Consider the following 111,239-nt stretch of genomic DNA (forward strand, 5'->3'; position numbering starts at 1 on the left):
CGTGCGCACCGGGAGGACGCGGCGCGCTTCGCGTTCTTCCTGCACGACCCGGTCGACCTCGCGAAGGAGGACGTGCAGTTCGCCCTCACGCCCGAAGAAATCACGTTGCTCAACCCCAACACCGGGACCTGTCCGGTATTCAGGTCGCGTCGGGACGCCGAGATCACCCTCGGCATCCATCGCCGCGTGCCGGTGCTCATCAACGAAAACGACCCGGTCAACGGCAACCCTTGGGGCATCAAGTTCATGACGATGTTCCACATGTCGAACGACTCGCACCTCTTCCACACCCGCGACGAACTGGAAGCGGACGGCTGGGTGCTCGCCGGCAACGTCTTCGAGCGAGGGTCGGGTGACGCCGTCGAGCGGATGCTTCCTCTCTACGAGGCCAAGATGATTCACCACTACGACACCCGCTGGGCCACATATGAACGGGATGGTTCTACTCGTAATGTGACGCCGGAGGAGAAACGCGATCCCAAGTTCCACGTCATGCCGCGGTATTGGGTCCGCGAGGAAGAGGTGGACGCCAAACTCAACGACAGGTGGTACAACGACTGGATGTTGGGCTGGCGAGATATAGCGCGTGCCACGGATGAGCGCACATTTATCGCGACCCAGCTGCCCCGCTTAGCGTTCAATCACAAGATCCTCTTGGCGATGCCCGAACTTGGGCGACAGGAACTGCAGGCAGCTTGGACCTCTCTCGTATTCGACTTCGCTGCGCGTCAGAAGATGGGCGGCACCTCTATGGGCTACTTCATCGTCAACCAGTTGCCAATGCTCAGTCGTGAGCAGGTCGCCCCGTTCGGCTCGTGGATAGCCGAACGAGTGGATCAGCTCAACAGTCAACGTCTGGACCCCGCCGCCAACTCCCAGCTCCGCGCGGAGCTCGATGGTCTGATGTTCCACCTCTACGGGGTTGGGCGCGAAGACGTCGACTACATCCTTGAGACCTTTCCCATCATCAAGAGGAAGGACGTTGCTGCGTTCGGTGAGTTCCGTACCAAGAGGCTGATCCTCGAGGCTTACGACCGATTGGCCGCCGAGGGGACGATCAGCGGTGATCGACGCTGATGTGGTTGCGTCGATCCTGAGGTCGGCGCAGGGGCGGGCGGACGCCGAGGGATCGGCGTACGTCAAGGGCGCCCACCTTGACGCCGAGCAGCTCGACCGACTGGCGCACGCAACGCTTGCCTTCCTCCGCACCCGCCCCGCGTCCCCTTCCACGACGCCCGGGTGGACCCAGATCGCCCCGTCCCAACTCGGGGTGCTGCCTTGGTGGTCGGAGCTCCTCGGCCTGGACACGCACGAGGAGCGTCGGCGATTCCGCCCACTCCGAACCCTGATGTTCGACCGTCTGGAGGAGCTGGGGCACGTCTCCAAGCCTCCCGGCACAGGAAAGTCGCTTCACTTGGCGCCGGAGGGAGAGACCTTCAGTCACAGGATGCTGGTCGAGCGCGTTGAGGAGCTGGTGCAACGTGTTGAAGTCCTGGGAGTCGCCGCGCCCGACCTGCACGGCATCCTGCTCGCACTGGAGCCCCTGGGTGCGCTCCGCGCAGTCGTGATGGCGAAATCAGCCGGACCGACGTTCGTCGCGCTGAACAAGCTAGGCCGCCTTGATCTGACTCTCGAGGCCGACCTGTTGACCTGGCCGTCCGGCGTACCCAGCGACGTACTCCAGCAAGCCCAGGACCGACTTGCGTTCTTCGGATACCAGGAGGGGTCATGAGGTACTGGCTCTACAAATGCAACACCGCGGGCGGCCCGGCCGGATATTGGGGCGACTGGTTGAGCATGGTTTTCCACAAGGCGACGCCCACCGAGTGGGGCGGGCACTATGCGACGCGCTCAACGCAGGCGAGGGCGGCTCTCGAGAACGACGTGTCTGTTGGCGACGTTGTCGTCGCGTACCAGACCGATGAGCAGGCAATCGTGGGGTTCTGCGTGATCGCGAAGGTCGCCGGCCCGGCGGGCGACCGAAAGCTCTTCCTCCAGCCTGTAGAACGTCTGTCAGCACCCTTCAAGATTCACGAACAGAAGGCTGGAACCTCGCTGGCGTCGTCCTGGGCTGTACGCGGTCCGGTCATGCTCGCCGAGCTGTCCAAGGAGAACGTCGAAGACATTCTCGCGCTCACCGGAGCACCGAGGCGCATCCTGCAGGGCAGGCCGGCGCGAGGCGGGTACAGGCCATGAGTGCGCGACTCGAGCCACCCGATCACGCGGTCCGTCGAACCCTGAAGACCTTCCTGGATGCCGACCATAGTCGTCTAGGCGACGTGTATCGCCTGTCCGAGCAGGGGCTCGCGGCGCACCAGATCGCCTCCGAGCTCGGGGTGGGCTCCAGTGGGTTCGTCTCCAACTACCGCGCCATCATCCGCGCCCTCCTGGACGGCCAGCTCCCTACCGGTCCGTCCATGGCGAGACAAGTCACCTCCGCAGTCAACAGGATCGCGGGGGACGGTCGGATCGGCTCGAACGCGCGTGCCTACCTGTTGCAGCTCTTGGAGGCTTTGGCCGAGGTTGCGGGCGGGCAGTCCCGTCAGCAGGTTAGTCAGCGTCGTACTCCGCCTGCGTCGCCTCCTGCTCCGGGATCGAATGCACGAGAACACTCGCTGCGGGACCAAGTGGCGGACGAGTTGCGCCGTCGGACTCGGGAAGTGGTGGCGGGGATCTCGGGTCAAACCGACATCGAGCCGGATGACTACAACGCGGTCGTCGCGGCAGAATCGCCGCTCGATGCGTTGCACCGACTGCTGCAAGACCTGGCCACCAGCCGAACGACTCGAAGCCTCCATGCCGCAGGCCGACTGGAGCTCAGCCTCGAGGCCGCCGTCCTTGGATGGACTGACCTTCCCCTCACCGCAGACCTCATCGAGGCCGCCCGTGGGCGGTTGGACTACTGGAGGACCTCGTAAGTGGGCCCGACGCTCTCGCTGAACCACAAGAGCCGACCCTGGTCTCGGTCCTCGCCCTTCAACGCCAGGTCTGGTTCTGTGACCCCATGACCTGGAAGCGCGCCGTTACTGACGAGCTGGCCCGGTCCTATCGAACAGGGCAGGAGTTCACGCTCCTCGACTTCTACGCGCGCGCCGAAGCACGGCTGCAATCGCTCTATCCCGCGAACACCACCGTGCGGGACACGATGCGCCAAGTCATGCAGCGGCTGCGTGACGAGGGCGTGCTGGACTTCCTTGGGAACGGTCGCTATGTCTATCGCGGCACCAGTGTTGCGCGACCTCCCACAGCAAGGTCACCGCTGGCTCAGGCTGTGTGGGATCTGGCGGCGCGCGTCACCGACGAGACGAAGATCGCCGCCCGCGACTACGTCGCGATTGCCCGCTCGCCCGATCCCGAGGCTGAGCTCAGGGCGCTCATCGACAGCGGGCGTGCGAGCACCACCTTCTTGGCTCTCTATCAAGGCGGCAGGCTGGACTTGAGCCTGGAGCAGTTCGTCGTCGAGCTTGGAGGCAAGTATGCGCTGGAACCACGGGTGATCGTCGCGGCCGCTGACCGCTTTGCGTACTACCAAGGAAGTGACGAGTGACCAGAGTCTGCGTGGTGCGCAACGACTCGCAACCTCAGGAGCAACTACGCACCGAGGGCATTGCCGCCATCGGCTGGGACGAGAGAATTGGCGCTGAGGCGATTGGTCGCGATTATCCAGAGGTAAAGGCTCTGGTCCGTGAAGCGCATCCAGACGTCACCGAACGCCAAGTCGGCAACTGGAGTGGCCAGGTGTGGCTCTTCTGCACGGCCATCGAAGAAGGGGACGTCGTGGTCGCGCCCGTCCGTGGCACCGGGACGATCGACCTGGGTGTTGTCTCCAGTCCGGCGTATTGGGACGCCGACGTGCCGATCTACGGATACCGACGTCCCGTGGAGTGGGTGGAGCTCGGCACGCGTCGGAGCATGCTGAGCGAGGCGAGCCAACGTAGCCTGAAAGCCCAGCTCACCTGCTACACCCATCGGTCCGGAGATGAACTGCGCGAGATCGTGGAAGCCCGACGCGGCGTCGACGCCGCTCGGGTGCGGGCTCTCATCTCGGAACTTGTCGACGACGCGTGCGGTGCCGGAGTCGATTCGGCGCCATACGAGCGGGTGCGCGATGCCGACGATCCCGTACGTGCTACGCGGTAGCTCGTGGGCCAGCCCTTCGCGGAATCCACATTCATCCAGCTCAACGCGGCCGGACAGAGGAATCGGTCCTTGGAGAGCCTGGTCGTGGACCGGGCAAAGGACCTGGGCATGCCGTCGTTCGTCGTCGCGCCCGCGACCGGCTCGAGTACTACGAAGCATGACTGTCAGCAGCGCCACGTACCGTCGCCTCGAGGAGGCAACATGACAACCGACCAGGCCGTTGAGGCACCACGGGGCATTGACGACGCTCCGCCACCGCTTCGGGCGATTGGACTGGAGTTCCTTCGCGCCATCAGTGAAGAGGACTCGGTGTTCACCCCGGGTCGGTCGATCTGGACGCTGCGCAATGCCCGGGCTCTGGAGGCGGCTTTTGTGGACAGGCCGGACGAAGGTGGCCGGTCCTTCACCGAGAAGCTCGCTGATCAGCTGGAGGGTGTCAACGACGAGGCCCTGCAGCTCTTCGCCGAGCTGTGGTATCTCAACCTCGCGCCGCTATCGGACTACCGACCGGAGACCAAGCGCCAGTTGATCGAGAGCATCCTGTTCAAGATGGCCGAGCCGGTCGCTCTTCCGTCGAATGTCCTCGAGGCCATGAACTTCGGCGCTTTCAACGGCGGCGTGGCATTCAAGACGCGCCGGCCTTTCCAGCTCGCGTTGCTGGTCAAGTTGGCCATCGCATTGCTCTCGCTGGATCGCGAAGACCGAGCCGTCGCTCTCAGTGCTCCGCGCGAATGGACAGCCGTGTTGGGGACGGTGACCTTCCCCAAGGAGCCCGCACAGCGCCGCGCAGTGTCGTGGCTGCTGTTTCCTGATTACTTCTTGTCGGTTGTCAGCAGCGGTCACCGCGCTGCGATCCGCCAAGCCTTCCAGGAACTAGTCGACGACAATGCGGTCGACCTCGATGAAGAGTTGTTCCAAATCCGAAGTGGGCTTGCGAAGAGGCACCCTGGCGGCAGCTTCTATGCGCCACCGATTGTCGACGTCTGGGATCCGGATCGCACTCGATCGGGAGTGCCAGCCACGCCCGAAAAGCTTCAGCAGCGCGCTCGATTCAAGACGCCGGGCTACGTAACGGCCTCAGCCGCGATCGCGCTGGTGCCTGAAGGCCGTTGGACTACGTACGCAGACGTCGGCGAGGTCGCGGGCCTCACGGCCGGGAACGTTGGCGAGTACGTCGGGCTCGTTGAGCACCCGAACGGTCATCGGATCATCAGGCACGACGGAACCACTTATGCCCAGTACGGCAACGGAGAGACCAGTTGGTTGCCAGAGGGAGTCACGCAACGCGATGCCTTGGAAGTCGAAGGAGTGACGTTCGACGCCGCCGGCAAAGCGGACCCCGCGCAGCGGGTCACTGCGCAAGAACTTCGAGAGTGGCTGGAAGCGAGTGGCCATGTCGCCAGGGTCAGCAGGAGGGCGTGGCTCGTCCGCGGCAACAACGTCAATGGCGTCGATCTTGTGCCCACCTGGTTGCGTGAGGGCCAGGCGACGCTGTCCGCCACGAGTCTGCGAGAGGTTGCCGCAGGCATCAGTCGCGGGGATCTCGCCCCGGTTGTGGACGAGGACTACGCACACGCGTCGTACTCCGCCAAGCGTGAGAAACTCGACGCGTTCCACGCCTTCCTGAGCCGGATGCAGCTGGGTCATGTGATTGTCACCGTGGACGCAGGCAAGCTGCATCTCGGCGAGGTGGCAGGTCCTGCCGAGTACGTCAGCAATGACGTTGACACGCATCTACGGATGCCGGTGTCGTGGCGCCCCCGAGCGCTTGACATCGACACCCTGCCGGAAGAACTTCAAGCACGACTCAAGGTGCAGCGGGACGTCCTCGACCTCACCCAGCAGTTGTCCCTCCTCGAGGAGCTCGTAGATCGCCCGGTGTTGCGGCCCGGTCCCACGAAGCTCGACTTGCCAGACGCAACCGACGAGCTGGCGGAGTCGCTGCACGTGAGCCGAGGGTGGCTGCAGGAGTGCATCGAGCTGCTGAGAGATCGTCCGCAGCTCGTGTTCTACGGACCTCCAGGAACAGGCAAGACCTACATCGCTCAGAAGCTCGCCAAGCACCTCGCGGGTGACAAGGTGCGGTTGGTGCAGTTCCATCCGTCGTACTCCTACGAAGACTTCTTCGAGGGATACCGGCCGACCAAAGACGGCGGCTTCGAGCTGACTCCTGGTCCGATGCGTCGGGTGGTAGACAGCGCCAAGGACGCCTCGTCCGTTCCCCACATGCTGATCATCGACGAGATGAACCGCGGCAACCTGGCCAAGGTGTTCGGTGAGCTCTACTTCCTCCTCGAGTACCGCGAAGAGTCGATCGAACTGCTCTACGGTGAGGGTGACTTCAACCTGCCGCCCAACGTCTTCATCATCGGGACGATGAACACTGCCGATCGGTCCATCGCGCTCGTGGATGCTGCCATGCGGCGGCGCTTCGCGTTCAAACCGCTGCACCCGTCAGAGGAGCCGACCAACGGAGTGCTGAGGAGGTGGCTGGAGGCGACCAAGCGACCGACACGGGTGGCCGATCTGCTCGACGAGTTGAATAGCCAGATCGCCGACGAGGACTTCAAGATCGGTCCGTCGTACTTCATGCGTCCGGCCGTGTACGACGACGGTGGCCTCGAGCGCACCTGGCGCACGTCGATCCTTCCGCTTCTGGAGGAGCACCACTACGGCGAGATGAGCACAGCCGATGTTGCGGCGCGCTATGGGTACGACGCGATCTCGGCGCGCGTCGACAAGAAGGTGGTGTCCGATCCTGCAGTCCTGGATGCCGCGACCCCCGCGGAAGCGACCGGAGGTGAGGTGTAACCGGTGCGCATCCTGGAGCTCACCGAAGGTCAACCAAGCAAGCCCGTCACGCTCACCGACGACGAAGCGTTGGCGCTGCTCGAGTGCGAGCTCGGCGTGGTCAACCGAACCCCCGGCGCGAGGACCTGGGACGTGCAAGCGGGACGCAAGGTCGGCGTGGCGCGGATCGGTGACCTGCAGGTCGTGGTTCGCCCGAAGATCCCGGTCGATCGCCTGGTCTTCCTGATGAGCTACGCCCGACGTCCGAAGTTCTGGCGCGACCGATCCGTGTTGGTGGACGTGGAATCCGACCTTGTCGAGGCGCTCGCGGAGTCGTTCCGTCGGGCGGCGACCACCGCGCTCGAGCAGGGTCTGATGCACGGATACACCTCGATCGACGAAGCGCTGCCCCTCGTCCGGGGACGAATCCGTGTGGGGGAGCAGATCAGCCGCCGCTTCGGCCGGATGCTGCCCGTGGAGGTGTCCTACGACGATTTCACTGTCGACATCGCCGAGAACCAACTGCTGTTGTCGGCAGCGCTACGCCTGCTGCGTGTGGAGAAGCTCCGCCCCAAGACGCGCCACGCGCTTCAGCGTCTCCGCCTCGAGCTCACCGGCGTCACGCCGATCGCTCGAGGATCCATGTTGCCGAGATGGCAACCGTCGCGGCTCAACACGCGCTACCAGCCAGCGCTCCACCTGGCCGAGGTCATCTTGGCCGGCGACTCCTTCGAGCAGCGAGTGGGCAGCCTCCACGCCAGTGGCTTCGTCTTCGATATGTGGCGGATCTTCGAGGACTTCGTCTGCGTTGCACTGAAGGAAGTCTTGGCTTGCAAGGGCCGGGCTCAGCTGCAGCACCAGATGCACTTGGATCGAGACCAACAAGTGCAGATGAAGCCTGACTTCCTCTGGACGTCGTTCTCCGGCCAGCGGATCGTCGTAGACGCCAAGTACAAGGCAGAGAAGCCAGAGGGTTTCCCCAACGCCGACCTCTACCAGCTCCTGGCGTACTGCACGGTGCTCGGTTTGCAGCAAGGGCACCTTGTCTATGCCAAAGGCAACGACGAGCCTGCCGTCCACCGAGTGGTCGGAACCGACGTCACCATCGCGGCGCACACGCTGGACCTGACCCGACCTCCGGAGGAACTGCTGGCACAGGTGAAGCACCTGGCTGACGAGCTGGCCGCGGCGCCTGCTCGTCGAGTGCTGTAGCGCCAGGAGCACCAAGAGGGTTGTGCAAGCGCACTTCGCGAGCGACACGGCGCCGCGCTGGCTGGGCTGAGCGACCCTGCATCACCGTGTGGGCGCTGTCATGTATCGCTACCGGTGCTCGGGTGCGGCAGGTGAGGTCGGTCTCCACCGTGGGAGGTGCTTGGTGATGCTTACCTGGCGCAAGGCATGACAACGGTTTGAACCGCCCCGGATTTTCCGGAGGCTGGGTTTGGTGGCTCAGCCGGTCGGCGTGAGCTGGTTTCTTGCAGCGTAGTGAAGTTCTTCGGCCTCGACCGGGGTCAGGTCCTCTATGGCCTCGTGCGGTCGCTCGTTGTTGAAGAAGTCGACCCAGTTGAGGGTCTCGAGCTCGACGTGCTCGACGCCGCGCCAGGGTCCTTCGGGACGGATCAGCTCGGCTTTGTAGAGCCCGATCTGGGACTCAGCGAGCGCGTTGTCGTAGGCATCGCCCACCGACCCGACAGAGGGGTCGACGCCCTCGTCTACGAGCCGTTCGGTGAAGGCGAAGCTGACGTACTGCGACCCGGCGTCGGTGTGGTGGACCAACCCCGACAGATCAGTGATGCCGGCCTGCTGGCGGGTCCAGATCGCGTGTTCGAGGGTGTCGAGGACCAGATCGGTCGTCATCCTCGTCGCTGCCCGCCAACCCACGATGCGCCGGGAGAAGACGTCGAAGATGAAGGCGACGTAGACCGTGCCGGACCAGGTCGCGACGTAGGTGAAGTCCGCGACCCACAGCTGGTTCGGTCGTGCGGCCCAGAACTGCCGGTCTACCCGGTCCAGTGGTCGTTCGGCCGAGGGGTCGGCGATGGTGGTGCGGACCTTCTTCAGTCGTAGTGCGCCTTCCCAGCCCTGCTGGCGGTAGAGCCGCTCGACCGTGCACCTGGCGACGTCGTGTCCTTGCCGGCGAAGGTGGAGCCACATCTTGCGTGACCCGAACCGCGCCAGCAGCCGTTGCCGGCCCCGTTCGGCCGCGATCACCGCGACGATCTCGGCGTCGCGCCGCTCACGCCGCGAGGGACGCCTGGACCTGGCTTCGTAGTAAGTCGACGGGGCGATCTTGATCCCGTGCTCGGCGAGCACACGACAGATCGGCTCGATCCCGTAGTCGGCCTTGTGGGTGTCGATGAAGTCGATCAGTACCTGTTGGGGCGGTCGAGCTCCGCCGCGAAGAAAGCCGAGGCACTCTTCAAGATCTCGTTCGCTCGACGCAGCTCGGCGTTCTCCCGCTTGAGCGCCTTGACTCGGCGAGCTCCTCGCTGGTCTTCCCGGCCCGGACACCGCCATCGACCTCGGCCTGCCGGACCCACTTGCGAACCGACTCGGTCGAGGTGATCCCGAGCTTCGCCGCGATCGACCTGATCGCTGCCGCCTCGTGCGGATAGTCCGCACGCGACTCCATCACCATCCGCACCGCGCGCTCACGCAGCTCGGGCGGGTACTTCGAGGGACGTGCCATGAGAGTGATCCTTCCAACGAATCAGCTCTCCGGACATCCCGGGGCGGTTCAGGTCGTCGATTGCGTGCTCGGTCTTCTCGGCGTGTCGAGCGCCGACCCACGGAAAGCGCGAGCCGCACGCCTTCCACGGCAGGACCAAGCTGACGTACGTCGTGGCGCCGATCTGGGCTTGGGCGCTCGCGGGGTGTGGGTCGGGGCTCGATGACATCGGCAGCCGGCTGGCGATGGCGGCCCAGTGGCGCCGGGCGGCTATTCGCGATTGGGTCATGTGTAGCGCGTAGCCGGGCAGGCTCGTCCGTTCATTGACTTCGGTCAGCAACCAGACGTCGCAGTCGGCATCGAGCATCAACGCGCGGTGGTCGTCCGACCAGCGACCAGCGAGGTTCCAGGTTCCGATGCGCACGGCCGCATCATGGCGGATTCGCCTGCGAGCGGCGGTCTCTTTACCTAGGGTCGTGCGCCGGGGGGTGGTCGGGATGACTGCGGGAGAGTCCGCGTACGACGTTGCCAGGCGGCAACGCGAGAAGGCCGAGCGGCTGCAGAAGTCGGCTGCGCTGTGGGAGCAGGGCGCCGAGGGCGAGGTTGCGGTGGCCCGCGCGCTCGAGGCTCTGCCTGAGGCGTGGGTCGCTCTGCACGACCTCGCCTGGCCGGGGCGCCAGCGCGCGAACCTCGACCACGTCGTGGTCGGTCCGGGCGGTGTCTTCGTCGTCGACGCGAAGAACTGGTCCGGTCGCATCGAGGTGCGTGATCAGGTCCTGATGCAGAACGGTCGCAAGCGGGAGTCGACGATCACCTCGGCCGGCGAGGCGGCGATCGCGCTGCAGGCCGTCGTCCCGACGCCGACGTCGTGTACGAGTGTCCTGTGCTTCGTCCGCGACGAGCCGCTCAGCGAGTGGTCGCGAGACGTGATGATCTGCTCGACGCAGAACCTCACCGAGATGCTGACCTCGCGGCCCGCTGTGCTAAGCCCCGACGACGTACAGGCGTGCGTCGAGGCGGTACGCGTGGGCACCGTGCGCACCCCCGCTGCGCCGCGCGCCCAGCGAGCAGCGCGACCGCGCAAGAGGAGTCGTCCCGTTGCGGCTCTCGTCGGTGCGCTCGTCCTGCTCGCTGCGATCGGCAGCGGCAGCCTCACCAAGGCGTCCGAGTGGTTCAGTGAGCAGTTCGTCAGCACCATCGTGGACACGCCGTCCGAACCCGCGCCGACCAAGGACGCGAAGCACAACAAGCAGCGCAGGGAGCGGCAGGACAAGCAGCGGTAGGTCCCCCGTCTCGACCATGTACGCCGCATCACCGTGTCGCGGTGTAGGTGCCCTCGCCGGAGACGGCGGCGACGACGCCGGCGCCCTCGGGCTTCGCAGCGGCCAGCAGTTGGCCCTCGCCCGACCCAGTGCGCCAGGCGGAGAGGCAGTGACCGGCGAGGGTGGCGTTGCGGCCGAGAACGGTGGGGGCCGGGGGTCACACCTCGCGACGAGCTGCACGTAGCAACACGGGCGCCCCGGCGCGTACGGACCAAACCGTCAGGGAGCGACGCGTGGGCGTAGCGGGACGAGGTAGGGCGGGGCGCCGACGAGGCCGATCGCCTCGTCGAAGGCGGTCGCGGAGACCTCGGCGTCGGACCCACGCGCGCGGGTGCTCGGCGTCGCCACGCGCTTTGGCGAGGGCCTCGAGCGCCTCGCACTGGTGGACGCGCAGGGGTGCTGCGACAGACGCCTCCGTGGCGGGCACCGTTGACGCATCCTGGTCGGCTCGGGGAGTCACCTGGCGAGCCGCCGTGCGCCGCAGGTGTGTCGGTGCGTGGTGTCACGGCCCGGGTCTCGATACGCCGCTCGTTCCTCGCGGCGACTCGACCACCGAGCGTGTGCCGGAGCCTTGACCGATCAGTCGACGAGGCTCTGGGGCGTGAGTGAGACCGGGAACGGGTGTGCCGCCGTGAAGGGCTCTCCACCCGACAGCGCGGCGACCTCGACGTACGCTCCCTCGTGCAGCTCCCACGCGGTGATGGCCGGCGCTTCCGGGTCGGCCACCCAGTAGGACAGGCAGCCGGCCGCCTCGTAGCGAGCTCGTTTGAGGCTGAGGTCGACCAGGCGCGTCGACGGTGAGAGCACCTCGATCGCGAGGAGCGGCGCGGTGGGCAGGTGGCGCTGCGTCAGGTCACTCACGCGACAGACGAGCACATCGGGCTGAAGGACCGTGTCGTCAGCCAGGCGTACGTCGAACGGCGCGGAGAGCACCTCGAGGCCGTCAGCAGCCGCATCCATCAGTGCCCTCATGAGCCTGGCCACGGCACGCTGGTGTCGCCACGACGGCGCCGGCGTCACGATGAGGGTGCCGTCGATGAGCTCGTACCGGTGCCCGTCATCGGGCAGGCCGTTGAGGTCGTCGGCGGTCAGCGGCCGACTCTGCGGCAGGACGGTCACGCTCACAAGGGTGCCCCATCCCGGCTCACCCGGCCACCATCGCCGGCTGGTGGCCGCCATGGTGGGACCACAGCGAGCACCAGCCGTGCTCGGTGACCACGATCAGGTCACGGTCGAAGGCGGCGGAGTTGTGGTTGCTGTAGCGCCATCCGGAGGCCCAGCGCTTCTCCTCTTCTCCCCATCCGTTGATCCCGGACCGCACGATCACCGTGACGAGAATGGAAGCCGAGTCGTCCGACCGGGGCGGGATCGCCAGCTTCCAGACCCGGTCGTAGAGCAGGTCCGACCTGCCGCGGTGCCCCTCGTCGATGTCGACCGGCAGAGGCGTGAGCTCCTCGAGCGCGAGAAGCCGCTGCGTGGTCACGGGTTGGTGCACGAGCGCGAGGTACACGCGTCCGTCGCTGAGGGGTACTGCTGCTGCAATCTCCTCGAGCAGTCTCTGCGGGTCGCGAAGCTCGTACTTGGCGAGGACGTCGTCGATGTCAGTGGTCATGGCTTGAGCGTGGCGCGCCGGCTGGTCGGGTGCAGCCAGTCATCCACAGGAGTCCGCACGAGGCCGTTCTCCACAGCCTGGGGCAGCCGTCGTGGCGCCCGACCACGTCTTCAGCCTTTGCTGTGGGCATGGGATACACGACCGACTTCCTCGGACACATCGACATCACCCCGAGCCTCAACGAGGCCGAGCAGGCCTACCTGTCGGCTTTCAGCCTGACGAGGCGCTACGACCGGGAGGAGGGGCCCTACTACGTCCCTCCCAACCCCTACGCCGACCAGGCTTCGGACGACACCGATCGCACCAACCGTCCAGCGCCCGGGCAGCCGCAGCTCTGGTGCAGGTGGGTGCCCTGCTGGGACGGCTGCTGCCTCGCGCTCGACGGCGAGGAGAAGATCTACGAGCCCACCCGGTGGCTGGACTACTTGCTCCAGCACTTCCTGGTGCCCGGCGCCGAGGCGTCAAGGTCCGGTCTGGAGGTCTTTGATGACTTCACCTTCGACCACCGCCTCGACGGTCTCGTCGTCGGGTGCCGCCGGGACAACAAGGAGCTCTTCGAGATCAGGGTCGAGGACAACGTCATCAGCCAGCACGTCCTCAGGAAGGCAGACCCCCGCTATCTCGACTACCCGCCGCTGCCCTACGAGGAGGTCATCGACCGCGACCGTCGACAGACGTCCCGACGCCGGTCCGGCAGCCGTCGGCTCAGGACCGTGTGAATCCCGGGGGAGCGCGCGATGGGCGTGAACAACAAGAAGCGCAGGGCTGCGCGCGAACGGAAGCGGGCCCGGGACCGCGCCAGGGCCGGGTTCTCGCAGGCCGATGCCGACCCGGCCTCTGCTTGGGATGCTGCGCAGGCCATCGAGCTGGTCGAGGTGAAGGTCCGCGCTGCCGTACGCCGACTGGGTGCGCGCAGACTTGATGATGAGGTGCTGGCGGCGTCGGCTGAGCACCTCCAGCGATCGGTGACCCCGGCCCCTGCGCACGTGGTGCACATCGTCGTGGCCGAGCTGCTGGTCCACGTGACTCGTGGCGTGACCTCGGCGGGCTGGCCACCGGGAGACCTGGCGCAGCTCGTCCGACGCCACCTCGGGGAGCGGCACCTGCCGACGCTCGTCGGTGCCCTGCACGAGGAGGGCCGCGATGGGCAACGGCGAGACCATGCGTGGGTTGCGGCGGTGAACGCCGTCGGTCCGGAGCGGCCGCTGGTCGTCGACTCGCCGGACGACCTGGCGTCGGCGCTCGGCCTCGCCGCCTTGTTGTCCCACGCGCCGCTGCTCACCGACGCCGTCGATGCCGGCACTCCGTTCGCTGGCGCGACGGATCACCCCAAGCTCGCGCAGGTCCGCGCGCTGCTTGCCAAGGCCGAGTCCACCGACTTCGAGCACGAGGCGGAGGCGCTCTACGCCAAGGCCCAGGAGCTGATCACCCGATACGCCCTGGGACGGTTGGTGGGTGATCAGGAACGGCCGACGGACGCCCGATCACCGCGTGTCCGCCGCATCTGGCTGGACGCCCCCTACGTCGCTGCGAAAGCGAGCCTCGTGGCCGCCGTCGCATCTGCCAACCGCTGCCGCACGGCCTTCGCGCAGCGGTACGCCTTCATTGTCGTGGTGGGGGCGATCGGCGACCTCGACGCAGTCGAGCTGCTGACGACGTCGCTCCTGGTCCAGGCCGACCTGGCGATGGCACGTCACGGCAGCCGGAACACAGTCGGCGGAGTGTCTCGGACGAGGTCCTTCCGGCAGTCTCTCCTCACCGCTTATGCCTCCCGCATCGGTGAGCGCTTGCGCGAGGCCAGCGAGTCGGCGGCTCGCGCCGGCGGCCACCTGCCTGTGCTGCGCTCGCAGGAGGAACGGGTGGCGGAGGAGTTCGACCGGCTGGTGCCCCATACGCCGGGGAGGCCAGCAAGCGTGAGCAACGGCGACGGATGGCGTGCCGGACGCGTTGCCGCCGATCTCGCACAGCTCGACGTCCACCGAGGGCTGAGCGCGGGCTGAGATGGCGGAGTCCTGGCGCTGAGTTACTCAGCCGACGTATGGTTTACTCATGCAGGTAACAGAGCGCTCGGCCGCCGCCACCGCCCGCCGTGCCCAGATCCTCGACGCGACGATCGAGGTGGTCGCGGCCGAGGGCTACTCCAGCGCGTCGTTCAAGCGGATCGCCGAGCACGCGCGCCTGTCGAGCACGCGGCTGATCAGCTACCACTTCGCTGGCAAGGACGACCTCGTCGCGGCGCTCGTCGAGCGCGTGATCACCGGCATCGGCGAGCACGTCGGCGCGCTGGTGATGGCGGAGGAGAGTCCGAAGGGAAGGCTGAGGGCGTACATCGAGGGGGTCGTCGGCTACTCGGACACCCATCGGAGCGAGATGTCCGCACTGCTCCAGGTGGTGCTCTCCGGCGCGTGGGGCGAGGGCAAGCCGGCGCCGAGCGACGTCAGTCACCTGGAGCGGATCCTCGAGGACGGGCAGCGAGCGAAGGAGTTCCGCAGCTTCGACCCCAAGGTCATGGCGACCACTGTCCAGCGTGCCGTGGAGGGGGTTCCCTTCATGCTGCAGGCCGACCCTGACCTGGACTGCGCGGCGTACGCAACAGAGCTGGTCGAGCTGTTCGACCGGGCCACGAGGGCCGACGCATGACCCTGTTGCGGCCGGTCATCGGGATCGTCGGGTCTACAGCCCTCTACTACCTCATGCGTCACTTCGGTGTCAGCGTGTACGCCGCGCTCGTCGTCGGCGCGGTGCTGTCGCTGGTGCCGGCGTGCGTCTCGCTCATCCGTGGCAACCGGCCGGGCGGGCTCGAGGCGTTCTTCACGGTCCTGCTGTTCGCGAGCTTCGCGATCTCGCTGCTGCCCGGCGACGAGCGGTTCCTGCTCGCCAAGGACGCGCTGATCACCGGCGGGGTCGGCTTCTGGTTCCTCGCCAGCCTGCGGTGGGCGGACCGGCCGCTGGCGTACCAGTTCGCGAAGCCGATGGTCGAGGGCCGGCTCGGCTGGGTGGGCGACTGGGAGGAGCGCTGGGAGCGGGACGAGTGGTTCCGCCGGATGTGGCGTACGTCGAGCGCGCTCTGGGCGGCGGGCACGTTGCTCGACGCGGTCGCGCGGGTGGTGATGGCGTACACGCTCCCGGCCGATGCGGTGCCGGGACTCAATCTGGCGATGTACGTCGCCACGGCGGTCGTGCTGAACGTGGTGACGACGGTCGTCTACGTGCGCGCCGGGGCGATCGGCGGACGACGCCGCGTGCCGAGCCAGGCGTAGCGGCTCACGCCGTGGCGGCCAGGGCGTCCAGCTCGTCCGGCGGGATCGGACGGATCGCCCCCTTCGTCGCGAGGTGCACGACCTCGCACGGCACTGCAGCCGCGCGAGCCGCGTCGTAGAGCGCCGATGCCCAGCGGCGGTCGAGCGCGGTGATGAACCCCGAGCCGGGACGCGAGAGCAGGAAGGCGAAGCGGGCACCGGGGATGACGTCGGCCTCCAGCCTCCTCAGGATGAAGGCGAGGTTCTCGATGAGCTCCGGGTCAGGCTCGTCGGCCTCGGTGATCTCGGTCAGCTGGGGCACGGGGACGTCGTCGATGACGAACATCATCCAGACGGACCGCCCGCCGAAGGACTGCGGCCGCATGAGGTGGCGCCAGGCGGCCTCGAGGTCGGTCTGGGATCGGATGGTGGGAGCGAAGGGTTCTCTGGTCATGCCCCGACCCTGATCTCCGCGTGGCGCTTTGGCGAACGGCCTTCCACAGGCGTGGCGGTCATCCACAGATTGCTCATCGGGGGCTGTGCCGGGCGGCTCGCGTCCCTAGCGTCGAACGGGTGAAAGCTCTCGGGATCCTCGTCGTGCTCGTCCTCGTGTCCGGCTGCTCCGGCGGCACCGCCGATCGGGGTGGAGGTGCTCGCTCGCAGCCGGACGCCGCCGCTGCGAGCGAAGCAACCTCGGTGATCGACGCAGCGCCGACCAACGCGAGACGCGTCTGGTCGGCACGCCTCGACGCACTCCAGGCACCGGTCGCTGCGGGCGACGTCGTGGTCGTCCCGGTCGCCGCACGGGGCGACGAGATCGACGTCGTCGCGCTCGACCGCGCGGACGGCGCCGTCCTCTGGCGCCGGCCGCTCATGGTGGTCGACGCCAGCGTCGGCGCGTACCTCGGGGACCTCGTCCACGAGTCCGAGGACGGGGAGACGTACGTCGTCATGCAGCAGGCGGGGACGGGTCGCCAGCTGCGGCCCGGTGCCAGGCTGCCGTACCTCGCCGTCGACCCCAGGTCGGGCAAGGTGCTCGCCCGTACGCGGCCCGTCGTTGCGCAGTTCGGTGCGCCGGCCTGCGACGACGGGCTCGACGTGTGCCTGCGGATCTCCGCGGACGACCGCTTCGAGGAGACGCGGTGGGTGATGGGGTCGTGGGAGCTGCGGCCCGAGAAGGACCGCCTCCCCGCTGGCACCAACGCGCTCGCCCCGGGCTCCGACGTCTACACCGTCTACGGCCCCGTGCAGCAGTACGCCGTCGCCAAGGCGATCGGTCGGGCTGGGCCGACCTCGTGGCGCGTCCCTCAAGGTCGGATCACCGGCAGCCGGACGTGGTTGGTCGACGACGATTCCGGGTTCGTGGACGAGGAGGCCGGCGTCGCGGTCGTGCAGCTCCTCCCTCTCACGGACGATGCAGATGTGCGCCGTTACGAGCGGGGCGAGGTGGTCCGCCTCGACCTCGCACACAGGCGTACTGCCGGGCTCGACCTCGAGACGGGGAAGGTGCTCTGGCGACACCGTGGGGCTGACATCCGATGCCTGGACCTCACGCGCTGGGAGGTGCCCGTGCGGTGCTCCTTCTCGGGCAAGCGGTCCTACCAGGAGGACCGGGATCCGCGGTTGGTGTCGGCGCACGGGTGGATCGAGGGCTACGACCCGCGCACCGGCGAGACAACGTGGCGCCAGGAGCTGGGCGCACGGGCCGTGCACACTCTCGTGCTCGACATCCTCACGATGGATGCCCAGGTGGACCGGGTCGTCGACGCCGACGACCTGGCGATCGTCCCGACTCCTGATGGCACTCGGCTGGTGTCGCTGGTCGACGGATCGTCCCGTGAGGTCGATGCCGCGGAGCCGCTGCTCTGTGAGGCCACGACGCCGTTCCGGCACCGGTTCGACGACAGCACGGGGGTCGTCGGGTTCGGAGACGACCGGAAGCGATCGTTCGTCGAGCCGTGTCTGGCCTCTGGGAAGTCGCTCGGTCGATCGGCGATGGACCGGCTCGGAGTAGCCGCCCTGCTCACAGGAGGCGTCGACGTCGGCGAAGGCATGCGGGTCCTGGCGAGCCGGCACGCGGTCCAGGGCTACCAGCTGTCGTAGCGGCCTGCGGCTGCGTCAGGCGCCGAGCGCGTCGAGGCCGTGGTAGACGGCGAACGCCGGCCACACGATGCCCTCGAGGATGGCGAGGACGTGCTGCCAGAAGCCGTCGGCCTGCATCCAGAAGTAGACCCAGGCGCCGAAGATGCCGAAGCCGTAGAGGGCGTTGCCGGCGTGGCCTGTGGTGGTGGTGCTCATGGTGGTGCTCCCTTCATCTCCACGCTAGGTGGGCAGAGGGGCACGCGGCAGGGACCTTCGGGCACGTCTGGCGGGAGGTTCGGCGGTTTGGGCTGAGAGGTTTCGAGGCTCGCTTCGCTCGCACCTCAACCACCAACGGCTGAGGGTCTCGATACGCCCGCTCGTTCCTCGCGAGCTACTCGACCACCTAGGTCGGGAGCCGGGAGAGAGGGAGAGGACTGTGCCCAATTTCGGGGCGGCGCTCGGGCGCGGAACGGCCCTATCCTCGACGGAGTCGACGCGAGGAATGGGGTGGAGGGGCAGCCGGTACTCAACCTGCAGGTGCTCGGCGAGCTCACGGCCACGCGGGACGGCGCGGTCGTGGACCTCGGCGGGCGCCGTCAGCGCGCCGTGCTGGCGGGGCTGGCGATGCAGCGCGACCAGGTGGTGCCGGCCGATCGACTCGTCGACTGCGTCTGGGGCGACCACCCGCCTGCCAACGCCAACGGTGCGCTGCAGGCGTACGTCAGTCACCTGCGCAAGCGGCTCGAGCCGGACGCGAGTGCGCGTCAGCGAGGTGGGGTGATCGCCCGCGCCGGACCGGGCTACGTCCTGCGCCTGGAGCAGGACGCCGTCGACGCGTGGGCCTTCGAGCGCGACGTCGAGTCGGCCGCGGGCCAGGCGCCGGCCGACGCCGTGTGCACGCTGGACACAGCGCTGCGGTCGTGGCGCGGACCGGCGTACGCCGACTACGCGGGGGAGCCGTGGGCGGAGGCCGAGATCGCCCGGCTGACCGAGCTGCGCGGGGTCGCGCGCGAGCGGCTCCTCGGCACCCGGCTCGAGCTCGGCGAGGCCCAGCTCGTGATCGGCGAGCTCGAGGCGCTGGTCAAGGAGGACCCCCTGCGCGAGGAGCGCTGGCGGCTGCTGACCCTGGCTCTCTACCGGGCGCACCGCCAGGCCGCGGCGCTCGAGTCACTGCGCCGGGCGCGTGCGGTGCTCGCCGACGAGCTCGGTGTCGACCCGGGCCCGGCCCTGCGTGCGCTGGAGGCAGAGGTCCTCGCGCAGTCACCGGGCCTCGACGGGCCGGGGTCTCGACTGAGCTCGACCACCGTGGTGAGCTCGACCACCGTGGCGGTGAGCATCCCGCGGCCACGCACTCCCGACGGGCTCGTCGAGCGCGACCACGAGGTCGGAGTGCTGCGTCAGATGATCGGCGACCTCGCCGCCGGGAGCTCCGGCTGCCTGCTGGTCGAGGGCCCGGCCGGGATCGGCAAGTCCCGCCTGCTCGACGAGGTACGCCGCCTCGCGGTGGCCGCCGGCGTGTGGGTCCGGTCGGCGCGGAGCAGCGCGCAGGAACAGGCCTTCGAGTGGGGCGTGGTCCGGCAGCTGTTCGGCCCCGGCGCCGACGACGCCGTCGGGAGCGCCGACCGGTACTCCGCGTTCCGCGACCTCTTCGGGGTCGTGAGGAGGCTCGCCGACGACGCGCCGTTCGTGATCTGCGTCGACGACGTCCAGTGGTGCGACGAGGTGTCGCTGCAGCTCCTCGGCTACCTGGTCAGGCGACTCGAGGGACTTGCCGTGCTCGTCGTCCTCGCCGTGCGGACCGGCGAGCCGCACCAGGCCGACGTGCTCGCCGAGCTGGTCGCCGACGAGACGACGGACGTCCTCCACCCCCAGCCGCTCACCGAGCAGGGCACGGCTGCCCTGGTGACCGACCGGCTCGGCCGCGGGGCCGACGCGTTCGTCGCCACCTGCCACCGGATGACCGCGGGCAACCCGCTCCTCCTGCGCCAGCTGCTGCGGGCCCTCGCCGACCAGGGCGTCCCGCCCGACGCCGCCCACCTCGACACCGTCCGGGCCGTCGGCTCGCGGGCGATCACCTCGCTCGTGGCGCTGCGCCTGCGCCGGATGCCGCCCGCGGTCACCGCGGTTGCGCGCGCGGTCGCGATGCTCGGTCCGGTGGCCGACCTGGTGAGCGTCGCGCACCTCGCGCAGCTCCCCGAGGAGGACGTCGCCAGCGCCCTCGACCAGCTCGCCCGCAGCGAGATCCTCCGCGACGGCCACCCGCTCGACTTCGTGAACCCCCTGGTCCGCGACGCGATCCACGCCGACGTACCCACGGGCGAGCGCGCCCTGCTCGTCGAGCGGCTCGGTCGGCTCAAGTCATCCTCAAGTCAGCCCGGCGACGCTGGGGTGCAGAGACAGTGAGGTGCTGACGTGCCCGACTCGACCCCCCTCCCGACCGCCGACGCGCTCCGCGGTCTGGCCGGTGGTGCCGTCCACCTGCCGGGCGACCCCCTCTACGACGAGGCCCGGATGCCGTGGAACCTCCAGGTCGACGAGCACCCCGCCGCGGTCGCCTACCCCGCCGACCCGCAGGAGGTCGCCCGGGTCGTCCGCGCCGCCGCCGCGTCCGGGCTCCGGGTCGCGCCGCAGGGCACCGGCCACGGCGCCCCGCCGCTCGCGGGACGCCTCAGCGACGCCGTGCTGCTCAGGACCTCGGCGATGACCGGGCTGGTGGTCGACGGCGCCGGTCGTACGGCGCGGGCCGAGGCCGGCGTGCTCTGGGGCGACGTGGTCGCCCGGGCCGGCCGGGTCGGCCTCGCCGGCATGCACATGTCCAGCCCCGGCGTCGGCGTGATCGGCTCGTCGCTCGGCGGCGGTGTCAGCTGGTACTCCCGCCAGCACGGCCTGCAGTGCAGCGCGATCACGGCCGTCGAGCTGGTGCTCGCCGACGGCACGTTCGTCCGCGCCACCGACGACCAGGACGCCGACCTGCTGTGGGCCGCGCGGGGCGGCACCGGCGGCTTCGGGGTCGTCACCGCCCTGGAGTTCGACCTGCTGCCGGTGCGCACGGCGTACGCCGGGATGCTGGCGTGGGACTGGCAGCACGCAGGCCGCGTGCTCACCGCGTGGGCCGACTGGACGACGGGCGCACCGGAGGCGGTGACCAGCGTGGCCCGGATCTTCCAGGTGCCCGACGACCCCGACCTGCCGACCGACATCCGGGGTCGCGGCATGGTGATGATCGACGCGGTGGCGCTCGGCGACGCCGAGGCCGGTGCGCGGGCGATCGCCGCGCTGCGCGCGCTGGGGCCCGAGATCGACACCTTCGCCCTGGTGCCGGCCGCCGACCTCGCGCACCTCCAGCTCGACCCGCAGGAACCGACCGCGGTCTACGCCAACAGCGTGCTCGTCGACGGCTTCCCGGCCGACGCGGTGGAGGCCCTCGTCGCGGTCGCGGGACCCGGTTCGGGCAGCCAGCTGCTCTTCGTCGAGCTGCGCCAGCTCGGCGGCGCGCTCAGGCGGCCGGCTCCGCGCGGCGGCGCCCTCGACCACCTGCCTGCGGAGTTCCTCGTGCTCGGCGTCGGGCTCGACGTGGGCACCGGGTGGAGCGCCGTACGCGCGGACGCGATGAGGATCCTCGACTCGCTGGCCCCGTGGTCGTCGCGCGCGTCGTACCTCTCGATGGCCTACGAGGCAGCCGCCCGGCGCGGGTTCGCCGCAGCGGCGTACGACCGGCTTCTGCGGATTCGTCAGTCTGTCGACCCCGACGGCGTGTTTGTGACGCCTCGAGCCACGCCAAACGACTGATTCCGCGACGGGGCTCAAGTCAGGCTCAAGTCGTCTGCAAGTGCGCGGGTGCACCTTCGTCTCGTCAACGACGACACAACGGAGGAAGCATGACCATCGCACAGACCAGCTACGACGCCACACCGTTTGCCGAGCTGGACGCACTCACCATCGGCACCGTCGCGGTTCCGGGGGACACGAGGTACGACGCCCTCGTCGCGCCGTGGAACGTCGCGGTCCCGGTCCGCCCGGCCGCCGTCCTCGCCGCCTTCGACGCGTGGGACGTCGTCGAGGCCGTGCAGTTCGCGGCCCGCCACGGCATCCGGGTGACCCCGCAGGCCACCGGCCACGGCCCGATGGCCGACCTGACCACCGACCTGCTGGTCACCACCAAGGACCTCGACGAGGTGGTCGTCCACCCCGAGGGCTGGGCCCGCGTGGGCGCCGGCGTGAAGTGGCTCAAGGTCGTGGAGGCCGCCGCGCCGTACGGCCTGGCGCCGCTGTCGGGCTCGATCACCGACGTCGGCATCGTCGGCTACACGACGGGCGGCGGGCTCGGCCCGATGGCCCGCACCTACGGCCTCGCCAGCGACAAGGTCCGCGCGATCGAGGTCGTCACCGGTGACGGCGTGCTGCGGAGGGTCACGCCGACCGATCACCCGGAGCTGTTCTTCGCGCTGCGCGGCGGCAAGGGGATGCTGGGCATCGTCACCGCGATCGAGTTCGACCTGGTGCCGCAGCCGCGGTTCTACGGCGGCTCGCTGTGGTTCGACGGCGCCGACGCGCCCGCGGTCATCGAGGCCTGGCGCGCGTGGTCGGAGGAGCTCCCGGAGGCCGGCACCACGTCCTTCGCCCTCTTCCAGCTGCCCGACATGGAGGGTGTGCCGCCGATGCTCGCCGGTCGGCTGACGATCTCGGTGCGCTTCGTGTGGACCGGCTCGGCCATCGAGGGGGAGCAGTGGTTCGCCGCGATGCGCGCGGCCGGTGAGGCGATCCTCGACGACGTGTCCGAGAAGCCCTACGTCGCGATCGACTCGGTCCACACCGACCCGCTCGACCCGACCCCGGCCACCGAGGCCGGGCAGGTGCTCGCCGAGTTCCCCGCGGAGGCGGCGTCCGCGCTGCTGGCGCTGACGGGCCCCGGGGTCCCGTCGCCGCAGATCCTGGTGGAGGTACGCCAGCTGGGCGGCGCCTACGCCCGGCCGGGTGAGCACCCGAGTGCCTTCGCCTCGCGCGAGGCGGCGTACTCGCTGCTGGTCGTGAGCATCGCCGAGATCCCGGGCGTCGAGGACCACGCCGACGCGATCCTCGACGCGATGTCGCCGTGGATCGGCGGCCACCGGCTGCCGAACTTCACGTTCACGCCGGAGGAGTACGTCGACGCCTATGACGAGGTCACCCTCGCGCGGCTGCGCCGGGCGCGCCGGACCTACGACCCGGACGGCGTGATGGCGATCGGCGGCGTGCTCGCCTGAGACCCCACCGCGACCCGCGGCCCCCTGGATGGTGGGGTCGCGGGTCGTGGGGTGTCCGGGGGTCTAGAACAGTTGTCCACAGATGCGCCGGAGCGTCTGGTGCCACGGCGGGCGTCGGGGTTCAGTGGACCGTATGCCACGCAGCGTGACCGCCTCGGCGCGGTATGATCACAGTATGACCGCCAAGATCGCTGTGAGCCTGCCTGACCACCTGGTCGAAGAGGCGCGCGCTGCGGTGGCGGCAGGTCGCGCCGGCTCGGTGTCGGCCTATGTCGCTGAAGCGCTCACGGAGAAGTCGCGGCGACGCACGTTGTCCGAGGTGCTGGACGAGATGGATGCCGAGCTCGGTGCGCCCGGTGCGGCCGCCATGGGCCGGGCGGCCCGCGTCCTGGATGCCCTGTGACGGGGCTGAGCCTCGATGCGGGTGCCTTGATCGCGATCGAGCGCGGAGACCCAGAGGTCCGGGCGCTGCTGCGCGAAGCGGCTGACCGCGGGCTCGAGGTCCACGTGATCCCTGAGGTCGTCGCCCAAGTGTGGCGTGGCGGATCGCGCCAGGCGCGCCTCGGCGCCCTCCTTTCGGCGCGAGGTGTGGACACGCCCGCGTACGACGTGCACGCGGCGCGCGAGGTCGGGCGCCTGTGCGGGACCGCGGGTCGTCACGACGTCGTCGACGCGCACGTCGTCTGGCATGCGCGAAGTCGTGGGCATGCTGTCGTCACGTCTGATCCCGAAGACCTGCGCGCCCTAGACCCGTCCGTGCCGATCGTGCCAGTCTGAGCGCCTCTGGTGAAGGGCCTGCGGAGGTCGGCGGCTTGTGGGGTTTCGAGGCTCGCTGCGCTCGCACCTCAACCACCGATGGCTGATGGGTCTCGATACGCCCGCTCGTTCCTCGCGGGCTACTCGACCACCTATGACATGCGGACGACGAGGTCGGCCGATCCGCGGGTCGCGGCGATCAGGCGTGCGTTGGGCTCGTCCACCTGCTCGACCCAGGCGCGGGCGGCGGCCGGTGGCTTGCCGAACTGCTCATGGCGCGCGACGAGCCGCGCGCGGCGTACGTCGTCGTCGCCATCGACGAACCAGGCCTCGGTGAGCAGCGGCCGGACGCGCTCCCAGCCGTCGTCGGGTAGCAGGAGGTAGTTGCCCTCAGTGACGACGATCCGCGCGGAGGGCTCGATCGCGATGGCGGCGGCGATCGGCTGCTCGAGGTCGCGCTCGAAGCCGGGGACGTAGAGCGTGCGGTCGGGCTCGTCGTGCAGCCGGCGCAGCGCGGCGACGTACCCGTCGACGTCAAAGGTCTCAGGCGCGCCCTTGTGGTCGCGCAGGCCCAGGCGCGACAGCTGCGCGTCTGCGAGGTGGAAGCCGTCCATCGGAAGGTGGGCGACGGTGTCGGCGGGCAGTGCGGCCAGCAGCGTCTCGGCGAGGGTGGTCTTGCCCGCTCCCGGCGCACCCGTGATGCCGAGGACCACGCGGCGGGGTGCGGCGAGCAGAACAGCGATCCGGTCGAGCAGCGAGGAGACCTCGGTGGTCATGCGGGGAGCGTAGTTGGACGGCGCCCGCCACTAGCCTGAGGCCATGGCTGTGCTGGCCGCGAAGCTGCGTGTCCCGAGATCACGTCGCGGGCTCGTCGCGCGGTCCCGGCTCACGGACCGGCTCGCGACGGACGGGCCGATGCCGCGGCTGGTGCTGGTGGCCGCCCCGGCAGGCTTCGGCAAGACCACGCTGCTCACGCAGTGGCTCGCCAGCAGCGGTGCCCGGGTGGCCTGGCTCTCGCTCGACGCGGGCGATGCGGACCTCAGACGATTCCTCACCCATCTCGTCGCTGCCGTGCAGGTGACCAGTCCCGAGGTCGGCGCCGGGTCGATGGCGCAGCTCGAGGGCGAGCCAGCCGTCGCGCACGAGGACGTGCTGGTCGGGCTCCTCGACGACCTCGACTCCCTGCCCGGCCCCACGGTCGTCGCGCTCGACGACTACCACGTGGTGGACAGCGCCGAGGTGGACGAGGCGGTCACCTTCCTCCTGGACAACCTCCCATCCCAGGTCACGCTCGCGATGGCCACGCGAGCCGACCCGCCCCTTCCCGTGGCGCGGCTGCGGGCACGCGGAGAGCTGCTGGAGGTCCGTGCTGCCGACCTGCGGTTCACCGATGCCGAGGCGACGGCGTTCCTCAACGACGTGATGGGGCTGGGCCTGGAGCAGCAGCACGTCGCCGCGCTGGCGCGACGGACCGAGGGGTGGGCGACCGGGCTGCAGCTCGCGGGTGTCTCCGCGGCGGGTGCCGCCGACCGCGGCGGCTTCGTCGAGGCATTCGCCGGCACCCACCGGTTCGTCATGGACTACCTCGTGGAGGAGGTCCTCGCCGGCCAGCCCGACGACGTGCGGTCGTTCCTCCTCGACACCTCGGTGCTGGACGACCTCAGCGGTCCGCTGTGCGACGCGCTGACCGGACGCAGCGACGGGCAGGAACGGCTGGAGCAGCTCGAGCGGGCGAACCTGTTCCTCGTCCCCCTCGACGACCAGCGGCGGTGGTGGCGCTACCACCACCTCTTCGCCGAGGCGCTGCGAGCCCGACTCGTCGCCGCCGACCCCGGACGTGCCTCGCGGCTGCACCGCGACGCCGCCGACTGGTACGCCGCCCACGACCGCTTCGACGAGGGCGTGGCCCACGCGCTGGCCGGTGGCGACCCCGAGCAGGCGGCCGACGTGGTCGAGCTCGCCCTGGCCGGCCTGCGTCGGCGACGCGAGGACCGGACCCTGCGGACATGGCTCCACGAGCTGCCGGAGGACGTCGTACGACACCGGCCGCTGCTGGCCACGCAGGCCGGGTGGGCACGGCTGTCGGAGGGTCATCTCGACGGGGTCGAGGCGTGGCTCGACGCGGGGGAGTCGGGGACGGCGAACGCTGTCGGCAGGGGCTCCGACGCGGCACGGGCGGTTCGCGAGCAGGAGCTGGCCGGCCTGCCGGGCATGATCGCGCTCTACCGGGTCACGGTCGCCCAGGCGCGGGGCGACACCGCGGGCGCGGTCACCCACGCCCGGCGCGCCCGCGGCCTCGCGGGTCCGGACGACCACTTCCTGCGAGGGGCGTCGTCGGGCTTCCTCGGGCTGGCGGCCTGGGCTGCCGGCGACCTCCCGGCGGCGTACGACACCTTCGGCGAAGCAGTCCGGCACATCGGGGCCGCGGGCAACGTCGCCGACGGGCTCGGGATGACCGTCGTGCTGGCGAGCATCGCGACCGGGCGTGGACGCCCCGACGAGGCGCTGCGCCTGCTCGAGGATGCGCTCGCGACCGCGCAGGCAGTCCCAGGGCCACCCCTGACGACCACCGGCGACGTGTACGTCGGACTCGCCACCGTGCTGGTCGAGCAGGGCAGGCTGGCCGAGGCGGAGGTGCTCCTGGCGGACGCGGCGGACCTCGGCGAACGGGCGTCCCTGCTCGAGAATCGACACCGCGCCCCGCTCGCGAGGGCCGCGCTGCACCGTGCGCGGGGCGACCTCGACGGCGCGCTCGCCATGCTCGACGAGGCGGAGAGGCTGTGGCTGCCCGGGTTCTTCCCCGACGTGCGCCCGATCCCGGCACTGCGCGCCCGGGCCCTCATCGTGGCAGGGCGCCTGGACGAGGCCCGCGCGTGGGCGTCCGCCGCGGGCACCGAAGCAGGTGGCTTCCTCGAGGAGTTCGACCAGCTGACGCGTGCCCGACTGATGGTGTCCGAGCGCGACCGTCTCGACGAAGTCGTGCGGCTGACGGAACGGGTGGCAGCGGACGCCGGGGCCGCCGGTCGTGGTGGCAGCGTGCTCGACGCACTCGTCGTACGCGCTCTCGCCCACCACGCCGCGGGTGACCTCGAGCAGGCACAGGCCGCACTGGGCGAGGCGCTCGAGCGCGGTGTGCCGCACGGACATCGACGGTTGTTCCTCGACGAGGGGGAGCCGATGCGCGAGCTGCTCCTGGCGCGGACCGACGAGCACGCCGCCACGGTGCTCGCGGCGGTCGCGGAGGACGAGCCCGCACGAACCTCACAGCAGGTCGAGGGCCTCAGCGAGCGTGAGCTCGAGGTGCTGCGGCTGCTCGCGACCGACCTGACCGGTCCGGAGATCGCGTGCCGGCTCTTCGTCTCGCTCAACACCCTGCGCACGCACACCAAGCACATCTTCACCAAGCTCGACGTGAACACCCGCCGCGCCGCCGTACGCCGCGCGGCCGAGCGCGACCTCCTGTGAGGGATCACCAGCAGGGTCACATCACGATGTGATGTGGGCTCACCACCTCGGTTCCTAGCGTCCTGGACATCGCCGGGCACCCCGCCCGGCAGGACTCAAGGAGCCACCATGAACGTCACCAGCACCGGCCTCCTCAGGGCCGCGGGCGTCGCCGCCGCGGTCGCCGGGAGCATCTTCGTCGCCGTCCAGGTCAACCACCCGGCCGAGGCCGCGTTCGACACCGACACCACCGAGTGGGTGGTGCGCTGCTGCGCCAAGGCCGTGATGGCCGCCCTCGCGCTCGCGGGCATCGCCGGGATGTACCTGCGCCAGCACCGGCGGGCCGGCGTTCTGGGTCTGGTCGGCTACGTCCTCTTCTCGCTCGGCTACCTCACGCTGTTCAGCGTGGAGGTCATCGCGGCCGCGGTGCTGCCGACGCTGCTCGACACCGACCACGGCTACGTCATGGAAGTGGTGACCGCGGCCGGAGGCGGCACAGCCGCTGGGGACATCGGCGGCATGCAGGTGGTGCTCAACCTCGCCGGCGCGGGCTACATGCTCGGCGGCCTCGTCTTCGGCGTCGCGCTCTTCCGCACCGCGATCCTGCCTCGCTGGGCCTCGGCGCTGCTCGCAGTCAGCACGGTGGGCACGGCGGCCCTCGCCTTCCTGCCGCACGCCTTCAACCGTCCGTTCGCGGTCCCCGAGGGCATCGCGCTCATCGCGCTCGGCATCGCGCTCTGGCGCAACCCCGCCGACTCCCCGGCGGGCGAGCCGGCCGGCGCGGTCCTCGAGCCCGCGGTCCGATGACCCGCCGCGCCGACCGGCTGCTCCCGGTCGTCCTGCTCGCCCTCTGCTTCGTCCCGGTGCTGTCGGGAACCCTCCGGCTGGTGCAGCTGGCCGGAGGGCCGGAGATCATGCCGGCGGACGACCGGTTCCTCGACTGGCCGATGGCCCTGGTCGTCCACATCGTCGGATCGGCGGTCTTCGCCGTGGGCTGCGTCTTCCAGCTCGTCCCGACGATCCGGCGTCGCCACCCGGACTGGCACCGCCGCGCGGGACGGGTGCTCGCGGTGGCAGGGCTGATGGTCGCCGGCTCCGCGCTCTGGCTCACCCTGTTCTACGACCCCCAGCCGGGCACGGGTCCTCTCCTCCTCGTCCTGCGCCTGGTCGTCGCACCGGCGATGGCCGGTTGCCTCGTCGTCGGCGTCGCCGCCGCACGGCGCCGTGACTTCCGGGCCCACCGGGCCTGGATGATCCGGGGGTACGCACTCGCGCTCGGCGCCGGCACGCAGGTCTTCACGCTCGGGTTCGGCGAGGCCGTCCTCGGCCACGGGGAGCTCCGCGGGGACCTCCTCAGGGTGGCCGCCTGGGTGATCAACCTGGCGGTGGCCGAGTGGGCGATCCGGCGCCCGGCCCGGCGTCGTACGTCACGGGCGCGACGGGTTCCGGCGGAGGTCGTGTCGCCATGACCGGCCCGGCGGCGTACGAGATCCGGGTCGCGGGCCACCTCGACGACCACTGGTGCGACCGGCTCGGCGGGCTGGTGCTCACGCGCAACGCCGACGGCACCACCACCCTCACCGGTCGGCTCGCCGACCAGTCCGAGCTCCACGGCGTGCTCTCGGGGTTGCGCGACATCGGGGCCACCCTGCTCTCCCTCGAGTCCGCCGTCATGCCCATCGACGATGAAGGAGAAGACCATGTCCCTGCTTGCTGAGGCGGCACCCGTCGCCACTGACCTGTCGCCGCTGCGGATCCACGCGATGCGTGGTGGCTACCTGCTGATGGCCATCGGGCTCGCAGTCGTGAAGTGGCCGCTGGTGCCCGACGCGCGGGCCCTCCCGCTGTACGACGGGGTCACCCTCTGCCTGCTGACGGCGATGTCGCTGCTGGCCCTCCTCGGGGCGTGGCGTCCGATCAGGATGCTGCCGTTGCTGGTCTTCGAAGTGCTCTGGAAGGCGTTGTGGCTCTCGCTCGTGGCGCTTCCGCGAGCGATGTCCGACGATCTGGGTCCCGCCTACGTCGAGGTGGCGATCAGCTGCTCGCTGGTCGTGGTGATCGGAGCGGTCGTGCCCTGGAGGTACGTGTGGCGGACGTTCGTGCGGTGAGCACACCCGCGCGGGCGGTTGTGGCAGCACGAGCGCTGGTTACGTTGGGCAGCATGGACGTTCGCGGACTGTTGACCGAGGGCTTCGGCCGGATCACGGAGCTGTACGACGGCCTCGCTGAGGGGCTCGACGACGAGAGCCTGCACCACCGCCCGGGCGGCACCGGCAACCCGATCGGCTGGCTGCTCTGGCACCTGGCTCGGGTGCAGGACCACCACGTCGCCGGCCTCGCCGACTCGGCCCAGGTGTGGGAGAGGTTCGGGCTGCCCAACGACACCGACGACATCGGCTTCGGCCACACCAGCGAGCAGGTCGACGCGGTGCGGATCACCGATCCGGCGCTGCTGGTCGAGTACCACCACGAGGTCACCCTCGCGACGGCTCGCTACCTCGAGACCGTCGACGAGAAGGAGCTCGAGCGGGAGGTCGACCAGCGCTGGGACCCGCCCGTCACCGCTGGTGTGCGCCTCGTCAGCATCCAGGGCGACTGCCTCCAGCACCTCGGGCAGGCGGCGTACGTCAAGGGGCTGCTGCGACACTGACCGTGTGCCCGACCTCGTCGTCCGATCCGCCGGCTTCTCGCCGGTGAAGGGGATGCGCCACCTGGCGCTCCCGTCGATCGAGCTCGACGAGGTCGGGCCCGTCGGCGACCGGGTCTGGTGCATGGTCGACGTCGCGGCGCAGCGGGTGCTGCGCACGGTGCAGCACCCCACGCTGGTCGGCGTCGTCGCGCAGGTGGAGGGCGGGGAGCTCTCGATGACGCTCCCGTCGGGGGAGTCGGTCGCCGCGGCCGCTCATCCCTCGGGGGAGACGATCACCTGCGACTACTGGGGCCGCGAGGTCGACCTCGCGCTGACCGACGGGCCGCACGCCGGGCTGGTCTCCGACTTCCTGGGCAAGGCCGTACGACTCGCTGCCGCGCCGCGCGGTGGCGTGGTCTTCGCCTCGCCGATCACGATCGTCGGGGCCGCCTCTCTGGCAGCGATCGACGCTGAGGCCGCGCGCTTCCGCGCGACGTTGGTCGTCGAGACCGACGACCCGTGGGTCGAGGACACCTGGCTCGGTACGTCGTTCGGCATCGGTGACGCCGAGGTCAGGATCGGCGGCCCGGTCCCGCGCTGCGCGGTCATCGACCACCACCCCGAGACCGGGGTGAAGGACCGCCGACTGCTCAAGGAGCTCGCGCGGACCCGGCCCACGAACAAGGCCGGCGAGCCGATGTTCGGGGTCTACGCCGAGGTCGTGACCCCCGGAGTCGTGCGCGCTGGCGCCTGATGCCGTGCACCGTGCAGGCAGTTCGTCGCCCGCACGGCTCGGGCCACGCTCGACGCGGACCGGCCCGACGCGAACTGCCTGCACGGTGTCCTGGCCGAGTGCTGAGGTCTAGCCTCGAACCGACGGCGATGCGCCCCGGGCAACCAATCGCCGCACCCAGCCGGTCCTGTGTGGCATGGACCCGAGTGGTGAGGAGGCCGTTGCCATGGTGCGACCGACGGCGATCCATGCCGGTGCGACGGACCGCGTGGCCGAGTTCGAGGACTTCGTCGCGAGCCGGGCGACGCGCCTGCTGACGACGGCGTACCTGCTCACGCACGACCACGGTCGCGCGGAGGACCTGTTGCAGACCTCGCTCGCCAAGCTCTGGCTGGCGTGGTCGCGGGTCGACGAGCCGGACGCCTATGTGCGCAAGGTGATGGTGACGACGTACGCCTCGTGGTGGCGGCGCAAGTGGCGCGGCGAGAAGCCGAGCGACGCGGTGCCCGAGACGAGCGCGAGCCAGCCGACGCGCGACCCGGACATGTGGTCGGCGCTGGCGCGACTGCCGCGCGGACAGCGGGCCGTGCTGGTCCTCCGGTTCTACGAGGACCTCACCGAGGCGGAGACCGCGCGCGTCCTGGACTGCAGTGTCGGCACCGTGAAGAGCCAGAGCGCGAAGGGACTGGCGAAGCTGCGGATCGACGCGGCGCTGGTCGACGAGGGGAGGGCGACGCGATGAACGTCGAGGAGATGCTCCGCCAGACCATGGTCGACCGGGCCGACGACGTGGCCGGCAGCCCGACGATCGGCCGGGCCGGACGGGCCCGCGAGCAGGCGCGCTCGATGCGCCGTCGGCAGTACGCCGCGACCGCCGTCGCCGCGCTCGCAGTGACCGCCGCCGGCATCGGGGCCAGCGGGCTGCTGGGGGGCAACCCGCCGCCCGAGCCCGCCCCCGAGCCCACCCGCGTCATCGACGTCGCGCCGAGCTTCGCCGGCCGCACGCTGATCACCTCCGGCGAGACCCACGACGGCGAGCCGCTGTTCCTCACCGTCGATGCACCGTCGGGGTCAGAGTGGATGGTGACCTGCGCAGGCCTCGGCCCCGAGTACGTCGTCCACCGCGCCGTCGACGACCAGTTCGAGGAGACGGCTCCCTGCGGACCGCTCGAGGTGCTGGGCGAGTCGATGAGCTTCCGGTGGTCGAGCGCCGAGCCCGTCGGCAACGACGTCGAGCTGGCCGTCTGGATCACGCTGGGCGGCGAGGCCGTGCAGCCGGAAGGCGCCATCCTGGCCGCGGCGGTCTACGAGATGCCCCCGGCGGTCACCATGCTCGCCGGGACGGATGTCGCCCCGCTCGAGGTCTCGCTCGGCCAGGAGTGGGCGTACCTCGACTCCGTCGAGTCCGAGCCGGGGGAGCGCAGGCTGACCGTGACCTTCCCCGCCTTCGACGAGGAGGTGCTCCTCGAGCTGGTCACCGACCCCGTCGGTGCGAGCGCGGACGTCGAGCTGCTGGTCGACGGGGTGGCGACGGCGTCGCCGCGGACCTTCCCGCTCGGCGGCAGCAGCACGGGCGACCGGCTCAATGCTCTCGAAGCCCACACGGTCACGCTGCGGATCGTCGGCGACGTACCTCCCGACGCCCGGCTCGGGATCGTGCGGCGCAGGCTGGCCGACGGTCAGTGATCCAGGGCGCTGAGGTCGGGCGGCACGTCGACGGAGAGTGCCTGCAGCACCTCGAGAGGTACGACGTCCAGCGCGCGCTCCGACGTGGCGGCCAGCACGACCGGGGCCGCCACACCGGCGTCGTACGCCTGGAGCCAGCGAGCCGCGACGACGCACCAGCGGTCGCCGGGCACGAGCCCGGGGAAGGCGAACTCCGGTCGGGGCGTGGAGAGGTCGTTGCCCACCGAGCGCTGGTGGGCGAGGAACTCCTCGGTCATCACCGCGCAGATCGCGTGGAGGCCAACGTCCAGGCCGACCGTGCAGGTGCCGTCGCGGTAGTAGCCGGTGACCGGGTCGGTGCCGCACGGCTCCAGCTCTCCGCCCAGGACGTTGCGCTCGGTCATGGGTCGATCATGCCTTGATCGCGAGGGGTTTCGAGGCTCGCTGCGCTCGCACCTCAACCGGCACGGGTGGCCGCACCTCAACCGGCGGAGCGGGCGGCCTTCTTGGCCTCGGCCTCCGCGCGGCGCTCGACGAAGCGGGCGGCCTCGGTGTCGAGGGCGGAGACGGCGGCGGCGAGCTCGTCGCGCGCCTTCTCGCCGTCCTCGTCGAGGCCCTCGAGCTCCCAGACCCCCCACTGGCGGAGCAGGGGAGTGACGATGTCGTCGTGGTGGATGCGCAGGTCGTAGATGCCGGCCTTCGCCATCGTGACCGCCTTGCGCGAGAAGCCGGGGATCACGTTGCCGGGCATCTGGAAGCCGATGACCTCCTCCGTGATCGCGCGCATCGTCTGGCTCGGCGTGAGCTCGAGCGCCGCGGCCACGAGGTTGCGGTAGAAGATCATGTGGAGGTTCTCGTCCTTGGCCACCCGGGTGAGCAGCTTCTCCGCGATCGGCTCGTTGGTGTAGCGGCCGGTGTTGCGGTGGGAGATGCGGGTCGCGAGCTCCTGGAACGAGACGTAGGCGCAGACGTTGAGCAGTGACTTGTCGAGCGACTCGTAGCCGATCTCCATCGTCTCCATCCGCGCCCGCTCGAGCTCATCGGGGTCGACGCCGCGCGTGACGAGGAGGTAGTCGCGGATGCAGAACGCGTGCCGGCCCTCCTCGGCGGTCCACCGGTTGACCCACGTGCCCCACGCGCTGTCGCGGCCGAAGGCGCGGTCGATCTCGCGGTGGTAGCTCGGCAGGTTGTCCTCGGTGAGCAGGTTGACCTCGAGCGCGGTGCGCGCGATCGGCGAGAGCTGCGACTGCTCCACCGACCACGGCTCGCCACCGAGGTCCTTGAAGTCGCGACCCAGGCTCCACGGGACGTACTCGTGCGGCATCCACTCGTCGGCGAGGCCGAGGTGGCGGTTGAGGTTCTCCTCCACCACCGGCTCGAGCTCGGTCAGCAGCTGTTCGGTGGCGAGAGCGGCCATGGATCGATCTCCTCGAGTGGACGTGTCCTCGCGCCCATGCCTACACCCGCGGCGGCCCGTTCGACCAGAGCAGACCACTGCCGGAAGTGGTCCGCAGACCAGTGGTCCGGCCCCCGATGGCCACTCTTGACAAGGAGTGGAAGCGCTCTCATAACGTGACCGCCGTCACACTCTCTCGGGAAGAAGGTCCACCATGCGCATCCGTCGCGCGCTCGTCGCACTGGCCGCCCTCGCGGCCTCGCTCTCACTCGCCAGTCCGGCCACACCGGCCTCCGCGATCGGTCCCGATCGCCTGCCCTTCAACATCGTCAACCAGTCCCAGCGCGGCGAGGACGTCTACCTCTACGTCGTCGGCGTCAACCTCGCGACCGGTCGCCTGGGGTACGTCAACCAGGCCGGCACCTTCACCCCGTGGCCTGCGGGCAGCAACCCGCCGAGCCCCGCGCCCGACGTCTCGATCCGGATGGGCGGCACCGGCTCGAGCACCACGGTCAACGTGCCGCGCGGCTTCTCCGGCCGGCTCTACATGTCCTTCGGCGAGCGGCTGCCCTTCCGGCTGACGCCCGACGGCCTCGTGCAGCCCGCTCCCTGGGCGCCCGGCGACCCGAGCGAGAACATCCTCTTCGACTGGAGCGAGTTCACCTACAACGACGCCGGGCTCTGGCTGAACAGCTCGCAGGTCGACATGTTCGCCGTGCCGCACGCCGTCTCGGTGACGGGCTCCGACAACGTGACGCGGACGACCGGCCGGCTGGTCGACGACGGCCGCAACAAGGTCATCAACGGCGTACGGAACCAGGCGGGGTGGGCGGGACTCGTCCGCACCCGCGCCGACGGCACGGTGCTGCGCGTGCTCTCGCCGGGAAAGGCGGCGGACGCCGGCTACTTCGACCGCACCTACCTCGACCCCTACATCGCCAGCGCGTGGAACGCCTACGCCTCCAAGACGCTGACGGTCGTGCCGTTCGGTGACCGGCCCGACGTGCGCTACTTCGGGCGTACGTCCGGGACGACGATGAACTTCACGAACAGCGCCGGCCAGCAGGTCGCGTCGTTCCAGCGCCCGAGCACCGGCAACGTCTGGGGTTGCGACGGTGCCCTCGGTGCACCCAACGACCAGGTCGTCGGGCCGATCGCCCGCACGCTCTGCGCGGCACTGCACCGCTCCACCCTCGGCCGGCTCGACACCCAGCCGAGCGGCACGGCGGCGGACTTCTACCAGGGCTCGATCACCAACCACTACTCGCGGCTGGTGCACCAGAACATGGTCGACGGCCGGGCCTACGGCTTCGCCTTCGACGACGTCCAGGCACAGGAGTCGCTGGTCTACAGCGGCGACCCGCGCTCGGCCGGGATCACGCTGACGCCGTTCGGTCCGGGCGGCTCGACGAACCCGCCGACCAACCCGCCCGCTACCACGGGCAACACGCTGATCAGCCAGCTCAACAGCAAGTGCATCGACGTACCCAACTGGAACTTCGCCGACGGCCAGCGGCTGATCATGTGGGACTGCCACGGCGGCACGAACCAGCGCTGGGAGCGGGTCAACGGGACGCTGCGCACCCAGAACGGGATGTGCATGGACGTCGCGGGCGGCGCGACCGGTGACGGTACGCCGATCCAGATCGCGCGCTGCAGCGGCAACCCCGCCCAGCAGTTCGTGCTCAGCGGCGCCGGCGACCTGGTGAACCCGCAGGCCAACAAGTGCGTGGACATCACGGACGTCAACGCGGCCAACGGGGCCGCGCTGCAGCTCTGGACCTGCGCAGGGACCGCCAACCAGAAGTGGCGCCTGGGCTGAGGGCGGCCGGGGGAGGCGGGTTCGGGGTCGCCTCCCCCTGTCGGCGCTCGTGGCTAGGTTGGTCGGCATGGACCTGCGCGGAGCGCTGTCGCCGTACGTCGACTCGGGTGAGATCCCGGGCGTGGTCGCGCTCGTCGCGCGGGGCGACGAGGTGGTCGTCGAGGCGCTCGGGGTGCAGGGGTCGGACGGCACTCCGATGGCGCGCGACTCGATCTTCCGCGGTGCCTCGATCACCAAGCCGCTGACCGCGGCGCTGGTGATGGTGCTGGTCGAGGAGGGGCTGCTCTCCCTCGATGCGCCGGTGTCCGAGCTGCTGCCGGAGCTGGCGTCGCCGCGGGTCCTGCGCACGCTCTGGAGCCCTCTGGACGACACGGTCCCCTGTGCGCGTCCGATCACCGCGCGTCACCTGCTGACGTCGACCGCCGGTCACGGGTTCGCCACCTGGGAGTCGGCCGTCACCCCACTGCTGATGTCGGAGCTCGGCCAGGCGTCCGACGACATCCACGAGGTGCCGCCGCCCGACGAGTGGATGCGCCGGCTCTCGGAGATCCCGCTCATGCACCAGCCGGGGGAGGGCTGGACCTACAACGCGGCCTACGACGTGCTCGCCGTGCTGGTCGCGCGCGCGGCCGGTCAGCCGTTCGGGGACGTGATGGCGCAACGGTTGCTCGAGCCGCTGGGCATGGTCGACAGCGGCTTCCACGTGCCTGCCTCCGCTCTGGATCGGTTCACCACGCTCTACGGCGGGGGTGAGGGTGGACTCGAGGTCCGCGACGAGCCCGACGGGGTGTTCGCCCGGCCGCCCGCCTTCGCATCGGGCTCCGGTGGTCTGGTCACCACCGTCGACGACTGGCTCGCCTTCGGACGAATGCTGCTGGCAGACGGGGGCTCGCTCCTCACTCCGGCCTCGGTGCGGCTGATGACCTCCGACCAGATCACTGCGCAGCACCGCGAGATGGGCGGGTTCTTCCTCGACGGCCAGGGCTGGGGCTTCGGCGGCGGCGTCGACACCGAGCTCATCGATCCGTGGAACGAGATCGGCCGCTACGGCTGGGTGGGCGGCACCGGCACCTCGGCGTACATCTACCCCGCCTCGGGCCCGGTCGCCGTCCTCCTGACGCAGGTCGAGCTGGGCGCTCCTGGCATCGAGGACCTGCTGAAGACGTTCTGGACGGCTGTGCTCTAGGCCTTGTGCGCTGTATTCGAACAGGTGTACGATGGACGGAGCACGCCGATCCGGAACGGTTCCATCGTCTGAGGTGACGAGGATCCCGGGATCGGGACAGTCACCCATAGAACCCGTCCTGGTGCTGGCGGGATGCCTGACAGCTCACAAGGTGACGACCTGGCAACGGTGCCACCAGTCATGCCTCACCGCTCCGCCCCGGATCCTGGGCGTTGTCCGTGAACGCGTGCGAGGAGGTGGCGAGTGCATCCGATCATCGAGTGTGCCGCCGACCTCAGCGCCGTAGTGAAGCAGGTGTCGGGCGTCGAGCCGTCGTTCATGTCGACGTCCGAGAAGGAGGCCGCGCTGGTCGCCCTCGCTGCAGCGCGGTCCGAGCTCGACGCGCTCTTCGTCCGCGTGCTGGCGTCCGCGGACGACATCGCCGTCGCCCATGGCCTGCGCGACGCGGCTGCGTGGCTGGCGGTCGAGACCCGGGCGACGCACCGCGAGGCGCGGCGCGACCTCGCCCTGGGGCGGGGCCTCGAGGCTCATCCTGCGGTGGACCACGACCTCGCGGCCGGACGGGTGCGCACCGAGCAGGCAAGAGTGGTGGTCGAGGCGGTCGATGCGCTGCCGGCGACCGTCTCCATCGAGACCCGGGCGGATGCCGAGCACGCGCTGCTCGACCTCGCGAGGCAGCACGACGCCCGGGACCTGCGTCAGATCGGCAAGCGCATCCTCGACGTGGTCGCGCCCGAGATCGGGGAGTCGCACGAGGCGGCCGTGCTGGCCGCCGAGGAGTCGCGCGCGGACGCGGCTGTGGAGCTCACGTTGATCGACGACGGCGAGGGGCGCTGCCACGGACGCTTCATCGTTCCCTCGCACGTGGGCGCGATGCTCAAGCGCCACCTGCTCGCCCTGGCCAACCCGGCCCGGCACGCCGAGGACGAGCTGCGCGACGTGTCCGGCGAGCTGAAGCCGCTGCGCCGTCGCTTGGGCGAGGCATTCATCGAGTACGTCGAGCGCTACCCGACCGACAGGGCGCCGCAGACCGCGGGCGTCAACGCCACCGTGATGGTGACGCTGACGCTCGACCAATTGCTCGCCGAGCACGCCACCGCCCTTCTTGATGACGGCACTCGCATGAGTGCGGGCCAAGCTCGCCGGCTGGCGTGCGAAGCAGGGATCGTCCCGGTCGTCCTGGGCACTCAGTCCCAGCCCCTCGACCTCGGCCGCGCCGCCCGGCTCTTCACCAAGGCGCAGCGTCTCGCGCTCGGCCTCCGCGACGGCGGCTGCACTGCCCGCGGGTGCGAGACCTCCGCGTCGGGGTGCCACGCCCACCACGACGACCCGTGGTCCCGCGGTGGCCTCACCGACCTCACCAACGGCCGGCTGCTGTGCCCGCGCCACCACCGGCTCGCTCACGACTCCCGTTACGCGATGACCGTCCACGCCGACAACAAGGTCACCTTCGCCAGGCGCACGTAGGCCGATGCGGGTTGTCCACAGATTGGTCCGGCCCGGTTAGTCGCGCTGGGTGCGCGGGCACCTCATCGGTATGAACGACTTCACCGGCAGCGTCCGGATCCGCCCCGCGCTCAACGAGGCCGAGCGCGCGTACCTCTACGCCGTCGCCGACTCGGGCCGGACCCTGCGCGGTACGACGACCGGCCGGGGTGACAAGGACGTGCCGTTCGCGTACCTCGCGTGGGAGGTGTGCCGTGGCGGCTGCTGCCTCACCTGGGATGCAAGCGAGCGGGCGGCCATGATGCTGCCCTCGTTGCGGTTCCTGGTCGACCACCTGTTCCGGGCCGGCGCCAAGGGCGAGGGCAGCCAGCTGCTCGAGGGCTTCACCTTCGACCACGTCCTCGACGGTGTCGTGTCCGGCGACGGTCGGGTGGTGGAGGTCGACGCCAACCGGGTCTCCGAGCGGGAGCTCACCCAGTCGTGCGCGGCCCCGAAGCCGACGCCGGGACGGGCGCGGAAGCTCCCGGCGAACGTGATCCAGCTCCGGCCGCGCCGCGCATGAGGGTCAGTCGACGGTGCCGTCGACGAGCACCAGGATCGGTGCATCGCTCTGCGCCGTGGAGTCGAGGATGAAGTCGAGCTCGGTGTCCGGCTCTGCTCGCTGCGCCAGCTCCGGCTGCATGCCGGGCCAGGTGATCCAGCCCAGCCACGTGTCCGGGTGGCGCTCCTTGAAGACCGCGTAGGCCTCGTGGGCGCGGGCGACGATGAGGTCGTGCTCATCGGGACGACTGCCGATCTGTTGCCACCACGTGAACTCGTAGAGGCCAAGGATCGCCATTGCGTCGAACTCTTCCTCGACGTCCTCGATCAGCTGGGTCAACCAGCCCTCGGTCACAGCGTCGGACCCGGTGCGGGCGGCAGGTCGTCGGGGTGCACCAGCAGGAGGATCGGGGTGCTCCGATCCGACGTGGTCTCAGGGTCGAGGTCGACCTCGCCTTCCTCGGGCACAGGCCGTGCAGTCGCCACCAGGTCCGGCCAGGTGCCTCTTGCAAGGACAAGCTCGGGGTGCCTTGCGCGGAACAAGGTGTAGGCCTCGCGAGCCAACGAGGCAAAGGCCGGATCGCTGCGGTCCATGCCGAGCCCTGCAAGCGTCCAGCTCACCTCGTAGAGAGCGAGTGAGCGATCGAAGTCGAACTCTTCCTCGAGGTCGATCAGGAGTAGTTCGAGCATGTTGGCGTTCACAGGAGCGGGTTCCCTTCGAGGGGGATCTTGAATCTCTCGTAGTTCTGGGAGACGACAACATACGGGCCGTGGGTGAGCCGGTCCGGTCTGTTGCCCGCGTAGCCGTTCATGATCCGGATGCGTCGGTTGGAGATGTTTGGGTCTATGAATCGAAGCCCGTCGCCCGTGCGACTGGGTTCTACGCCCCAGTGGTCGAGCATCCGCCTCAGCTCGGCAGGGTTCATCCCGCGGAGGTCTTCCGGGTCGAAGAGCTCCGGGTCGTCGATGGTCCGCCGGACGCGGGTGTAGCGCGGACCCCACCAGCCGCCGGGATTGCGCATCGAGCCGCGCTCGTCGCGGACCGCGACCTTGGCGAAGCGGTCGAATCGTGCGCGCAGGCTGCGGAGAGCGTCACGGGCGGACCGTAGTCGCGCGGAGCCGGTGGCGATCGTGGCGCGCAGGCCGACCAGCAGCGCGTGGAAGCGGGGTGCCTGGGCACGGACTCGCGCAGCGGCCGCGGCCGCGGTTGCCGAGCCGCCAAGCCCGCCGGTCAGGCCGCCGACGACGGCCGAGATGACCGCGCCCTCGACGACCATCTTCGCGATCTCCGACAGCAGGACGCGGGTGCGGGCGTGGACGTCCTCGACAGCTGCGGCGTAGTCCTCGCACGCCATGCCGAGCGCCATCAGCTCGGCGGCGGTGTCGGCGACCAGCGTCCGCACCTCGACCAGACTGGCCAGTGCCGCCGGGATCTCGGGGGAGCGCTGGTGCTCGACCAGTCCTTCGGCGATGTCGACGTGGTCTGCCAGTGCGGCGACCGAGGCAGCTGCGCGGGTCCACGCGTGTGCGGCCTCGCGCAGCAGCTCGACGTCGGCGCCGGGCCACACGAAGCCCTCGACCTGGTCAAGGATCCAGCGATCGACGACGCCGAACGACGGCTCCTGGGCGCCGAGGCTGGAGGGCTGCGACGGGGGAGCGACCCGGACGAACGAGTCCGCCAGCGACGAGCCCGAGTAGGCCGCCACCCGTCCCGAGGCCTGCGCCTCCGCGGCCTCATGGTTGGCGCCCGTCGCGGACAGCAGCCGGCCGAGGCCGATGAAGGAGTGGGTCAGTCCGGCGAGCGAGGCGATGGCCTCGGCGGCCGCGGCGTCGTACGACCTCGCGAAGTCGGCGCTGGACGCGTCGTTGCCGGCCATGCCGCCGAAGCCGGCGAGCTTGCCGGACAGCGACTCGGTCAGCAGCGCGGCCGTCTGGTTGGCCGTGCGGCACGCGTCGGCCGCCGAGGCCAGGCCGCCACACTCGACGCTGATCCTCATGGCGCGACCTGCCGCCACAGCTCGACGTTGGTGGCGACGGCGCGCGAGTAGTGCGCGTCGGCCGCAGCCGCAATGCCGCGCAGGGCGGCGAGGGCAGTGACCATCTCCGCGCACTCGTCGCGCCAGGTGTCGTACGACGTCGACTGGGCGTCGCTCGCCCGCCCCGTCCAGTCAGCCTGCAAGCCGACCTGCGCCGACTCGACCTCGCCGGCCAGGGCGATCAGGTCGCGCTGGCAACCCGCCAACCCGGCCAGCGCCTCGCGGACCTCGTCGAGGTCGACCTCGTAGGTCGTCATCCCAGCCGCCCGGCGAGGTCAGCGCTGGCGCACGCCCGGGCCCGGTCGACGCCGACGACGTCGGCCCTGACCCGGTCGAGCGCCTCGATCCCGGCAGCGAGCTGCTCGGTGACGAGGAGGGCGCCGCGGTCCCACTCCTGCCAGTGGACGAGGAAGCGGTCGGCGGCCTCGCCGTGCCAGGTCTCCAGCACCAGCTCGACCGCGTCGCGCGCCGACCGGCGACGCGACTCCAGGTCCGAGAGCCGCGTGCGGAGGGACGAGGTCGACGCGGCGTGCGACGCGGGGTCGAGGGCGAGCGTTCCCGAGAAGATCATGGGTTCGATGCTCGGCCGCGCGAGGGTGTCGGCAACACCCGTCCGGAGCAATCTGTGGACAACCACGCGCAGACCGGACCTGTAGAAAGGACGCATGAGCAAGCTGATCCCGGCCGCGAAGAACGCCGGCAAGCTGGCCGCGAAGTACGGCCCGCAGGCCAAGGTCGCCTGGGACACCGCCGGCAAGGCAGCGGCCGAGCAGGTCAAGATCAGGAGCGCCCGTGCCGCCAACCGCCGTCGCGCGGTCGAGAAGGCCCGCACCGTCGTCGACGGCTCGGTGCTCCGCCAGCTCCACGGCGACCAGGTGATCTGGGTCGTCTACTCCGGCGACGAGCCGATCACGGCGTACCCCCTGCCCGACATCGAGCTCGACGAGCTCACCAGGCGGGCGAGGCTCTCGCAGCGGATGACCCCGGAGCAGTACGACGACACCCGGGCGCGCGCCCGAGCGAAGAAGGCGGCCGCCACCGTCCGCAGTCGCGGCAGGCGACCGACGGGCGGCAACGAGCTCGCCTGACGGGCACGAACCGCCCGGTCACCTGCCGTGACGGGCACGAAGCGCCCGCTCAGCGCCCAGGACGCGCACGAAGCGCCCGGTCAGCGGAGGAGGGTCGGCATCAGGGTGTCGACGCGGGCCGTGAGGACGTCGAGCACGGACTCCCGGTCGCCCTCGGGTCCGGTGGCCCAGGCCAGGAGGGTCTGGGCGAAGAGGCCGTCGAGCAGGCCGTAGGTGGTGGCCGGGTCGAGGGCGGGCTCGCGGCCGGCGAGGTCGGCGTACTTCGTGATGACGCGCCAGATCATCGCCTGGAGCTGGCCGTCGATCTCGAGGACGACCTCGCGGAGGGCGGGCTCGAACATCGACTGGTTGCGCAGGTCGTACCAGAGCTGGTGCATCGGGCCCTCCTCGCGGATGGTCTCCGCGAGCTTGGCGGCGAAGCCCGACTGCAGCTCCTCGGCCGTCGACGAGGTCGTCACGATCTCGTCGTAGCGGGTGACGCAGGTGGCCTTGTAGTAGCGCACGCAGTAGGTGATCAGCTCCTCCTTGTTGGAGAAGTAGTAGTGCACGACGCCGTGCGTGAAGGGCGAGCGCTGGGCGATCTCGCGCAGCGAGGACTTGGCGTAGCCGAGGTTGCCGAGGGTCACGAGCGCCGACTCGGCGAGCTGGTCGCGACGGTTGTCGTGGCGGCTCACGCGCGCGGCTGCCGCGGCCATCGGGTCGACGGCGGCGGGGGCGGGAGGAACGGCCATGGGCTGATCCTACGCACGCACCCCCCGTTTTTGACATTTGTCCAAAGGTTTTCTTGACAGTCGTAAAGGACGAGGGACAGTGTGATGCCCGTCACCCACGCCCCTGCAGAGGAGAACCTCGATGCCTGGAATCGACCTGACCGGCCGCGTCGCACTCGTGACGGGAGGTGCCCAGGGACTGGGCGAGGGGATGGCCAAGGCCCTCGCGGCAGCGGGGGCGCGCGTGATGATCGCCGACGTCAACGACGCCGGCGCCGACACCGCAGCGGCGCTCGGCGACGGGCACGGCTTCGTCCGCCTCGACGTGACCGACGAGGCCGGCTGGGAATCGGCCATCGCCGCCACCGTCGAGCAGCTCGGCGGCCTCGACGTGCTGGTCAACAATGCCGGCATCGAGATCAGCAGCCTCATCACCGAGGTGCAGCCCGACGACATCCGCAAGATGCTCGACGTCAACATCCTCGGCACCGCCCTCGGCCTCAAGCACGGCCTGCGCGCGATGCGACCCGACGGAGCCGCCGGCAAGGGCGGCTCGATCATCAACATCTCCTCGGTCGCCGCGACCATCGCCTTCCCCGCGATCTCCATCTACTCCGGCACCAAGTCGGCGGTCGACCGGATGACCCGCGTCGCGGCGATGGAATCCGGCAAGCTCGGCTACGGCGTGCGCGTCAACTGCATCTACCCCGGCCTCGTGCCCACCGCGATGGGCGCCGGGCTCGCCAACGACATGGCCGCGATCGGCTTGTACGGCAGTGCGGAGGAGGCCGTCGGCGCCGTCGTCGAGCTCACCCCCGCCGGCCGCCTCGGCGAGGTCGAGGACATGGCCGACGCCGTGGTCTTCCTCGCCTCCGACCAGTCCCGCTTCATCACCGGCATCGGCCTCCCGGTCGACGGCGGCATGGGCATGTGAGAGAGGAAGGCATCAGATGAGCGAGAAGAAGGTCGTCGTCTACGGAGCGTCCGGCTACACCGGCCGCCTGATCTGCGAGTACCTCCGCGAGTACCACGTGCCGTTCGTCGCGGCCGGACGCAGCCAGGACAAGCTCGAGTCCGCCATGGCCACCAACGTGGCCGGCATCGAGACCGCCGACTACGAGATCAGGACGGTCGACCACGACGTCGAGAGCCTGGCCGAGCTCTTCGACGGCGCCTCGGTCGTGTGCAACACGGTCGGCCCGTTCAGCACGCTGGGCCCGGTCGTGGTCGAGGCGGCGCTGAAGGCCGGCGTCCACTACACCGACACGACCGGCGAGCAGGACTGGCTGATCGACTGCGACGAGAACTGGGGCGCGAAGTTCGCCGAGAAGGGGCTGCTGCTCTCGCCCGGCATCGCGCAGATGTACACCACCGGCGAGATCGCCGCCCAGCTCTGCCTGGAGAAGCCCGGCCTCGACACCCTCGACATCGCGGTCTTCTGGGGCGGCTCCCCGACCATCGCCTCGACCGAGACGATCCTCGTCAACGCCGCGTCCTCGGCCGCGCACTACCTCGCCCAGAACGCGTACGTCGCCTGGGATCCCGGGCAGGGACTCGTGCCGCTCGTGGTGCCCGGGCAGCACGACCTCGCGCTGTCGCTGCCGTGGGGCGGCACGTCGCACCCGGTGTGGTTCAAGCGCGACCCGCGCGTGGCCAACTGCAAGGCGCAGGGCGGTGTCTTCAACGCGGCGCTGATGAACGGCGTGCCGCAGATCGTGGCGGGCGCGCTCGAGGCGACCAAGGACATGAACGACGCCGACAAGGCCGCCGCGCTCACCGCGACCGCCCGCCAGGTGATGGACCAGATGCCGCCGCGGGAGAACCCGCGCGTCAACAAGTCCCTCGACTCGGTGCACGCGTCCGGCCCGCTCGGCCGCGCGCACTGCGTCATCCACGGCAACTCCAACTACAAGCAGACCGGCCTGATGCAGGCCTACGCCGCCTACTCGCTGCTCCAGCAGCCGCCGCGGCGCGCCGGCTTCGCGTCGGGCTGCCAGGCCTTCGGCCACCACGAGCTGCTCGGGGTGCTGCGCACCTTCGGCCTCGTCTCCCCGCCGGTGCTGACGACGCAGGACTGACGCGTGCGGCTCCACGACTACCTCGACAAGGGCGCCAGCCTCGGCGCGGACCGCCCCTGCCTGACCACCGACGGCACCTCGATGTCGTACGACGACGTGGTGGCGCTGTCGCGGCAGGTGGCGGCAGCGCTGCTGGCGCGCGGCCTCGGTGCCGGCGGACGGGTGGCGATCCTGTCCGCCAACGACCCGGTCGCCTTCACCTGTGTCTTCGGGATCAGCCGGGCCGGCGGCGTGTGGTGCCCGATCAACCCGCGCAACGAGGCGGCCGAGAACCGCGAGCTGCTCGAGCTCTTCGGCGCCGAGGTCGTGCTCTTCCAGTCGGGCTTCGCGCCGCTGGTCGCGGCGATCCGCGACGACCTGCCCGGCGTGCACACGTGGGTCTGCCTCGATGCCGACGACGCCGACGACGCCGCTCTCACCTTCGCCGACTTCCTCTCCTCGGGCGCTGCGGCTGAGGTGCCCGAGGACCACGGACCCCCCGGTGCCGACGAGCTGGCAATGCTCGTCGGCACCGGGGGCACCACCGGCCGCCCCAAGGGCGTGATGCTCACGCCCACCAACATCGAGACGATGACCGCGCTGACGTTGATGGGCTATCCCTTCGACGGGCCGCCGGTCTACCTCGCGCTGGCGCCGCTCACCCACGCCGCCGGCGTGCTCTGCTTCCCGGTGCTGTCACTCGGCGGCGAGGTCGTGATCATGCGCGCACCCGACGTCGGCGGCTTCCTGCGGCTCGTGCAGGAGCACGGCGTGACGCACACGTTCCTGCCGCCGACGCTGATCTACATGGTGCTCGGCAGCCCCGCCCTCGAGTCGACGGACCTGAGCAGCCTGCAGTGCTTCTGGTACGGCGCGGCCCCGATGTCGGCGTCACGGCTCGAGGAGGCGCTGACCCGCATCGGGCCCGTGATGGCGCAGCTGTTCGGCCAGACCGAGGCGCCGATGATGATCTCGATGATGCCGCCGGCCGACCACTTCCGGGCGGACGGCTCGATCGCCACCGAGCGGCTCACCAGCTCCGGCCGGCCCGCGCCGCTGGTCAACGTCGCGATCCTCGGCGAGGGCGACCGACCGGTGGCGCCGGGGGAGCGGGGAGAGATCTGCGCCCGCTCGTCGCTGGTGATGGCCGGCTACTGGCAGAACCCCGACGAGACCGCGCGCACGCTGCGCAACGGCTGGCTGCACACCGGCGACATCGGCTTCCTCGACGACGAGGGCTTCCTCCACATCGTCGACCGGGCCAAGGACATGATCATCACCGGCGGCTTCAACGTGTACTCGACCGAGGTCGAGCAGGCCGTGCTCGCCCATGAGGCCGTCCAGGACTGCGCGGTCATCGGGCTGCCCGACGAGAAGTGGGGCGAGCGGGTGGTCGTCGTGGTGCAGGCGCACCCCGGTGCCACGGTCGACCCCGACGAGCTGACCGCCTTCGTCAAGCAGCGGATCGGCTCGGTGAAGGCGCCGAAGGAGGTCCACGTGTGGACCGACCTGCCGCGCTCGAAGGTGGGCAAGGTCCTCAAGACCGACATCAAGGCCGAGCTGGCCGGACCGGCGTAGGCCTCAGGCGAACAAGGTCGGCAGCAGCGCGTCGACGCGACCGGTGAGCGCCTCGAGGGCGCGTTCGCGCCGGTCCTCGGGCCCGGCCGCCCACGCCAGGAGCGTCTGCGCGAAGAGTCCGTCGAAGATGGCGTAGCAGGCCGACGAGTCGATGAGCGGCTGCTGACCGGCGAGCTCGGCGTAGCGGGTGACGATCCGCCAGACCATCGCCTGGAGCTGGGCGTCGATGTCGAGCACCACGTCGCGCAGTGCCGGCTCGAACATCGCCTGGTTGCGCAGGTCGTACCAGAGCTGGTGCAGAGGGGCCTCCTCGCGGATGGTCTCCTCCACCTTGGCGATCAGGCCCGAGCGCATCTCCTCGGCGGTGGTGGCGCGCTGCACCACACCGTCGTACCTCGTCACGCACGTGCGCTCGTAGTAGCGCACGCAGTAGAGGATCAGCTCCTCCTTGCTGGAGAAGTAGTAGTGCACGACGCCGTGCGAGAACGGCGAGTTCTGCGCGATGTCACGCAGCGTGGTCCGCGCGTAGCCGAGCTCGCCGAGGGTCATCAGTGCCGACTCCGCGAGCTGGTCACGGCGGCTGTCGTGCTTGCTCGGGCGCGCCGCACCAGGGGCGACGAGGTCGCTCACGTAGGCCGGTCCGGGCGCTGCCATGACGCGACACTACGTGTGGGAGATCTGCCTCTCGTCCACCTGTCGTCAACAATTCACTGACTCCCGGACAACGGTCCAGATCCTAGTTGAGCACCACGATCCCGGCGTTGAGGGCCGTCGCGAAGCAGACCCACGCGAGGTAGGGGACCAGCAGCCAGGCCGCGATCCGCGACCCGCGCCACGCCCACGCGACGAGCAGTGCGACGGCCACGTCGAGCGCGACGATCTCCACCAGCGCGACGGTGTAGAGGTCGGCTGCGAAGAAGAGCGGCGTCCACGCCAGGTTGAGCAGCAGCTGCGCCGTCCAGAGCCAGAGGGTGCGGTCCCAGCCGCGGTCGCGCCACAGCAGCCAGCCCGCGACGCCGATCATCAGGTAGAGCACGGACCACACCGGCCCGAACAGCCACGACGGCGGCGCGTACGGCGGCAGCTCGAGCGCGCGGTAGGTCTCCTGCGAGCCCGCGGCCGCGAGGCCACCGACCCCGGCGACGGCGACGACCGCGACCAGGAAGGGCAGCAGCGTCCACCAGGGACGGGCCGGCGGGCTGAGGTGGAGCTCCCGGGTGCTCATGTCCTCCATCCTGCCGACCTGCCCCCAGCGGCGGCTCACCCCTTGCGACGGGCGCGCAGCACGGCGTCGGCGACGGTGACGTCCTCGCCGGTGTTCGGGTGGACCTGCGTGCGGGACCGCGCCTCGCACACCTCGACCACGAAGTCGTCCGGGAGCGCCGGCGCCAGCTGGTCGGCGGTGAACATGAAGCTGTCGTGCCCGTGCCGCAGCCCGGTCGCCAGGTCCTCGGGGTGGTGCCCGACCACCAGCAACGTGCCGCCCGGCGCCACCGCGGCGGCGAGACGTCGTACGACATCGGGCATGCCGCCGTCGGGCAGGTGGAAGAAGTGGGACGTGATGAGGTCCCACGTCTCGCCGTCGGGCACGAAGGTGCGTACGTCGACGCGGCGGGTCTCGACCCGCTCGCCGACCCCTGCCTCGGCGGCGTGCGCCTGCGTGCGCACGAGGGCGGCATCGGCGAAGTCGACCGCGGTCACCGACCAGCCCCGGGAGGCCAGCCAGATCGCGTCGCCGCCCTCGCCGCAGCCGATGTCGAGCGCGCGGCCCGGCGCGAGGGAGGTGGCCTCGGCCTCGAGCTGGGCGTTGACCCGCCCGCTCCAGACCTTGTCGCCGGAGTATCGCTCCTCCCAGGCGGGCCGCTCGAAGAAGCCGTCACGGCGGGCCTGCGCGGCCTTGGTCGCGTCGGCGCCGGCGATCTCGGCGTTGATCCAGGCGCCGACCCGCAGGCCGTGCGCGGCGGAGGCGATGAGCATCATCGAGATGTCCGTGGCGTTGCCGGCCGCGAAGATGCCGGGCACCGCGGTGGCACCGGTGGGCTCGACCTCGATCACCGACCCGAAGGCGACGCCGTTCATCTCGAAGGGCTTCGGCTCGATCCCGACCGGGGCGAGGAAGTCGGCGCGGACGTGCGGCTTCGTGCCCACCACGATGGCCTGCCGCTCGAGCACGGAGCCGTCCGCGAGCCGCAGGCCCACCAGCGCGTCGCCGTCGGTGACGACCTCCTGCGGGGTGCCGTGGTGGAAGCGGACGCCGATGGCACCGAGCCGCTCCTCCTCCTCGGCGGCGATCTCGACCCCGTCGTGCACGACCACCACGACGTCGTCGGAGAGCTGGCGGAACAGCAGCGCCTGGTGGGCGGCCATCGGCGTGGTCGCGAGGACGGCGATCGCCTGGTCGCGCACCTCCCAGCCGTGGCAGTAGGGGCAGTGCAGCACGTCGTGGCCCCAGCGCTCGGCCAGCCCCGGCACGTCGGGCAGCTCGTCGACGACACCGCCGGTGACCAGGATGCGCCTCGCGCGCACCCGCCGCCCGCCCGCGGTGGTCACCAGGAAGTCGTCGACCTCGCCGGAGAGCCCGACGACGCGGTCGTCGAGCACCTCGACGCCGTACGCCGCCACCTCGGCGCGGCCGATCTCGAGGAGCTCGCGCGGCGGGACGCCCTCGCGGCCGAGGTAGTTGTGGGCGTGGTCGGCAGGCGCGTTGCGGGGCTCGCCGGCGTCGATGACCAGCACCGACCTCCGCGACCGCCCGAGGGCCATCGCCCCGCTCAGGCCGGCTACGCCGCCGCCGACCACCACCACGTCATAGGTCTTCATCTCGTCCATGCTCCCGAGGATGCACCGGCCTTGTCGGGATTGACAAACATTCTTGCCGAAGTGGCAAACTAGGGGAATGGACGACGACGGAGTGCTGCGCGCGGTCGGCCCGCGGCTGCGTCAGCTGCGCCTCGAGCGCGAGGCCACCCTGACCGACCTGGCGGAGGAGACCGGCATCTCCGTCAGCACGCTCTCGCGGCTGGAGTCGGGCCAGCGCAAGCCCACCCTCGAGCTGCTGCTGCCGCTGGCGCGCGCCCACCGGGTGGCCCTCGACGAGCTGGTCGACGCACCGGAGACCGGCGACCCGCGGATCCGCTCGAAGCCGACCGTGCGGCACGGCCGCACTTTCATCTCGCTCACCCGCCGGCCGGGCGGGCTCCAGTCGTTCAAGATGATCATGCCGGTCGACGACGACCCCGGGCCGTCGCTGAAGACTCACGAGGGCTACGAGTGGCTCTACGTCCTCAGCGGGAAGGTGCGGCTCATCCTCGGCAGCCGCGACCTCACCCTCGGTCCGGGCGAGGTCGTCGAGTTCGACACCCGCACGCCCCACTGGGTGGGCAATCCCGGTCCGACGCCGGCCGAGGTGCTGGCGATCTTCGGCCCGCAGGGCGAGCGGATGCACGTCCGCTCGTAGGTTGGGTCCATGACCACCCGCTGGCTGTTCGGCGACCAGCTCGGCCCGCACTTCACCGACGACCACCGCGGGCCGTTGCTGCTGGTCGAGTCGCTGGGTGTCTTCCGGCGACGCCGCTTCCACCGGGCCAAGGCGCACCTCGTCCTCAGCGCGATGCGGCACCGCGCCGCCGACTTCGGCGACCGGATGACCTACGTCCGCGCCGAGACGTACGCCGAGGTGGCCGGCGAGGTCGGCGACCTCGAGGTCGTGCACCCGACGTCGTACGCCGCGCTGGGACTGGTCGAGCGGCTCGGCGCGACCGTCCTCCCACCGCGGGGCTTCGCGACGCCACGGGACGACTTCGAGCGCTGGGCCGAGGGCCGCAAGGGCACGCGGTTGCTGATGGAGGACTTCTACCGCCGCGCGCGGCTGGCGCACGGTGTGCTGGTCGACGGCAGCGACCCGGCCGGCGGGCGGTGGAACTTCGACCACGACAACCGCGAGCCCCCGCCGAAGGGCGCGGCGACGCTCGGCGTGGACGAGCCCTGGTGGCCCGAGGAGGACGACGTCGACGCCGAGGTGCGCGAGGACCTCGACCGCTGGGAGCGCGACGGCGTCATCGAGACGATCGGGCGCGACGGCCCGCGGCGCTTCCCCGCGACGCGGCGCGAGGCGCTGGCCGCTCTCGACCACTTCGTCGAGCATCGGCTGCCGCACTTCGGCGCCCACGAGGACGCGATCCTCGAGGGCGACCCGTGGATGGCGCACAGCCTGGTCAGCGCCCCGATGAACCTCGGGCTGCTCGATCCGCTCGAGGTCGCCGAGCGCGCCGAGGCGGCGTACCGCTCCGGGGCGGCGCCGATCGCCAGCGTGGAAGGGTTCGTGCGACAGGTCATCGGCTGGCGCGACTACGTCTGGCACCTCTACTGGCACGAGGGCGACGGCTACCGCCGCACCAACGAGCTGCGCGCCACCGAGCGGCTGCCGCAGTGGTTCGCCGAGCTCGACGCGGACGCCACCGACGCGCGTTGTCTCTCGCACACCCTCGACCAGGTCGCCGAGCACGGCTGGGTGCACCACATCCCGCGGCTGATGGTGCTGGGCTCGTACGCCCTCCAGCGCGGGTGGGCGCCGACGCAGGTGACCGACTGGTTCCACCGCGCCTTCGTCGACGGCTACGACTGGGTGATGGTGCCCAACGTGGTCGGCATGTCGCAGCACGCCGACGGCGGCGTGATGGCGACCAAGCCCTACACGTCCGGCGGCGCCTACATCAACAAGATGTCCGACCACTGCGGCTCGTGCCGCTTCGACCCGAAGGTGCGGGTGGGGGAGGACGCGTGCCCGTTCAGCGCGGGCTACTGGTGGTTCCTCGACCGGCACCGCGAGCGGTTCGCCGCCAACCAGCGGATGTCGCGCGCGGTGCATGGCCTGGACCGGCTCAGCGACCTCGCCGAGCTGGTCGAGCAGGAGGGCGCCCGGGGCAACCGGGCGCCCTGATGGGGTACTTGGCACCCATACCTCCCGCTTTGTAGCGAATGCATTGGCTACAAAGCGGGAGGTTCCCCGGATATCCGGGGATTCCAATGACCTCAGTTCCAGATCGACGCGGCCCACTCCGGGTGGTCGATGAACGGGTTGCGGTTGTGCTGCCACTGCGAGTAGATCCGGTCGTTGCGGCGCATCTCGAAGGCGTCGACCGGGTCGGCGGCGTTCCACTGCAGCAGGATGTCGAGGTCGCCGATGCGCGGGACGGGGCTGCCGGACACGGTGCTCAGCTCGAGGTCCTGGAAGCCGTCGTCGCCGCTGTAGCGCACGGCCATGTAGAACAGCATCCGCGCCACGTCGCCCTTGACCGCGTCGCGCGGCTCGAAGGAGTCACTGTCGGTGAAGCAGTCGTTGCAGCCCGACACGGCCGAGCCGCCGTTGTCGAAGTCCTTGTTGCCGCGGGTGCCGTTCACCGTCACGTCCTCGGCGCGCAGGTGGTGCAGGTCGGTGCCGGGACCGGCGCTGGTGGTGAAGCCGCCGCGCGACTGGGCGAAGACGTGCTCACGGTTCCACTGGCCGCTGCCGCCGCCGTTGCTGGTCTTGGCGATCGAGCGGCCGGTGTAGAGCTCGATGACGTTGCTGGTGTTGTTCGGGTCCTGGTCGGTGTCCTGGAGCGCGGTCCACACGGCGTCGTACGACAGCTTCGTCTGGTCGTCGATGATGTCGTGCAGCGCACTCTTGAGCGCCGTACCGCTCTTGCCGATCGCCGGCGCGTAGTAGGTGCTGTCCCACGGACCGGTGCCGCCGGTCGGCGGCGGGTCGGTCGGGCCGCCGCTGGAGAGAGCGAAGGCGGAGGTGCCGGTCATGCCGGGGTGGGAGAAGTACGCCGCCAGCGCGCCCGTGACGTCGATCTGCTTGCCCATCAGCGACGGGTTCGACTTGAGGCCCCACTGCGCCCGGAAGGCGGAGGGGATCTGGACGTAGAGCATCGACGAGGTGCTCGTCTGCGACGCCGAGTCGGCGATCGCGAGCGCGTAGTCGTTGGGGAACCCGGAGCGTACGACGGTGCTGGTGGCCGTCGGCTGGCCGACGACGTAGCCGCGCACGGTCTGCGTCGCACCGGTCTGCTGGCCGATGGCCTGGCTGACGGTGAGCGGGCTCGCCGCCGTGGCCGGGGTGGTGGCCGTGGGGAGGACGAGCAGGACGAGGGAGGTGACAAGGGCAGCCGCGAGTGAGCGGCCCTTCCCGAGATGAAGGGTCATGGCAGGTGAGCCTGCCCGAACATCGGCGCCGGCGGAAGAGAGGTGGGCGGTTGTCGCCGGAGCGCCGCGCGGTGTTCACCCGCGTCACTCCAGACCCTCCGTGCACCCTGGAAATCAGGTCTGGTGGTGCGGCTGGTACAGGTGGGACACTCCTGACGCTCAGGTGGGCGTTCGCAACGGCCCATACACCCCCCCTTCACCAGTTCTGCGAAAACGCCACGGAATGTCGCCCGACTCTTTAGGTTGAGTCTGCTCCGGTCCCCCGGGGACCAACGTTTCGTCGTCGAATCGCTCACGTATCGCGAGGCACACATGACTCAGGACGCAGCCAAGACCCGCCGGGAGGCGGGTTTCTCGGTCGCCGGATGGCCACTGAGCCGCAAGATGGCTCTGGCCCTGGCGATCCCGCTGCTGCTCGCCGCCACCCTCGGTGGCCTCCGGGTGAGCAACGACGTGGCTGACTCGCGCAACGCTGCCAGCAGCGCCAAGCAGGTCACGATCATCCAGCCCGCCGTCGACTACCTGACTGCCTCCGAGGCCGCGATGGTGGCCGCCCAGTCCGACAGCGCCGCCAGCCAGGGCGACCTGATCGACGCGATCGACGACATCACGACCAACGCGGAGACGCTGACCCAGGTCCGCGACAGCGCCGACCTCAACGACGTACAGGCCGCGCACGTCAACGCGCTCCTCGACCTCAGCCAGGCCATCCGCGGCGAGGGCGCCGAGGACCTCGGCCCCGCCACCTGGATCGCCCTGGTCCGCCAGCTCGAGTCCAGCGTCTCCCAGCTCATCACCAGCGTGAACGCCGCCCAGGAGACGCCCGAGCCGCGTCTGGAGCAGCTGTCCCAGGCGATGAGCGGTCGCCTCTCGCTCGCGATGCAGCAGGGCTTCGTCGCCACCACGCTGGCCCAGTCCAGCTCGCAGGAGCTCTTCTCGGAGATCGGCGTGGAGGCGGCGGCCATCGACCGTCTCGCCGGTTCGGTCGAGGGCGCCGAGGAGCAGACGGCCGCCCTCCGTACGCAGAACACCCGCCACGCCGGGCAGATCCGCGACGACGCCGCCACCAACCTCGACGGCCGCGACGCCTACGCCCCCTACGACGAGATCACCCAGAAGCTCATCAGCGGTGTCACCAAGTCCCTCAACGACGCGGCCTCCGTCGCTCGCCGCAACGCGCTCGTCGGTGCGGCCCTGACGCTCCTCGCGCTCGGCGCCGCGATCTTCATCGCCTTCGCCATCGCCCGCAGCCTCCTCGATCCCATCAACCGGGTGCGCGAGGGCGCGCTCGCCGTGGCCCGCCACCGCCTGCCCGACGCCGTCGCCCGGATCCGCGCCGGCCAGGAGCCCGAGCCGATCAAGACGATCGACGTCACCACCAACGAGGAGATCGGCCAGGTCGCCCGTGCGGTCGACGACCTCCACCGCCAGGCCATCCACCTCGCCTCCGGCGAGGCCCAGCTCCGCCAGACCGTCAACGCGATGTTCGTGACGCTCTCGCGCCGGTCCAACTCGCTGGTCAACCAGCAGCTGGCCCAGATCGAGCGCCTCGAGCACGACGAAGAGGACCCCAAGCGCCTCGAGTCGCTGTTCCGCCTCGACCACCTGGCCTCGCGCATGCGTCGTACGGCCGACTCGCTGCTCATCCTGGCCGACGCCCCGAACCGTGCCGCCGGCCAGTTCAGCCTCACGGTCGGCGAGGCCCTCCAGGCCGCGACCTCGGGCGTGCAGGACTACCAGCGCGTGCAGATCCTGTCCCACCTCGGCACCCGCGTCGGCGACGACGCTGCGGCCGACGTGGTCCACCTGCTCACCGAGCTCGTCGACAACGCGCTGACCTACTCGCCTCCGGCCGAGCCGGTCCGACTCGCCGCCAAGCTCGGCGCCGACGGCGTGACCATCACGATCACCGACTCCGGACTGGGTGTGCCGCCGGCCGAGCTCGAGCAGCTCAACCGCGACCTGCAGCACGGTGCCGAGGCGACGCCCGACACCGCCCGTCGCATGGGCCTGTTCGTGGTCTCCCGCCTGGCCGAGCGCCACGGCATCGTCGCCACGCTCTCCCGCAACCCGGGCGGCGGCATGACGGCCTCGGTCGTCCTGCCCCCCGCGGTCCTGCCCGAGCTCCCGCAGACCGCTCCGGCCGTCTCGGCTGCCCCGGCGGTCGCCGAGGTCGCGGCGAGCCCGGTCGTGGAGACCGAGACGCTCGACACCGCTGTCGTCACGGGCGACTCCAAGCGCGACTCGCGCAAGCTCTCGCGTGCGGAGAAGGCCGAGGCCAAGGCCGCCGAGAAGGCGGCGAACGCCGAGGCGAAGGCCGCCAAGCGCGAGGCGAAGCGTGAGGCCGACCTCGAGCCGCTGGTCGAGACCGACGCGCCCGAGGCCGTTGCCGAGCCGACCCCGGACCGTCCCTCGCTCGAGAGCCTGCTGCCGCGCCGCGAGCCCGGGGCCAACATGCCCCGCACGGGTGCCGACGCGTTCCTGCCGCCGGAGACCTCCGGTGCCACAGGCCCGCTCTTCGGCAAGCGCTCGGAGACCCCGGCCGCTGCCGAGGAGCCCGCCGAGCCGGCCGCGGAGAGCGTCGAGGCGCCTGCCGCCGAGGTCGCCCCCGAGGTCGCCGAGACCCCTGCGACCCCCGAGGCCCCGGTCGAGCCGGCCGTGGTCGAGAAGGTTGCCCCGGTCGTCCCGATCACCGCCCTGGCCTCCCGCCAGCGCGCCCAGGCCGAGGAGGAGGCTCGCGCCTCCGAGGAGGCCGCTGCCCCGGCCGTACGTGCCCATGACCCGCTGAGCGACCCGCTGAGCGACCCGCTGCCGGTCGACGCCTTCGCCGACGACCGGGACCAGGTCGAGGAGCAGGTCGAGGAGCAGGTCGAGCCCGAGGTCGAGGTCGAGGCGCCGGTCGCCGAGGCCGAGCCGGAGCCCGAGGCCGAGCCGGAGCCCGAGGCCGAGCCGGAGCCCGAGGCGGAGCCCATCGCGGAGCTCGGGCCCGAGGAGGGCGAGGTCGAGTTCGACGCCAGCGACCCGCTGGGCCTCGACTCGCCGGTCCGCCAGCCCGAGCCCGAGGTCGAGCCCGAGGCGCCTGTCGCAGCGGACGTCCCGGTCGAGGAGCCCGTCGTCGAGGAGCCCGCCTTCGAGGAGCCCGCCGCCGAGGAGCCCGCCGCCGAGGAGCCCGCCGCCGAGGCGTTCCCGGTCGTGGACCCCTTCGTCGACGAGCCCGTCGCAGAGCCCGTCGCCGAGCCGGTCGCCGAGTCCGTCCACGAGCCGGTCCAGGAGTCGGTGCCGGAGCCCGTCGGGGTCGCCGCGCCGTCCTCGCTGGCAGCTGCGTTCCCGGTCGCCGACCCCTTCGTCGACGAGTCGAGCGAGCTGCCCGGCCTCAACGGTCTGCCGTCCCGCGGAGCCGAGCCGGCCCGTGCCGGCGGCGACTCGCCCATCTTCAAGTCGATGCGCTCGGGCTGGCTCGCCAGCGCGGGCGAGGGCGAGTGGCACCAGACCGAGGTCGACCGCGGCTGGGAGATCGCGGAGCACGTCGCCGAGGAGACTCCGGTCGCCCAGTCGACGCCCACCGGACTCCCGCGACGTGCCCCCGGAGAGCGTCTCGTTCCGGGTAGCGTTACCCCGCCCACGGCAGCCAAGACGCGTGACCCCGAGGCCATTCGTCGTCGGCTCCAGGCACACACCGCGGGAGTCTCCCGCGGCCGACGAGCAGCCCAAAGTTCCTCACAGCACACGGAAGCAGGCCCCGCATGACCTACGAATCCTCCGCAGCCACCGCCAGCGCCCCCGCTGGCGACGACCGTGACCTCGACTGGGTGATGTCGCGCTTCGTCGAGGAGGTGCCCGACGCCGCTCACGCCATCCTCGTGTCCGCCGACGGCCTCCTCATGGCGTCGAGCACCAGCATCCCGGGTGAGCGCGCCGAGCAGGTCGCGGCCGTCTCCTCCGGTCTGGCCAGCCTCGCGGTCGGCGCCGCCCGCCTCTTCGAGGGCGGCTCGGTGATGCAGACCATCGTCGAGATGGAGATGGGCTTCCTCATGCTCATGAGCGTCGGTGACGGGTCCAACCTCACCGTGCTCACCACCGAGGAGGCCGACATCGGCCAGGTGGGCTACGAGATGGCGCTGCTGGTCGACCGCGTAGGACGTACCGTCGAGGCCCAGGCCCGCGTCGGTACGGGCGGCTGACCGGACCAGCGCCGTGACGCCGCCCATCGAGCCGGAGGACGAGGCCTACCGGCCCCGCCTCATCCGGTCGTACACCATCACCGCTGGACGGACGGCAGCCACTGTCGATCTGCCCATGGAGGCCACCTTGCGCCTCCAGGCTGGTGCAGAGGCGCCCGTCCTCACCCCTTCAGCTGCGCAGGTTCTCGAGGTCTGTGACAGACGTTCCGTTGCCGAGGTGTCGGCACTGACCAAGATGCCGATCGGCGTCGCCCGGGTGCTGCTGGGCGACCTGATCGAGCAGGGTCTCATCCGTATCCAGGCAACCATCACCGAGAAGACGTCGACAGATGAGCGTCTCGAGCTCATCGAAAGGACCCTCCGTGGACTTCGAAACTACTAAGGCACAGCGCGCGGCTGCGTCGACGAAGATCGTCATTGCCGGCGGCTTCGGCGTCGGCAAGTCGACGCTGGTCGGCGCCGTCTCGGAGATCGACCCGCTGCGCACCGAGGCACTCGTCACCAACGAGTCCGAGGGCGTCGACGATCTCGCTGCCGTGCCCACCAAGGCCACCACCACGGTGGCCATGGACTTCGGCCGCCTCACCCTGGCCGAGGACCTGGTGCTCTACCTCTTCGGCACGCCCGGCCAGCGCCGCTTCTGGTTCATGTGGGACGACCTGTGCCGCGGCGCCATCGGCGCCATCGTGCTGGTCGACGTGGCCCGCCTCGACGAGTCGTTCTCGCCGCTGGACTACTTCGAGTCCAAGGGCATCCCGTTCATCGTGGCGGTCAACGAGTTCGACGGCGTCCCGCGCTACCCCGCCGAGGAGATCGCCGCCGCGCTGGCCCTGCCCGCAGACGTGCCGATCATCAGCCTCGACGCTCGTGACCGCGAGCAGGCCAAGGGTGCGCTCGTCAAGATCACCGAATACGCCCTCATGCGACTTCGTGAGTCGCTCACCGTGAATGCGAACTGACCCATGACCCGCTCGATCCGCCGGCTCAGCCCTGCCCGCACAGCTGCGGCCGCCCTGTCCTCCGTGGCCCTGATGGCCGCGCTGAGCGCCTGTGGCGGCTCCGCCAGCGGCGAGTCGGGCGACGCGCTGAGCGACGTCGACCTCGTCTTCGACGGCGCGCTCACCGTGTGCACCGACACGCCCTACGCCCCGTTCGAGTACGAGGAGAAGGGCAAGCCGGTCGGCTTCGACATCGACCTGGTGCGCAAGGTGGCCGACAAGCTCGACGTCGACCTCGACGTGATCGACTCCGCCTTCGACGACATCACCTCGGGCGACGCGCTCAACAACGATGTGTGCGACGTGGCGATCTCGGCGATGACCATCACCGGTGAGCGGGCGCGTGTGCTCGACTTCTCCAGCCCGTACTTCGACGCCAAGCAGGCGCTCATCACGCCTCGCGGCTCGGGCCTCGACACCATCGAGGAGCTCGCCGGGACGCGCGTCGGCGTGCAGAAGGACACCACGGGCGAGACCTACCTGAGCGACTACGCACCGGACTCCACCCAGGTCGTCACGTTCGCCGACGCGGCGGGCCTGCAGGCCGCGCTGGCCGCCGACGAGCTCGACGCCGCGATGCTCGACAACACGGTGTCCGGCCAGTTCGTCTCCGACAACCCGCGCCTGAAGCTCGCCAAGGAGTTCGACACCGGTGAGCAGTACGGCATGGCGGTGAAGAAGGACGGCAACATCCCGCTCCTCCGCGCGATCAACGGCGTGCTCGCCACGATGCACGAGGACGGCTCCTACGACGAGATCTACGCCACGTACTTCGGCTGATCCAGCTCACGCACGCGGCCCGGCAGGACTCCTGCCGGGCCGCGGCGCATTTCGGGCGCGACCGGTCAGGGAGCGACGGTGAGGAAGAGGAAAGCGGCCAGCAGGACGAGGTGGACCCCGCCCTGGAGCGGCTTCGCCCGGCCCGGTACGACGGTGAGGATCGCGACCGCGGCCGTGAGGACCAGCAGCACCGTCTGCAGCTGGTTGAGCCCGAGCTCGAGCGGCCCGTCGAGCCAGATGGAGGCAACGGCGATGGCCGGGATGGTGAGGCCGATCGAGGCCATGGCCGAGCCGAGGGCGAGGTTGAGGCTGACCTGCACGCGGTTGCGGGCGGCGGCCCGGACGGCAGCGATGGTCTCCGGCGCGAGGACCAGCAGGGCGATGACGACGCCGACGACGGCGTGCGGGAAGCCGAGGGCGGCCACGCCGGACTCGATGGCGGGCGACTCGATCTTGGCGAGGCCGACGACGGCCACGAGCGAGACCACGAGCAGCCCGAGGCTGGTGAGTGCGGCCTTGCCGGTCGGCGGGTCGGCGTGGCCGTCCTCGTCGAGGTCGACCGGCTCGTGCTCGAATCCGGAGGTGCCCGAGCCGCCGGCGGCCGGGGCTGCGGCGTCCGCGACGATCGGCGTGTACTGCGCCGGCGCGACCGGCAGGAAGAAGTCGCGGTGCCGGATCGCCTGCGTGAAGACGAACATGCCGTAGAGCGCGAGCGAGGCGATGGCGGCGAACGCCAGCTGGGCGCCGGTGAACTCCGGGCCCGGCTGCGAGGTCGTGACGGACGGGACGACCAGGCACAGCACGGCGAGCGCGATCACCGTCGCCAGTGCGGCGCCGGTGCCCTCGGGGTTGAAGACCGCGAGGTGGTGCTTGAGCGCGCCGACCAGCAGCGAGATGCCGACGATGCCGTTGACGGTGATCATCACGGCCGCGAAGACCGTGTCACGGGCCAGCCCGGAGGTGTCCTTGTCGGTGGTCACCATCAAGGTGACGATGAGCCCGACCTCGATGATCGTCACCGCGATCGCCAGGACCAGTGAGCCGTAGGGCTCGCCGACGCGGTGGGCGACGACCTCGGCGTGGTGCACGGCGGCGAGCACAGCGCCCACCAGCAGGATCGCGAGCACGCCCAGCACGATCCCCTCGGGGTGCGCGAACCATGCGGGCACGAGGGCCGCAAGGGCGAGGAGGGGGGTGACAGTCGTCCAAGAAGGGCGGCTCATGGGGAAACCCTAGGGGTCGCGCCTGAGGACGGTTCTCAGGTCTCCGGCGTCGTGAGCTTCTCCAGCCGGGCCCGCAGCTTGGGGACCCGGTGGCTGTTGCCCTCGAGGGTGACGTACTGCTCCCCGAAGATCGCGAGCAACGCGTCGTCGAGGCGTCGTACGGCACCGGCGGGGTAGCGGTAGCCCATCCGGCGGATCACCGCGTCGGCGTCGACGGAGGTGAGCAGGTCGTCGAGGTCGTCGATCGTGTCGATGCCGAGCTGGGCGAGCAGGTCGGCGATCCAGTCGTAGTGGTCGGTGTGCGACCAGCCGGCGTCGCTGTAGTGGCCGGCGAGGAAGGTGGCGAGCTCCTGACCGACGATGTGGTCGGCCTCGGCCTCGGTGGTGCTGCCCGGCGCCGCGGCCTGGATCCGCTCGCGGATGGTCGCGAACTCGCGGTCGGCCAGCTCGATCAGCCCGGCGGCCAGGGTGAAGCGGCGGTCGAGGTCGGCGGCGGCGTCGTCGGGGACGTTGCCCTTGTAGCGGATGTCGTGCTCGAACTCGGCCCACGCGTGCTGCAGGACCGTGCGCACCTGCACGCTGGCCCGGTGGGCCGCGAGGTCGTCGTGCTGGCCGTCGTCGTGGACCTGCACGAGCAGGTGGCGGCTGGCGTAGCCGAAGCGTCCCGACCGGGCGGTCTCCTCGCCGAGGTCGCGGTCGTCGAGCAGGGTGAGCTCGTCGGCCAGCAGGTCGGCCACTGCGGCGACGTCGCTGTGGACGTAGGTGATGACGCGGACGCCGATCTGGTCGGTGATCTGCTCCAGGGGGTCGGGGTAGAGCGGGCCGTCGCCCTCGGCGCGGTTGGCCTTCGCGGCGAACGAGGCAACGCTCTTGGTGCGGCCGGTGACGCTGAGGTAGTCGATGCCGGCGTCGTCGAGCAGGGTGCGGATGAGCTCGACGTAGCCGGCGGTGGCCGCGCTGAGCTGCGGCTGGCGGGCGGCGTACGCGCGCACGGCCCCGCGGACCGGCTCCTGCGCGTGCTCCTGCTGGGTCATGGCGTCAGCCTGCCAGTGCCCGTACGGCGTCGGCCACCCGGAGCGCCGCGCCTGCCCGGGGAGCCGTCCGGGGTTGGCTATCGTCGGATCACCATGAAGACCTCACCGCGTCTCTCGGGCGCACGCACCCACACCCGCTCCCTCGCCGCCCTCGTCACCGGGATCGCCCTGGCGACGACGCTCGCGGCCTGCGGCGACGACGACGGCGGCGACACCACCGCGAACGACCCGGCGGCCTCGTCCTCGAGCCCCTCGCCCGACGAGTCGAGCGAGACGCCGACCGAGACGCCCACCGAGGAGTCGCCCGAGCCCGACAGCGACTCCGCGTCGGGTGCCTCGATCTCGGCGACCGGCTCGGTCGGCGTCACCGAGGCGGTCGTGCTCAGCGGCACGGAGGTCGGCGGGTCGGTCTCGGAGATGGCCTTCGCGCTCGACACCGACCAGGCCAAGGCCGACTTCGCCTCGCAGTTCGAGCCCGCCTTCGCCGACGTCGTCACGCAGACGGCCACCGAGCAGCAGGCGCCCGGCGCGACGACGTACGCAGCCACGGTGGCCATCGGCTGCGAGGGCCCGCGGTCGGTCGCCATCGACGCGGGTGAGGCGGGCTTCCAGGTCCTCCCGAAGATCCCGAAGACCAACAAGGAGTGCCTGGCGCCGATGACCTACGTGGTCGTCTTCGCCGCGCCCGACGCCTGAGGGGTCGGCTACGGCGTCGGCGTCGTGGTCGGCGGGACCGTCGGCGTCGGCGTGGTGGGAACCGGCGTCGTGGGGGTCGGCGTCGGGGGCAGGATCGGCACCACCGGCGGCAGCTCGCCGTTGTAGACCACGCCGAACGCGTTGGCCACGAGCCGCTCGTTGCCGTCGGAGGGCTCGTTGACGATGCCCATCGCGCCGGTGGCGTTGCGGGAGTACATCGCCGAGGAGCCGCCGCCGTCGAAGTTGATGGCGTTCTCCGCGCCGAGCGCGGTCATCATGTCGGCGAGCTCGACCATCGTGTAGCCGCGGCTGACCGCCGAGCGGCCGTCGACCACGAGGATGAGCAGCTTGCGACCGTCGGCGTCGATGCCCACCGCCGTACGCGGGTGGGCGATGGTGTTGTTGATGACGGTGCGCACGCCGTTGACCAGCAGCGGCCGGTCGCCGCTGACGGCGAGCTTCGGGCGGCCGCCCACGATCTTCTTCGAGATCGTGATGCGCTTGCCCTTCTTGAGGTTCTTGAGCTTGCCGGCGGCGGTTCCGGTGCCGATCAGCACGCGGTCCTTCTTCCCGATCTTCTTGCCGCTCGACAGCTTGGGCTTGTTGGAGATGACCTTGTTCTTGCGGACGATGACCTCGCGGGCCCGCTTCTTGCCGGAGGTGACCTTGTAGCCCTGGGTGCGGTGCCAGTCGGAGGTGAAGATGCCGATCTCGCCGGCCGGGATCGCGGGGTGGTTGAGGCCGCTGACCTTCCACGCCTTCCGCTGGCGGATCTGGTACTGCAGGCTCAGCGGGCTGATGTGCGGGCCGGCGTCGTCGAACCACAGCGTGGAGTTCACGCCGGGGATCCAGCCGTCGCGCGAGCCGCCGAGGATGCCGCGGGCGCGGTTGATGGTGACGCCCAGCGGGGAGTCGGTCTGGCCGATGTCGAAGAAGTCGCCGTTGACCGCGGTCAGCGCGCCGTTCCAGGCGCCGAACTCGCTGACCTTCTTGCGGCTGGTGACGTAGGTCGGGGACAGCTCCTCGAAGGAGATGTTGGGGGCGTCGAGGCTGACCGTCACGAGGTTCATCCGCACCTGCCCGACCGGCTGGCGGCCGTCGACCTGGTCCCACTCGCGCAGCTGGATGCCGGGCGCGATCTCGTAGGTCACGTCGTTCTTGACCTGGGCCTTGCCGCGGAGGTGCACCTCGGGGCCGACCACGATGCCCGGCTTGCCGTCGGAGGTCTGGTTGCGCCCGCGGTAGCCGCCCGTGGTCGAGGCGGCGGCCTTCCCGGAGGTGCCCGCCGCCGTCGAGCCGCCGTCGTCGGCGACCGACGGGCCGACGCCGAGACCGGCGATCAGCACCCCCGCGGTGGCGGTGGTGAGGAGTCGCTGACGGGTCAGCTTGGTGGGCTTGAGGTGGAAGGCGTTGGCAAGCACGCGCTCCACAGTAAATGACGCACTGGGACTGGTGGGAATATTGGGACCGACCGGTCGGTGGACGTCCTAGGCTTCGCGTCGTGCCCGCCGAGCCTCCCGCACCCGTCTGGAACACCTTCCACGCGGGCGACAACCTCGACGTGCTGCCCCGGCTGGCGCCCGGTTCGGTCGACGTGGTCTACACCGATCCGCCGTACAACACCGGCAACGACTTCGCCTACGTCGACCGCTTCCGCGACGGCTCCCACGCCGACCCCTATGCGCGGCGGCACGCTGCCTGGACGGCGATGATGCGGCCGCGGCTCGAGGCGATACGTGAGGTGCTGGCACCGCACGGCGCGATCTTCGTCTCGATCGACGACAACGAGGCCGCGCACCTGCGGCTGCTGATGGACGAGGTCTTCGGCGAGGCCAACTTCCTCGCCCAGGTCGTGGTCAACCTCAACCCCAAGGGCCGCCAGCTCGGGCGTGGGTTCGCGACGAGCCACGAGTACGTCCTGGCGTACGCCCGCGACCTCGCGCTCTGTGCGGTCGACGCGAGCACGCACGAGTCGGTCGACGAGGCGGACTTCCCGCTGAGCACCGACGACGGGCGCCGCTTCCGCTACCTCCCGCTGCGCAACACCAACAAGAAGTTCAACCCGCTGACGGCGCCGACGCTGCACTTCCCGCTGTACGGCGACCCGGTGAGCGGGCGGGTCGCGACCACCGAGTTCCCCGGCAGCCAGGCGCTCACCCCCGTCTTCGGCGACGGGCGGCCGGCAGTCTGGCGCTGGTCGCGGCCGCGCATCGACGAGCGTCCCGACGACCTCGAGTGCCGGGTGATCCGCGGCCGCCACGGCGAGCGCGCCGACATCTTCCAGCGTGACTGGCTGCACCGCGAGGGCGGTCGCCGCAAGAAGCTCCGCACGATCTGGCTCTCGGCGGAGATCGGGTCCACCGACACCGCGGTCGCCGAGCTCAAGGCGCTCCTCGGCCACGTCTTCGAGTCGCCGAAGCCCACCGGCCTGGTCCGCCGCATCCTCGCGACCCTGCCCGACGACGTCGTCGTACTGGATCCGTTCGCCGGCAGCGGCACCACGGGCCACGCCGTCGCGCTGGCCAACCTCGCCGACGGCGGCACCCGCCACTGCATCAGCATCAACTCCACCGAGCCCACCCGCGCCGGCTCCAACGCCCAGCTCGCGGGCCTCCCCACCGTCGCCGACATCACCCGCGCCCGCCTCCGGGCCGTCGCCGACCAGCTCGGCGGAGGCTTACAGGTGGTCGAGTAGCCGAGCGAGGAACGAGCGAGGCGTATCGAGACCCCCGATCGGACGAGGGTCTCGATACGCCCTGCTCGCTGGCGCTCGCGGGCTACTCGACCACCTAGGCGGCGCCGGCGGCCTTCTCGAGCGCCTTGAGCTCGTCGTCGAGGTACTGGAGGAGGACCTGGAGGTGGGGGACGGTGCGGCGGCAGCCGGTGAGGCCGAAGCACATCTTGCCGTCGTACGACGTGCAGGTGATGTTGAGCGCCATCCCGTTGATCGGGATCGAGAGGGGATAGGTGCCGGTGAGCTTGGCGCCGTTCCAGTAGTGGGTGGTGCGGGGGCCGGGGACGTTGCTGACGACGAGGTTGTACGGCGGTCGCACGATGCCCTGCATCCGGAAGATCGGGCCGAGGATCGCCGGCGCCTGGCCGAGCGCGCTCATCGCCAGGATCTGCGCCGGGGTCATCGCGGACAGGCTCTCCTTGCCGTCCTTCATCGAGCGGTGGATCGCCGAGAGCCGGTCGGCCGGGTCGGGGAGGTGGGTGCCGAGCTGGACCATGACGGAGCCGACCGCGTTGCCGCCGTCGGCGGAGGCGAGCTGCGACTGCTTGGCGTTGAGGCCGACCGGCACCATCGAGATCAGCGTCGACTCGGGCAGCGCGTCGAGGTCGAGCAGGTAGGTGCGCATCGCGCCACTGACCATCGCCAGCACGACGTCGTTGATCGTGGTTCCGGTGGACTTGCCGACGGCGCGCAGCCGCTCGACCGGCCAGTCCTGCGCGGCGAAGCGGCGCGAGCCGGTGATGTTCTGGTTGAGCATCGTGCGCGGCGCGTAGAGCGACAGCGCGGAGGTCTCGTTGCGGACCGACTTGTTGAGGGTGCGGATCAGCGCGCCGGGCATGCCGGCGGCCTCGGACGCCAGCGCGAGCGCCGTACGCACCGTGGTGGCGGAGACGTCGGAGAGCGAGGCACCGCCGTCGGTGGGCTCGGGCTCGCGCGGCTTGCGCGGACGCATCGCCCACGGGGCGGGCATGTTGCGCTCGTCGGGGTCGGTGGACAGCACGCTGGCGAGCAGCCGCATCGCGGAGACGCCGTCGACGAGCGCGTGGTGGGTCTTGGTGTACATCGCGACGCGGCCGTCGCGGAGCCCCTCGATGACCGTCGCCTCCCACAGCGGCCGCTCCCACGCCAGGCGGGTGCTGTGCAGCCGCGAGCAGAGCTCGAGCAGCTCGCGGATGCGGCCGGGCTTGGGCAGCGCGCTGTGGCGCACGTGGTGCTCGATGTCGAACTGTTCGTCGGGCTGCCACACCAGCTGGCCGGCGGTGCGCGCGGAACGGTGCGGGTGCTTGAGGAAGAGCGGGGCGATCTCCTCGACGTCGCGCATCTGCTCGTACATCTCGCGGACGTAGTTGCGTCCTGCGCCCTCGGGCTTCTCGAAGAGCTGGAGGCCGCCGACGTGCATCGGCATGTTGCGGTTCTCGGCGAGCAGGAATCCGGTCGCGGTGGGGTCGATCGGGTTGACCACGCGTCCTCCCATCCATGAGCCATCAAGAGCAGTGGGCCTGATCCTCGCGCCCGGTGACGACCGCCACAACCCCACCACGCCGGTGGGGCGGTGTGCTCAGCGTCCCAGCGACGTCCGCAGCTCGGCCACGATCGAGTCGACGACGGCCACGAGGTCGCCGTGGTGCGTGGCGGCCACCCGGCGCTGCCGGTCGCACGACGCGCCCCGGCCCGGGATGTCCGCGACCGAGCGCAGCTCGTCCTCGCAGCCGAGCTTGCGCGCCACGGGCATGAGCCGCTCCAGGAGGTCGTCGAGGTCGTCGGTGACGAGCCGCTCGCGGTTGTGGTCGTCGAGGATCACGATCGCGTCGAGGCCGTAGCGCGCCGCGCGCCACTTGTTCTCCTGCACCTGCCACGGCGGCATCGTCGGCAGCTGCTCGCCGGCGACGATGCGGGCGTCGAGGTCGACGACCAGGCAGTGCACGAGCGCGGTCAGGGCGGCCAGCTCGCGCACGTCGGAGACGCCGTCGCAGACCCGGTGCTCGAGCGTGCCGAGGTGGGGCGCGGGCCGGAGGTCCCAGCGCACGTCGGCCATCGACTCGATGATCCCGGTCGTCGTCTGGTCGGCGATGCACCGCTCGAAGGCCTCCCAGGTGTCGAAGGCGAACGGCAGTCCAGCGGTCGGCAGCTGCTGGAACATCAACGCCCGGTTGGAGGCGTACCCGGTGTCGGTGCCGGCCCAGTAGGGCGAGCTGGCGGAGAGAGCGAGGAGGTGGGGGTACGTCGTCAGCAGCCCCGACAGCACCGGCATCACCCGGTCGCGCTCGGGCATCCCCACGTGGACGTGGACGCCCCAGATGAGCATCTGGCGGCCCCACCACTGCGTGCGGTTGATCAGCTCCTCGTAGCGGTGGCCCTCGGTGAGCTGCTGGTGCGACCAGTCGGCGAAGGGGTGCGCGCCGGCGCCCATCAGGTCGACGCCGAGCTCGTCGGCCGCCTCCATCACCACGCCGAGCGTCCCGGTGAGGTCGCCCATCGCCTCGCCGACGGTGTGGCAGATGCCGGAGACGACCTCGACGGTGTTGCGCAGCAGCTCCTTGTGCAGCCGCTCCGGCTGCTCGAGCCGCTGGGCCGCCACGTCGGCGAGGTCGGAGGCGCGGTTGACCAGGTCGCGGGTGTGCGGGTCGACCAGCGCGAGCTCCCACTCCACGCCGAGCGTGGGCTCGGCCGAGGCGTGGAAGTCGATGCGCATGGTCCAACTCTAGGGACGAGCGGGCGCCTGCGGACCACCCTGCCGGGGAGACCGGGCCGGGTGCCACCATGTCGGGCGTGGACCACATCGAGCAGCCGGATCCAGGGGGCGAGGAGTCCCGGGTGGCCGAGGAGGAGGCCGAGCGGGCCCGCGAGGTCCACCTGACGATGGACCTCTGCCTGCGCATCGGCGAGATGCTCCTGTCGTCGGGCGCGGGTGCGGCCGACGTCACCGCGACGATGCGCTCCGTGGCCGACCACTTCGGCCTGCGGCAGGCCGAGATCGACGTGACGTTCACGGCGTTGTCGATGACCTACCAGCGCTCGCCGGAGGACGTGCCGATGCTGATGCTGCGGCACGTGCGGCAGCGCGACATCGACTACGAGGACCTCACCGCCGTCGACCACCTTGTCCGCGACGTGCTCACCGACCAGGCCGACCTCTACCTCGCCCGCTCCCGCATGGCCACGATCGTCTCGCTCGGCCACGCCTTCCCGCGCTGGGCCGTCACGGTCGCGTGGGCCGTGATGGCGGCGGGCGTCGGCGTCTTCCTCGGCGGCGGCCTCGTCGTGTCGGCCGTGGCCGCGCTCGCCGCCGTGTGCATCGACCGCGTGCAGCTGGTGATGGCACGCCGCCGGCTGCCGTTCTTCTACCTCCAGGTCGCCGGCGGGGTGATCGCGACGCTCCTGGCGGCCGGGGTCGCGGCGACACCGATCGAGGTCGACGAGTCGCTCGTCGTGACCGCCAACATCATCATGCTGCTCGCCGGGATCGGCCTGATGGGCGCCGTGCAGGACGCCCTGACCGGCTTCTACCTCACCTCCGGCGCCCGCCTGATCGAGGCGATGATGGCCACCGCCGGCATCATCGCCGGCGTCGCGGTCGGCATCTCCCTGGCCGACGGCCTCGGCATCCCGCTGGGCGCGCTCGTGCCCGGGCAGCTCGGCCGCCTCGACGGCTCCACGCCGCTCGCCGCCGTCGCGCTGCTCGCCGGCGCCGCGGTCTCGGCTGGGGCCTTCTCCGTCGCCTGCTACGCCCCGCGCCGCGCAGTGCTCCCGGTCGCCTTGATCACCGCCGTCGCCGCGCTCATCTCGCAGGCGATCGAGCTCGGCGGCTTCGACCGCACGATGGGGGCCGCGGCCGCGGCGTTCTTCATCGGGCTGGTCGCCTACTCGGCGTCCGGGCGGGTCCACGTGCCGCCGCTCGTGGTGGCGGTGCCGGCGATCGTGCCGTTCCTGCCCGGCCTCTCGATCTACCGCGGCCTGACGTTCCTGGCCGACGGCGGCTACCTCGTCTCCCAGGGCATCCTCGCGCTGATGACCGCGATCTCGGTCGCCATCGCGCTGGCTTCCGGCGTGATCCTGGGGGAGTACGTCGCCCAGCCGCTCAAGCGTGAGGCGCGCAAGCTGGAGAACCGGCTCGCCGGGCCGCGCCTCGTCGGGCCCTACCGTGCCATGACGCGTGCCGAGCGGCGGGCGTTCAGGAGGACGTCAGCCGACTGAGCTCGGCGAACCAGCGCGCGTGCGCACCGTCGTACGGCGGCAGGGCGGCGCGTACGGCCGCGACCAGCTCGTCGCAGCTGGCCTGCGCGGCGCCGATCACCTCGACCGGGTAGCCGAAGGCCACCTGGTGCTCGGCGAACTCGTCCTCGTCGTCGACGTAGACCTCACCGGGGCCCACCGGCGGGGTGTCCCACGGCGCCGTGTGAACCGGCGGCAGCTCCTCGGGCAGCCGGATCACGTCGAGGTCCAGGTCGACCGCGCGCAGGACGTCGCCGTCCCAGGCGGCCGGCGTGGTGACGTCGACGTAGAGGTCGCACCAGATGCCCGGCGCCTGGAAGGTCGGCAGGTGCCAGCGGTCGGGCTGCACCAGGGTGATCGCGTCGACCTGCGAGTGGAACTCGTGGCCCGGACGGGAGTTGTAGGTGCCCGCCGGGAAGCCCAGCCACTCGCCGTGCTCGTCCGACCCGAGGTAGATCCCGTCGAACTCCCAGTGCGGCCGGTCGCCCCACTTCGACATCACGCAGCGGATCGGGGTCCCGGGTGCGTGTGTGCTCACGGTCCCGACCCTAGGTGACCGGGCACTTCGTCCGCGTCAGCGATGGTGAGCGGGCGCTTGGTCCGCGTCAGCGATGGTGAGCGGGCGCTCGGTCCGCGTCAGTGGTGGTGAGCGGGCGCTTGGTCCGCGTCAGTGGTGGTGAGCGGGCGCTTGGTCCGCGTCAGTGGTGGGACGAAGTGCCCGGTCGGTGGTCAGGACGCGGACGAAGTGCCCGGTCGGTGGTCAGGACGCGGACGAAGTGCCCGGTCAGCGGAGGGGCATGCGGGAGGTGACGCGGGCGACGACGTCCTGGTAGCGCGCGCCGGCGAGCTTGGCGAAGTGGTGGATCACGTGGGCGTCGAGGCCGACGAGCACGCGCGCCTTCCCGGAGAGCGCGCCGTCGAGGATGATCTCGGCCGCGCGGTCTGGCGACATCTTGGCGAGCTTCTTCTCGAAGAGCGCGTCGATCGCGGAGCCGTCGAGGCCCGCCGCCTTGCGACCGTTGCGGCTGATGCCCGTGCGGATGCCGCCGGGGTGCACGCACGTGACGGTGACGGGGTGGCCGGCGACGAGCATCTCCTCGCGGATCGCCTCGGTGAGCCCGCGGACGGCGTACTTCGTGGCGTTGTACGCCGACTGGCCGGGCACGGAGACGAGCCCGAAGAGCGAGGAGATGTTCACCAGTGCGCCGTCGCCGGAGGCGATCAGGTGCGGGAGGAGCTCCTTCGAGCCGTGGACCACGCCCCAGAAGTTGATGCCGACGATCCACTCGAGGTCGTCGTAGGTCAGGTCGGCGAAGTCCCCGGTGGCGGTCACCCCGGCGTTGTTGACGACGAGGTTCACGCGCCCGAACTCCTCGACGACGCCGGCGGCCCAGTCGCGCACAGCGGCCCGGTCGGAGACGTCGACGACATCGTGGCGAACCTTCGCCACACCCGCGGCCTCCACGAGGCGCACGGTCTCGGCGAGGCCGTCGGCGTCCCAGTCGGAGAGCGCGAGCAGCGCTCCGCCGCGCGCGGCTCGGAGCGCGAGAGCGCGGCCGATGCCGGACCCGGCACCGGTGATGACGACGACCTTGTCGGCGACCGTGGAGAGGCTCATGGCGTCACTGTAACTCTCGTTTACACTTCGGGGGAAGGATCGGCACCCGGCAGCCGGACGGTGATGGTGGTGTCGCCGGGTCCGCTGGTCAGGTCGACCGAGCCGCCGTGGGCCGCGACGATCGCCTCGACGAGCGAGAGGCCGAGGCCGGCGCCGCCGCGCGTGCGGGCCGCGTCGCCGCGGGTGAAGCGCTCGAAGGCGCGCGGGGCCAGCTCGGGGGAGAAGCCGGGGCCGTCGTCGTGGACGGTGAAGCCCTCGGCGGTGCCGGTCACCGTCACCGTGCTGCCGGCCGGCGTGTGCTTGCGCGCGTTGGTCAGCAGGTTGCTGACGACCTGGTGCAGGCGCGCCTCGTCGCCGGCGACCACGAGCGGCTCGTCGGGCAGCGCGAGCCGCCACGACCGCTCGCGGTCCACGACCCGCGCGTCGTCGACGGCCTCGAGGAGCAGCCGGGACAGGTCGACGGTCTTCCGCTCGAGCGGGCGCCCGGCGTCGAGCCGGGCCAGCAGGAGGAGGTCCTCCACGAGGCCGGTCATCCGCGCTGATTCGGTCTCGACCTTGTCGAGCGCGGTGCCGCTGGTCTCCGGCCGCTTCCTGGCCAGCTCGGTGTAGCCGGCGATCGTGGCCAGCGGGGTGCGCAGCTCGTGGGAGGCGTCGGCCACGAACTGGCGTACCTGCTGCTCGCTGCGGTGCCGCTGGGCGAGCGAGGCCTCGACGTGGTCGAGCATCGAGTTGAGCGCCGAGCCCACCTGGCCGACCTCCGTGCCCTCGTCGGTGAGTCGCTCGGGGACTCGCTCTGCGATCTCGATGTCTCCCGAGGCGAGCGGCAGCTCGGACACCCGGTGGGCGGTGGCCGCCACCTCGCGCAGCGGCGCGAGCTGGCGTCGTACGAGGAGCAGCCCGCCTCCGGCGGCCAGCGCCGCGCCCATCAGGATCAGCACGGCCTCGTAGCCGATCAGGGATCCGACCGCGTCGTCGACGTCGGAGGTCGGCAGGCCCACTACCGCGACGCCGTCCGTAGCGGTGACGGCCCGGACGCGGTACTCGCCCAGGCCGGGCAGGCGTACGTCGTGCACCTTGCCGTCGACGGGAACGGCCTCGAGCGCGTCGCGGGCACTCGCGCCGAGGGCCTGGTTGTCGTCCCGTCCCACGTTGAGCTTGTAGGCGAAGGCGTCCGCGGCCGTGGTGTCGGACGGGAAGCCGGCCACGACGGTGCCCGGGCGGGTGCGGGGAGCGGGGCCATCGTCGTGCCCGTTGAACGTCCGCAGGAGGAAGGGGAGCTGCGCGGTGACCTCCTCGAGCTGGCCGTCGACCTGCTCGGTCAGCCGGTTGTTCATCGCGAGCGTCGCGGCGACCGCGATCAGGATCGATACGGCCACGACCAGCGCGACCGCGGTGAGCACCAGCCTCGAGGTGAGCGAGGCCAGACGCCGCCTCACGACGCCGGCTTCAGCACGTAGCCCGCACCCCGCATGGTGTGGATCATCGGGTCGCGTCCGGCGTCGACCTTCTTGCGGAGGTAGGAGATGTAGAGCTCGACGACGTTGGCCTGGCCGCCGAAGTCGTACTGCCAGACGCGGTCGAGGATCTGCGCCTTGCTCAGCACGCGGCGGGGGTTGCGCATCAGGAAGCGCAGCAGCTCGAACTCGGTCGCGGTCAGGCTGATCTCGTCGCCGGCGCGGTGCACCTCGTGGCTGTCCTCGTCGAGGGTGAGGTCGCCGACCACGAGCACGTTGCCGGCCTCGGCGAGGGCCGCGGTGCCGCCGCGGCGGATCAGCCCGCGCAGCCGGGCCACGACCTCCTCGAGCGAGAACGGCTTGGTGACGTAGTCGTCGCCGCCGGCGGTGAGGCCGGCGATGCGGTCCTCGACGGCGTCCTTGGCGGTGAGGAACAGCACGGGTACGTCGCTGCCGTCGGCGCGCATCCGGCGCAGCACCTCGAGGCCGTCGAAGTCGGGCAGCATGATGTCGAGCACCACCGCGTCGGGGCGGAAGTCGCGAGCCGCGGAGACGGCGTCGGTGCCGGTGTGCGCCATCTGCAGGTCCCACCCCTCGTAGCGCAGGGCCATCGCGAGGAGCTCGGCGATGTTGACCTCGTCGTCGACGACGAGGACGCGCACGGGGGAGCCGTCAGGGCGGGTGAGCTGCTGCATGGGCAGCATCCTGCCGGGGATTGCTGTGGGTTTCCTGTGTGCCGCCTGTCCGACGCCGATCAGTGCTGGTTGAGGCGCGCTGCCTGCTTGGTGAGGTGGGTCCGCTCGGGCTGGCTGGTGGCGAGCGCGGCGGCCTCGGCGTAGAGCCGTGCCGCGGTCGCGAGGTCGCCGTCCTTCTCGTGGAGGTACGCCGAGACGGCGCGGTGGCGCGGCAGGCCGGGGTCCACCTCGGCGAGCGCGGCGAGCCCGGCCCGTGAGCCGTCGGCCTCACCGACCGCGACGGCCCGGTTGAGGCGTACGACGGGGCTGCCGGTGAGCGCCAGCAGCTCGTCGTACCACTGCACGACCTGGACCCAGTCGGTTTCCTCGGCGCTGCGTGCGTCGGCGTGCAGCGCCGCGATCGCGGCCTGGAGCTGGAACTCGCCGCGCCGGTCCTGCGCCAGCGCAGCCTGGAGGACGTCCACGCCCTCCTCGACGAGTCCGGTGTCCCAGAGCCCGCGGTCCTGCTCCGCGAGCGGCACGAGGGTGCCGTCCGCGCGGGTGCGGGCGGGCCGGCGCGCGTGGTGCAGCAGCATCAGCGCGAGCAGGCCGTCGGTCTCCGGGTCCTGCGCCAGCGACGCGAGCTGGCGCGTCAGCCGGATCGCCTCGGCTGCGAGGTCGACGTCGCCGGTGTAGCCCTCGTTGAAGACGAGGTAGAGCACCCGGCGCACGGTGGCGAGGTCGCCCGGGCGGTCGAACGACCCGGTCGAGACGGTCTTCTTCGCCCGGCTGATCCGCTGGGCCATCGTCGCCTCGGGGACGAGATAGGCCTCGGCGACCTGCCGCGTGGTGAGGCCACCGACCGCGCGCAGGGTGAGCGCGACGGCCGACGCCGGCGTGAGCGCCGGGTGCGCGCACAGGAAGAAGATGCGCAACGTGTCGTCGGCGTCCTCGGCGGGACCGGCCTCCGGCTCCGAGTCCACCGCGAGCTCGCGTCGCTGCCGCGCCCCCTCGGACCGTACGACGTCGAGGAAGCGCCGCCACGCCACGGTGACCAGCCAGCCCTTCGGGTCGCGCGGCGGGTCGTCGGGCCAGGCCCGCACCGCCTCGACGAGCGCCTCCTGGACGGCGTCCTCGGCCGCCGCGAAGTCGGCTCCGCGGCGGACGAGGACACCGATCACCGCGGGCACGAGCGGCCGCAGCGTCGCCTCGTCGAGGGCGGTGGTCACAGGGGTCAGTCCTGGGTGCTGGTCGGCGAGCCGTAGAAGGGGCGCACCTCGAGCCACTCGTGGATCGGCCGGCCGTCCTTGCCGGGCGCCATCGACAGCTCGGTGGCGAGCTCGACCGCGCGGTCCCAGCCGTCGACGTCGATGACGTACCACCCGGCGATGAGGTCCTTCGTCTCCGCGAAGGGGCCGTCGGTGACCGGCGAGGTGCCGGCGTCGTCGGCCCGCACCCACGCGCCGTCGGGCGCGAGCGCCTGGGCGTCGACGTACTCCCCGTTGGCCTCCATGCGCTTCCCGAAGTCGTCCATGAACTGCATGTGGGCGTCGATCTCCTCGGGCGTCCACTGGTCCATGGGGGCGTCGTTCACGGCCGTGGGGGCACCGCGGTAGTGCTTCAGGAGCAGGTACTTCGGCATCTCGGTCCTCCTTGTCGTGTGCGGCCCATTGTGGCCGCATCCACCCCTGGGTCGGAGCCGCCAGACCGTTCTCGACATGGCTCAGGCAACCAATCTCCGGGCTTCGTCCGCGTGAACTCACGGCCACGCCACAGGTGGTTCACAGGTTGCGGCACGACGCTGGTCGCATGAGCGAGAAGGACACCCCGGGCGACGAGACCCAGCCGGTGCGCCCCGCGGGCGAGACCGCACCCGACGCTCCCGCGGCGACCCCGGCTCCCGAGGCCGAGGCGACGCGGGAGGCGGGCCCGGCCGCCGCGGCATCCACCGCCGCGGCGACCGGACCCGGCTGGGGCCGGTTCCGTCGCTGGCGCAACCAGTCGCGCGGCGACCGCACGTTCAGCCTCGGCGCCCTGATCGCCTCCGCGCTCGCCGGCCTCATCGTCGGCGGCCTCGGCACCGCGGTCGTCCACGCGGTCACCGACGACCACGACCGCGGCGGCTGGGTCGAGCGCCGCGGGCCGATGATGGGTCGCGACGACCGCGGCGGTGACGACCGTGGCCCCATGTTCGGTGGCCCGCGCGGCGTCCCCGGCCAGGTCCAGCCGACCACCCCGCCCGAGGACGACGAGGGTGGCTCGAGCTCCTGAGCCCGGGATCGGATGGATTTCCACGCACTGGGGTGGAAGTTCATCGGAGCCTGAGCGTGGGCACGCGGTCCAGGCCCTGAACTTCCACTCGCTCGGGTGGAAATCCATCACGGGCGGCAGGTGGTAATCCGGTTGCCGCGGTGGGCGAGAATGGCGCCCGTTGTGAAGATCTCCTACCCGCCCGAGCTCCCGGTCTCCGCGCGCCGCGACGACATCGCCGCGGCGATCCGTGACCACCAGGTCGTGATCGTGGCCGGCGAGACCGGCTCGGGCAAGACCACCCAGCTGCCGAAGATCTGCCTCGAGCTCGGCCGCGGCCTCGGCTCGGCCGACGGCGGCAAGCTGATCGGCCACACCCAGCCGCGGCGCATCGCGGCCCGCTCGGTGGCCGAGCGGATCGCCGAGGAGCTCGGCACCGAGCTCGGCGACGTCGTCGGCTACCAGGTCCGCTTCACCGACCGGACGTCGAAGGCCAGCCGGGTCAAGCTGATGACCGACGGCATCCTGCTGGCCGAGCTCCAGCGCGACCGCGACCTGCGCAAGTACGACACGATCATCATCGACGAGGCCCACGAGCGCAGCCTCAACATCGACTTCCTCCTCGGCTACCTCAAGCGGCTCCTGCCCCGCCGTCCCGACCTCAAGCTGGTGATCACGAGCGCGACCATCGACGTCGACCGCTTCGCCGCACACTTCGACGCACCGGTGGTCGAGGTGTCGGGGCGTACGTATCCCGTCGAGGTCCGCTACCGCCCGCTCCTCGAGCTGCCCGAGAACGACGAGGATGGCGAGCCCGTCCAGCGCGACCAGACCGAGGCCATCGTCGACGCGGTCCGCGAGCTGTCGGGCGAGGGCCCCGGCGACGTGCTGGTCTTCCTGCCGGGCGAGCGCGAGATCCGCGACACCGCCGACGCCTTCGACGCTCTCAAGAGTGATCGCCTCGAGATCGTCCCGCTCTACTCCCGCCTCAGCGCCGCCGACCAGCACAAGGTCTTCTCCAGCCACTCATCGCTCGTGCGTCGCGTCGTGCTGGCCACCAACGTCGCCGAGACGTCGCTGACGGTCCCCGGCATCCGGTACGTCGTCGACACGGGCGTGGCGCGGATCAGCCGCTACTCCGTGCGGACCAAGGTGCAGCGGCTGCCGATCGAGCCGATCAGCCAAGCCTCCGCCAACCAGCGCTCCGGCCGCTGCGGCCGCGTGTCCGAGGGCATCGCGATCCGGCTCTACTCCGAGGAGGACTTCGAGGGCCGACCCGAGTTCACCGACCCCGAGATCCTGCGCACCAACCTCGCCAGCGTCATCCTCCAGATGGCCTCGCTGCGGCTCGGCGACATCGCGCGCTTCCCCTTCGTCGAGCCGCCCGACCGCCGCAACGTCAAGGCCGGCACCGACCTCCTCGAGGAGCTCGGCGCGCTCTCCACCGCCCCCGATCCGGGACGTGTTGCGAATCGAGCGTCCGGACGAGCGCATCGCAACACGTCCGTGCCGGGGCCGCGGCTGACCGACCTCGGCCGCCGTCTGGCCCGCCTGCCGATCGACCCGCGGCTGGGCCGGATGATCCTCGAGGCCGAGCGGTTGGGCTGCCTGCGCGACGTACTCGTGATCGCGGCGGCCCTCTCCATCCAGGACCCGCGCGAGCGGCCGGAGGAGCAGCGAGCACAGGCCGACCAGCAGCATGCGCGCTTCAAGCACGAGTCGAGCGACTTCCTCACCTGGCTCAACCTCTGGCGACACATCAAGCAGCAGCAGAAGGAGCTCTCGTCGAGCGCCTTCCGCCGGATGTGCAAGCGCGAGCACCTCAACTACATGCGCATCCGCGAGTGGCAGGACTACGAGTCGCAGCTGCGCCAGGTCTGCAAGGAGCTCACGCTCGACCTCGGCCGTGTGGGAAGCAGCGAGGGTGGGGCGGCGTACGACGAGGACGGCATCCACCAGGCGCTGCTGTCCGGCCTGCTCAGCCACATCGGTGCCCTCGAGGAGCGCGAGAAGGTCTCGACAGGCTCGACCGGCGGGAAACGGGAGCGGCGCCCGATGCGCGAGTACCTCGGCGCCCGCAACGCCCGCTTCGCGATCTTCCCCGGCAGCGTGCTCCGCGGCAGCAACCCCGGCTTCCTGATGAGCGCCGAGCTCGTGGAGACCTCGCGGCTGTGGGCGCGGCAGAACGCCGCGATCAAGCCGGAGTGGGCCGAGCGCCTCGGCGCCCACCTGGTCAAGCGCACCTACTCCGAGCCGCACTGGTCGCGGAAGCGCGCGGCCGTGATGGCGCGCGAGCGCGTCACGTTGTACGGCGTCCCGCTGGTGGCAGACCGCCTGGTGCAGTACGGCAAGGTCGATCCGCCGCTCGCGCGCGAGCTGTTCATCCGGCACGCGCTCGTGCAGCGGGAGTGGGACTCGCGCCACAAGTTCCTGACGGAGAACGCCCGCCTCCTCGAGGAGGCCGAGGAGCTCGAGCACCGCGCCCGGCGCCGCGACATCGTCGTCGACGAGGAGACCCTCTTCGAGTTCTACGACCAGCGCGTCGGAGCCGACGTGGTCAGCGGCCAGCACTTCGACCAGTGGTGGAAGCGCGCCCGGCAGAAGCGTGCCGACCTGCTGACCTTCGACCCCGCGATGCTCACCCACGACACCGCCGGCGAGGTGCGCGAGCGCGACTTCCCCACACGGTGGCTATCGGGATGGGGGCCCGACTCCGACGAGGCCGGGCTGACGTTCCCGATCAGCTACCACTTCGAACCCGGCGCGGCCGACGACGGCCTCACCATCGACGTCCCCGTCGCGACGCTCAACCGGATCGAGGCCGACGACTTCTCGTGGCTGGTCCCCGGACTGCGTGAGGAGCTGGTCACCGAGCTGATCCGCTCGCTGCCCAAGAACCTCCGCGTCTCGATGGTGCCCGCGCCCAACACGGCGCGCGAGTTCCTGGCCGCCACGCCACCCGGCGCCGAGCCGCTCCTCGACGCGCTCGAGCGCTTCGCCCGCAGCACCCGCAGCCTGGTCATCGAACGCGAGGCGTGGGACTGGTCCAAGGTGCCCAGCCACCTCCGGCCGACCTACCGCGTGCTCACCGAGGAGGGTGCCGAGGCCGGTCGCGGCAAGGACCTCGACGCGCTCAAGGAGCCGCTGCGGCCCACCTTCGAGCAGGCGATGGCCGACGTCGCCGCCGACTCGGGCGTCACCGCCACGGGCCAGACCGCGTGGACCTTCGGCACCATCGACGAGTCGTTCGTGCAGCGCCGCGCCGGCCACGAGGTGCGCGGCTTCCCTGCGCTCGTCGACGAGGGCGCGAGCGTCGGGCTCCAGGTGCTGGCCACCGCCGCGGAGGCCGCCGCCCACCACCGCCTCGGCGTACGCCGTCTCGTGCTCCTCGCCCTCGGGCCCGCTCCGTCGGTCGACGACGTGCTCGCCGCCGCCGGCCTCGACCAGCGCGCCAAGCTGGCCCTGGTCGGGTCGCCGTACCCCTCCGTCGGCGACCTGCTCGACGACGTCCGCGCGGCCCTCGTCGGCGAGGTCGTCGACGCGCGACCGGTCGTGCGCGACGAGGCGGCGTACGACGTGGTGGTGGCCGCCGCGCGCGAGGCCGTGGCCGCCGGCACCAGTGCCGCGGTGCACGACGTGATGCGGGTGCTGGAGTCGTGGCGCGCATGCGACAAGGCGATCTCCGGGCGCGCCGACCTGATGACGCTGCCCGCCATGACCGACATGCGGGCCCAGGTCGCGCGGCTGATGGCACCCGGCTTCGTCGGGGAGGCGGGCGTCTCCCGGCTGCGCGACCTCTCGCGCTACCTCGCCGCGGTGGCGTACCGACGCGAGCGCCTCGACGGCCAGGTGGCCCGCGACCGCCAGCAGATGGACCAGCTCTCCGGGCTCCAGGAGGCGTGGCTGCACGCCGTCGCGGCCCTGCCCGACGGCCAGCCGGTGCCACAGCACCTGCGCGACGCGCGCTGGCTGCTGGAGGAGTACCGGGTCTCGCTCTTCGCCCAGCAGCTCGGCACGCGCGAGAAGGTCAGCGACCAGCGGATCCGGAAGGTGATGGGCTCCGCGGTCTAGCCCACGGACGTACCCCAGTTGGGGGAGCCCTGCCGGCGTCGGCGGCCCTAGGCTACGCAGCGGGAGAAGGGGTGGGGAAGCGTGCGGCTGGGAGTGCTGATCCACGCCGAGACGGTCGCGCCGGAGGCGTGGGCGCCGCTGGCGCGCGTGCTGGGCGACCTCGGCGAGGTGGCCGTCGCGCGGGCCTATGCCGACTGGTCGGCTGCCGCGGTGGCCCCGTGGTTCCCGGTGCTGCGCCGCCACCGCATCCAGCTGCGCCACCAGTTCCGCACCCGCAGCACGCAGGACCCCGCGCTCGTCGCGATGGCGATGGACGCCCCGGACTTCGCGGCCGGCTGTGCCGCCGACGGCGTCGTGCTGGCCGGTGACGTGGGCTCCTCGATGCCGGTGCTGCTCCGGCTGCGCGAGCAGGGTCTGGCCGTGGTGGTCGCCGGACCGCCCTCGACGCCGCTCGACATCCGCGACGCGTGCAGCGACTTCGTCGACCTCGCCACCCTCCGCACCGACGGGCCCGACCCGGGCACGGGACGCCACCGCGCCTGAGTGATGAGTTCTCGGGCCGCCGGCCGTCATACGTGTGTCAGGACACGATGAGACGGAAGGATGCGCGATGAGCGTGGACACACGGGTGGAGGAGCCGGACGTGACGGATCTGGAGGGGGTCGACGAGCCGGCGTTCGCTGCGCTGGCCGACCGGCACCGCCGCGAGCTGCACGTGCACTGCTACCGGATGCTCGGCTCCTTCGAGGACGCCGAGGACGCCGTGCAGGAGACCTTCCTGCGGGCCTGGCGGCGGCGGGAGACGTTCGCAGGCCGCTCGACCTTCCGCGCCTGGCTCTACAAGATCGCCACCAACGCCTGCCTCGACCTGCTCGCCAAGCGCCGCCCGGAGCCCGCGACCGGCGGCGAGGTGCGGTGGCTGCAGCCCTACCCCGACCGGCTGCTCGACGAGCTGCCCGCGCACGACGGTGACGAGCCGGAGGCGCTCGCGGTCGCCCGCGAGACGATCGAGCTGGCCTACGTCGTCGCGGTGCAGCACCTCGCGCCGCGCGCCCGCGCCGCGCTGATCCTGCGCGACGTGCTCGGCTGGCCGGCCAGGGACGTCGCCGACCTGCTCGGCGACTCGGTCAACTCGGTCAACAGCGCGCTCCAGCGCGCCCGGGCCGGCATGCGCGAGCACCTCCCCGCCGAGCGGCAGGAGTGGACCGGTGCCGAGGACGACGCCGACAACCGCGAGCTCGTACGACGCTTCACCGAGGCCAGCGTGGCCACCGACATCGACACGATCACCACCCTGCTCCGCGACGACGTGCGGTTCGCGATGCCGCCGACGCAGGGCCTGGTCGTGGGCCGCGACGCGGTGCTCGCGAGCTGGACCGACGACGGCTACCCCCAGATGACCGGCTTCCGCCCGGTGCCGACGGCCGTCAACCGCCAGCCCGCGGTCGCCTACTACCTGTGGAACGACACCGAGGCGGCCTACCTCCCGCTCACCCTCGATGTGCTCCGGATCAGCGGCGGCCAGGTCACCGAGGTGACCATCTTCGACGCCGACCAGTTCCCGCGGCTCGGCCTGCCCGAGCGCTTGGAGGCCGGCGATGAGTGACACCGTGCTCGAGACCCGCAACGCCGCCGGCCGGCGGCTCGGCCGGCTGGTCGGCACCGGTCTTCTCGCGACCGTCGTGGCCATGGCGGCCACCGCCACGGGTGCGGCGCTGTTCCGCGCCGCCGGCGTGCGCTTCGAGGTGCCCGACGGCGGGGAGACGATCCCGGTGTCGGGTGTCGCCTTCGTGACGGGCGTGTTCTCGGTCGTGGGCATCGTCCTCGCCGTCGCGCTCCTGTGCTGGAGCCCACGGCCCGCCACCGCGTTCGTGCGGACGGCGGTCGTGCTGACGGCGGTGTCGCTGGCCCCGCCGTTCGTCGTCGGCGCCACCACAGGCACCAGCCTCGCGCTGGTCGTGCTGCACCTCGTGGCGGCGACGGTGATGGTGCCGACGCTGGCCCGCGGGCTCCGGGCGGGTTCCGCATCGTCGTACGACTCGCGCGCCTAGTCTGGACGGGTGACAGGTCGCACCCACCACCGCCCGATGACGCCCGGCGACGGCTTCTTCGCCGAGATCGCAGGCGGCGCCGACCCGGCGAAGGTACGGGAGGCGGGTGACCTGGCGGCGACGATCCTGGTGCGAGGGGCACGTGAGTCCGACGACCCCGCACTCGCCGAGCGGGTCGTCCGCCTCGCCGAGACCGAGGGCCTCGAGACCCTCGCCGACGTCTGGTCCGGCGCCCCCGCCGACACGCTGGCCGGGAGCCTGTGGCGGCTCTTCGTGCTGCGCGCGTGGGTGCACGCCGACCCCCAGCGCGTGGCCGAGGAGTACGACGCCGGCCAGCGCCGCGCCGACGTCGCCCGGGTCGTGGCGGGCGTCGCGGACCCGCCCGGGCCCGACGAGCTGCGGCGGATGGTCGACGAGGTGCTGCGCGGCATCGCGCAGGGCGACTTCGCCGTCACCCTGTTCCGCGCGGCCGCCTTCGCGCGGGTCGTGGCGGCCGGTCGCGCCACCCTCGGCGCCTCGAGCCACGACGACATCGCCCGGATGCTCGCGCTGTCCGAGCAACTCGAGGCGGCCGGTCATGGGGAAATCGCCAACCAGCTGGCCTAGAGGATTAAAATGGTCCTCGAGTGCGTCGGGCTGTGGCAGCCCCGGGTCCCAAAATAAGCCGCTACGAGCGGCCACGCGCCGTGAGGCGCTCCCGGTCCGGCGCACTCACACACGTCCGAGGCTCACCTCTCCTAGGCTCTCCGCATGGCGACCTACGAGCCCGAGATCGACGGCGAGCCGGATCCCGGCGAGGTGGTCTGGGCCTGGGTGCCCTACGAGGACGACCCGAGCCAGGGCAAGGACCGCCCGGTGCTGGTCCTCGACGTCGAGGGCGACGGCTGGACCGGGCTGATGCTCAGCAGCCAGGACCACGACCGCGACGCCGAGGACGAGGCGCGCTACGGCCGCCACTGGATGGACGTCGGCACCGGCGGCTGGGACTCCCAGGGCCGGCCCAGCGAGGTGCGCCTCGACCGGCCGATCCACCTCGACCCCGACGGCGTACGACGTGAGGGTGCGGCGCTCGACCGCGAGGTCTTCGAGGCAGTCGTCGCCGCGGTGCGGGCGCTGCCGGGCTGAGGCAGACGTCTCACCGTCGGCGCGGCCCGGCGATTGGGGGACATGCCCTAGGGTTTCGGCGTGCTGCTGCGACGTGTCTCCCTGGTCGGCTGCGCCCTGATGATGGCGCTCGCGACTGCCGCCTGCACCGGTGACGGCGAGCCCGAGTCGCAGCCCTCGACGAGCCCCACGAAGTCAGGCAAGCCGACCCAGAAGCCGCGCCAGATCACCTTCGGCGCCTACGGCAGCGAGGAGGAGGTCGCGGCGTTCCAGAGCGTCGTCGACTCCTTCAACGCCGCATCCAGCACCCGTCAGGTGACCCTGAAGTCCTGGCCGGACCACGAGTCCGCGCTCGAGGACGTGCTCGCCGGCAACGCGCCCGATGCCTTCCTGACCTCGCGCATCGACCTCGGCCAGCTGGTGGCCGCCGACGCCCTCCAGCCCGTCAGCCTGCTGCTCGACGAGCGTGGCGTCGACTTCGGCGACCGCTTCTCGCGCGACGCCGTCGACGCCTTCGCGATGGACGACGAGCTGCAGTGCATGGCGTACTCGGTCTCCCCGATGGTCATCTACTACAACACCAAGCTCGTCGACTTCGACAAGATGGAGCGCCGCGACTACGACGTCCCGACGGCCGACGACGAGGGCAACCGCGACCGCTGGACGCTGGCGGAGTTCGGGGCGGCGGCGCAGTTCGCGTCGCGCCGCGGCACCAAGCGCGGAGTGTGGATCGACCCGACGCTGCAGGGCCTGGCGCCCTTCATCTACTCCGGCGACGGCCAGGTCTTCGACGACGACCGGGAGCCCACCTCGCTCGCGTTCTCCGACGACAACACCCGCGAGGCGCTCGAGCAGACGCTCCAGATCCTGCGCGACCCGACGCTCACGCCCACCAACGCGCAGCTCGCCCGCGCTACCCCGGTGCAGCTGTTCAAGCGCGGCGAGCTCGCGATGATCGCCGGCTTCCGCAACCTCGTCCCGCAGCTCCGCGACGCCGAGGACCTCGACTTCGACGTGCTGCCGATGCCGACCATCGACTCGCGCGCGACCGTGGGAGACATCAACGGGCTCTGCCTGTCCAACGACTCCGACGTGCAGGGTGACGCGGCCGACTTCATCGCGTACGCCGTCTCCGACGCCGCGATCGCCACCGTCGCCTCGACCGGCTACATCGTCCCGGCCAACACCGAGGTCGCCGCGTCGGAGGACTTCCTCGCCCCGACGCTCGAGCCCGAGCATGCCGGCATCTTCAACGCGAGCATCCGTTACATGGAGGTGCCGCCCTTCATCGACAAGCGCGAGGAGCTGGTCGAGGCGGTCACCCCGCTGCTCGAGCGCCTCGTCACCGCGCCCGGTGTCCTCGACCTCGACCTGATCACCGAGCAGATCGACCAGGCCTCGCAGGCGATCCTCTCGCCCGAGACCGAGTCGCCGAGCGAGTCGCCGAGCGAGTCGACGTCCGAGTCGCCGAGCGAGTCCCCCTCGGAGTAGCCCTACTCCTCGGCGCCGAGGATCGCGCCGACGAGCGCGCCGGTGACCACCTCGGCCTGCCACGCCCGGGCGCCGTACGACGCCAGCTGGCCGCGCACGGCCTCGGCGAGCGCCGCAGGCTCACGGGTGGCGGGCGGCGCCCACATCAGCCGGCGGAGGTAGTCGGGGGTCAGCAGGTTCTCCACCGGCAGGTGGTGGGCCTCGGCCAGGTTGAGCATCGACTCGCGGGCGGCCTTGAAGCGCCGGTCGGCGACCGGGTCGCGGTCGGCCCAGGTGCGGGGGTGCGGCGGCCCGTCGCCGCGCGGGGCGCGGGTGGGGAGCTCGTCCTCCGACATGGCGCGCACCCGCTGGAGGGCCTCGACCCAGCTCGCGGAGTAGCGGCTGGCGCCACGGCCGTGGAACCCCTGCGTCGAGAGCAGTGCCCGGCGGTCGGTGGGCATCGCGGTGGCAGCGACGACGATGGCGGAGTCGGGCAGGATCCGGCCGGGGGTCACGTCGCGCTCGGCGGCGATGGCGTCGCGCGCCTCCCACAGCGCCCGGGCCGCGCCGAGGGCGCGGCGGCCGCGCAGCCGGTGCACGCCCGACGTACGACGCCACGCGTCGACGCGCACCGCGGGCTCGAAGCCGAGCAGGTGCTCGAACTCCTGGCGGGCCCACTCGGTCTTCCCGGCCTCGTCGAGCTCGGTGATCATGTGTGCGCGCAGCTCGATGAGCACCTCGACGTCGAGGGCGGCGTACTCCAGCCACGGGGTGGGCAGCGGTCGGGTCGACCAGTCGGCGGCCGAGTGCTCCTTGCGCATCCGCTGGCCGAGGATCGTCTCGACGAGCGTGGCGAGGCCGACGCGGGGGTAGCCGAGCAGGCGGCCGGCGAGCTCGGTGTCGAACAGGCTGGTGGGGGTGAGCCCGACCTCGCGCAGGCAGGGGAGGTCCTGGGTGGCGGCGTGCAGGATCCACTCGCTGCCGGCGAGGGCCTCCTGCAGCGGGGCCAGCGTCGACATCGCGATCGGGTCGATCAGCCAGGTGCCGGCGCCCTCGCGGCGCAGCTGGATGAGGTAGGCGCGGTTGGAGTAGCGGTAGCCGGAGGCGCGCTCGGCGTCGATCGCGATCGGTCCGGTGGCGGCGGCCAGCGCGGCGCACGCCTCGGCCAGGCCCTCGTCGGTGTCGGTGACGTCGGGCAGGCCGTCGCGCAGCTCGAGCAGGGGTGCCGGGGGAGCCTCGACCACCTCCTCGGACCGGGTGTCGGTCGAGGCTTCGGGCTGGGGCTCGTTGTCGGCGCGATCAGCCATCGACTCAGGTGCCGCGCTGTCCGCGTCGGCTCGGGATGGCGGTGACGCCCTCCGGGACGGGCGGCAGCCCGACCGCGGTGCACATCAGCTCGCCCCAGGCCTCGACGTGGGCCGTCATGTCGAGTGCGCCGTCGTCGTCCACGGTCGGGGTCCACGAGGCCCGGATCTCGACCTGGGCGGTGCCGGGCTCGTCGGACATCCCGCCGAAGCTCTCGGTGGTCACGCAGGTGACCGTTCCGGAGGCGGCGTGGAAGGCGGCGCCGTGGGCCACGAGCGCTTCGGTCAGCCACGACCACCCGACGGCGGCGAGCATCGGGTCGGCGCCGAGCTCGGGGTCGATGTCGGCGCGGGCGTAGGCCACGCAGCGGAAGGTGCCGTCCCAGGCGTCGTTGCCGGCCGGGTCGTGCAGCAGGATCAGCCGGCCGGTGCCGAGGTCCTCGTCGTCGACGGTCACGTCGGCGCTGAGCGCGGACGACCAGGGGGCGATGCGCTGCGGGGCAGGCATCTCCTCGCAGAAGACCTCCGGGCGCAGCGAGGCCCGGCGCATCGACTCAACAGCCGCGCGGAACTCCGCAGGCCCAGCCCCGGCAGCACTGCCCGGGTGGGTCTCGTGACGGGCCACCATTGCTCCAGAGTAGGCCAGCCCTGCGCGCTGCCGATGTGCCGCCACGCCGCCTGACCTGCGAAGATTCGGGCGTGACCGACGCTGTGCCCCCGCCCCATCCCGGACTGTCCGAGAGCCCCTTCCTGAAGGCGGCGCGAGGTGAGCAGCCCTCCCACACGCCGGCCTGGTTCATGCGCCAGGCGGGGCGTTCGCTGCCGGAGTACCTGAAGGTGCGCGAGGGCATCGGCATGCTCGAGTCCTGCATGGACGCCGACCTGGTCACCGAGATCACCCTGCAGCCCGTACGCCGCTACGGCGTCGACGCCGCCATCTTCTTCTCCGACATCGTGCTGCCGCTGAAGGCGGTCGGCGTCGACCTCGACATCAAGCCCGGTGTCGGCCCCGTCGTCGCCTCCCCGGTCCGCACGCTCGCCGACGTCGAGGCGATCCCCGACCTGACGCCGGAGCACGTGCCCTACATCTCCCAGGCCGTGCGCCAGCTGGTCGCCGAGCTCGGCGCCACGCCGCTGATCGGCTTCGCCGGCGCGCCCTTCACCGTGGCGTCGTACCTCGTCGAGGGCGGTCCGTCCAAGGAGCACGCGCGCACCAAGGCGATGATGTTCGGCGCCCCCGACGTGTGGGACGCGCTGATGCGCAAGATCGCCGGCATCGCCGCGGCCTACCTCCGGATCCAGGTCGAGGCCGGTGCCTCGGCGGTCCAGCTCTTCGACTCGTGGGCCGGCGCGCTCACCCCGGCCGACTACCGCGCCTCCGTGATGCCCCACTCCGAGCGCGTGCTCGCCTCAGCCGGCGAGCTCGGCGTACCGCGGATCCACTTCGGCGTCGGCACCAGCAACCTCCTCGGCCTGATGGGCGAGGCGGGTGCCGACGTGGTCGGTGTCGACTGGCGTACGCCACTCGAGCAGGCAATCCCGCTCGTCGGCGACCGGGCCGTCCAGGGCAACCTCGACCCGACCCTCGTCTTCGCGCCGACCGAGGTGATGACCGCCCGCGCCGCCGAGGTCATCGAGGCGGGTCGCGCGGCGAAGGGCCACATCTTCAACCTCGGCCACGGCGTGATCCCGTCGACCGACCCCGGTCAGCTCACTGCGCTGACAGAGTTCGTGCACGCCCACCCGCTGCACTGATCGGCGTCACCACGGCCGGGTCCTCCAGCGACGCGAGGTAGGCCCGGGCTTGCCGCACCAGCGCGGTCTGCAGGTCGCGCAGTGGCTCCGAGACCCGCTCGGCACGGCGACGCAGCATCAGCAGCGTGACCGTGGTCTGGTCGGTGACGATCGGCCGGGTGGTGAGCACCCCGGCACGCACCAGCGCGTCGGCGGTGATGGAGAAGTCCGGCAGGATCGAGATGCCGAGGCCGGCGGCGACCATCGACTTGCCCATCTCGGCACCGTCGGTGGCGTACGTCGTCTCCGGCAGCGCGCCGGCGAAGACGCGGTGGGCGTAGCGGTGCATCACGAAGCCCGGGCGCATCAGCACGTGCGGCTCGGCGCGCAGGTCGTCGACGGTGACCCGCTCCTGGGTGGCCAGCGGGTGGTCGGCGCGTAGGCAGGCGACCGGGGTGCCCTCGAGGAGCTTGTCGGCGATGAGTGACGGCGGCACCTCGTCGCCGGGCAGCACGTTGACCAGGCCGAGGTCGAGCGAGCCCTCGGCCAGGCCCTGCTGGATGTCGACCTGGCGGCCGTTGACGACCTCGACGCCACCCGAGCCGTGGCGCGCGTGCAGGTCGCGCAGTGCCGGGGCCAGCAGGCTCGCGGAGGCGGTGTTGACCGTGCCGATGCGCAGGTCGCGACGTCGTACGGACTGCTGGCCCGCCGCCTGTCGCAGCCGGTCGACGGCCTCGAGGACCTCGGTCATGTTCTGCAGCAGATCCAGGCCCTGCCGGCTGATCCGCGAGCCCGTGCGGCGACGGTCCAGCAGGGTGGCGCCGAGCTCCTTCTCCAGCTTGGTCACCGCCTCGCTGAGCGCGGGCTGGGAGATGTGCATGGCTTCGCTCGCCCGTCGCAGTGACCCGTGCTCGGTCACCGCCGCGAGGTACTCCAGCTGTTCGATCCGCACTGTGGCTCCTGCTCTCTGCTGACGTTCTCGGTCGTGGTGGTCGGCAAAACCTGCTGCCGGGAAGTCGTGGTCCGCAGGCCCGATTCCCTAAAGTCTACTAAGTAACTATACAAAACCGGAGGATCTCACCCATGACCACCCTGCGTGTCCGGCCCATCCTCGGCCGTGACGACCGCGCCGCCGGCCCCGTCGCCACCCATGACGGCGCCTCTCGCCAGGCCCTCGCCGACCTCCTCGGCGCGTGGGCACCCGTGTTCGAGGCCATCGGCGAGGGCGCGCTCCGGCGCGAGCTCGACGGTGCCTTGCCCACCGAGGCGGTCGCCCGTCTCAAGTCCGAGGGGTTCGGCGCGCTCCGCGTCCCGACCGCCTTCGGCGGCGGCGGGCTCGACCTCGTCGAGCTGGCCCACCTCTGGATCGCGCTGGCCGCGGTCGACGCCAACCTGCCCCAGGCCTTCCGAGGCCACTTCGCGCTCGTCGAGGACCGGTTGTGGCACCACGCCCGCACCAGCGACCAGCGCGTGTGGTTCGACCGGTTCGTCGCCGGCGAGATGGTCGGCAACGCGTGGTCGGAGGTGGGCTCGAGCATCGACCTGCCCCGCACGGTGCTGCGACCGCGCGCCGACGGGTCGTACCGCCTCGACGGCACGAAGTACTACACGACCGGCAGCATCTTCGCCGAGTGGGCCGACGTGCACGCCCGCGTCGCGACGCCGGGCCACCCCGACGAGGTCGAGGAGGACACCGCGATCGCCATCGTCGACCTCCGCGACCCGGGCGTCGTGGTCACCGACGACTGGAACGGCTTCGGCCAGAAGGGCACGGGCAGCGGCACCTCGACCTTCGACAACGTCGGCGTCCCTGCCGACCACGTGCTGCCCTTCGAGGAGCGCTTCCCGTTCCAGACCGCGTTCTACCAGCTCAACCTGCTGGCGACCTTGACCGGCATCGGCAGGGCCGCGCTCGCCGACGTGGTGGAGGCCGTGCAGAACCGCACCCGCAACTTCTCCCACGCCAACGCGCCGCGCGTGCGCGACGACGCCCAGGTGCTCGCCCGGGTCGGCGAGATCGCCGCAGGCGTGTACGCCGCCGAGGCCGCGACCCTGCGCGTGGCGGCCAGCGTCCAGGCGGTCGCCGACGCCGCGCTGGCGTCCCCGGAGGAGGTCGCCGCGCTCGTCGAGGCGAGCGAGATCGAGTCGTCGACGGCCCAGGTGGTCGTCTCGGAGCTCGTCCTGCGCGCGACCTCGGACATCTTCGACGCGCTCGGCGCCTCGGCGACGGCCCGACCGCAGGCCCTCGACCGCCACTGGCGCAACGCCCGCACGGTCGCCTCGCACAACCCGCGCATCCTCAAGGCCCGGGTCGTCGGCGCCCACGTCGTCAACGGCACGCCGCCGCCGTACGCCTGGTCAATCGGCGGCACCCGCCGGCGCCAGGAATGGGCCGACGGCCGTCCCGAGCCCCGCGACCTGGGGACTGCTGACGCCACGAGCTGACCGGTCACGCACCGGCTCCGGAGGGGGTGGAAGGTCAGGTCTGGTGACAGGCATTACGTGGCAGGTCCGACCTTTCACCCCCTCGACATCGCCGCGCGACGTGGTGGTCGGGATCGGGGCATCCCGCTGCTACCTTTGTCTACAAGATCAATAGAGATTCATGATCAATCCCTGATGTCCGACTCCGTCCCGAGGAGAGCAGCATGAGCACGACCCCCGCACGCACCGGCGGCAGCGAGCCGCTGAAGTTCGCCTACTGGGTGCCCAACGTGTCCGGCGGCCTGGTGATCTCCGACATCGAGCAGCGCACCGGCTGGGACTACGACTACAACAAGCGCCTGGCGCAGACGGCCGAGGACAACGGCTTCGACTACGCCCTCACCCAGGTCCGCTACACCGCGTCCTACGGCGCCGCCTACCAGCACGAGGCGACCAGCTTCAGCCTCGCCCTGCTGCTGGCGACCGAGCGGCTCAAGGTCATCTCCGCCGTCCACCCCTACATGTGGCACCCGGGCGTGCTCGCGAAGTTCATCGCGACCGCCGACCACCTCAGCAACGGCCGCGCCGCGATCAACGTGGTGTCGGGCTGGTTCAAGGACGAGGCGACCAGCATGGGCGTGCGGTGGCTCGAGCACGGCGAGCGCTACCGGATGGCCGAGGAGTTCATCTCCTACGTCCGCGAGATCTGGACCGACGACGCCGCGAGCTTCCGCGGCGACTTCTTCCAGCTGCGCGATTTCGACATGTTGCCCAAGCCGCTCGACCTGCCCGGTCGCCCGCTGCCCGAGATCTTCCAGGGCGGCAACTCCAGCGTCGCGCAAGAGATGGCCGGCCGCGTGAGCGACTGGTACTTCGCCAACGGCAACACCCCCGACGGCATTGAGCAGCAGATCGAGGGCGTCACCCGCAGCGCGCGTGCCGCCGGTCGTACGGTCCGCTTCGGCGTCAACGGCTTCATGGTCGCCCGCGACACCGAGGCCGAGGCCCACGCGACGCTGCAGGAGATCATCGCCAGGGCCAACCCCGAGGCCGTCGAGGGCTTCGGCAACGCGGTCAAGCAGGCCGGCCAGTCCACCGGCGACAAGACGGGCATGTGGCAGGACAGCGACTTCACCGACCTCGTCCAGTACAACGACGGCTTCCGCACCGGCCTCGTCGGCACGCCCGAGCAGGTCGCCCACCGGATGATCGAGTTCAAGCGTCGCGGCGTCGACCTGTTCCTCCTCGGCTTCCTGCACTTCCAGGAGGAGGTCGAGCACTTCGGCCAGCACGTGCTGCCGATCGTGCGCGAGCTCGAGGCCGCCGAGCAGGAGCAGGTCGCATGAAACCACCCCACGACGTTCTTCTCCTCCGCTCCGCTCCTCCGAACAACGCCGCGGGGACCCCGGAGTCCTCCGACGGTCGTGCCGAGAGGACCGTCCCGATCCTCACCGCCGACGAGGCGGTGGCGGTCGCAACCGAGATCGCCGCCGACCTCGCCGCCACCTCGGCCGAGCGCGACCGCGACCGGATCCTGCCCGGGCGCGAGGTCGACCGGCTCTCCGCCTCCGGGCTGCTGGCGATCACCGTGCCCGGTGAGCACGGCGGCGCCGACCTGCCCACAGAGGTCCCGGTCGAGGTGTTCCGGATCCTCGCCTCCGGCGACCCCAGCGTCGCGCAGGTGCCGCACAGCCACTTCGTCTACGTCAACGCGATGCGCCACCAGGGCACGCCCGAGCAGCAGCGCTTCTTCTTCGGCGAGGTGCTGGCCGGCAAGCGGTTCGGCAACGCGCAGTCCGAGGTCGGCACCCGCCACGTCCGCGACATCCGTACGTCGCTGACGCCCGCGGGGCAGGGCCGCTGGATCCTGAACGGCACCAAGGGCTACAGCACCGGGGCGCTCTTCGCGCACTGGATCCCGGTCCTCGCCCACCGCGACACGCTCGCGGCGCCGGGCGCCGGGCCGCTCCACGTCGCCTGGGTCGAGCGGCACGCCGAGGGCGTGACGGTCACCGACGACTGGAACGGCATGGGGCAGCGCACCACCGCGAGCGGCACGGTCGACCTGGTCGACGTGGTCGTGGACGACACGCGCATCACGCCCTACCACCTGACGTTCGAGGGGCCGCAGACCTACGGCGCCTTCGCGCAGGTGCTGCACGCGGCCCTCGACGTCGGCATCGCCCGCGCCGCGCTGACCGAGGCGGCGGAGTTCGTGCGCACGACGTCGCGGCCCTACCCCGACGCCGGCGTGGACCGTGCGGCCGACGACCCGCTGGTCGTGCAGGCGCTGGGTCGGATGGAGGTCGACGTACGCGCTGCGGAGGCGCTGCTGCGCGAGGCCGGCCGGGCCGTCGACGCCGCCGACGACGACCTCACCGCCGCGACAGCGGCGACCGCCAGCATGGCGGTCGCGGCGGTCCGGGCGCACTCCGCGCAGGTCGCCGTCGACGTCTCCAGCCGCCTCTTCGAGGTCGCCGGCACCCGCTCGGCCCTCGACTCGCTCAACCTCAACCGGCACTGGCGCAACGCCCGTACCCACACCCTCCACGACCCGGCAGCCTGGAAGGTCCAGCACCTCGGCCGGTACGTCGTCGACGGCACGCCACCGCCCAACCACGGACAGCTCTGAGGCTCCGGCCTCGGTTTCGACACGCTCGCTAGCGCTCGCTGCTCACCCAGCGGCGATGAGAGGAATGACATGAAGTTCCACTGGTTCCTGCCCACCAACGGAGGCGATGGCCGCCACGTCGTCAGTGGCGGCCACGGCGTCGAGCACGGCGCGGCCGGACGCCCGGCGAGCGTGCCCTACCTGGGCCAGATCGCCCGGAGCGCCGAGCAGCTCGGCTTCGAGGCCGCGCTGACCCCGACCGGCGCCTGGTGCGAGGACGCGTGGCTGACCACCGCGATGCTCGCTCCGCTCTCGGAGCGGCTGAAGTTCCTCGTCGCGTTCCGGCCCGGCATGACCTCGCCGACCCTGGCCGCCCAGATGGCGGCCACCTTCCAGAACCTCAGCGGCGGCCGCCTGCTGCTCAACGTCGTCACCGGCGGCGAGTCTCACGAGCAGCGCGCCTACGGCGACTTCCTCGACAAGGACGAGCGCTACGAGCGCTGCGGCGAGTTCCTCGCGATCGTGCGCCGGCTCTGGACCGGCGAGGAGGTGACGTACGCCGGCAAGCACCTGCGCGTCGAGCACGCCCGCCTCCAGCAGCTGCCCGACCCGGTCCCGGAGATCTACTTCGGTGGCTCCTCGCCGGCGGCCGGCAAGGTCGCGGCCGAGCACGCCGACGTCTACCTGACCTGGGGCGAGCCCCCGGCCGCGGTGGCCGAGAAGGTCGCGTGGATCCGCGAGCTCGCCGAGCGCAAGGGCCGCGAGCTGAAGTACGGCCTGCGCGTCCACACCATCACCCGCGACACCTCCGAGGAGGCGTGGGCCGAGGCCGACCGCCTGCTCGCCGGCATCTCCGACGAGGACATCGCGCGGGTCCAGGAGGGCCTGCGTCGCTCGGAGTCGGTCGGCCAGCAGAACATGCTCTCGCTCAACAACGGCAACCGCGACGGGCTGGAGATCCACCCCAACCTCTGGGCCGGCGTCGGCCTGGTGCGCGGCGGCGCCGGCACGGCGCTCGTCGGCAGCCACGAGGAGGTGGCCGACCTCATCGAGCAGTACGCCGCGGTCGGCATCGAGGAGTTCGTCCTCTCGGCCTACCCGCACCTCGAGGGCGCCTACCACTTCGGCGAGGGCGTGCTGCCGGTGCTGGAGAAGCGCGGTCTCTGGACCCACCCGGCCCCGGTCGCCGCGCAGGCGTCCGTGCCCTTCGGTGCCCAGCGAGCCGCCTCGTGAGCGCGCGCGTCGCCGTCGTCGTCGGCAACCCCAAGCCCGTCTCGCGAACCTACGAGGCCGCGCTGACGCTCGCCGACCGCCTCGGTGGGGCCGACCTCGTGGTCGACCTCGCCGACCACGCCGGCGAGCTCTTCGACTGGTCGTCGGAGACCGTCGCCGACCTCGTCGAGCAGGTGTCGGCCAGCCTCGTGGTGATCGTCGCGAGCCCGACCTACAAGGCCACCTACACCGGCCTGCTCAAGGCGTTCCTCGACCGCTTCCCGCACCAGGGCCTCGGCGGGGTCACCGCCGTACCCCTCATGCTCGGCGCCTCCAACGCGCACTCCCTCGCGCCCGAGCACGGCCTGCGCCAGGTGCTCGTCGAGCTGGGGGCGTCCGTGCCGACCCGCGGCCTCTACGTCCTCGACCGCGAGCACGAGCAGCCCGAGCCGTACGACACGTGGTTCGCCGCCGCGGCCCCGTTCCTGCCCGCCCTCCCCTCCGACCAGGTGGTGACCGCATGACCAGCCAGACGATCCCCGCACTCGACCAGCGCACCCTGCGCGACGCCTTCGGCGCCTTCCCCTCCGGGGTCGTCGCCGTGGCTGCGTCGGTGAAGGGCCAGCTCACCGGCATCGCTGCCTCGTCGTTCACCTCGGTGAGCATCGAGCCGCCGCTGGTGTCGTTCTCCATCTCCACCAGCAGCTCGACCTGGCCGCAGCTCCGCGAGGCCGAGCGCGTCGGCATCAGCGTGCTCGCCGACCACCACGACGCGGTGTGCCGTCAGCTCGCCGGCCCGCGCGAGGAGCGCTTCGCCGGCCTGCCCTTCAAGGTCACCGGCAACGGCTCGGTGCTGCTCGACGAGGCCGTCGCGACCTACGACTGCTCCATCCGCGAGGAGATCGAGGCCGGCGACCACGTCATCGTGCTGCTCGAGGTCCACGAGGTCGGGGGAGGCGACGGCGAGCACCCGCTCGTCTTCCACCGCTCGACCTTCGCCAAGCTGCACCGCGACGACCTCGACCCCGCCCGCCTCGACGGCCGGATCAACGGCGCCGAGGTCGACCGCGGCGCCTCGGAGTCCTCGGCCGAGGACCATCACGATGCGGAGGACGCGGCATGAGCGCCCACGCCGCCCAGACGGCCCCCACGCCCCGCCGCGTCGCGCTCGCGTCCGCGGTCGGCGCCACGATCGAGTGGTACGACTTCTTCCTCTACGGCACCGCCGCGGCGGTCGTGTTCGACAAGCTCTACTTCAACGGGCTCGACGGCCCGGCCGCCCAGTTCGCGGCCTTCGCCACCTTCGCCGTCGGCTTCTTCGCCCGCCCGATCGGCGGCCTGGTCTTCGGCCACTTCGGCGACCGGATCGGCCGCAAGCAGATGCTGCTGCTGACGCTCGTCATCATGGGCATCGGCACGGCGCTGATCGGGCTGCTGCCGACGTACGACCAGATCGGCGTGCTCGCCCCGATCGCGCTCGTCGTGCTCCGCGTGCTGCAGGGCATCGGCGTCGGCGGCGAGTACGGCGGCGCGGTGCTGCTGGCGGTCGAGTACGCCCCGGCCCACCGCCGCGGCTTCTTCGGCAGCTTCGCCCACATCGGCGTACCCGGTGGGCTCGTGCTCGCGGCCGGCGCGTTCTCGCTGGCCGGGCTGCTGCCCGAGGAGGCGTTCCTCGCGTGGGGCTGGCGGGCGTGCTTCCTGATCAGCATCGTGCTGCTCGGGATCGGCGCCTACATCCGCCTGTCGGTGATGGAGACGCCGGAGTTCGCGAAGGTGCAGGAGCGCAAGGAGATCTCCCGGATCCCGCTGCGCGACCTGCTCGCCGAGCAGCCGCGACCGCTGCTGCTGGGCATGGGCACGCGCTTCATCGAGGGCTTCACCTTCAACCTGTTCTCGGTCTACCTGCTCGCCTACGTCGCCACCAACCTCGAGCTGCCGCGCCAGTGGGCCCTCGACGCGATCCTCGTCGGTGCGGCCATCGGTGTCGTGCTGGTGCCGCTCGCCGGCGCGCTGTCGGACAAGGTCGGTCGCAAGCCGGTCTACCGCGTCGGCGCGTGGATCGCGCTGCTGTTCGCCTTCCCGGCTGCCTACCTGGTGCAGACCGAGAACCGCTGGGCGATCTCGCTGGTCTTCGTCGTCGGCCTCGGGCTGATCTACGGCACGGTCTACGGCCCGCTGGCGGCCTTCTGGTCCGAGCAGTTCGACACCCGCTACCGCTACACCGCGCTCAGCACGCTCTACCAGGTCTCCGGGATCCTGGCCTCCGGCCTGACCCCGCTCATCGCGGCCTGGCTCGTCACCCGCGGCGGCGGGACGCTCTGGTGGGTCGCGGGCTACAACGTCCTGGTCGCCGCCATCTCCCTGGTCTCTGCACGCTTCCTGCCCGAGACCGTCGGGCGCTCGCTCGACGACACCGGCACTCGCGAGGAGGTCCGCCCGCGGGAAGTCGTCGCCGCCTGAGGGTGGCGGCACCTCGCAGCTGCGAGGCCGTCGGGGGTGCGATCTGCCGCCACCCTTGCCGGGCGTGCTCGGAGGGTGGCGGCACATCGCGGCCGGGAGGCCGTCGGGGGTGCGATCTGCCGCCACCCCCGTGGCGGGCTCAGGCGTCGGCGGCCGGAGCGGCGGGCTGGGGGGCGGTCCGGCGACGGCGGACCAGGAGCCAGACCGGGAAGCCGAGCACGAGCAGCACGACGGCGAAGGGCAGGAGAGCGCCGACGATCGTGGCGACCGCGAGGGCGGTGCCGGCGAGGGCGTCGAGCCCGCCGTCCAGCCCGGTGAGGAAGCCGGCGGGCTCGTCGTCGTCCTTCTTCTCCGCCTTCGGCTCGTGCTTCTCGGAGATGTCGACGGTGATCGTGGACAGCGAGGTCTGGTCCTTGAGCCAGTTCTGCTGGGACTTCAGCGAGTCGAGCTCGGCCTGGCGGTTGGTCAGCTGCGACTCGATCCAGATGATGTCCTTGAGCGTCTTGGCCTCGGAGAGCAGCAGCTCGACCCGCTTGAGGCTGGCCTCCTGGGCGCGGACCCGCACGCCGGTGTCGATCACCTGGGTGGTCACGTCCTCCGAGCCGCGGTTGCTGGAGCGCAGTACGGCGACGTCCTCGAGCGCCTGCATGGCCGCGTCGAACGTCGAGCTCGGCACCCGGACGACCAGTCGGGCGTACGACGCCTCGCCGTCGTCGTCGGTCTCGGTGGTCTCCTCGGTGACCTCGCCGCCCTGCGCGTCGACGATGCGCTGCACGTCCTGACGCGCGCTGCCGACGTCCTTGCTGGTCAGCGAGACCGTGCCGGAGGAGATGATCGCGCGCTCCGTCGCCGGCGTGGTCGGCGACTCGGCGTCGACCGAGCTGGCGGTGTCACCCGACTGGGCAGAGAAGTCGCGGGTGGCCGCGCCCTTCTCGGCGGTCCCGCCGCCGGAGTCGGAGTCGGACCCGTTCGACACCCCGGCCGGCTCGGAGAGCGCCATGTCCGACGCACCGCCGTCGTCGCTGCTGCCGGACGAGCAGGCGGCCAGCGCGGCCGTCATGGTGATCACGGTGAGGAAGCCGGCGGCGCGACCGCGGGTGGTCCGGAGAGTGGTCATGGCTCTCCGACGGGGGTGCCGGCGACGGCGGTTCCGGGCCGGGCCGACCCGTGACCGAACCGTGATGCTCAGCCCTCGGGCGTCGCGGTCCTCGCCGTGGTGCGCGAGACGGTCCGCTTCACGACCGGCTTCGTGCCGGGCGTGCTCGTCGAGGTGTCCTCCCGGGCCTCCTTCGACGCCCCCTGCTTCTTCGCGGCAGCCTTCTTCGCCGGCGCCTTCTTCGCGGGCGCCTTGGCGGCCGGCTGCTTGTCCTTCGGCTGCTTGTCCTTGGCCTGCTGTCGCGGTGTCGACCCCTTGAGGCGGACCCGCAGCGCGTTGCCGCTGCCCGAGGTCTCCAGGTAGGGCTGCGCGGTGACGAGCGTGCTGAGCCGCGCCCCGGGGCCGGCGAAGTTGCGGGCGTCGAAGGACGGGTGCGTGCGGATCAGCTGGTTGCCGAGCGCGGGCAGGCTGGCCCAGCCCTCGTCGTCCGAGACCGCGTTGACAGCCCGGGTCATCGCGCTCTGGAGGTTGATCGTCACCGAGGGCGTCTCGTCGGGGTCGCCGTCGGGGTCGGCGTCGTCGGTGTCGTCGTGCGTCTCGGCGACCACGGCGAGGTCGATGAACTTGTCGCACGCGTTGCGCAGCGACTCCGGTGCCTTGCTCTCACCGAGCACGTAGACGGTCTTGCCCGACTCGCGCAGGCGGTGCGCGAGGCTGGTGAAGTCGCTGTCGCTCGTGACCAGCGCGAACGCCTCGACGTTGTCGTCGTACAACAGGTCCATCGCATCGATCACCAGCGCGAGGTCGGTGGAGTTCTTGCCGCTGGTGAAGGCGTTCTGGTGCATCGCGCGCAGCCCGAGGCTGTTGAGGATGCGCGCCCAGCGGCTCAGGTGCGGGTTGGTCCAGTCGCCGTAGACCCGCCTGATCGTGGGGTTGCCGTACTTGGCGACCTCGCTCAGCACCTCGTTGGCGTACGCCGCCCTCGTGTTGTCGGCATCGATCAGCACTGCGATCCGGTCGGCACCCCCGCTGGCTTCCATGACCATCACCCTAGGGTGGCGTCGTGGCGCAGGACAGGGACGTGGTGGTCGTCGGTGGTGGCGTTGCCGGACTGGTGGCCGCCCGCGACCTGGCCCTCGCCGGTCGTGACGTGCTGCTGCTGGAGGGCTCGCCGGTGATCGGCGGCAAGCTCCGCAGCGCCGAGGTCGCCGGCCTCACCGTCGATGTCGGCGCGGAGGCGATGCTGGCGCGCCGGCCCGAGGGCGTCGGCCTGGCCGCCGAGATCGGCGCCGAGGTCGTGCACCCAACGCCAGCCACGTCGGGCGTCTGGTCGCGCGGCGCCCTGCGGGAGATGCCCCGCTCGCTGATGGGCGTCCCGTTCGACGTCGAGCGGCTCGCCGCCAGCGGCGTGCTCAGCCCCGAGGGACTCGCCCGCGCCGTGGCCGAGACGGCGTCGGAGGTCGACGACGACGTCTCCGTCGGCGACCTCGTCGCCGCGCGGCTGGGCGACGAGATCGTGGACCGGCTCGTGGAGCCCCTGCTCGGCGGCGTGTACGCCGGCCACGCCCGCCAGATCTCCGCAGCTGCCGCCGTGCCCCAGCTGCTCGCGATGGCCCGGCGGGGGAGCCTGCTCGAGCAGGCCGCCGCCGTCCCGACGTCCACCACGCCCGTCTTCGCCGCCCTGCCCGGTGGCATGGGCCGCTTCCCCGGCCTGATCGCGGACGGCGGCTTCGAGGTACGGACCTCGGCGACGGTCCGCGCCTTGCGTCGTACGACGTCCGGGTGGGCCGTCACGGTCGGTCCCACCACGCACCCGGAGACCCTCGAGGCGGGCGCCGTCGTGCTGGCCACGCCAGCCGCCCCGACCGCCCGCCTGCTGGGAGAGGTGGCGCCCGGCGCGGCCGCCGAGCTGGCGGCCGTCGAGACCGCGAGCGTCGCCGTCGTGACGCTGGTCTTCCGGGCCCAGGACGTGCCGGACGCGCTCTTCGACCGCTCGGGCTTTCTCGTGCCGCCGGTCGAGCAGCGCACGATCAAGGCGTCCACCTTCTCCTTCGCCAAGTGGGGCTGGGTGCGCGACCTCGACCCCGACCTCGTCGTGCTGCGCACCTCGCTCGGCCGGCACGGTGAGGAGTCGACGCTCCAGGCCACCGACGAGGGCCTGGTGCGGGTGTCGCTGGCCGACCTCGCCGCGATGGCCGGGATCACGGCGACCCCGGTCGACACGCACGTCCAGCGGTGGGGCGGCGCGCTGCCGCAGTACGTCGTCGGCCACGTCGAGCGGGTGGCCCGGATCCGGGCGGCGATCGCCGACCTGCCTGGCCTCGCGGTGTGCGGCGCGGCCTACGACGGGGTCGGCATCCCGGCGGTGATCGGGTCGGCCCGCCGCGCTGTGGCCTCGGTCACCCGGGCAGAATGAGGGCATGAGCAAGGCTGCGCGCACCAAGGAACTCAACGACACGATCCGCTACACGATGTGGTCGGTCTTCAGGCTCCGCGACGTCCTCGGCGACGCCGACCGCGACGCCGAGGCCACCGACGTCGAGGCCCTCTTCGAGGTGCTCGCCGAGCAGGACGTCGTCGTGCGCGGGGTCTACGACGTCAGCGGCCTGCGCGCCGACGCCGACCTCATGGTCTGGTGGCACGCGGCCGACTCCCAGCAGCTCCAGGCGGCCTACAACGCCTTCCGCCGCACCGCCTTCGGCCGCCGTCTCGACCCGGTCTGGTCCCAGATGGCGCTGCACCGCCCGGCGGAGTTCAACAAGTCGCACATCCCGGCCTTCCTCGCCGACGAGGAGCCGCGTGCGCACGTGTGCGTCTACCCGTTCGTGCGGTCCTACGAGTGGTACCTCCTCGAGGACTCCGAGCGGCGCCGGATGCTCGCCGAGCACGGCCAGCAGGCCCGCGGCTACGCCGACGTGCGGGCCAACACGGTCGCGTCCTTCGCCCTTGGCGACTACGAGTGGATGCTCGCCTTCGAGGCCGACGAGCTGCACCGCATCGTCGACCTGATGCGCGACCTGCGGGCCTCCGACGCCCGCCGCCACGTGCGCGAGGAGGTGCCGTTCTACACCGGCGCCCGCGTCACCCCGGCGGAGCTCCTCGCCCGCCTGCCCTGACGGCGACACGCCTTGCCTGAGTTGGGCGTGTCGGCTTGCTCCGGCAATGTAGAGTAAGTTACTCAACATTGCTTTTTTGAGGAGTACGCCATGACCGCCACCTTCCCCACCGCCCACGCACGCACCCACACGTCCTTCGACGCCCGCGACGCCCTCGCCGAGCGCCTGCTCACCGACGACCTGCTCGCCTCCGTCGACCTGACCCTGCCCGAGCGGACGTGGGTCCGCCTCGATGCCCGCACCGAGTCCGGCGCCGAGCTCTGGCTGATCACCTGGCCCGTCGGCAGCAGCACCGGCTGGCACGACCACGGGTCCGCCAGCGGCGCCTTCACCGTGCTGCGCGGCACCCTCACCGAGTACACCTTCGCCGGCGTCGCCACCGCCCGCACGCTCGCGACCGGCCAACTGCGCCAGTTCGACGGCAACCACATCCACGACGTGGTCAACCACGGCAGCGGCACCGCCGTGTCGCTCCACGCCTACGCGCCGTCGCTCGCCGCGATGACGCGCTACGAGCTGGTGCGCGGCCGGCTCCAGGTCACCGGCGTCGAGAACCGCGGGGAGCTGTGGTGACCATCGTGACGCAGCGGCCGTTCAGGTACGCCGGCGTCGACGCGATGCTCGACGACGCCCGGTCGCGGCTCGACCGCATCGATGTCGAGACCGCCTACCGCGAGGCGCTCAGCGGCGCACTCCTCGTCGACATCCGCCCCGCCGCCCAGCGCGCCGAGGAGGGCGAGGTCCACCCCGCCGTCGGGTCGCTGGTCATCGAGCGCAACGTGCTCGAGTGGCGGCTCGACCCGCGCTCCGACGCGCGCCTGCCCGAGGCGTCGTACGACACCCGGGTGCTGGTGCTGTGCCAGGAGGGCTACACCTCCAGCCTGGCCGCCGACGCGCTGCGCAGCCTCGGCCTGGACGCCACCGACGTGGTCGGCGGCTTCAAGGCGTGGCGCGAGGCGCACCTGCCGGTGGCGTGCCGCGAGGCCTGACCCGGAACCAGGCCCGTACGGGTAACGTCCCAGAGGCATGAGGACACCTCTGCTGACGCTCGCCCTCGCTGCCACGGCCCTGTCGCTCGCCGCCTGCTCGACCGAGGGCGAGATGCGTGCCGTCGACCCGGCCGGGGGCGGTGAACCCTCGACGGCCACGACCGCGCCCGGCGAGGCGCCGACGCCCGTGCCCGACGGCGAGGTGAGCACGGGCGGCCTGGTCACCGTGCTCGACCCCGGCACCGGCCCCGAGCTCTGCCTCGGCGCGGTGGCGGAGTCGTACCCGCCCCAGTGCAGCGGCCCGAAGATCGAGGGCTTCGAGTGGGGCGACGTCGGTGCGGAGGAGGCCAACGGCGTGAAGTGGGGGACCTACGCCGTCACCGGGACGTTCGACGGCACCACCTTCACCGCGACCGACGCGATCCCCGCGGCGCTCTACGACCCGATGGCCGAGCCGACCGAGGACCCGCTCGGCGCCGCCTGCGACGACCCGCAGACCACCGACGAGGCCAAGGCCACGCAGGAGGACCTCGACGCCACCCTGACCGCCGCCTCGGCGCTGAAGGGCTACGCCTCGGCGTGGCTGAGCGGCAAGACCATCAACGTCGCCGTCACCGAGGACGCCGAGGGCGCCGAGGCCACGCTGCGCGAGACCTGGGGCGGCCCGCTGTGCGTCACCACGGTGAAGCGCACCGAGGCCGACCTCAACACGATCAACCAGGAGCTGCAGAAGGCCCTGCCGACGCTGCTGACCAGCGGGTCCTACACGCCTGACACCCTCGACGCCCAGGTGATGTACGACGACGGGTCGATCCAGGACTGGGCCGACGCGACCTACGGCGAGGGCCTGGTGAAGGTCACCTCCGCCCTCACCCCAGTGAGTTGAGTGCTGAACCCGTCGTGATCGCCGCGGGGCCGAGCACTCGACCCGGCTACTTCTTCTCGTTGAGCGTGATGCTGATCGAGTTGATGCAGTAGCGGTCGCCGGTGGGCGTGCCGAAGCCGTCGGGGAAGACGTGGCCGAGGTGGGAGCCGCAGTTGGCGCAGCGGACCTCGACGCGCTTCATCCCGTGCGTGTTGTCCTCGATGTACTCCACGGTGTCGGTCATCGGCTGGTAGAAGCTCGGCCAGCCGCAGCCCGAGTGGAACTTGGTGTCGCTGGTGAACAGCTCCGAGCCGCAGGCCTTGCACGAGTACGTGCCCTCGGTCTCGGTGTCGGTGTACTCGCCGGTGAAGGCGCGCTCCGTGCCGGCCTGCCGGAGGACGGCGTACTCCTCGGGGCTGAGCTGCTCGCGCCACTCCTCGTCGGTCTTCTGAACGTCATAGGCCATGGCTCGAGTTTACGGAGTCGCGGAAGGGTCACGATTGGTGCACACCCGTGGTCGTACGTCGCTCGGTGCGGCACCGTGTCGGCATGAGGGGGACGTGGCTGACTGTCGGCGCCCTAGTGCTGTGCGCGAGCGGGTGCGGCGACGCCTAGTCGGTGCCGGCTGAGCAGCCGTTGGTCCCCGTCACCAGCCCGACAGCGGTGCCCGCGGCCGCGGGCACGGTGACGACGACCTCGTCGCTGCTCGTGACCGACGACGGGTCCGGCCCGATGGCATGCCGGAACGGCAACTGGCAGGACCTCTCGCCACCCGCGTGCCAGGAGTTCGCGATCACGGGGTGGGACTGGGACCCGGCCTGGGACTTCGAGGAGAAGGACGGGGTCCGCTGGGGCACCTTCCAGATGGTGGGCACGTTCGACGGCGAGACCTTCGCTGTCGACGAGGTGAGCCAGCCCGAGCCCGAGCCGTACGAGTCCGACTTCGAGATCCCCTGTCCGACACCGGACGGCGGGTGGCAGGTCGCGGATCCGTCGCGCACCACCCAGGACGCGATGCTGGGGCTCGGCAACGTCGCGGAGGACATCCCCGGGTTCGCCATGGTCGCGGTGAGCACGTCTGCCGGCCAGCCCGGCCCGCGCGACCCGATGGACGCGGTCGTCAGCCTGTACGTCGCCGGGGACCCGGCGGCGGCCGAGGAGATCGTGCGCGAGTGGTGGGGAGGGATGCTCTGCGTGACTCAGGTGGAGCACTCGCACGACGAGCTGGAGAAGGTGCAGATGGCGTTGCTCGACATCCCGGGGATGAACGAGGTGGGCAGCGGCAACACGGACAACCAGGTCGACCTCGTGGTCCTCAACGACGACGGGTCCATCCAGCAGTGGGTGGACCAGGAGTTCGGCGAGGGCGTCGTGGTCGTCGAGTCGAACCTCCGGCCCGTGGGCTGACGGGTGTCGGGACGCCGGGCTAGGTTGCGAGGCATGACCGGAAGCGGATCGCCCGAGGACCCCTGGCAGCTGACGACGGCCCCCGGTTCGTCGGCGTACACGATGCACCGCGACGACGACGCCGGCCTGCTGGTGTGCCAGGTCGGCAGCACCCGGCTCACCTACCTCGCCTCGGCGATCGACGACCTGCACGCGATGCTGCGCGAGCACGGCGACTGGATGCCGCTCGGCGCGGCCGACGAGAAGAAGGATGCTGCCGAAGGCACCGTCGAGGCGTGGGGCCGCTCGGCCGACAATCCGGTGGGCGGGTGGTACGGCCAGCGCAACGGCTACCGCGGGCGATTCGGGATGTACCTCCCGCCCTTGCTCGAGGAGCTCGGCCTCGTCGAGCTCGAGCACAACCCCCGCAACAACCGCGTCCGCGCGCTCTGATGGCGGCCGCCAAGCCGGTGATGGTGCAGGCCGGCGACCGGGAGGTCCGCGTCTCCTCACCCGACCGCGTCATCTACGAGGCGACGGAGTCGACCGCCGAGGTCACCAAGCTGATGGTGGCGGAGTACTTCGCGTCGGTCGAGGACGGCCTGATGCGCGCGTTGCGCGACCGCCCGACCGCGCTCGAGCGGTGGACCTCCGGGGTCCGCGAGGGCATGAAGCTGGCCACCGGGCCGCAGGACCGCAACGCCGACGCGTTCTACCAGAAGCGCGTGCCCAAGGGGGCTCCCGACTATCTCGAGACCGCGACGATCACCTTCCCCTCCGGCCGCACGGCCGACGAGATCTGCCCGACCGAGATCGCCGTGCCGGTCTGGTGCGCCCACATGGGCACGCTGACGTTCCACCCCTGGCCGGTGCGGCGCACTGACGTGGACCACCCCGACGAGCTGCGGATCGACCTCGACCCCCAACCGGGTACGACGTTCGCCGACGCCGTACGCGTCGCGGGGGTCGCGCGGGGGCTGCTCGACGACCTCGGCATGACCGGCTTCGCGAAGACCTCGGGCAACCGGGGCATCCACATCTACGTCCGCATCAAGCCCGAGTGGGACTTCGCTGCGGTCCGGCACGCGGCGATCGCCTTCGGCCGCGAGCTCGAGAAGCGCGACGACGGCGTCACGACCGCGTGGTGGAAGGAGGAGCGCGGGGAGCGGATCTTCGTCGACTTCAACCAGAACACCCGCGACCGCACGATCGCGTCGGCGTACTCCCTGCGCCCCATCGCCGGGGCGCCGGTCTCGACGCCGGTGACGTGGGATGAGCTGGCTACCCTGACCTCACCGAGCGGCTTCAACCTCTTCACCGTTCCCGAGCGGCTCGCCTCCGACGGCGACCCGTGGGCCGCGATCGACGACGTCCACCACTCGCTCCAGCCGCTCCTCGACCTCTGGGACGAGCACCCGGTCGAGCTCAACTTCCCGCCCGACCACCCGAAGATGCCCGGCGAGCCACCCCGCGTCCAGCCCTCGAAGAAGGTCGAGTCCCACTGGGACGCGGACGGCAACCGCATCGCCGACTAACGGTCGCCCTGGTTTCGACACGCTCGCTTCGCTCGCTGCTCAACCGACGGGCGTTGCAGCCGCTGGTTGAGCAGGGCCCCCGCGCCCGTGTCGAGACCGAGGAGCTCGGAGCGAGCTACTTCTCCCACGGGGCGGGGATGGGGAAGTACTCCTCGAGGAAGTCGTGGAGGAGGCCGTCGGCGCGCTCCTCGTCGAAGGCGGCGAGCATGTTGTCGGCGATGCAGAAGAAGTCGCGGTTGCGGTTGAGCATCTGCTTGAGCTGGACGGGCAGCTGCTGGTGGCCGAGGTCGACGTAGCCGTGGTGGGCGGTGGCGCGGAAGGCCTGGCCGGTGATCAGGCCGTAGTTCTGCGCGAAGGACGAGAGCATCGAGACGTCGCCCGCCGAGCGGAAGGGCGCGAGCGTGGTGGCCTCGACCTCGGTCGGGAAGCGTGCGGCGATCTCCTCGAGGACCGTACGACGTTGGGGATGGGGGCTGTGCATCATCGTCTGGGTGATGCTCACGCCGAACGCCTCGGCGAGGATCCGCCGGTTGTTCTGGGCGGCGGTGAGGTAGGGGCGGTCGTCCGTGCCGGGCATGCCGACGGCCCGGTGGTCGGCGACGAAGGCGGCGTACTGCCCACCGGGTGAGAAGAAGTGCTCGGGGCGTCGCGGTCGGCCGAGGAAGACGTCGTCGTTGACGTAGACGAAGTGGTCGGCCAGGTCGGGCACGGCGTGCAGCCGGGTCTCGATGGCGTGCGAGCTGAAGGTCGGCAGCGCGGCCCCGGGGAGGATGTCGCGGTGGTCGACGACCCGGATCCGGTCGTGGGAGGTGTCGAGCCACGACGGCACCTGGCCGGCGGTGACGAGGTGGATCCGGCGCACCCACGGAGCGAAGAGGTGCAGGCTGCGCATCGAGTAGCGCAGCTCGTCGCGGCTGCGGTAGCGCTGCGCGCCGCCGGCCCGGGCGCTGGGCGTGCCGCCGAGCCCGGTGATCCGCTCGTCGCGCGCCTGCAGCCACGCCTCGTCGTCACCGTCCACCCACGTGTAGACGACGTCGACGTCGAAGCGGCAGTCGTCGACGGACGGCAGGGCCATCACCTCGAGGGTCGGCACCTCCACGCCCTCGACCTCGATGGTCGCGCGCGGCGTCCCGGCCGGCACGCGGTCGCCGAAACGGTTGAGGCTCGGCGCGAAGAGCTCGCCGTCGGGTGACTCCTCCCAGAACTGCACGCCCACCTCGACACCCTCGCCGAGCACCCCGTCGTGGCCGCCGCGCATCGGCCACGGCTCCAGGAACAGCGAGGCGGAGCGGTTGCGGGCGAGCTCAGAGGTCATTGCCGCGACGGTGCCGCGCCGCTCGGGCCAGCCGCGCTCGGCAGGCTCGCGCACCGACAGCCAGTCGGGCACGGACGCGCCGGCGAGCGTGGTCAGGAAGACCTCGCGACGCGACGACGGGACGACGACGAAGGGGTGCGGGTCGAGGCCGCGCGCGGGCACCACGAACCACCCGTCCCCGGTCGTCGCAGCGGCGGCGGTGAGCACCCGCAGGGCCGTCGTACGTGCCTGGGCGGGGGTGGTGCCGCGGGCTCCGGTCGTCTCGGGCAGGTCGCCGATCGGTCCCGGTCGCAGCCCGTGGAGGACGCGGCGCGGTGCGAGCGGGTCGGCCCGGCGGGCCATCGCGCCGCGGAAGACGTCGACCCAGCGACGCGCCAGGAGAGGGCCGTCCCAGCCCTGCGAGCGCTCGAGCGCGGCGGCGCCGAGGCGGGTGCGGAGGTCGTCGTCGGCGGCGACCCGGAGCATCGCGGCCGCCAGCGCGGCCTTCGAGCCGGGCGGCACCAGCAGCCCGTCCACGTCGTGCGTGATGATCTCGCGCGGCCCGGACGGGCAGTCGTACGAAATGGGCGGCACGCCCGCCGACATCGCCTCCTGCAGCACGAGCGGGTAGCCCTCGGCACGCGAGGCGAGTACGGCGACGCTGGCGCGGGTCCACTCGGCGGTCATGTCGTCGGTCGTGCCGGGCAGCTCGACGCGGTCCTCGAGCCCGAGCTTGCGCACCTGCGCGGCGAGGTTGTCGGCTCGCGGGCCGTCGCCCCAGATGCGCAGCGTCCAGCCGGGGATCTCCTCGTGGATGCGCCAGAACGCGTCGACGAGGTGCTCGAACTGCTTCTCCGGCGCCAGCCGGCCGGCCGTGACGAACGTCTTCTGGTCGAGCGGCGAGCGCGGCTGTGGCTCCGCCGGCAGTGGGTTGGGGATGACGAGCAGCTCTGGAGCGGCACCGCCGAGGCGCCCGGCGAGCCAGCGCGACATCGACTCGGTCAGCGACACGACCACGTCGGCGCGTGGGGCGAACTCCAGCAACGCGCCGAGGTCGTTGACCCGGCTCGAGGAGGCCCGGTGCTCCTGGTGCACCAGCGCCACGTCGGCGGGCGCGAGCTGGGCGACGACCGCCAGCAGCTCGGGGGTCGTCGTGACGAGCACGTCGGCGTCGAGGGCGGGCAGCGCCTCGCGCAACGTGGCGTCGGTGAGGGCGTTGAAGGTCGCGTCCCACGACCGCGGCACGATCACGGACTCGCGCTCGGCAAGCTCGGCCGGGTGCTTGCCGTCGACCGCGACGGCGCGCTGACCGCGTACGTCGACGAGGTAGGTCACCTCGAGCCCGTCCGCCAGCGGGTAGTGGGTCGACGCGCCGCTCCGCGTGACGCTGAGGATGCGGACCTTGTGTCCCTCGCCGAGCCCGAGCAGCGCGTTGGCCTGGGCGATCCCGGAGCGCGCGGTGCCGCCCATGCCGTCGGCGTTGAAGAGCACGTAGACGACGTCGAGCGGCCCGTCCCGTCGCACCCGGCGCACGGCCGAGCGCACCTTGTCGGAGAGTGCCACGTGTCCGGTGTCCTGTCCTCGTCGGGTGCGGTCGCCACGATCCTAGGGCGCACCGTGGTGGCCGATAGGGTGACCCGCATGCCGACGTCCCCCACCCCGCTGGTCCTGGTGTCCGGTTCCGGTCGCAGTGGCACCAGCTCGCTGGCAGGCACCCTCAAGCGACTCGGCCTGCACGTGCCGCAGCCCGAGGTCGAGGCGTCGGAGACCAACCCGCGCGGCTTCTACGAGCCGCAGTGGGTCATCGACTTCCACAAGCGCCACCTCAAGGAGCTGGCGCTGTTCAACATCGACAGCCGGCCCGCCGCGGTCGGCCTGGTCGACGCCTACCTCGCCTCGGGCGCCCCCGCCGCCGAGCTGCGCGAGTGGCTCTCCGGCCAGCTCGCCGAGTACAAGCGGGCAGGCGACCAGATCGTCGTCAAGGACCCGCACGCGTTCTGGTTCGCCGCGGCCTGGGAGTCGGTGAGCGCCGAGGTCGGCGCCGACCTGCGCTGGCTGACCGCGCTGCGCCACCCGGCCGAGGTCGTCGGGTCCCGCGACATCGCCTACCTCTCCAGCCAGTCAGAGGACCTGCGCCTCACCAAGGAGACGTCCAACGTCGCCGGCTGGGTCCACGCCGCGCTGCTGACCGAGCAGGCCGGGCGTGGCCACAAGCGCTCGTTCGTGAGGTACGTCGACCTGCTGGCCGACTGGCGCGCCGCGCTGGCGCCGGTGCAGCAGCAGCTCGAGCTCGACTTCAACACCGACCTCTCCGCCTCTCCCGATGGGCGCGACCACCACGCGGTCGACGACTTCATCGAGCCCTCGATGCGCAAGTCGCAGCTCACGTGGGACGACGTACGGACGCCCGACTGGCTGCGCGAGATGGCCGAGGAGGTCTGGCAGCTGCTCGGCGTGCTGACCGCGACGCCGGCCGACGACGCCACGCAGGCCCGGCTCGACGAGATCCACGCCGACTACGACGCCCGCTACGCCGACGCCGTCGCGCTCACCTTCGACCACACCAAGGCCGAGTCGACCCTCGCCGCTCGCGAGGCGCGCGACGCCCAGCGCGCGACCGTGCAGCAGCTGCGCCGCGAGCTCGACCAGGCCCGCCGCGCCGGCCAGCCGCAGAACGTCGGCGGTCGCGAGGCCGCGTCGATCCTGGGCCGCGCCGTCGTACGCCGGGTGCGCCGCCCGCGCGGCTGACCTTCAGATGTCTGAGGACGTCATGAACGGGATTCGAGGAGGATCCCGTTCACCACGTCCTCAGATATCCAGGTTCTAGAGGCCGCTGACGCCCTCGCCGGAGCCGGAGGCCTGCTCGTCGAAGTTCTCGTGCTCGATGAGGTGGAGGACCGGTACGCCGAGCTTGCGGCGGGCGCGGGAGGTCCAGTCGACGTGGAAGAACTCCGCGACGACGTGGGAGCGGGTCAGGATGATGGCCTCGCGGGCGTCGACCGCCGCGACCATCGCGGCGAGCGCGTCGACCGGCGGCTCGGAGGTGACCTTGCCGTGGCAGGTGCCGCCGACGTTCTGGAGCGCGACGAGCGTCTGCTGGAGCTCGGCGGAGGAGTTGTCGGCGCACTCCTTGCGCAGCGCCTCGATGTCGACGTCGTTCATCGCCAGCGCCGGGGCGGCCATCAGGTCGCCGGCCCCCAGGGTGCCGAGGGAGGCCTCGATGCGGGCCGCAGCGTCCTCCAGCGGCAGGAGGACGTGGTAGACGACCGGGTCCTCGATCTCGTCGTGGAGCGAGCGCACCTGCTTGGCGTCGGCGGGGGAGAGGGCCTGCTCGACCAGCAGCACCACGTCGTAGGTGCCGCTCCCGTCGTGGATGGAGTCGCCGTTGATCGTGCCGTCGTTGTCGCTCATGACTCGCCTCCGTGGTCGGTGCTCAGGATTCTAGTGAGGTCGTAGCCTGCGGGCTCGTCCAGCTGGGCGTACCCGCAGCTCTCGGGATCGCGGTCCGTGCGCCACCGCTTGAAGTGCGCAGTGTGCCGGAACCGGCGACCTTCCATGTGGTCGTACTTCACCTCCAGCACCCGTTCGGGTCGCAGCGCGGTGAAGCCGAGGTCCTTGCCCTGGCTCCACCGGCTCTGGGTGCCGGGGACGCGGTCGGGGTTGGCGGTGAGGAACTCGTTCCACCTGCCCCACGGGTGGTCGGCGATGTCGCAGACCAGGGGCTGGAGCTCGTGCCACAGCTCGGCGCGCTTCGCGGCGGTGAAGCTGGCCGAGACGCCGATGTGCTGGAGCTCGCCGTCGTCGTCGTACAGCCCGAGGAGCAGCGAGCCGATCAACGGCTCGTCGGGGGTGGAGGTCTTGTGCTCGCGGTAGCCGGCCAGCACGACGTCGGCCGTGCGCTCGTGCTTGATCTTGAGCATGGTGCGCTTGTTGGGCTCGTACGACGCCCCCAGCGGCTTGGCGACGACACCGTCGAGGCCGGCACCCTCGAACTCCTCGAACCACCGCTCGGCCTCGGCCGGGTCCTCGGTGGTGCGGGTCAGGAAGCACGGGCCCTCGCCGTCGAGGTGGGCCAGCGCCTCGACCAGCGCGGCGCGCCGCTCGGAGAACGGGCGGTCGAGGAAGGACTCGTCGCCCAGCGCCAGCAGGTCGAAGGCGACGAAGCCGGCGGCCGTCTCGACGGAGAGCTTCTCGACGCGACTCGCCGCGGGGTGGATCCGCTCCTGGAGGGTCTCGAACTCCAGCCGCCAGCCCTCCGGCCCCTGGAGGCCCACGAAGATCTCGCCGTCGAGCACGACGCGGTCGGGCAGCTGGCGGCGTACGGCCTCCACGACCTCGGGGAAGTAGCGGGTCAGCGGCTTGGTGTTGCGGCTGGCGAGCTCGACGTCGTCGCCGTCCTTGAAGACCAGGCAGCGGAAGCCGTCCCACTTCGGCTCGAAGCTCAGGCCGCCGTGCTTGGCCGGGTCGGGCACGCCGCTGACGCTCTTGGCCAGCATCGGCTGGACGGGCGGCATCACGGGAAGGTCCACGATTTCGAGCCTAGTCCGGAACTGTCCGGGGAGCGCTCAGTCCTCGCCGCGCAGGGAGAACGAGCGCAGCCGGTCGCCGGCGAACCACACGCCCGCCACCGTCACCACGAGGCTGGCGAGGATCGCCCAGGTCAGGTTCGCCGGGTCGGGCAGCTGGTCGGAGATCTCGTGGCCGATGCGGATGCCCCACTGGCCGATGCTCAGCCAGGCGACGCCGGTGAAGAGGTTGCCGAGCAGGCTCTCCCAGATCAGCACGAACATCAGCGACGCGATGACCGCGTGCCGGGTGACCGACGAGATCGCCAGGAACAGCGCGGAGTACGCCGTCCCGGCCACGACCGCGCCGACGAACATCGCGATCGCCCGGGTGGTGTCGCCGGTGATGAGCGAGGCGACGAAGATCGCCAGCGAGCCGGCCGTCAGCGTCGCGGCGAGGGCGACGAGCCACTTGCTGATGGCGACGCCGTACCGGCTGACGGGCTTGGACAGCAGGTAGACGATCGAGCCGTCGTCGACCTCCGGGCCGAGCACCGAGGAGGCCGCGAGGATCGCGACCAGCGGCAGCACGAGCGGGTAGCCCAGGCCGGGCAGGATCTCGAAGGCCGCGTCGCCGTCGGTGAGCGCAGTGATGAGCGCGACCAGCGCGATCAGCAGGACCGGGAAGGCCAGGAGCAGGAAGAACCGGCGTCGGCCGAGCAGGGCCTGCAGGGCGAGCTTGGCGATCGTCCCGTTCATGAAAGGTCCTTGATCATCGGGCCACCAGGTAGGCGAAGACGCTCTCCAGCGACTCGTCGCTGGGGGAGAGCTCGAACAGGGTCACGTCGTGCTGCCTCGCCCAGCCGGGGAGGCCGACGGCGAAGCTGCCCAGGTCGTCGACCTGGACGTCGAGCTGGTCGGTGCGCAGGCTGACCGCCCGCACCGCGGGCTGGGCGATGAGGACGGCCGCGAGGGCACGGTCGTCGCTGGAGCGGACGGCGTACTGCACCGGGCGGTCGGTCATCAGCCGGCGGATGGCGCCGAAGTCGCCGGAGGCCGCGTGGCGTCCGGAGACGACGACCTCGATGTGGCGGGCCAGCCGCTCGACCTCTTCGAGGATGTGGGAGCTGAAGAGCACCGTTCGGCCCTGGTCGCCGAGGCGGCGCAGCAGGTCCATCAGGTGCATCCGCTGGCGCGGGTCGACGCCGTTGAAGGGCTCGTCGAGCAGCAGCACCGCGGGATCGTGCACGAGTGCGGCGGCGATCTTGATCCGCTGGCGCATGCCCTTGGAGTACGTGTCGAGGCGACGGCCCGCGGGCTCGACCATGTCGACCTCGGCGAGGATCCGCTCGGTCGCCGCGGCCGCCTCGGGGAGGCGGTGCAGGTCGGCGTTGGCGCGGACGAACTGCCGCCCGGTGAGGTAGCCGAAGCTCAGCTCGCGCTCGGGCACGAGCCCGATCTGGCGGTAGACGTCGGTGTTGCGCCACACGGGCTGGCCGTCGAGCGTCACGTGGCCGGACGACGGGGCGAGGAAGCCCGACATCATCGCCATCAGCGTCGTCTTGCCGGCACCGTTGGGGCCGAGCAGGCCGGTGACGCCCGGGCCGATCGACAGCGAGACGTCGTTGACCGCGACCACGTTGCCGAACCAGCGCGAGGCCGAGTCGAGGACCAGGGTGCTCATCGCGAGCCCACCTTCCGGAAGCGGGCGACCAGCCCGAGCACGCAGAGCGCGGTCAGCACGACGGCGAAGAGGACGTAGGCCAGTGCCCACGCGCTCCCAGGGG

The 111,239-nt window shown here is 71.2% G+C and carries 113 protein-coding genes, 1 pseudogene and 1 other annotated feature (2 of these 115 cut by a window edge); of the genes and pseudogenes, 71 read left to right on the forward strand and 43 right to left on the reverse strand.

What is annotated here, in order from left to right:
• The 8 genes from J2X46_RS06230 to J2X46_RS06265 form a co-directional block, all read left to right on the forward strand.
• A protein-coding gene (locus J2X46_RS06230; RefSeq protein WP_310248158.1) for an Eco57I restriction-modification methylase domain-containing protein crosses the window boundary here: on the forward strand, nt 1-1,077 show its 3' end. The gene continues 2,835 nt to the left of window position 1, outside the view; the window shows 1,077 of its 3,912 coding nt (coding positions 2,836-3,912); the start codon falls outside the window, past its left edge; its stop codon occupies nt 1,075-1,077.
• Nucleotides 1,064-1,732: a hypothetical protein gene (locus J2X46_RS06235; protein WP_310248160.1), complete on the forward strand. Its 669-nt coding sequence runs from the start codon at nt 1,064-1,066 to the stop codon at nt 1,730-1,732. The genes J2X46_RS06230 and J2X46_RS06235 overlap by 14 nt, the downstream gene beginning before the upstream one ends.
• Nucleotides 1,729-2,196 (forward strand): hypothetical protein, encoded by a 468-nt coding sequence (locus J2X46_RS06240; RefSeq protein WP_310248162.1) that lies wholly within the window; start codon nt 1,729-1,731, stop codon nt 2,194-2,196. The genes J2X46_RS06235 and J2X46_RS06240 overlap by 4 nt, the downstream gene beginning before the upstream one ends.
• Complete coding sequence (locus J2X46_RS06245; RefSeq protein WP_310248165.1) at nt 2,193-2,918, forward strand: hypothetical protein; 726 nt, start codon at nt 2,193-2,195, stop codon at nt 2,916-2,918. Before J2X46_RS06240 ends, J2X46_RS06245 begins: the two co-directional genes overlap by 4 nt.
• An 86-nt stretch (nt 2,919-3,004) precedes the next feature.
• A complete protein-coding gene (locus J2X46_RS06250) occupies nt 3,005-3,547 on the forward strand; it encodes a hypothetical protein (RefSeq protein WP_310248167.1) in 543 nt (180 codons plus the stop codon).
• A gap of 14 nt (nt 3,548-3,561) precedes the next feature.
• Nucleotides 3,562-4,140 carry a hypothetical protein gene (locus J2X46_RS06255; RefSeq protein WP_310248170.1) on the forward strand — a complete coding sequence of 193 codons (579 nt, stop codon included), beginning with the start codon at nt 3,562-3,564 and terminating at the stop codon, nt 4,138-4,140.
• A 201-nt stretch (nt 4,141-4,341) separates the two neighbouring features.
• Nucleotides 4,342-6,951, forward strand: a complete 2,610-nt coding sequence (locus J2X46_RS06260) for an AAA family ATPase (protein ID WP_310248172.1) — start codon at nt 4,342-4,344, stop codon at nt 6,949-6,951.
• A 3-nt stretch (nt 6,952-6,954) separates the two neighbouring features.
• Nucleotides 6,955-8,142: a 5-methylcytosine restriction system specificity protein McrC gene (locus J2X46_RS06265; RefSeq protein ID WP_310248174.1), complete on the forward strand. Its 1,188-nt coding sequence runs from the start codon at nt 6,955-6,957 to the stop codon at nt 8,140-8,142.
• 237 nt (nt 8,143-8,379) lie between these two features.
• Here the strand turns inward: J2X46_RS06265 and J2X46_RS06270 are convergent.
• Both J2X46_RS06270 and J2X46_RS06275 read right to left on the reverse strand, forming a co-directional pair.
• Nucleotides 8,380-9,619 (reverse strand): annotated as a pseudogene (locus J2X46_RS06270) (IS3 family transposase).
• Nucleotides 9,211-9,339: a sequence feature (AL1L pseudoknot), on the reverse strand. Its footprint overlaps the pseudogene before it by 129 nt.
• Nucleotides 9,582-10,022, reverse strand: coding sequence for a hypothetical protein (locus tag J2X46_RS06275; protein ID WP_310248177.1), 441 nt, complete (start codon nt 10,020-10,022; stop codon nt 9,582-9,584). Before J2X46_RS06275 ends, J2X46_RS06270 begins: the two are co-directional and overlap by 38 nt.
• 73 nt (nt 10,023-10,095) lie before the next feature.
• On the opposite strand from J2X46_RS06275, the gene J2X46_RS06280 reads away from it, so the two are divergent.
• Entirely contained in the window at nt 10,096-10,881 is a 786-nt protein-coding gene (locus J2X46_RS06280; protein ID WP_310248179.1) for a nuclease-related domain-containing protein, read from the forward strand.
• A gap of 258 nt (nt 10,882-11,139) precedes the next feature.
• Here J2X46_RS06280 and J2X46_RS06285 read toward each other — a convergent pair whose 3' ends face one another.
• The 3 genes from J2X46_RS06285 to J2X46_RS06295 all read right to left on the reverse strand — a co-directional run bounded on the left by J2X46_RS06285 (nt 11,140) and on the right by J2X46_RS06295 (nt 12,532).
• The gene (locus J2X46_RS06285; protein ID WP_310248181.1) at nt 11,140-11,268 is read right to left on the reverse strand and encodes a hypothetical protein; all 129 of its coding nucleotides are present in this window, start codon (nt 11,266-11,268) and stop codon (nt 11,140-11,142) included.
• A gap of 231 nt (nt 11,269-11,499) precedes the next feature.
• Complete coding sequence (locus J2X46_RS06290; RefSeq protein WP_310248184.1) at nt 11,500-12,039, reverse strand: Uma2 family endonuclease; 540 nt, start codon at nt 12,037-12,039, stop codon at nt 11,500-11,502.
• Between the two features lie 25 nt (nt 12,040-12,064).
• On the reverse strand, nt 12,065-12,532 hold the full coding sequence (locus J2X46_RS06295) for a hypothetical protein (protein WP_310248185.1): 468 nt from the start codon (nt 12,530-12,532) through the stop codon (nt 12,065-12,067).
• A 128-nt stretch (nt 12,533-12,660) separates the two neighbouring features.
• On the opposite strand from J2X46_RS06295, the gene J2X46_RS06300 reads away from it, so the two are divergent.
• The 4 genes from J2X46_RS06300 to J2X46_RS06315 are packed head-to-tail and all read left to right on the forward strand — an operon-like array spanning nt 12,661 to nt 15,792.
• On the forward strand, nt 12,661-13,251 hold the full coding sequence (locus tag J2X46_RS06300; protein WP_310248188.1) for a hypothetical protein: 591 nt from the start codon (nt 12,661-12,663) through the stop codon (nt 13,249-13,251).
• Between the two features lie 18 nt (nt 13,252-13,269).
• The gene (locus J2X46_RS06305; RefSeq protein WP_310248190.1) at nt 13,270-14,532 is read left to right on the forward strand and encodes a DUF2786 domain-containing protein; all 1,263 of its coding nucleotides are present in this window, start codon (nt 13,270-13,272) and stop codon (nt 14,530-14,532) included.
• 49 nt (nt 14,533-14,581) lie between these two features.
• A complete protein-coding gene (locus J2X46_RS06310; protein WP_310248191.1) occupies nt 14,582-15,172 on the forward strand; it encodes a TetR/AcrR family transcriptional regulator in 591 nt (196 codons plus the stop codon).
• The gene (locus J2X46_RS06315; protein ID WP_310248193.1) at nt 15,169-15,792 is read left to right on the forward strand and encodes a VC0807 family protein; all 624 of its coding nucleotides are present in this window, start codon (nt 15,169-15,171) and stop codon (nt 15,790-15,792) included. The genes J2X46_RS06310 and J2X46_RS06315 overlap by 4 nt, the downstream gene beginning before the upstream one ends.
• A 4-nt stretch (nt 15,793-15,796) precedes the next feature.
• On the opposite strand, the gene J2X46_RS06320 is transcribed toward J2X46_RS06315, so the two are convergent.
• Complete coding sequence (locus J2X46_RS06320) at nt 15,797-16,225, reverse strand: hypothetical protein (RefSeq protein ID WP_310248195.1); 429 nt, start codon at nt 16,223-16,225, stop codon at nt 15,797-15,799.
• A 119-nt stretch (nt 16,226-16,344) separates the two neighbouring features.
• Here J2X46_RS06320 and J2X46_RS06325 point away from each other — a divergent pair, with 119 nt between their 5' ends.
• On the forward strand, nt 16,345-17,874 hold the full coding sequence (locus J2X46_RS06325; RefSeq protein ID WP_310248196.1) for a PQQ-binding-like beta-propeller repeat protein: 1,530 nt from the start codon (nt 16,345-16,347) through the stop codon (nt 17,872-17,874).
• A gap of 15 nt (nt 17,875-17,889) precedes the next feature.
• Here J2X46_RS06325 and J2X46_RS06330 read toward each other — a convergent pair whose 3' ends face one another.
• Nucleotides 17,890-18,069 (reverse strand): hypothetical protein, encoded by a 180-nt coding sequence (locus J2X46_RS06330; RefSeq protein ID WP_310248198.1) that lies wholly within the window; start codon nt 18,067-18,069, stop codon nt 17,890-17,892.
• A gap of 291 nt (nt 18,070-18,360) precedes the next feature.
• On the opposite strand from J2X46_RS06330, the gene J2X46_RS06335 reads away from it, so the two are divergent.
• From J2X46_RS06335 to J2X46_RS06355, 5 genes are all read left to right on the forward strand, one after another.
• Entirely contained in the window at nt 18,361-20,256 is a 1,896-nt protein-coding gene (locus J2X46_RS06335) for a BTAD domain-containing putative transcriptional regulator (RefSeq protein WP_310248199.1), read from the forward strand.
• 9 nt (nt 20,257-20,265) lie between these two features.
• Nucleotides 20,266-21,642, forward strand: a complete 1,377-nt coding sequence (locus J2X46_RS06340; protein ID WP_310248201.1) for an FAD-dependent oxidoreductase — start codon at nt 20,266-20,268, stop codon at nt 21,640-21,642.
• Between the two features lie 89 nt (nt 21,643-21,731).
• Entirely contained in the window at nt 21,732-23,096 is a 1,365-nt protein-coding gene (locus J2X46_RS06345; RefSeq protein ID WP_310248203.1) for an FAD-binding oxidoreductase, read from the forward strand.
• A gap of 175 nt (nt 23,097-23,271) precedes the next feature.
• Nucleotides 23,272-23,499 (forward strand): hypothetical protein, encoded by a 228-nt coding sequence (locus J2X46_RS06350; RefSeq protein ID WP_310248206.1) that lies wholly within the window; start codon nt 23,272-23,274, stop codon nt 23,497-23,499.
• Entirely contained in the window at nt 23,496-23,873 is a 378-nt protein-coding gene (locus tag J2X46_RS06355; RefSeq protein WP_310248208.1) for a PIN domain-containing protein, read from the forward strand. The genes J2X46_RS06350 and J2X46_RS06355 overlap by 4 nt, the downstream gene beginning before the upstream one ends.
• A gap of 131 nt (nt 23,874-24,004) precedes the next feature.
• On the opposite strand, the gene J2X46_RS06360 is transcribed toward J2X46_RS06355, so the two are convergent.
• Nucleotides 24,005-24,628, reverse strand: coding sequence for a nucleoside/nucleotide kinase family protein (locus J2X46_RS06360; RefSeq protein ID WP_310248210.1), 624 nt, complete (start codon nt 24,626-24,628; stop codon nt 24,005-24,007).
• 43 nt (nt 24,629-24,671) lie between these two features.
• Between J2X46_RS06360 and J2X46_RS06365 the strand changes: the two genes are divergently transcribed.
• The 9 genes from J2X46_RS06365 to J2X46_RS06405 all read left to right on the forward strand — a co-directional run bounded on the left by J2X46_RS06365 (nt 24,672) and on the right by J2X46_RS06405 (nt 32,344).
• Nucleotides 24,672-27,317 carry a tetratricopeptide repeat protein gene (locus J2X46_RS06365; RefSeq protein ID WP_310248213.1) on the forward strand — a complete coding sequence of 882 codons (2,646 nt, stop codon included), beginning with the start codon at nt 24,672-24,674 and terminating at the stop codon, nt 27,315-27,317.
• A gap of 108 nt (nt 27,318-27,425) precedes the next feature.
• Nucleotides 27,426-28,103, forward strand: coding sequence for a hypothetical protein (locus J2X46_RS06370; protein ID WP_310248216.1), 678 nt, complete (start codon nt 27,426-27,428; stop codon nt 28,101-28,103).
• Entirely contained in the window at nt 28,100-28,765 is a 666-nt protein-coding gene (locus J2X46_RS06375) for a DUF2306 domain-containing protein (protein WP_310248220.1), read from the forward strand. Before J2X46_RS06370 ends, J2X46_RS06375 begins: the two co-directional genes overlap by 4 nt.
• On the forward strand, nt 28,762-29,013 hold the full coding sequence (locus tag J2X46_RS06380) for a hypothetical protein (protein WP_310248222.1): 252 nt from the start codon (nt 28,762-28,764) through the stop codon (nt 29,011-29,013). Before J2X46_RS06375 ends, J2X46_RS06380 begins: the two co-directional genes overlap by 4 nt.
• Nucleotides 28,997-29,404, forward strand: coding sequence for a hypothetical protein (locus J2X46_RS06385; RefSeq protein ID WP_310248225.1), 408 nt, complete (start codon nt 28,997-28,999; stop codon nt 29,402-29,404). The genes J2X46_RS06380 and J2X46_RS06385 overlap by 17 nt, the downstream gene beginning before the upstream one ends.
• A 53-nt stretch (nt 29,405-29,457) precedes the next feature.
• The gene (locus tag J2X46_RS06390; RefSeq protein ID WP_310248227.1) at nt 29,458-29,946 is read left to right on the forward strand and encodes a mycothiol transferase; all 489 of its coding nucleotides are present in this window, start codon (nt 29,458-29,460) and stop codon (nt 29,944-29,946) included.
• 4 nt (nt 29,947-29,950) lie between these two features.
• Entirely contained in the window at nt 29,951-30,679 is a 729-nt protein-coding gene (locus J2X46_RS06395; RefSeq protein WP_310248230.1) for an MOSC domain-containing protein, read from the forward strand.
• Nucleotides 30,680-30,884: 205 nt separating this feature from the next.
• Nucleotides 30,885-31,400, forward strand: coding sequence for a SigE family RNA polymerase sigma factor (locus J2X46_RS06400; RefSeq protein ID WP_310248233.1), 516 nt, complete (start codon nt 30,885-30,887; stop codon nt 31,398-31,400).
• On the forward strand, nt 31,397-32,344 hold the full coding sequence (locus J2X46_RS06405; protein WP_310248236.1) for a hypothetical protein: 948 nt from the start codon (nt 31,397-31,399) through the stop codon (nt 32,342-32,344). The genes J2X46_RS06400 and J2X46_RS06405 overlap by 4 nt, the downstream gene beginning before the upstream one ends.
• Here J2X46_RS06405 and J2X46_RS06410 read toward each other — a convergent pair.
• Nucleotides 32,338-32,727 carry a DUF2237 domain-containing protein gene (locus J2X46_RS06410; RefSeq protein ID WP_310248239.1) on the reverse strand — a complete coding sequence of 130 codons (390 nt, stop codon included), beginning with the start codon at nt 32,725-32,727 and terminating at the stop codon, nt 32,338-32,340. The two genes, J2X46_RS06405 and J2X46_RS06410, sit on opposite strands and share 7 nt — an antisense overlap.
• 77 nt (nt 32,728-32,804) lie before the next feature.
• Entirely contained in the window at nt 32,805-33,740 is a 936-nt protein-coding gene (locus J2X46_RS06415; protein ID WP_310248241.1) for an acyl-ACP desaturase, read from the reverse strand.
• Nucleotides 33,741-33,933: 193 nt separating this feature from the next.
• Between J2X46_RS06415 and J2X46_RS06420 the strand changes: the two genes are divergently transcribed.
• The 4 genes from J2X46_RS06420 to J2X46_RS06435 all read left to right on the forward strand — a co-directional run bounded on the left by J2X46_RS06420 (nt 33,934) and on the right by J2X46_RS06435 (nt 38,735).
• Complete coding sequence (locus J2X46_RS06420; protein ID WP_310248244.1) at nt 33,934-35,541, forward strand: beta-1,3-glucanase family protein; 1,608 nt, start codon at nt 33,934-33,936, stop codon at nt 35,539-35,541.
• Nucleotides 35,542-35,608: 67 nt separating this feature from the next.
• On the forward strand, nt 35,609-36,727 hold the full coding sequence (locus J2X46_RS06425; RefSeq protein WP_310248246.1) for a serine hydrolase domain-containing protein: 1,119 nt from the start codon (nt 35,609-35,611) through the stop codon (nt 36,725-36,727).
• Between the two features lie 243 nt (nt 36,728-36,970).
• Entirely contained in the window at nt 36,971-38,194 is a 1,224-nt protein-coding gene (locus J2X46_RS06430) for a DUF222 domain-containing protein (protein ID WP_310248249.1), read from the forward strand.
• Between the two features lie 49 nt (nt 38,195-38,243).
• Complete coding sequence (locus tag J2X46_RS06435; RefSeq protein WP_310248251.1) at nt 38,244-38,735, forward strand: hypothetical protein; 492 nt, start codon at nt 38,244-38,246, stop codon at nt 38,733-38,735.
• Nucleotides 38,736-38,738: 3 nt separating this feature from the next.
• Here J2X46_RS06435 and J2X46_RS06440 read toward each other — a convergent pair whose 3' ends face one another.
• The 5 genes from J2X46_RS06440 to J2X46_RS06460 are packed head-to-tail and all read right to left on the reverse strand — an operon-like array spanning nt 38,739 to nt 41,320.
• On the reverse strand, nt 38,739-39,053 hold the full coding sequence (locus tag J2X46_RS06440) for a hypothetical protein (protein ID WP_310248253.1): 315 nt from the start codon (nt 39,051-39,053) through the stop codon (nt 38,739-38,741).
• A gap of 11 nt (nt 39,054-39,064) precedes the next feature.
• On the reverse strand, nt 39,065-39,415 hold the full coding sequence (locus tag J2X46_RS06445) for a hypothetical protein (protein WP_310248257.1): 351 nt from the start codon (nt 39,413-39,415) through the stop codon (nt 39,065-39,067).
• A complete protein-coding gene (locus tag J2X46_RS06450) occupies nt 39,412-40,710 on the reverse strand; it encodes a hypothetical protein (RefSeq protein ID WP_310248259.1) in 1,299 nt (432 codons plus the stop codon). Before J2X46_RS06450 ends, J2X46_RS06445 begins: the two co-directional genes overlap by 4 nt.
• A complete protein-coding gene (locus tag J2X46_RS06455; protein ID WP_310248260.1) occupies nt 40,707-41,006 on the reverse strand; it encodes a WXG100 family type VII secretion target in 300 nt (99 codons plus the stop codon). Before J2X46_RS06455 ends, J2X46_RS06450 begins: the two co-directional genes overlap by 4 nt.
• The gene (locus tag J2X46_RS06460; RefSeq protein ID WP_310248261.1) at nt 41,003-41,320 is read right to left on the reverse strand and encodes a hypothetical protein; all 318 of its coding nucleotides are present in this window, start codon (nt 41,318-41,320) and stop codon (nt 41,003-41,005) included. Before J2X46_RS06460 ends, J2X46_RS06455 begins: the two co-directional genes overlap by 4 nt.
• A gap of 94 nt (nt 41,321-41,414) precedes the next feature.
• Between J2X46_RS06460 and J2X46_RS06465 the strand changes: the two genes are divergently transcribed.
• Complete coding sequence (locus J2X46_RS06465; protein ID WP_310248264.1) at nt 41,415-41,837, forward strand: hypothetical protein; 423 nt, start codon at nt 41,415-41,417, stop codon at nt 41,835-41,837.
• Between the two features lie 80 nt (nt 41,838-41,917).
• Here the strand turns inward: J2X46_RS06465 and J2X46_RS06470 are convergent, their stop codons facing one another.
• The gene (locus J2X46_RS06470) at nt 41,918-42,568 is read right to left on the reverse strand and encodes a TetR/AcrR family transcriptional regulator (protein WP_310248266.1); all 651 of its coding nucleotides are present in this window, start codon (nt 42,566-42,568) and stop codon (nt 41,918-41,920) included.
• A gap of 121 nt (nt 42,569-42,689) precedes the next feature.
• Here J2X46_RS06470 and J2X46_RS06475 point away from each other — a divergent pair, with 121 nt between their 5' ends.
• Genes J2X46_RS06475 through J2X46_RS06485 form a run of 3 tightly spaced genes read left to right on the forward strand, consistent with a single transcriptional unit; the run spans nt 42,690 to nt 46,182 of the window.
• Nucleotides 42,690-43,481 carry an SDR family oxidoreductase gene (locus J2X46_RS06475; RefSeq protein ID WP_310248268.1) on the forward strand — a complete coding sequence of 264 codons (792 nt, stop codon included), beginning with the start codon at nt 42,690-42,692 and terminating at the stop codon, nt 43,479-43,481.
• A gap of 16 nt (nt 43,482-43,497) precedes the next feature.
• The gene (locus J2X46_RS06480) at nt 43,498-44,625 is read left to right on the forward strand and encodes a DUF5938 domain-containing protein (RefSeq protein ID WP_310248270.1); all 1,128 of its coding nucleotides are present in this window, start codon (nt 43,498-43,500) and stop codon (nt 44,623-44,625) included.
• A 3-nt stretch (nt 44,626-44,628) separates the two neighbouring features.
• Nucleotides 44,629-46,182: a long-chain fatty acid--CoA ligase gene (locus J2X46_RS06485; RefSeq protein ID WP_310248271.1), complete on the forward strand. Its 1,554-nt coding sequence runs from the start codon at nt 44,629-44,631 to the stop codon at nt 46,180-46,182.
• 3 nt (nt 46,183-46,185) lie between these two features.
• Here J2X46_RS06485 and J2X46_RS06490 read toward each other — a convergent pair whose 3' ends face one another.
• From J2X46_RS06490 to J2X46_RS06500, 3 genes are all read right to left on the reverse strand, one after another.
• The gene (locus tag J2X46_RS06490) at nt 46,186-46,836 is read right to left on the reverse strand and encodes a TetR/AcrR family transcriptional regulator (RefSeq protein WP_310248273.1); all 651 of its coding nucleotides are present in this window, start codon (nt 46,834-46,836) and stop codon (nt 46,186-46,188) included.
• Between the two features lie 82 nt (nt 46,837-46,918).
• Complete coding sequence (locus J2X46_RS06495) at nt 46,919-47,407, reverse strand: TspO/MBR family protein (protein ID WP_310248276.1); 489 nt, start codon at nt 47,405-47,407, stop codon at nt 46,919-46,921.
• A gap of 35 nt (nt 47,408-47,442) precedes the next feature.
• Nucleotides 47,443-49,011: a bifunctional NAD(P)/FAD-dependent oxidoreductase/class I SAM-dependent methyltransferase gene (locus J2X46_RS06500; protein WP_310248278.1), complete on the reverse strand. Its 1,569-nt coding sequence runs from the start codon at nt 49,009-49,011 to the stop codon at nt 47,443-47,445.
• Between the two features lie 67 nt (nt 49,012-49,078).
• Here J2X46_RS06500 and J2X46_RS06505 point away from each other — a divergent pair, with 67 nt between their 5' ends.
• Complete coding sequence (locus tag J2X46_RS06505) at nt 49,079-49,639, forward strand: helix-turn-helix transcriptional regulator (protein WP_310248280.1); 561 nt, start codon at nt 49,079-49,081, stop codon at nt 49,637-49,639.
• Between the two features lie 9 nt (nt 49,640-49,648).
• The gene (locus tag J2X46_RS06510) at nt 49,649-51,121 is read left to right on the forward strand and encodes a cryptochrome/photolyase family protein (protein WP_310248281.1); all 1,473 of its coding nucleotides are present in this window, start codon (nt 49,649-49,651) and stop codon (nt 51,119-51,121) included.
• 92 nt (nt 51,122-51,213) lie between these two features.
• Here the strand turns inward: J2X46_RS06510 and J2X46_RS06515 are convergent, their stop codons facing one another.
• Complete coding sequence (locus tag J2X46_RS06515) at nt 51,214-52,371, reverse strand: endonuclease (RefSeq protein WP_310248283.1); 1,158 nt, start codon at nt 52,369-52,371, stop codon at nt 51,214-51,216.
• A gap of 312 nt (nt 52,372-52,683) precedes the next feature.
• On the opposite strand from J2X46_RS06515, the gene J2X46_RS06520 reads away from it, so the two are divergent.
• Genes J2X46_RS06520 through J2X46_RS06540 form a run of 5 tightly spaced genes read left to right on the forward strand, consistent with a single transcriptional unit; the run spans nt 52,684 to nt 58,330 of the window.
• Nucleotides 52,684-56,118: a sensor histidine kinase gene (locus tag J2X46_RS06520; protein WP_310248285.1), complete on the forward strand. Its 3,435-nt coding sequence runs from the start codon at nt 52,684-52,686 to the stop codon at nt 56,116-56,118.
• A complete protein-coding gene (locus J2X46_RS06525) occupies nt 56,115-56,552 on the forward strand; it encodes a roadblock/LC7 domain-containing protein (protein WP_310248288.1) in 438 nt (145 codons plus the stop codon). The genes J2X46_RS06520 and J2X46_RS06525 overlap by 4 nt, the downstream gene beginning before the upstream one ends.
• Before the next feature lie 13 nt (nt 56,553-56,565).
• Entirely contained in the window at nt 56,566-56,934 is a 369-nt protein-coding gene (locus J2X46_RS06530) for a DUF742 domain-containing protein (protein ID WP_310248291.1), read from the forward strand.
• On the forward strand, nt 56,915-57,511 hold the full coding sequence (locus J2X46_RS06535) for an ATP/GTP-binding protein (RefSeq protein ID WP_056906137.1): 597 nt from the start codon (nt 56,915-56,917) through the stop codon (nt 57,509-57,511). The genes J2X46_RS06530 and J2X46_RS06535 overlap by 20 nt, the downstream gene beginning before the upstream one ends.
• Before the next feature lie 3 nt (nt 57,512-57,514).
• Nucleotides 57,515-58,330 (forward strand): ABC transporter substrate-binding protein, encoded by an 816-nt coding sequence (locus J2X46_RS06540; RefSeq protein WP_310248298.1) that lies wholly within the window; start codon nt 57,515-57,517, stop codon nt 58,328-58,330.
• Nucleotides 58,331-58,395: 65 nt separating this feature from the next.
• Here J2X46_RS06540 and J2X46_RS06545 read toward each other — a convergent pair whose 3' ends face one another.
• Nucleotides 58,396-59,553 carry an ionic transporter y4hA gene (locus tag J2X46_RS06545; RefSeq protein ID WP_310248302.1) on the reverse strand — a complete coding sequence of 386 codons (1,158 nt, stop codon included), beginning with the start codon at nt 59,551-59,553 and terminating at the stop codon, nt 58,396-58,398.
• A gap of 35 nt (nt 59,554-59,588) precedes the next feature.
• Entirely contained in the window at nt 59,589-60,587 is a 999-nt protein-coding gene (locus J2X46_RS06550; RefSeq protein WP_310248304.1) for a (p)ppGpp synthetase, read from the reverse strand.
• A gap of 93 nt (nt 60,588-60,680) precedes the next feature.
• Between J2X46_RS06550 and J2X46_RS06555 the strand changes: the two genes are divergently transcribed.
• Nucleotides 60,681-61,283 carry a hypothetical protein gene (locus tag J2X46_RS06555; RefSeq protein WP_310248306.1) on the forward strand — a complete coding sequence of 201 codons (603 nt, stop codon included), beginning with the start codon at nt 60,681-60,683 and terminating at the stop codon, nt 61,281-61,283.
• A gap of 8 nt (nt 61,284-61,291) precedes the next feature.
• Here J2X46_RS06555 and J2X46_RS06560 read toward each other — a convergent pair whose 3' ends face one another.
• Complete coding sequence (locus J2X46_RS06560) at nt 61,292-62,704, reverse strand: phosphodiester glycosidase family protein (RefSeq protein WP_310248308.1); 1,413 nt, start codon at nt 62,702-62,704, stop codon at nt 61,292-61,294.
• Nucleotides 62,705-62,784: 80 nt separating this feature from the next.
• On the opposite strand from J2X46_RS06560, the gene J2X46_RS06565 reads away from it, so the two are divergent.
• A complete protein-coding gene (locus tag J2X46_RS06565; protein ID WP_310248310.1) occupies nt 62,785-63,978 on the forward strand; it encodes a site-specific DNA-methyltransferase in 1,194 nt (397 codons plus the stop codon).
• Between the two features lie 94 nt (nt 63,979-64,072).
• On the opposite strand, the gene J2X46_RS06570 is transcribed toward J2X46_RS06565, so the two are convergent.
• Both J2X46_RS06570 and J2X46_RS06575 read right to left on the reverse strand, forming a co-directional pair.
• The gene (locus J2X46_RS06570; RefSeq protein ID WP_310248313.1) at nt 64,073-65,491 is read right to left on the reverse strand and encodes a wax ester/triacylglycerol synthase family O-acyltransferase; all 1,419 of its coding nucleotides are present in this window, start codon (nt 65,489-65,491) and stop codon (nt 64,073-64,075) included.
• A gap of 84 nt (nt 65,492-65,575) precedes the next feature.
• Nucleotides 65,576-66,709: a glutamate--cysteine ligase gene (locus J2X46_RS06575; RefSeq protein WP_310248316.1), complete on the reverse strand. Its 1,134-nt coding sequence runs from the start codon at nt 66,707-66,709 to the stop codon at nt 65,576-65,578.
• 77 nt (nt 66,710-66,786) lie between these two features.
• Between J2X46_RS06575 and J2X46_RS06580 the strand changes: the two genes are divergently transcribed.
• Nucleotides 66,787-68,211: a threonine/serine exporter family protein gene (locus tag J2X46_RS06580; protein ID WP_310248317.1), complete on the forward strand. Its 1,425-nt coding sequence runs from the start codon at nt 66,787-66,789 to the stop codon at nt 68,209-68,211.
• Here J2X46_RS06580 and J2X46_RS06585 read toward each other — a convergent pair.
• The 6 genes from J2X46_RS06585 to J2X46_RS06610 all read right to left on the reverse strand — a co-directional run bounded on the left by J2X46_RS06585 (nt 68,189) and on the right by J2X46_RS06610 (nt 73,617).
• Nucleotides 68,189-68,767: a DUF402 domain-containing protein gene (locus J2X46_RS06585; protein WP_310248320.1), complete on the reverse strand. Its 579-nt coding sequence runs from the start codon at nt 68,765-68,767 to the stop codon at nt 68,189-68,191. The genes J2X46_RS06580 and J2X46_RS06585 overlap by 23 nt on opposite strands.
• Nucleotides 68,768-69,013: 246 nt before the next feature.
• Nucleotides 69,014-69,847: an SDR family oxidoreductase gene (locus tag J2X46_RS06590; RefSeq protein ID WP_310248323.1), complete on the reverse strand. Its 834-nt coding sequence runs from the start codon at nt 69,845-69,847 to the stop codon at nt 69,014-69,016.
• A 20-nt stretch (nt 69,848-69,867) separates the two neighbouring features.
• Nucleotides 69,868-71,283 (reverse strand): HAMP domain-containing sensor histidine kinase, encoded by a 1,416-nt coding sequence (locus J2X46_RS06595; protein WP_310248325.1) that lies wholly within the window; start codon nt 71,281-71,283, stop codon nt 69,868-69,870.
• On the reverse strand, nt 71,280-71,996 hold the full coding sequence (locus J2X46_RS06600; protein WP_397213189.1) for a response regulator transcription factor: 717 nt from the start codon (nt 71,994-71,996) through the stop codon (nt 71,280-71,282). Before J2X46_RS06600 ends, J2X46_RS06595 begins: the two co-directional genes overlap by 4 nt.
• A gap of 59 nt (nt 71,997-72,055) precedes the next feature.
• The gene (locus J2X46_RS06605; protein WP_310248330.1) at nt 72,056-73,204 is read right to left on the reverse strand and encodes a DUF6596 domain-containing protein; all 1,149 of its coding nucleotides are present in this window, start codon (nt 73,202-73,204) and stop codon (nt 72,056-72,058) included.
• 5 nt (nt 73,205-73,209) lie between these two features.
• Entirely contained in the window at nt 73,210-73,617 is a 408-nt protein-coding gene (locus J2X46_RS06610; RefSeq protein ID WP_310248333.1) for a YciI family protein, read from the reverse strand.
• A 167-nt stretch (nt 73,618-73,784) separates the two neighbouring features.
• Between J2X46_RS06610 and J2X46_RS06615 the strand changes: the two genes are divergently transcribed.
• From J2X46_RS06615 to J2X46_RS06650, 8 genes are all read left to right on the forward strand, one after another.
• On the forward strand, nt 73,785-74,246 hold the full coding sequence (locus J2X46_RS06615) for a hypothetical protein (RefSeq protein WP_310248335.1): 462 nt from the start codon (nt 73,785-73,787) through the stop codon (nt 74,244-74,246).
• Between the two features lie 150 nt (nt 74,247-74,396).
• Nucleotides 74,397-78,296, forward strand: coding sequence for an ATP-dependent RNA helicase HrpA (gene hrpA, locus J2X46_RS06620; RefSeq protein WP_310248337.1), 3,900 nt, complete (start codon nt 74,397-74,399; stop codon nt 78,294-78,296).
• 81 nt (nt 78,297-78,377) lie between these two features.
• Nucleotides 78,378-78,839 carry an NYN domain-containing protein gene (locus J2X46_RS06625; protein ID WP_310248339.1) on the forward strand — a complete coding sequence of 154 codons (462 nt, stop codon included), beginning with the start codon at nt 78,378-78,380 and terminating at the stop codon, nt 78,837-78,839.
• Nucleotides 78,840-78,939: 100 nt separating this feature from the next.
• Nucleotides 78,940-79,902: an RNA polymerase subunit sigma-70 gene (locus tag J2X46_RS06630; RefSeq protein WP_310248341.1), complete on the forward strand. Its 963-nt coding sequence runs from the start codon at nt 78,940-78,942 to the stop codon at nt 79,900-79,902.
• Nucleotides 79,895-80,347, forward strand: a complete 453-nt coding sequence (locus J2X46_RS06635) for a DUF6069 family protein (RefSeq protein ID WP_310248343.1) — start codon at nt 79,895-79,897, stop codon at nt 80,345-80,347. The genes J2X46_RS06630 and J2X46_RS06635 overlap by 8 nt, the downstream gene beginning before the upstream one ends.
• A 9-nt stretch (nt 80,348-80,356) precedes the next feature.
• Nucleotides 80,357-80,953 carry a hypothetical protein gene (locus tag J2X46_RS06640; RefSeq protein WP_310248346.1) on the forward strand — a complete coding sequence of 199 codons (597 nt, stop codon included), beginning with the start codon at nt 80,357-80,359 and terminating at the stop codon, nt 80,951-80,953.
• Between the two features lie 144 nt (nt 80,954-81,097).
• Nucleotides 81,098-81,472 (forward strand): type II toxin-antitoxin system PemK/MazF family toxin, encoded by a 375-nt coding sequence (locus J2X46_RS06645; protein WP_310248349.1) that lies wholly within the window; start codon nt 81,098-81,100, stop codon nt 81,470-81,472.
• A gap of 60 nt (nt 81,473-81,532) precedes the next feature.
• Nucleotides 81,533-82,942 carry an extracellular solute-binding protein gene (locus J2X46_RS06650; RefSeq protein WP_310248352.1) on the forward strand — a complete coding sequence of 470 codons (1,410 nt, stop codon included), beginning with the start codon at nt 81,533-81,535 and terminating at the stop codon, nt 82,940-82,942.
• A 2-nt stretch (nt 82,943-82,944) separates the two neighbouring features.
• Here J2X46_RS06650 and J2X46_RS06655 read toward each other — a convergent pair whose 3' ends face one another.
• Nucleotides 82,945-84,228 (reverse strand): HRDC domain-containing protein, encoded by a 1,284-nt coding sequence (locus J2X46_RS06655; RefSeq protein ID WP_310248357.1) that lies wholly within the window; start codon nt 84,226-84,228, stop codon nt 82,945-82,947.
• Nucleotides 84,229-84,232: 4 nt separating this feature from the next.
• Entirely contained in the window at nt 84,233-84,853 is a 621-nt protein-coding gene (locus J2X46_RS06660; RefSeq protein ID WP_310248360.1) for a DUF3000 domain-containing protein, read from the reverse strand.
• Nucleotides 84,854-84,924: 71 nt separating this feature from the next.
• On the opposite strand from J2X46_RS06660, the gene hemE reads away from it, so the two are divergent.
• A complete protein-coding gene (hemE, locus tag J2X46_RS06665) occupies nt 84,925-85,980 on the forward strand; it encodes a uroporphyrinogen decarboxylase (RefSeq protein WP_310248362.1) in 1,056 nt (351 codons plus the stop codon).
• Here the strand turns inward: hemE and J2X46_RS06670 are convergent.
• Nucleotides 85,937-86,911, reverse strand: coding sequence for a LysR family transcriptional regulator (locus J2X46_RS06670; RefSeq protein WP_310248365.1), 975 nt, complete (start codon nt 86,909-86,911; stop codon nt 85,937-85,939). The genes hemE and J2X46_RS06670 overlap by 44 nt on opposite strands.
• A gap of 131 nt (nt 86,912-87,042) precedes the next feature.
• Here J2X46_RS06670 and J2X46_RS06675 point away from each other — a divergent pair, with 131 nt between their 5' ends.
• The 7 genes from J2X46_RS06675 to J2X46_RS06705 all read left to right on the forward strand — a co-directional run bounded on the left by J2X46_RS06675 (nt 87,043) and on the right by J2X46_RS06705 (nt 94,666).
• A complete protein-coding gene (locus J2X46_RS06675; protein ID WP_310248369.1) occupies nt 87,043-88,404 on the forward strand; it encodes an acyl-CoA dehydrogenase family protein in 1,362 nt (453 codons plus the stop codon).
• A gap of 203 nt (nt 88,405-88,607) precedes the next feature.
• Entirely contained in the window at nt 88,608-89,729 is a 1,122-nt protein-coding gene (gene sfnG / locus J2X46_RS06680; protein ID WP_310248372.1) for a dimethylsulfone monooxygenase SfnG, read from the forward strand.
• On the forward strand, nt 89,726-91,015 hold the full coding sequence (locus J2X46_RS06685) for an SfnB family sulfur acquisition oxidoreductase (protein ID WP_310248374.1): 1,290 nt from the start codon (nt 89,726-89,728) through the stop codon (nt 91,013-91,015). The genes sfnG and J2X46_RS06685 overlap by 4 nt, the downstream gene beginning before the upstream one ends.
• A gap of 69 nt (nt 91,016-91,084) precedes the next feature.
• Nucleotides 91,085-92,227, forward strand: a complete 1,143-nt coding sequence (locus tag J2X46_RS06690; protein WP_310248376.1) for an LLM class flavin-dependent oxidoreductase — start codon at nt 91,085-91,087, stop codon at nt 92,225-92,227.
• Nucleotides 92,224-92,730: an NAD(P)H-dependent oxidoreductase gene (locus J2X46_RS06695; RefSeq protein WP_310248378.1), complete on the forward strand. Its 507-nt coding sequence runs from the start codon at nt 92,224-92,226 to the stop codon at nt 92,728-92,730. The genes J2X46_RS06690 and J2X46_RS06695 overlap by 4 nt, the downstream gene beginning before the upstream one ends.
• The gene (locus J2X46_RS06700; protein ID WP_310248380.1) at nt 92,727-93,329 is read left to right on the forward strand and encodes a flavin reductase family protein; all 603 of its coding nucleotides are present in this window, start codon (nt 92,727-92,729) and stop codon (nt 93,327-93,329) included. Before J2X46_RS06695 ends, J2X46_RS06700 begins: the two co-directional genes overlap by 4 nt.
• Complete coding sequence (locus J2X46_RS06705) at nt 93,326-94,666, forward strand: MFS transporter (RefSeq protein ID WP_310248384.1); 1,341 nt, start codon at nt 93,326-93,328, stop codon at nt 94,664-94,666. Before J2X46_RS06700 ends, J2X46_RS06705 begins: the two co-directional genes overlap by 4 nt.
• A gap of 139 nt (nt 94,667-94,805) precedes the next feature.
• Here the strand turns inward: J2X46_RS06705 and J2X46_RS06710 are convergent, their stop codons facing one another.
• Nucleotides 94,806-95,783, reverse strand: a complete 978-nt coding sequence (locus J2X46_RS06710) for a DUF4349 domain-containing protein (RefSeq protein WP_310248387.1) — start codon at nt 95,781-95,783, stop codon at nt 94,806-94,808.
• Between the two features lie 68 nt (nt 95,784-95,851).
• Nucleotides 95,852-96,802 carry an NYN domain-containing protein gene (locus J2X46_RS06715; protein ID WP_310248390.1) on the reverse strand — a complete coding sequence of 317 codons (951 nt, stop codon included), beginning with the start codon at nt 96,800-96,802 and terminating at the stop codon, nt 95,852-95,854.
• Nucleotides 96,803-96,825: 23 nt separating this feature from the next.
• On the opposite strand from J2X46_RS06715, the gene hemG reads away from it, so the two are divergent.
• From hemG to J2X46_RS06740, 5 genes are all read left to right on the forward strand, one after another.
• Nucleotides 96,826-98,178: a protoporphyrinogen oxidase gene (hemG, locus tag J2X46_RS06720; protein ID WP_310248392.1), complete on the forward strand. Its 1,353-nt coding sequence runs from the start codon at nt 96,826-96,828 to the stop codon at nt 98,176-98,178.
• A 4-nt stretch (nt 98,179-98,182) separates the two neighbouring features.
• Nucleotides 98,183-98,878: a hydrogen peroxide-dependent heme synthase gene (hemQ, locus tag J2X46_RS06725; RefSeq protein WP_310248394.1), complete on the forward strand. Its 696-nt coding sequence runs from the start codon at nt 98,183-98,185 to the stop codon at nt 98,876-98,878.
• A gap of 90 nt (nt 98,879-98,968) precedes the next feature.
• Nucleotides 98,969-99,451, forward strand: coding sequence for a cysteine dioxygenase family protein (locus tag J2X46_RS06730; RefSeq protein ID WP_310248398.1), 483 nt, complete (start codon nt 98,969-98,971; stop codon nt 99,449-99,451).
• Complete coding sequence (locus J2X46_RS06735) at nt 99,448-99,867, forward strand: rhodanese-like domain-containing protein (protein WP_310248400.1); 420 nt, start codon at nt 99,448-99,450, stop codon at nt 99,865-99,867. Before J2X46_RS06730 ends, J2X46_RS06735 begins: the two co-directional genes overlap by 4 nt.
• A 37-nt stretch (nt 99,868-99,904) precedes the next feature.
• Complete coding sequence (locus J2X46_RS06740) at nt 99,905-100,753, forward strand: hypothetical protein (protein ID WP_310248402.1); 849 nt, start codon at nt 99,905-99,907, stop codon at nt 100,751-100,753.
• Between the two features lie 46 nt (nt 100,754-100,799).
• Here J2X46_RS06740 and msrB read toward each other — a convergent pair whose 3' ends face one another.
• Nucleotides 100,800-101,198, reverse strand: coding sequence for a peptide-methionine (R)-S-oxide reductase MsrB (msrB, locus tag J2X46_RS06745; RefSeq protein ID WP_310248405.1), 399 nt, complete (start codon nt 101,196-101,198; stop codon nt 100,800-100,802).
• A gap of 152 nt (nt 101,199-101,350) precedes the next feature.
• Here msrB and J2X46_RS06750 point away from each other — a divergent pair, with 152 nt between their 5' ends.
• From J2X46_RS06750 to J2X46_RS06760, 3 genes are read left to right on the forward strand one after another with little or no spacing between them, the layout of a single operon-like run.
• The gene (locus J2X46_RS06750; RefSeq protein WP_310248407.1) at nt 101,351-102,139 is read left to right on the forward strand and encodes a hypothetical protein; all 789 of its coding nucleotides are present in this window, start codon (nt 101,351-101,353) and stop codon (nt 102,137-102,139) included.
• Between the two features lie 33 nt (nt 102,140-102,172).
• Nucleotides 102,173-102,571 (forward strand): DUF6855 family protein, encoded by a 399-nt coding sequence (locus J2X46_RS06755; protein ID WP_310248409.1) that lies wholly within the window; start codon nt 102,173-102,175, stop codon nt 102,569-102,571.
• Complete coding sequence (locus tag J2X46_RS06760; protein ID WP_310248412.1) at nt 102,571-103,653, forward strand: DNA polymerase domain-containing protein; 1,083 nt, start codon at nt 102,571-102,573, stop codon at nt 103,651-103,653. Before J2X46_RS06755 ends, J2X46_RS06760 begins: the two co-directional genes overlap by 1 nt.
• Before the next feature lie 115 nt (nt 103,654-103,768).
• Here the strand turns inward: J2X46_RS06760 and J2X46_RS06765 are convergent, their stop codons facing one another.
• Nucleotides 103,769-106,510, reverse strand: coding sequence for a stealth conserved region 3 domain-containing protein (locus J2X46_RS06765; RefSeq protein WP_310248415.1), 2,742 nt, complete (start codon nt 106,508-106,510; stop codon nt 103,769-103,771).
• Between the two features lie 78 nt (nt 106,511-106,588).
• Here J2X46_RS06765 and J2X46_RS06770 point away from each other — a divergent pair, with 78 nt between their 5' ends.
• Nucleotides 106,589-107,695: a sulfotransferase family protein gene (locus tag J2X46_RS06770; protein ID WP_310248417.1), complete on the forward strand. Its 1,107-nt coding sequence runs from the start codon at nt 106,589-106,591 to the stop codon at nt 107,693-107,695.
• A 75-nt stretch (nt 107,696-107,770) separates the two neighbouring features.
• Here J2X46_RS06770 and J2X46_RS06775 read toward each other — a convergent pair whose 3' ends face one another.
• The 5 genes in view from J2X46_RS06775 to J2X46_RS06795 are tightly spaced (at most 36 nt apart) and all read right to left on the reverse strand, a layout consistent with a single transcriptional unit that may run on beyond the window.
• Nucleotides 107,771-108,358, reverse strand: a complete 588-nt coding sequence (locus tag J2X46_RS06775) for a hypothetical protein (RefSeq protein WP_310248419.1) — start codon at nt 108,356-108,358, stop codon at nt 107,771-107,773.
• Nucleotides 108,355-109,476, reverse strand: coding sequence for an ATP-dependent DNA ligase (locus J2X46_RS06780; protein ID WP_310248421.1), 1,122 nt, complete (start codon nt 109,474-109,476; stop codon nt 108,355-108,357). Before J2X46_RS06780 ends, J2X46_RS06775 begins: the two co-directional genes overlap by 4 nt.
• Nucleotides 109,477-109,512: 36 nt before the next feature.
• Complete coding sequence (locus J2X46_RS06785; protein ID WP_310248422.1) at nt 109,513-110,211, reverse strand: ABC transporter permease subunit; 699 nt, start codon at nt 110,209-110,211, stop codon at nt 109,513-109,515.
• 13 nt (nt 110,212-110,224) lie between these two features.
• Nucleotides 110,225-111,136 (reverse strand): ABC transporter ATP-binding protein, encoded by a 912-nt coding sequence (locus J2X46_RS06790; RefSeq protein WP_310248424.1) that lies wholly within the window; start codon nt 111,134-111,136, stop codon nt 110,225-110,227.
• Nucleotides 111,133-111,239, reverse strand: partial view of an ABC transporter permease gene (locus tag J2X46_RS06795; protein ID WP_310248426.1) — the final stretch only. 769 nt of this gene lie beyond the right edge of the window; 107 of the gene's 876 nt are visible here — the last part of the coding sequence; its start codon lies off the right edge, out of view; its stop codon occupies nt 111,133-111,135. Before J2X46_RS06795 ends, J2X46_RS06790 begins: the two co-directional genes overlap by 4 nt.

Source organism: Nocardioides sp. BE266, assembly GCF_031457855.1.
Taxonomy (GTDB): Bacteria; Actinomycetota; Actinomycetes; order Propionibacteriales; family Nocardioidaceae; genus Nocardioides.

Bases quoted from the DNA above. Each gene is read 5' to 3' on its own strand.
- J2X46_RS06240 (WP_310248162.1), top strand. From the start codon at position 1,729: ATGAGGTACTGGCTCTACAAATGCAACACCGCGGGCGGCCCGGCCGGA.
- J2X46_RS06245 (WP_310248165.1), top strand. From the start codon at position 2,193: ATGAGTGCGCGACTCGAGCCACCCGATCACGCGGTCCGTCGAACCCTG.
- J2X46_RS06250 (WP_310248167.1), top strand. From the start codon at position 3,005: ATGACCTGGAAGCGCGCCGTTACTGACGAGCTGGCCCGGTCCTATCGA.
- J2X46_RS06260 (WP_310248172.1), top strand. From the start codon at position 4,342: ATGACAACCGACCAGGCCGTTGAGGCACCACGGGGCATTGACGACGCT.
- J2X46_RS06280 (WP_310248179.1), top strand. From the start codon at position 10,096: ATGACTGCGGGAGAGTCCGCGTACGACGTTGCCAGGCGGCAACGCGAG.
- J2X46_RS06295 (WP_310248185.1), bottom strand. From the start codon at position 12,532: ATGACCACTGACATCGACGACGTCCTCGCCAAGTACGAGCTTCGCGAC.
- J2X46_RS06300 (WP_310248188.1), top strand. From the start codon at position 12,661: ATGGGATACACGACCGACTTCCTCGGACACATCGACATCACCCCGAGC.
- J2X46_RS06305 (WP_310248190.1), top strand. From the start codon at position 13,270: ATGGGCGTGAACAACAAGAAGCGCAGGGCTGCGCGCGAACGGAAGCGG.
- J2X46_RS06310 (WP_310248191.1), top strand. From the start codon at position 14,582: ATGCAGGTAACAGAGCGCTCGGCCGCCGCCACCGCCCGCCGTGCCCAG.
- J2X46_RS06315 (WP_310248193.1), top strand. From the start codon at position 15,169: ATGACCCTGTTGCGGCCGGTCATCGGGATCGTCGGGTCTACAGCCCTC.
- J2X46_RS06320 (WP_310248195.1), bottom strand. From the start codon at position 16,225: ATGACCAGAGAACCCTTCGCTCCCACCATCCGATCCCAGACCGACCTC.
- J2X46_RS06330 (WP_310248198.1), bottom strand. From the start codon at position 18,069: ATGAGCACCACCACCACAGGCCACGCCGGCAACGCCCTCTACGGCTTC.
- J2X46_RS06345 (WP_310248203.1), top strand. From the start codon at position 21,732: ATGACCATCGCACAGACCAGCTACGACGCCACACCGTTTGCCGAGCTG.
- J2X46_RS06350 (WP_310248206.1), top strand. From the start codon at position 23,272: ATGACCGCCAAGATCGCTGTGAGCCTGCCTGACCACCTGGTCGAAGAG.
- J2X46_RS06360 (WP_310248210.1), bottom strand. From the start codon at position 24,628: ATGACCACCGAGGTCTCCTCGCTGCTCGACCGGATCGCTGTTCTGCTC.
- J2X46_RS06365 (WP_310248213.1), top strand. From the start codon at position 24,672: ATGGCTGTGCTGGCCGCGAAGCTGCGTGTCCCGAGATCACGTCGCGGG.
- J2X46_RS06370 (WP_310248216.1), top strand. From the start codon at position 27,426: ATGAACGTCACCAGCACCGGCCTCCTCAGGGCCGCGGGCGTCGCCGCC.
- J2X46_RS06375 (WP_310248220.1), top strand. From the start codon at position 28,100: ATGACCCGCCGCGCCGACCGGCTGCTCCCGGTCGTCCTGCTCGCCCTC.
- J2X46_RS06380 (WP_310248222.1), top strand. From the start codon at position 28,762: ATGACCGGCCCGGCGGCGTACGAGATCCGGGTCGCGGGCCACCTCGAC.
- J2X46_RS06385 (WP_310248225.1), top strand. From the start codon at position 28,997: ATGTCCCTGCTTGCTGAGGCGGCACCCGTCGCCACTGACCTGTCGCCG.
- J2X46_RS06390 (WP_310248227.1), top strand. From the start codon at position 29,458: ATGGACGTTCGCGGACTGTTGACCGAGGGCTTCGGCCGGATCACGGAG.
- J2X46_RS06400 (WP_310248233.1), top strand. From the start codon at position 30,885: ATGGTGCGACCGACGGCGATCCATGCCGGTGCGACGGACCGCGTGGCC.
- J2X46_RS06405 (WP_310248236.1), top strand. From the start codon at position 31,397: ATGAACGTCGAGGAGATGCTCCGCCAGACCATGGTCGACCGGGCCGAC.
- J2X46_RS06410 (WP_310248239.1), bottom strand. From the start codon at position 32,727: ATGACCGAGCGCAACGTCCTGGGCGGAGAGCTGGAGCCGTGCGGCACC.
- J2X46_RS06415 (WP_310248241.1), bottom strand. From the start codon at position 33,740: ATGGCCGCTCTCGCCACCGAACAGCTGCTGACCGAGCTCGAGCCGGTG.
- J2X46_RS06420 (WP_310248244.1), top strand. From the start codon at position 33,934: ATGCGCATCCGTCGCGCGCTCGTCGCACTGGCCGCCCTCGCGGCCTCG.
- J2X46_RS06425 (WP_310248246.1), top strand. From the start codon at position 35,609: ATGGACCTGCGCGGAGCGCTGTCGCCGTACGTCGACTCGGGTGAGATC.
- J2X46_RS06450 (WP_310248259.1), bottom strand. From the start codon at position 40,710: ATGAGGATCAGCGTCGAGTGTGGCGGCCTGGCCTCGGCGGCCGACGCG.
- J2X46_RS06455 (WP_310248260.1), bottom strand. From the start codon at position 41,006: ATGACGACCTACGAGGTCGACCTCGACGAGGTCCGCGAGGCGCTGGCC.
- J2X46_RS06460 (WP_310248261.1), bottom strand. From the start codon at position 41,320: ATGATCTTCTCGGGAACGCTCGCCCTCGACCCCGCGTCGCACGCCGCG.
- J2X46_RS06465 (WP_310248264.1), top strand. From the start codon at position 41,415: ATGAGCAAGCTGATCCCGGCCGCGAAGAACGCCGGCAAGCTGGCCGCG.
- J2X46_RS06470 (WP_310248266.1), bottom strand. From the start codon at position 42,568: ATGGCCGTTCCTCCCGCCCCCGCCGCCGTCGACCCGATGGCCGCGGCA.
- J2X46_RS06475 (WP_310248268.1), top strand. From the start codon at position 42,690: ATGCCTGGAATCGACCTGACCGGCCGCGTCGCACTCGTGACGGGAGGT.
- J2X46_RS06480 (WP_310248270.1), top strand. From the start codon at position 43,498: ATGAGCGAGAAGAAGGTCGTCGTCTACGGAGCGTCCGGCTACACCGGC.
- J2X46_RS06490 (WP_310248273.1), bottom strand. From the start codon at position 46,836: ATGGCAGCGCCCGGACCGGCCTACGTGAGCGACCTCGTCGCCCCTGGT.
- J2X46_RS06495 (WP_310248276.1), bottom strand. From the start codon at position 47,407: ATGAGCACCCGGGAGCTCCACCTCAGCCCGCCGGCCCGTCCCTGGTGG.
- J2X46_RS06500 (WP_310248278.1), bottom strand. From the start codon at position 49,011: ATGGACGAGATGAAGACCTATGACGTGGTGGTGGTCGGCGGCGGCGTA.
- J2X46_RS06505 (WP_310248280.1), top strand. From the start codon at position 49,079: ATGGACGACGACGGAGTGCTGCGCGCGGTCGGCCCGCGGCTGCGTCAG.
- J2X46_RS06510 (WP_310248281.1), top strand. From the start codon at position 49,649: ATGACCACCCGCTGGCTGTTCGGCGACCAGCTCGGCCCGCACTTCACC.
- J2X46_RS06515 (WP_310248283.1), bottom strand. From the start codon at position 52,371: ATGACCCTTCATCTCGGGAAGGGCCGCTCACTCGCGGCTGCCCTTGTC.
- J2X46_RS06520 (WP_310248285.1), top strand. From the start codon at position 52,684: ATGACTCAGGACGCAGCCAAGACCCGCCGGGAGGCGGGTTTCTCGGTC.
- J2X46_RS06525 (WP_310248288.1), top strand. From the start codon at position 56,115: ATGACCTACGAATCCTCCGCAGCCACCGCCAGCGCCCCCGCTGGCGAC.
- J2X46_RS06540 (WP_310248298.1), top strand. From the start codon at position 57,515: ATGACCCGCTCGATCCGCCGGCTCAGCCCTGCCCGCACAGCTGCGGCC.
- J2X46_RS06545 (WP_310248302.1), bottom strand. From the start codon at position 59,553: ATGAGCCGCCCTTCTTGGACGACTGTCACCCCCCTCCTCGCCCTTGCG.
- J2X46_RS06550 (WP_310248304.1), bottom strand. From the start codon at position 60,587: ATGACCCAGCAGGAGCACGCGCAGGAGCCGGTCCGCGGGGCCGTGCGC.
- J2X46_RS06555 (WP_310248306.1), top strand. From the start codon at position 60,681: ATGAAGACCTCACCGCGTCTCTCGGGCGCACGCACCCACACCCGCTCC.
- J2X46_RS06570 (WP_310248313.1), bottom strand. From the start codon at position 65,491: ATGGGAGGACGCGTGGTCAACCCGATCGACCCCACCGCGACCGGATTC.
- J2X46_RS06575 (WP_310248316.1), bottom strand. From the start codon at position 66,709: ATGCGCATCGACTTCCACGCCTCGGCCGAGCCCACGCTCGGCGTGGAG.
- J2X46_RS06590 (WP_310248323.1), bottom strand. From the start codon at position 69,847: ATGAGCCTCTCCACGGTCGCCGACAAGGTCGTCGTCATCACCGGTGCC.
- J2X46_RS06600 (WP_397213189.1), bottom strand. From the start codon at position 71,996: ATGCAGCAGCTCACCCGCCCTGACGGCTCCCCCGTGCGCGTCCTCGTC.
- J2X46_RS06610 (WP_310248333.1), bottom strand. From the start codon at position 73,617: ATGCCGAAGTACCTGCTCCTGAAGCACTACCGCGGTGCCCCCACGGCC.
- J2X46_RS06615 (WP_310248335.1), top strand. From the start codon at position 73,785: ATGAGCGAGAAGGACACCCCGGGCGACGAGACCCAGCCGGTGCGCCCC.
- hrpA (WP_310248337.1), top strand. From the start codon at position 74,397: ATGGCGCCCGTTGTGAAGATCTCCTACCCGCCCGAGCTCCCGGTCTCC.
- J2X46_RS06635 (WP_310248343.1), top strand. From the start codon at position 79,895: ATGAGTGACACCGTGCTCGAGACCCGCAACGCCGCCGGCCGGCGGCTC.
- J2X46_RS06645 (WP_310248349.1), top strand. From the start codon at position 81,098: ATGGCGACCTACGAGCCCGAGATCGACGGCGAGCCGGATCCCGGCGAG.
- J2X46_RS06655 (WP_310248357.1), bottom strand. From the start codon at position 84,228: ATGGCTGATCGCGCCGACAACGAGCCCCAGCCCGAAGCCTCGACCGAC.
- J2X46_RS06660 (WP_310248360.1), bottom strand. From the start codon at position 84,853: ATGGTGGCCCGTCACGAGACCCACCCGGGCAGTGCTGCCGGGGCTGGG.
- J2X46_RS06675 (WP_310248369.1), top strand. From the start codon at position 87,043: ATGACCACCCTGCGTGTCCGGCCCATCCTCGGCCGTGACGACCGCGCC.
- sfnG (WP_310248372.1), top strand. From the start codon at position 88,608: ATGAGCACGACCCCCGCACGCACCGGCGGCAGCGAGCCGCTGAAGTTC.
- J2X46_RS06685 (WP_310248374.1), top strand. From the start codon at position 89,726: ATGAAACCACCCCACGACGTTCTTCTCCTCCGCTCCGCTCCTCCGAAC.
- J2X46_RS06690 (WP_310248376.1), top strand. From the start codon at position 91,085: ATGAAGTTCCACTGGTTCCTGCCCACCAACGGAGGCGATGGCCGCCAC.
- J2X46_RS06700 (WP_310248380.1), top strand. From the start codon at position 92,727: ATGACCAGCCAGACGATCCCCGCACTCGACCAGCGCACCCTGCGCGAC.
- J2X46_RS06705 (WP_310248384.1), top strand. From the start codon at position 93,326: ATGAGCGCCCACGCCGCCCAGACGGCCCCCACGCCCCGCCGCGTCGCG.
- J2X46_RS06710 (WP_310248387.1), bottom strand. From the start codon at position 95,783: ATGACCACTCTCCGGACCACCCGCGGTCGCGCCGCCGGCTTCCTCACC.
- J2X46_RS06715 (WP_310248390.1), bottom strand. From the start codon at position 96,802: ATGGAAGCCAGCGGGGGTGCCGACCGGATCGCAGTGCTGATCGATGCC.
- hemQ (WP_310248394.1), top strand. From the start codon at position 98,183: ATGAGCAAGGCTGCGCGCACCAAGGAACTCAACGACACGATCCGCTAC.
- J2X46_RS06730 (WP_310248398.1), top strand. From the start codon at position 98,969: ATGACCGCCACCTTCCCCACCGCCCACGCACGCACCCACACGTCCTTC.
- J2X46_RS06740 (WP_310248402.1), top strand. From the start codon at position 99,905: ATGAGGACACCTCTGCTGACGCTCGCCCTCGCTGCCACGGCCCTGTCG.
- msrB (WP_310248405.1), bottom strand. From the start codon at position 101,198: ATGGCCTATGACGTTCAGAAGACCGACGAGGAGTGGCGCGAGCAGCTC.
- J2X46_RS06755 (WP_310248409.1), top strand. From the start codon at position 102,173: ATGACCGGAAGCGGATCGCCCGAGGACCCCTGGCAGCTGACGACGGCC.
- J2X46_RS06760 (WP_310248412.1), top strand. From the start codon at position 102,571: ATGGCGGCCGCCAAGCCGGTGATGGTGCAGGCCGGCGACCGGGAGGTC.
- J2X46_RS06770 (WP_310248417.1), top strand. From the start codon at position 106,589: ATGCCGACGTCCCCCACCCCGCTGGTCCTGGTGTCCGGTTCCGGTCGC.
- J2X46_RS06775 (WP_310248419.1), bottom strand. From the start codon at position 108,358: ATGAGCGACAACGACGGCACGATCAACGGCGACTCCATCCACGACGGG.
- J2X46_RS06785 (WP_310248422.1), bottom strand. From the start codon at position 110,211: ATGAACGGGACGATCGCCAAGCTCGCCCTGCAGGCCCTGCTCGGCCGA.
- J2X46_RS06790 (WP_310248424.1), bottom strand. From the start codon at position 111,136: ATGAGCACCCTGGTCCTCGACTCGGCCTCGCGCTGGTTCGGCAACGTG.